Annotated in this window: 105 protein-coding genes and 1 pseudogene (1 of these 106 running past the window's edge); 45 read left to right on the forward strand and 61 right to left on the reverse strand. The window is 71.7% G+C overall.

What is annotated here, in order from left to right; all coding sequences use genetic code 11:
- Positions 1-505: 505 nt before the first annotated feature.
- The 7 genes from A6A25_RS46330 to A6A25_RS16660 all read left to right on the forward strand — a co-directional run bounded on the left by A6A25_RS46330 (position 506) and on the right by A6A25_RS16660 (position 8,303).
- A complete protein-coding gene (locus tag A6A25_RS46330) occupies positions 506-1,576 on the forward strand; it encodes a sensor histidine kinase (RefSeq protein WP_073890948.1) in 1,071 nt (356 codons plus the stop codon).
- Positions 1,569-2,729: a hypothetical protein gene (locus A6A25_RS16635; protein WP_241828755.1), complete on the forward strand. Its 1,161-nt coding sequence runs from the start codon at positions 1,569-1,571 to the stop codon at positions 2,727-2,729. The genes A6A25_RS46330 and A6A25_RS16635 overlap by 8 nt, the downstream gene beginning before the upstream one ends.
- Positions 2,714-3,364 carry a response regulator transcription factor gene (locus tag A6A25_RS16640; RefSeq protein ID WP_073890951.1) on the forward strand — a complete coding sequence of 217 codons (651 nt, stop codon included), beginning with the start codon at positions 2,714-2,716 and terminating at the stop codon, positions 3,362-3,364. The genes A6A25_RS16635 and A6A25_RS16640 overlap by 16 nt, the downstream gene beginning before the upstream one ends.
- Positions 3,365-3,476: 112 nt before the next feature.
- Positions 3,477-4,820, forward strand: a complete 1,344-nt coding sequence (locus A6A25_RS16645) for a glycoside hydrolase family 6 protein (RefSeq protein WP_073890953.1) — start codon at positions 3,477-3,479, stop codon at positions 4,818-4,820.
- 51 nt (positions 4,821-4,871) lie between these two features.
- Positions 4,872-5,360, forward strand: coding sequence for a MarR family winged helix-turn-helix transcriptional regulator (locus A6A25_RS16650; protein WP_073890956.1), 489 nt, complete (start codon positions 4,872-4,874; stop codon positions 5,358-5,360).
- 73 nt (positions 5,361-5,433) lie between these two features.
- A complete protein-coding gene (locus A6A25_RS16655; RefSeq protein ID WP_073890959.1) occupies positions 5,434-6,894 on the forward strand; it encodes an MFS transporter in 1,461 nt (486 codons plus the stop codon).
- 206 nt (positions 6,895-7,100) lie between these two features.
- The gene (locus tag A6A25_RS16660; RefSeq protein WP_073890961.1) at positions 7,101-8,303 is read left to right on the forward strand and encodes an MFS transporter; all 1,203 of its coding nucleotides are present in this window, start codon (positions 7,101-7,103) and stop codon (positions 8,301-8,303) included.
- A 139-nt stretch (positions 8,304-8,442) separates the two neighbouring features.
- On the opposite strand, the gene A6A25_RS16665 is transcribed toward A6A25_RS16660, so the two are convergent.
- Entirely contained in the window at positions 8,443-9,258 is an 816-nt protein-coding gene (locus A6A25_RS16665) for an alpha/beta fold hydrolase (RefSeq protein ID WP_073890964.1), read from the reverse strand.
- A 78-nt stretch (positions 9,259-9,336) separates the two neighbouring features.
- On the opposite strand from A6A25_RS16665, the gene A6A25_RS16670 reads away from it, so the two are divergent.
- Positions 9,337-10,389, forward strand: coding sequence for a sigma-70 family RNA polymerase sigma factor (locus A6A25_RS16670; protein ID WP_073890966.1), 1,053 nt, complete (start codon positions 9,337-9,339; stop codon positions 10,387-10,389).
- Positions 10,390-10,408: 19 nt separating this feature from the next.
- On the opposite strand, the gene A6A25_RS16675 is transcribed toward A6A25_RS16670, so the two are convergent.
- A complete protein-coding gene (locus A6A25_RS16675) occupies positions 10,409-10,933 on the reverse strand; it encodes a hypothetical protein (RefSeq protein WP_073890969.1) in 525 nt (174 codons plus the stop codon).
- 69 nt (positions 10,934-11,002) lie between these two features.
- Between A6A25_RS16675 and A6A25_RS16680 the strand changes: the two genes are divergently transcribed.
- The 3 genes from A6A25_RS16680 to A6A25_RS16690 all read left to right on the forward strand — a co-directional run bounded on the left by A6A25_RS16680 (position 11,003) and on the right by A6A25_RS16690 (position 14,367).
- Entirely contained in the window at positions 11,003-11,446 is a 444-nt protein-coding gene (locus tag A6A25_RS16680) for a helix-turn-helix transcriptional regulator (protein WP_083668406.1), read from the forward strand.
- A gap of 10 nt (positions 11,447-11,456) precedes the next feature.
- The gene (locus A6A25_RS16685; RefSeq protein ID WP_073891267.1) at positions 11,457-11,864 is read left to right on the forward strand and encodes a VOC family protein; all 408 of its coding nucleotides are present in this window, start codon (positions 11,457-11,459) and stop codon (positions 11,862-11,864) included.
- Between the two features lie 112 nt (positions 11,865-11,976).
- Positions 11,977-14,367, forward strand: coding sequence for an ATP-binding cassette domain-containing protein (locus A6A25_RS16690; protein WP_380736054.1), 2,391 nt, complete (start codon positions 11,977-11,979; stop codon positions 14,365-14,367).
- Between the two features lie 595 nt (positions 14,368-14,962).
- Here the strand turns inward: A6A25_RS16690 and A6A25_RS45520 are convergent.
- Positions 14,963-15,238 (reverse strand): ATP-binding protein, encoded by a 276-nt coding sequence (locus tag A6A25_RS45520; RefSeq protein WP_083668422.1) that lies wholly within the window; start codon positions 15,236-15,238, stop codon positions 14,963-14,965.
- On the opposite strand from A6A25_RS45520, the gene A6A25_RS45525 reads away from it, so the two are divergent.
- Positions 15,185-16,363 (forward strand): MMPL family transporter, encoded by a 1,179-nt coding sequence (locus tag A6A25_RS45525; RefSeq protein ID WP_083668407.1) that lies wholly within the window; start codon positions 15,185-15,187, stop codon positions 16,361-16,363. The two genes, A6A25_RS45520 and A6A25_RS45525, sit on opposite strands and share 54 nt — an antisense overlap.
- On the opposite strand, the gene arfA is transcribed toward A6A25_RS45525, so the two are convergent.
- The 4 genes from arfA to A6A25_RS16720 form a co-directional block, all read right to left on the reverse strand.
- Positions 16,347-17,852, reverse strand: a complete 1,506-nt coding sequence (gene arfA, locus A6A25_RS16705; RefSeq protein WP_073890978.1) for an arabinosylfuranosidase ArfA — start codon at positions 17,850-17,852, stop codon at positions 16,347-16,349. The genes A6A25_RS45525 and arfA overlap by 17 nt on opposite strands.
- Positions 17,853-17,859: 7 nt before the next feature.
- Complete coding sequence (locus A6A25_RS16710) at positions 17,860-18,726, reverse strand: carbohydrate ABC transporter permease (protein WP_073890982.1); 867 nt, start codon at positions 18,724-18,726, stop codon at positions 17,860-17,862.
- Entirely contained in the window at positions 18,723-19,688 is a 966-nt protein-coding gene (locus A6A25_RS16715) for a carbohydrate ABC transporter permease (protein WP_241828757.1), read from the reverse strand. Before A6A25_RS16715 ends, A6A25_RS16710 begins: the two co-directional genes overlap by 4 nt.
- A 68-nt stretch (positions 19,689-19,756) precedes the next feature.
- Positions 19,757-21,067 (reverse strand): ABC transporter substrate-binding protein, encoded by a 1,311-nt coding sequence (locus A6A25_RS16720; RefSeq protein WP_073890985.1) that lies wholly within the window; start codon positions 21,065-21,067, stop codon positions 19,757-19,759.
- A gap of 382 nt (positions 21,068-21,449) precedes the next feature.
- On the opposite strand from A6A25_RS16720, the gene A6A25_RS16725 reads away from it, so the two are divergent.
- Positions 21,450-22,478: a LacI family DNA-binding transcriptional regulator gene (locus A6A25_RS16725; protein ID WP_073890988.1), complete on the forward strand. Its 1,029-nt coding sequence runs from the start codon at positions 21,450-21,452 to the stop codon at positions 22,476-22,478.
- 70 nt (positions 22,479-22,548) lie between these two features.
- Here the strand turns inward: A6A25_RS16725 and A6A25_RS16730 are convergent, their stop codons facing one another.
- Both A6A25_RS16730 and A6A25_RS16735 read right to left on the reverse strand, forming a co-directional pair.
- Positions 22,549-23,217, reverse strand: coding sequence for a response regulator (locus A6A25_RS16730; RefSeq protein WP_073890991.1), 669 nt, complete (start codon positions 23,215-23,217; stop codon positions 22,549-22,551).
- Positions 23,214-24,356, reverse strand: coding sequence for a sensor histidine kinase (locus A6A25_RS16735; RefSeq protein WP_198932735.1), 1,143 nt, complete (start codon positions 24,354-24,356; stop codon positions 23,214-23,216). The genes A6A25_RS16730 and A6A25_RS16735 overlap by 4 nt, the downstream gene beginning before the upstream one ends.
- Positions 24,357-24,515: 159 nt before the next feature.
- Between A6A25_RS16735 and A6A25_RS16740 the strand changes: the two genes are divergently transcribed.
- The 3 genes from A6A25_RS16740 to A6A25_RS16750 are packed head-to-tail and all read left to right on the forward strand — an operon-like array spanning position 24,516 to position 27,711.
- A complete protein-coding gene (locus A6A25_RS16740; protein ID WP_073890997.1) occupies positions 24,516-25,439 on the forward strand; it encodes an ABC transporter ATP-binding protein in 924 nt (307 codons plus the stop codon).
- Positions 25,436-26,938 (forward strand): ABC transporter permease subunit, encoded by a 1,503-nt coding sequence (locus A6A25_RS16745; protein ID WP_073891000.1) that lies wholly within the window; start codon positions 25,436-25,438, stop codon positions 26,936-26,938. Before A6A25_RS16740 ends, A6A25_RS16745 begins: the two co-directional genes overlap by 4 nt.
- On the forward strand, positions 26,935-27,711 hold the full coding sequence (locus A6A25_RS16750) for an ABC transporter permease subunit (protein WP_073891003.1): 777 nt from the start codon (positions 26,935-26,937) through the stop codon (positions 27,709-27,711). The genes A6A25_RS16745 and A6A25_RS16750 overlap by 4 nt, the downstream gene beginning before the upstream one ends.
- Here the strand turns inward: A6A25_RS16750 and A6A25_RS16755 are convergent.
- Entirely contained in the window at positions 27,708-28,085 is a 378-nt protein-coding gene (locus tag A6A25_RS16755) for a hypothetical protein (protein WP_073891006.1), read from the reverse strand. The two genes, A6A25_RS16750 and A6A25_RS16755, sit on opposite strands and share 4 nt — an antisense overlap.
- Positions 28,086-28,186: 101 nt before the next feature.
- Between A6A25_RS16755 and A6A25_RS16760 the strand changes: the two genes are divergently transcribed.
- Positions 28,187-29,305 carry a glycosyltransferase gene (locus A6A25_RS16760; RefSeq protein WP_073891009.1) on the forward strand — a complete coding sequence of 373 codons (1,119 nt, stop codon included), beginning with the start codon at positions 28,187-28,189 and terminating at the stop codon, positions 29,303-29,305.
- Here A6A25_RS16760 and A6A25_RS45530 read toward each other — a convergent pair whose 3' ends face one another.
- On the reverse strand, positions 29,306-29,905 hold the full coding sequence (locus A6A25_RS45530) for a LuxR C-terminal-related transcriptional regulator (protein ID WP_241828758.1): 600 nt from the start codon (positions 29,903-29,905) through the stop codon (positions 29,306-29,308).
- Between the two features lie 135 nt (positions 29,906-30,040).
- On the opposite strand from A6A25_RS45530, the gene A6A25_RS16770 reads away from it, so the two are divergent.
- The 3 genes from A6A25_RS16770 to A6A25_RS16780 all read left to right on the forward strand — a co-directional run bounded on the left by A6A25_RS16770 (position 30,041) and on the right by A6A25_RS16780 (position 32,837).
- A complete protein-coding gene (locus A6A25_RS16770; RefSeq protein ID WP_073891012.1) occupies positions 30,041-31,231 on the forward strand; it encodes a serine hydrolase domain-containing protein in 1,191 nt (396 codons plus the stop codon).
- A 112-nt stretch (positions 31,232-31,343) separates the two neighbouring features.
- Positions 31,344-31,715 carry an RNA-binding S4 domain-containing protein gene (locus A6A25_RS16775; protein ID WP_073891015.1) on the forward strand — a complete coding sequence of 124 codons (372 nt, stop codon included), beginning with the start codon at positions 31,344-31,346 and terminating at the stop codon, positions 31,713-31,715.
- Between the two features lie 150 nt (positions 31,716-31,865).
- Positions 31,866-32,837, forward strand: coding sequence for a tetratricopeptide repeat protein (locus tag A6A25_RS16780; protein ID WP_073891018.1), 972 nt, complete (start codon positions 31,866-31,868; stop codon positions 32,835-32,837).
- On the opposite strand, the gene A6A25_RS16785 is transcribed toward A6A25_RS16780, so the two are convergent.
- Positions 32,791-33,768: an EamA family transporter gene (locus A6A25_RS16785; protein WP_073891021.1), complete on the reverse strand. Its 978-nt coding sequence runs from the start codon at positions 33,766-33,768 to the stop codon at positions 32,791-32,793. The two genes, A6A25_RS16780 and A6A25_RS16785, sit on opposite strands and share 47 nt — an antisense overlap.
- A gap of 39 nt (positions 33,769-33,807) precedes the next feature.
- Between A6A25_RS16785 and A6A25_RS16790 the strand changes: the two genes are divergently transcribed.
- The 12 genes from A6A25_RS16790 (at position 33,808) to A6A25_RS16845 (ending at position 46,055) form a co-directional block, all read left to right on the forward strand.
- Positions 33,808-34,338: a CGNR zinc finger domain-containing protein gene (locus tag A6A25_RS16790; protein ID WP_073891024.1), complete on the forward strand. Its 531-nt coding sequence runs from the start codon at positions 33,808-33,810 to the stop codon at positions 34,336-34,338.
- A gap of 142 nt (positions 34,339-34,480) precedes the next feature.
- The gene (locus tag A6A25_RS16795; RefSeq protein WP_073891027.1) at positions 34,481-35,737 is read left to right on the forward strand and encodes an ATP-grasp domain-containing protein; all 1,257 of its coding nucleotides are present in this window, start codon (positions 34,481-34,483) and stop codon (positions 35,735-35,737) included.
- 166 nt (positions 35,738-35,903) lie between these two features.
- A complete protein-coding gene (locus A6A25_RS16800; protein WP_073891030.1) occupies positions 35,904-36,743 on the forward strand; it encodes a Rossmann-like domain-containing protein in 840 nt (279 codons plus the stop codon).
- Positions 36,744-36,763: 20 nt separating this feature from the next.
- A complete protein-coding gene (locus A6A25_RS16805; RefSeq protein WP_073891033.1) occupies positions 36,764-37,813 on the forward strand; it encodes a PLP-dependent cysteine synthase family protein in 1,050 nt (349 codons plus the stop codon).
- Positions 37,810-38,811, forward strand: coding sequence for a dipeptide epimerase (locus A6A25_RS16810; RefSeq protein WP_241828759.1), 1,002 nt, complete (start codon positions 37,810-37,812; stop codon positions 38,809-38,811). The genes A6A25_RS16805 and A6A25_RS16810 overlap by 4 nt, the downstream gene beginning before the upstream one ends.
- Positions 38,808-39,989 carry an MFS transporter gene (locus tag A6A25_RS16815; protein ID WP_073891036.1) on the forward strand — a complete coding sequence of 394 codons (1,182 nt, stop codon included), beginning with the start codon at positions 38,808-38,810 and terminating at the stop codon, positions 39,987-39,989. Before A6A25_RS16810 ends, A6A25_RS16815 begins: the two co-directional genes overlap by 4 nt.
- A complete protein-coding gene (locus tag A6A25_RS16820; RefSeq protein WP_073891039.1) occupies positions 39,986-40,783 on the forward strand; it encodes a class I SAM-dependent methyltransferase in 798 nt (265 codons plus the stop codon). Before A6A25_RS16815 ends, A6A25_RS16820 begins: the two co-directional genes overlap by 4 nt.
- Before the next feature lie 11 nt (positions 40,784-40,794).
- Positions 40,795-42,330, forward strand: coding sequence for an ABC transporter substrate-binding protein (locus A6A25_RS16825; protein ID WP_073891041.1), 1,536 nt, complete (start codon positions 40,795-40,797; stop codon positions 42,328-42,330).
- Positions 42,327-43,271 (forward strand): ABC transporter permease, encoded by a 945-nt coding sequence (locus A6A25_RS16830; protein WP_073891044.1) that lies wholly within the window; start codon positions 42,327-42,329, stop codon positions 43,269-43,271. Before A6A25_RS16825 ends, A6A25_RS16830 begins: the two co-directional genes overlap by 4 nt.
- Complete coding sequence (locus A6A25_RS16835; RefSeq protein WP_241828760.1) at positions 43,268-44,038, forward strand: ABC transporter permease; 771 nt, start codon at positions 43,268-43,270, stop codon at positions 44,036-44,038. Before A6A25_RS16830 ends, A6A25_RS16835 begins: the two co-directional genes overlap by 4 nt.
- Complete coding sequence (locus A6A25_RS16840) at positions 44,035-45,507, forward strand: ABC transporter ATP-binding protein (protein ID WP_073891047.1); 1,473 nt, start codon at positions 44,035-44,037, stop codon at positions 45,505-45,507. The genes A6A25_RS16835 and A6A25_RS16840 overlap by 4 nt, the downstream gene beginning before the upstream one ends.
- The gene (locus tag A6A25_RS16845; RefSeq protein ID WP_073891050.1) at positions 45,504-46,055 is read left to right on the forward strand and encodes a GNAT family N-acetyltransferase; all 552 of its coding nucleotides are present in this window, start codon (positions 45,504-45,506) and stop codon (positions 46,053-46,055) included. The genes A6A25_RS16840 and A6A25_RS16845 overlap by 4 nt, the downstream gene beginning before the upstream one ends.
- A 6-nt stretch (positions 46,056-46,061) precedes the next feature.
- On the opposite strand, the gene A6A25_RS16850 is transcribed toward A6A25_RS16845, so the two are convergent.
- Positions 46,062-46,907: an SDR family oxidoreductase gene (locus A6A25_RS16850; protein WP_073891053.1), complete on the reverse strand. Its 846-nt coding sequence runs from the start codon at positions 46,905-46,907 to the stop codon at positions 46,062-46,064.
- 247 nt (positions 46,908-47,154) lie between these two features.
- Between A6A25_RS16850 and A6A25_RS45535 the strand changes: the two genes are divergently transcribed.
- On the forward strand, positions 47,155-48,372 hold the full coding sequence (locus tag A6A25_RS45535; protein ID WP_083668410.1) for a pectate lyase: 1,218 nt from the start codon (positions 47,155-47,157) through the stop codon (positions 48,370-48,372).
- 49 nt (positions 48,373-48,421) lie between these two features.
- Here A6A25_RS45535 and A6A25_RS16860 read toward each other — a convergent pair whose 3' ends face one another.
- The 9 genes from A6A25_RS16860 to A6A25_RS16900 form a co-directional block, all read right to left on the reverse strand.
- The gene (locus A6A25_RS16860; RefSeq protein ID WP_073891056.1) at positions 48,422-49,663 is read right to left on the reverse strand and encodes a hypothetical protein; all 1,242 of its coding nucleotides are present in this window, start codon (positions 49,661-49,663) and stop codon (positions 48,422-48,424) included.
- Positions 49,660-50,166: a SigE family RNA polymerase sigma factor gene (locus A6A25_RS43070; RefSeq protein ID WP_073891059.1), complete on the reverse strand. Its 507-nt coding sequence runs from the start codon at positions 50,164-50,166 to the stop codon at positions 49,660-49,662. Before A6A25_RS43070 ends, A6A25_RS16860 begins: the two co-directional genes overlap by 4 nt.
- A 128-nt stretch (positions 50,167-50,294) precedes the next feature.
- Positions 50,295-51,362, reverse strand: coding sequence for a CU044_5270 family protein (locus tag A6A25_RS16870; RefSeq protein WP_083668411.1), 1,068 nt, complete (start codon positions 51,360-51,362; stop codon positions 50,295-50,297).
- Entirely contained in the window at positions 51,355-51,945 is a 591-nt protein-coding gene (locus A6A25_RS16875; RefSeq protein WP_143193212.1) for an RNA polymerase sigma factor, read from the reverse strand. The genes A6A25_RS16870 and A6A25_RS16875 overlap by 8 nt, the downstream gene beginning before the upstream one ends.
- 117 nt (positions 51,946-52,062) lie before the next feature.
- Positions 52,063-53,172, reverse strand: coding sequence for an ABC transporter permease (locus A6A25_RS16880; RefSeq protein WP_073891065.1), 1,110 nt, complete (start codon positions 53,170-53,172; stop codon positions 52,063-52,065).
- On the reverse strand, positions 53,172-54,068 hold the full coding sequence (locus A6A25_RS16885; protein WP_073891067.1) for an ABC transporter ATP-binding protein: 897 nt from the start codon (positions 54,066-54,068) through the stop codon (positions 53,172-53,174). Before A6A25_RS16885 ends, A6A25_RS16880 begins: the two co-directional genes overlap by 1 nt.
- A gap of 741 nt (positions 54,069-54,809) precedes the next feature.
- Entirely contained in the window at positions 54,810-55,484 is a 675-nt protein-coding gene (locus A6A25_RS16890; RefSeq protein ID WP_073891070.1) for a response regulator, read from the reverse strand.
- Complete coding sequence (locus A6A25_RS16895) at positions 55,481-56,764, reverse strand: sensor histidine kinase (protein ID WP_073891073.1); 1,284 nt, start codon at positions 56,762-56,764, stop codon at positions 55,481-55,483. The genes A6A25_RS16890 and A6A25_RS16895 overlap by 4 nt, the downstream gene beginning before the upstream one ends.
- Positions 56,765-56,864: 100 nt before the next feature.
- Positions 56,865-57,839, reverse strand: coding sequence for an aldo/keto reductase (locus A6A25_RS16900; protein WP_198932736.1), 975 nt, complete (start codon positions 57,837-57,839; stop codon positions 56,865-56,867).
- A 74-nt stretch (positions 57,840-57,913) separates the two neighbouring features.
- Here A6A25_RS16900 and A6A25_RS16905 point away from each other — a divergent pair, with 74 nt between their 5' ends.
- Positions 57,914-58,726 carry a helix-turn-helix domain-containing protein gene (locus A6A25_RS16905; RefSeq protein WP_073891076.1) on the forward strand — a complete coding sequence of 271 codons (813 nt, stop codon included), beginning with the start codon at positions 57,914-57,916 and terminating at the stop codon, positions 58,724-58,726.
- 28 nt (positions 58,727-58,754) lie between these two features.
- Here A6A25_RS16905 and A6A25_RS16910 read toward each other — a convergent pair whose 3' ends face one another.
- From A6A25_RS16910 to A6A25_RS16920, 3 genes are read right to left on the reverse strand one after another with little or no spacing between them, the layout of a single operon-like run.
- Positions 58,755-59,711, reverse strand: coding sequence for an LLM class flavin-dependent oxidoreductase (locus tag A6A25_RS16910; RefSeq protein ID WP_241828761.1), 957 nt, complete (start codon positions 59,709-59,711; stop codon positions 58,755-58,757).
- A 10-nt stretch (positions 59,712-59,721) separates the two neighbouring features.
- Positions 59,722-60,399 carry an SDR family NAD(P)-dependent oxidoreductase gene (locus tag A6A25_RS16915; RefSeq protein WP_073891081.1) on the reverse strand — a complete coding sequence of 226 codons (678 nt, stop codon included), beginning with the start codon at positions 60,397-60,399 and terminating at the stop codon, positions 59,722-59,724.
- Positions 60,396-60,812, reverse strand: coding sequence for a VOC family protein (locus tag A6A25_RS16920; protein ID WP_073891084.1), 417 nt, complete (start codon positions 60,810-60,812; stop codon positions 60,396-60,398). The genes A6A25_RS16915 and A6A25_RS16920 overlap by 4 nt, the downstream gene beginning before the upstream one ends.
- A gap of 46 nt (positions 60,813-60,858) precedes the next feature.
- On the opposite strand from A6A25_RS16920, the gene A6A25_RS16925 reads away from it, so the two are divergent.
- Positions 60,859-61,536 (forward strand): GntR family transcriptional regulator, encoded by a 678-nt coding sequence (locus A6A25_RS16925; protein WP_198932737.1) that lies wholly within the window; start codon positions 60,859-60,861, stop codon positions 61,534-61,536.
- Here A6A25_RS16925 and A6A25_RS16930 read toward each other — a convergent pair.
- The 7 genes from A6A25_RS16930 to A6A25_RS16960 form a co-directional block, all read right to left on the reverse strand.
- The gene (locus tag A6A25_RS16930; RefSeq protein ID WP_073891088.1) at positions 61,500-62,627 is read right to left on the reverse strand and encodes an alpha/beta hydrolase family protein; all 1,128 of its coding nucleotides are present in this window, start codon (positions 62,625-62,627) and stop codon (positions 61,500-61,502) included. The two genes, A6A25_RS16925 and A6A25_RS16930, sit on opposite strands and share 37 nt — an antisense overlap.
- 22 nt (positions 62,628-62,649) lie before the next feature.
- The gene (locus A6A25_RS16935) at positions 62,650-63,642 is read right to left on the reverse strand and encodes a transporter (RefSeq protein WP_073891091.1); all 993 of its coding nucleotides are present in this window, start codon (positions 63,640-63,642) and stop codon (positions 62,650-62,652) included.
- The gene (locus A6A25_RS16940; RefSeq protein ID WP_073891094.1) at positions 63,639-64,520 is read right to left on the reverse strand and encodes an ABC transporter ATP-binding protein; all 882 of its coding nucleotides are present in this window, start codon (positions 64,518-64,520) and stop codon (positions 63,639-63,641) included. The genes A6A25_RS16935 and A6A25_RS16940 overlap by 4 nt, the downstream gene beginning before the upstream one ends.
- On the reverse strand, positions 64,517-64,909 hold the full coding sequence (locus A6A25_RS16945) for a GntR family transcriptional regulator (protein ID WP_083668427.1): 393 nt from the start codon (positions 64,907-64,909) through the stop codon (positions 64,517-64,519). The genes A6A25_RS16940 and A6A25_RS16945 overlap by 4 nt, the downstream gene beginning before the upstream one ends.
- A gap of 128 nt (positions 64,910-65,037) precedes the next feature.
- On the reverse strand, positions 65,038-66,609 hold the full coding sequence (locus A6A25_RS16950) for a right-handed parallel beta-helix repeat-containing protein (RefSeq protein ID WP_073891100.1): 1,572 nt from the start codon (positions 66,607-66,609) through the stop codon (positions 65,038-65,040).
- A gap of 210 nt (positions 66,610-66,819) precedes the next feature.
- On the reverse strand, positions 66,820-68,268 hold the full coding sequence (locus tag A6A25_RS16955; protein WP_083668412.1) for a DHA2 family efflux MFS transporter permease subunit: 1,449 nt from the start codon (positions 68,266-68,268) through the stop codon (positions 66,820-66,822).
- 339 nt (positions 68,269-68,607) lie between these two features.
- Positions 68,608-68,880: an FBP domain-containing protein gene (locus A6A25_RS16960; protein ID WP_241828762.1), complete on the reverse strand. Its 273-nt coding sequence runs from the start codon at positions 68,878-68,880 to the stop codon at positions 68,608-68,610.
- Between the two features lie 82 nt (positions 68,881-68,962).
- Here A6A25_RS16960 and A6A25_RS16965 point away from each other — a divergent pair, with 82 nt between their 5' ends.
- The 5 genes from A6A25_RS16965 to A6A25_RS46335 all read left to right on the forward strand — a co-directional run bounded on the left by A6A25_RS16965 (position 68,963) and on the right by A6A25_RS46335 (position 74,473).
- Positions 68,963-69,529, forward strand: a complete 567-nt coding sequence (locus A6A25_RS16965; RefSeq protein ID WP_073891103.1) for a TetR/AcrR family transcriptional regulator — start codon at positions 68,963-68,965, stop codon at positions 69,527-69,529.
- A 330-nt stretch (positions 69,530-69,859) separates the two neighbouring features.
- Positions 69,860-70,462 (forward strand): DUF4956 domain-containing protein, encoded by a 603-nt coding sequence (locus A6A25_RS16970; protein WP_073891106.1) that lies wholly within the window; start codon positions 69,860-69,862, stop codon positions 70,460-70,462.
- Positions 70,459-71,295 carry a polyphosphate polymerase domain-containing protein gene (locus tag A6A25_RS16975; protein WP_073891109.1) on the forward strand — a complete coding sequence of 279 codons (837 nt, stop codon included), beginning with the start codon at positions 70,459-70,461 and terminating at the stop codon, positions 71,293-71,295. Before A6A25_RS16970 ends, A6A25_RS16975 begins: the two co-directional genes overlap by 4 nt.
- Positions 71,286-73,373, forward strand: coding sequence for a CotH kinase family protein (locus A6A25_RS16980; RefSeq protein ID WP_073891112.1), 2,088 nt, complete (start codon positions 71,286-71,288; stop codon positions 73,371-73,373). Before A6A25_RS16975 ends, A6A25_RS16980 begins: the two co-directional genes overlap by 10 nt.
- A gap of 182 nt (positions 73,374-73,555) precedes the next feature.
- Complete coding sequence (locus A6A25_RS46335) at positions 73,556-74,473, forward strand: glycoside hydrolase family 11 protein (RefSeq protein WP_274534320.1); 918 nt, start codon at positions 73,556-73,558, stop codon at positions 74,471-74,473.
- 85 nt (positions 74,474-74,558) lie between these two features.
- Here the strand turns inward: A6A25_RS46335 and A6A25_RS16990 are convergent, their stop codons facing one another.
- From A6A25_RS16990 to A6A25_RS17050, 13 genes and pseudogenes are all read right to left on the reverse strand, one after another.
- Positions 74,559-75,032: a YcxB family protein gene (locus tag A6A25_RS16990; RefSeq protein WP_143193213.1), complete on the reverse strand. Its 474-nt coding sequence runs from the start codon at positions 75,030-75,032 to the stop codon at positions 74,559-74,561.
- A 32-nt stretch (positions 75,033-75,064) separates the two neighbouring features.
- Entirely contained in the window at positions 75,065-75,568 is a 504-nt protein-coding gene (locus tag A6A25_RS16995; protein WP_073891120.1) for a methylated-DNA--[protein]-cysteine S-methyltransferase, read from the reverse strand.
- Complete coding sequence (locus A6A25_RS17000) at positions 75,565-76,815, reverse strand: ATP-grasp domain-containing protein (protein ID WP_073891123.1); 1,251 nt, start codon at positions 76,813-76,815, stop codon at positions 75,565-75,567. Before A6A25_RS17000 ends, A6A25_RS16995 begins: the two co-directional genes overlap by 4 nt.
- 26 nt (positions 76,816-76,841) lie before the next feature.
- Entirely contained in the window at positions 76,842-77,414 is a 573-nt protein-coding gene (locus A6A25_RS17005) for an acyl-CoA dehydrogenase family protein (protein WP_073891126.1), read from the reverse strand.
- Between the two features lie 380 nt (positions 77,415-77,794).
- On the reverse strand, positions 77,795-79,033 hold the full coding sequence (locus A6A25_RS17010) for an ATP-binding protein (protein ID WP_073891129.1): 1,239 nt from the start codon (positions 79,031-79,033) through the stop codon (positions 77,795-77,797).
- Positions 79,034-79,450: 417 nt separating this feature from the next.
- Positions 79,451-80,674, reverse strand: a complete 1,224-nt coding sequence (locus A6A25_RS17015) for an MFS transporter (RefSeq protein WP_158073750.1) — start codon at positions 80,672-80,674, stop codon at positions 79,451-79,453.
- Between the two features lie 152 nt (positions 80,675-80,826).
- Entirely contained in the window at positions 80,827-81,654 is an 828-nt protein-coding gene (locus A6A25_RS17020; protein WP_073891134.1) for an isocitrate lyase/PEP mutase family protein, read from the reverse strand.
- A 98-nt stretch (positions 81,655-81,752) separates the two neighbouring features.
- A pseudogene (locus A6A25_RS17025) lies at positions 81,753-82,202 on the reverse strand (phosphate ABC transporter ATP-binding protein); the annotation flags it as partial.
- Positions 82,203-82,499: 297 nt separating this feature from the next.
- Positions 82,500-83,276: a hypothetical protein gene (locus A6A25_RS17030; protein WP_073891137.1), complete on the reverse strand. Its 777-nt coding sequence runs from the start codon at positions 83,274-83,276 to the stop codon at positions 82,500-82,502.
- On the reverse strand, positions 83,273-84,205 hold the full coding sequence (locus tag A6A25_RS17035; protein WP_073891140.1) for an ABC transporter ATP-binding protein: 933 nt from the start codon (positions 84,203-84,205) through the stop codon (positions 83,273-83,275). Before A6A25_RS17035 ends, A6A25_RS17030 begins: the two co-directional genes overlap by 4 nt.
- Positions 84,202-84,462 carry a helix-turn-helix domain-containing protein gene (locus tag A6A25_RS17040; RefSeq protein ID WP_073891143.1) on the reverse strand — a complete coding sequence of 87 codons (261 nt, stop codon included), beginning with the start codon at positions 84,460-84,462 and terminating at the stop codon, positions 84,202-84,204. The genes A6A25_RS17035 and A6A25_RS17040 overlap by 4 nt, the downstream gene beginning before the upstream one ends.
- Positions 84,462-84,941 (reverse strand): DUF2975 domain-containing protein, encoded by a 480-nt coding sequence (locus tag A6A25_RS17045; RefSeq protein ID WP_073891146.1) that lies wholly within the window; start codon positions 84,939-84,941, stop codon positions 84,462-84,464. Before A6A25_RS17045 ends, A6A25_RS17040 begins: the two co-directional genes overlap by 1 nt.
- Before the next feature lie 64 nt (positions 84,942-85,005).
- Positions 85,006-86,244 (reverse strand): cyclase family protein, encoded by a 1,239-nt coding sequence (locus tag A6A25_RS17050; protein ID WP_073891149.1) that lies wholly within the window; start codon positions 86,242-86,244, stop codon positions 85,006-85,008.
- Between the two features lie 126 nt (positions 86,245-86,370).
- Here A6A25_RS17050 and A6A25_RS17055 point away from each other — a divergent pair, with 126 nt between their 5' ends.
- Complete coding sequence (locus A6A25_RS17055; protein WP_143193215.1) at positions 86,371-87,834, forward strand: phosphatase PAP2 family protein; 1,464 nt, start codon at positions 86,371-86,373, stop codon at positions 87,832-87,834.
- On the opposite strand, the gene A6A25_RS17060 is transcribed toward A6A25_RS17055, so the two are convergent.
- From A6A25_RS17060 to A6A25_RS17110, 11 genes are all read right to left on the reverse strand, one after another.
- On the reverse strand, positions 87,765-88,679 hold the full coding sequence (locus tag A6A25_RS17060; RefSeq protein ID WP_143193216.1) for a serine hydrolase: 915 nt from the start codon (positions 88,677-88,679) through the stop codon (positions 87,765-87,767). The two genes, A6A25_RS17055 and A6A25_RS17060, sit on opposite strands and share 70 nt — an antisense overlap.
- 82 nt (positions 88,680-88,761) lie before the next feature.
- Positions 88,762-89,433 (reverse strand): hypothetical protein, encoded by a 672-nt coding sequence (locus A6A25_RS17065; RefSeq protein ID WP_073891157.1) that lies wholly within the window; start codon positions 89,431-89,433, stop codon positions 88,762-88,764.
- The gene (locus A6A25_RS17070) at positions 89,430-89,753 is read right to left on the reverse strand and encodes a hypothetical protein (RefSeq protein ID WP_073891160.1); all 324 of its coding nucleotides are present in this window, start codon (positions 89,751-89,753) and stop codon (positions 89,430-89,432) included. Before A6A25_RS17070 ends, A6A25_RS17065 begins: the two co-directional genes overlap by 4 nt.
- Positions 89,754-89,788: 35 nt before the next feature.
- Positions 89,789-92,086 carry a glycoside hydrolase domain-containing protein gene (locus tag A6A25_RS17075; RefSeq protein ID WP_073891163.1) on the reverse strand — a complete coding sequence of 766 codons (2,298 nt, stop codon included), beginning with the start codon at positions 92,084-92,086 and terminating at the stop codon, positions 89,789-89,791.
- Positions 92,087-92,640: 554 nt separating this feature from the next.
- On the reverse strand, positions 92,641-93,036 hold the full coding sequence (locus tag A6A25_RS17080; protein WP_073891166.1) for a bacteriophage spanin2 family protein: 396 nt from the start codon (positions 93,034-93,036) through the stop codon (positions 92,641-92,643).
- A 195-nt stretch (positions 93,037-93,231) separates the two neighbouring features.
- The gene (locus A6A25_RS17085) at positions 93,232-93,732 is read right to left on the reverse strand and encodes a flavin reductase family protein (protein ID WP_083668413.1); all 501 of its coding nucleotides are present in this window, start codon (positions 93,730-93,732) and stop codon (positions 93,232-93,234) included.
- A 62-nt stretch (positions 93,733-93,794) separates the two neighbouring features.
- Positions 93,795-94,772 carry a carbohydrate kinase family protein gene (locus A6A25_RS17090; protein WP_073891169.1) on the reverse strand — a complete coding sequence of 326 codons (978 nt, stop codon included), beginning with the start codon at positions 94,770-94,772 and terminating at the stop codon, positions 93,795-93,797.
- Positions 94,773-94,895: 123 nt separating this feature from the next.
- Complete coding sequence (metK, locus tag A6A25_RS17095) at positions 94,896-96,077, reverse strand: methionine adenosyltransferase (RefSeq protein WP_073891171.1); 1,182 nt, start codon at positions 96,075-96,077, stop codon at positions 94,896-94,898.
- Between the two features lie 37 nt (positions 96,078-96,114).
- Positions 96,115-96,819: a methyltransferase domain-containing protein gene (locus A6A25_RS17100; protein ID WP_073891174.1), complete on the reverse strand. Its 705-nt coding sequence runs from the start codon at positions 96,817-96,819 to the stop codon at positions 96,115-96,117.
- A 21-nt stretch (positions 96,820-96,840) separates the two neighbouring features.
- On the reverse strand, positions 96,841-100,200 hold the full coding sequence (gene car, locus A6A25_RS17105; protein WP_198932739.1) for a carboxylic acid reductase: 3,360 nt from the start codon (positions 100,198-100,200) through the stop codon (positions 96,841-96,843).
- Positions 100,201-100,484: 284 nt separating this feature from the next.
- Positions 100,485-100,949 carry a MarR family winged helix-turn-helix transcriptional regulator gene (locus tag A6A25_RS17110; RefSeq protein ID WP_073891180.1) on the reverse strand — a complete coding sequence of 155 codons (465 nt, stop codon included), beginning with the start codon at positions 100,947-100,949 and terminating at the stop codon, positions 100,485-100,487.
- An 830-nt stretch (positions 100,950-101,779) separates the two neighbouring features.
- Between A6A25_RS17110 and A6A25_RS17115 the strand changes: the two genes are divergently transcribed.
- A complete protein-coding gene (locus A6A25_RS17115) occupies positions 101,780-103,729 on the forward strand; it encodes a helix-turn-helix domain-containing protein (RefSeq protein WP_143193217.1) in 1,950 nt (649 codons plus the stop codon).
- Between the two features lie 80 nt (positions 103,730-103,809).
- On the opposite strand, the gene A6A25_RS17120 is transcribed toward A6A25_RS17115, so the two are convergent.
- The 3 genes from A6A25_RS17120 to A6A25_RS17130 form a co-directional block, all read right to left on the reverse strand.
- Positions 103,810-106,014, reverse strand: a complete 2,205-nt coding sequence (locus A6A25_RS17120) for an anthranilate synthase family protein (protein WP_073891183.1) — start codon at positions 106,012-106,014, stop codon at positions 103,810-103,812.
- On the reverse strand, positions 106,011-106,670 hold the full coding sequence (locus A6A25_RS17125; protein WP_073891186.1) for an isochorismatase family protein: 660 nt from the start codon (positions 106,668-106,670) through the stop codon (positions 106,011-106,013). The genes A6A25_RS17120 and A6A25_RS17125 overlap by 4 nt, the downstream gene beginning before the upstream one ends.
- A 247-nt stretch (positions 106,671-106,917) precedes the next feature.
- Positions 106,918-108,087: a 3-deoxy-7-phosphoheptulonate synthase gene (locus A6A25_RS17130; RefSeq protein WP_073891189.1), complete on the reverse strand. Its 1,170-nt coding sequence runs from the start codon at positions 108,085-108,087 to the stop codon at positions 106,918-106,920.
- A 629-nt stretch (positions 108,088-108,716) separates the two neighbouring features.
- Between A6A25_RS17130 and A6A25_RS17135 the strand changes: the two genes are divergently transcribed.
- Positions 108,717-109,946: an IS701 family transposase gene (locus A6A25_RS17135; protein WP_073891192.1), complete on the forward strand. Its 1,230-nt coding sequence runs from the start codon at positions 108,717-108,719 to the stop codon at positions 109,944-109,946.
- A gap of 124 nt (positions 109,947-110,070) precedes the next feature.
- Here the strand turns inward: A6A25_RS17135 and A6A25_RS17140 are convergent, their stop codons facing one another.
- Together A6A25_RS17140 and A6A25_RS17145 are read right to left on the reverse strand one after the other, a co-directional pair.
- Complete coding sequence (locus A6A25_RS17140; RefSeq protein WP_073891195.1) at positions 110,071-111,246, reverse strand: acyl-CoA dehydrogenase family protein; 1,176 nt, start codon at positions 111,244-111,246, stop codon at positions 110,071-110,073.
- Between the two features lie 194 nt (positions 111,247-111,440).
- Complete coding sequence (locus A6A25_RS17145) at positions 111,441-111,971, reverse strand: MarR family winged helix-turn-helix transcriptional regulator (RefSeq protein ID WP_073891197.1); 531 nt, start codon at positions 111,969-111,971, stop codon at positions 111,441-111,443.
- Positions 111,972-112,225: 254 nt separating this feature from the next.
- Here A6A25_RS17145 and A6A25_RS17150 point away from each other — a divergent pair, with 254 nt between their 5' ends.
- Both A6A25_RS17150 and A6A25_RS17155 read left to right on the forward strand, forming a co-directional pair.
- The gene (locus A6A25_RS17150; RefSeq protein ID WP_083668416.1) at positions 112,226-113,656 is read left to right on the forward strand and encodes an MFS transporter; all 1,431 of its coding nucleotides are present in this window, start codon (positions 112,226-112,228) and stop codon (positions 113,654-113,656) included.
- 124 nt (positions 113,657-113,780) lie between these two features.
- Positions 113,781-115,343, forward strand: the 5' portion of a protein-coding gene (locus A6A25_RS17155; RefSeq protein ID WP_073891203.1) for a helix-turn-helix domain-containing protein. 402 nt of this gene lie beyond the right edge of the window; only the first 1,563 of its 1,965 coding nucleotides appear in the window; the start codon lies at positions 113,781-113,783; its stop codon lies off the right edge, out of view.

The following is a 115,343-nucleotide window of genomic DNA, read 5'->3' on the forward strand; positions in this document are numbered from 1 at the left end:
GTTAAAGATCAAGGTAAGGGGCCCCATGTCAAATCGAGCCGGACTTGAGACTCGAGCCGGACTTGAGACTCGAGCCGGACTTGAGGCTCAACCACCGAAGGAAGCGGACACCGCCGGCACGTGGTCGACCGGCAGGTCGGTGGTGCCCCACGAAGTATTGGAAGTGGCCGCGACGTCCACCACCAACTCGCCACCCCGGGTGACGAAGTCCTCGCGCGGTAGGTGTTGCCGCCGCCCGCCGAGCCGATGAGCGGGTCGACGTGCCCGACCGGGTCCACGGCCGAGGCGGTGGCCGGCACCGCCAACCCCGCCGCCGGCACCATCGCCAACCCGGCCGTGAACACCCGCGCCGCGTCCCCCATGCCCTCGGGTCTACCCAACCGGGCGTGCGGGCCGGAAGACCTGGGGCGGATTCTGTCCACTGTTGTCATGGGAGCGCTCTCGGCCGTTCGCGGGCACGTCACCCGCCGTCCACCCTGGACCGTGCGGCTATAGGGTTCGCCGCATGCCGGGTCAGGTCGAGACCGAACTCGTGGCCGCCTTCGCGCGGTTCGCCGGGCCGGTCCGCGGTGTCGGGGTGACGCTGATCAGCGCGTTCGGCGTGCTGTCCGTGCCGACCGACGTCCTGCCGCTGGGCCTGGGGCTGTTCGGTCTGGTGCTGATCGGCGCGGTGGCGGACTTCAGGTCGCCGCGGGCCGCGTTCGTGCTGTCGATCGTGCGGGTGGTGGCGCTGTGCGCGGCGCAGGAGCAGTTCGGCGCCACCGGCGCGTGGTCGCTCAACGTGCTCACCACCACCGCGATCACGTTGCAGTGGGAGTGGGGGCCGAAGGTCACCGTGCCGACCACGGCCGCGCTGCTCACCGTCTACCTCACCGCCGTGTGGGGTGACGGGGCGGTGGTGCTGCGGGTGGTGGTGGAGTGCGTGTTGGCGCGGTTGGCGTTGCTGCTGCTGCGCCGGTCGTCACGGCGCGTGGACGAGTTGCGGACGCGGCGCGCGGCGCTGGAGCGCCAGGAGGCGGTGGCGTTGGCGCGGCGCAGGCGTGACCGCGAGTACCTGGCGCTGCTGCACGACACGGCCTCGGCGACGTTCCTGGCGGTGGCGGTGAACGGGCGGGCGTCCGACCCGGCGGAGGTCGCCGGGTACGCGCGCCGCGACCTGGACCTGCTGACCGGCGGGTCGGGTGTGCCGCGGGACAGCGCGGTGGACGTCGGCTCGTCGTTGCGGGCGGTGGTGGAGGGCAGTCCGCTGGAGGTCGACGCGCGGTGGGAGAGCGTGGTGCTGCCGGCTTCGGTGGCGTTGGCGCTGGTGCGGGCGGTGCGGGAGGCGTTGACGAACGTGGAGCGGCACGCCGGGACCGGTGCGGCGCGGCTGCGGGTCCGGGCCACCGGGGGCGGGGGCGGGGTCGAGGTGGAGGTGACCGACGCGGGGCGGGGGTTCGACGTCGGCGCGGTCTCGGACCACCGGCGGGGTCTGCGCGGGTCGGTGGTCGAGCGGATGGCGGCCGTCGGCGGGCGGGCCGAGGTGACGTCCCGGCCCGGTCGGACGACGGTGCGGTTGGAGTGGCCCGGTGATTGATCAAGAGGTCGGGGCGCGGTCGTGGACGGGTCCGTCGCTCTCCTGGGGTCGCAACGAGCGCGATCACGGTGGTGACGACAGCCGTGAGGCCGAGCGGCACGTGTTCGCCGGCGTGCGGCTGATCCTGCTCGGCGTCACCTCCGTGCTGCAGGCGAGCCTCGGCTTCGGCGCCCTGCTCACCTACCCCCACCACCCGGCGGCGCGGGTCGCGTTCGCGGTGCTGGTGTCGGTCACGCTGCTGTGCGCGTTCTGGGTGGTGCGCCGCGAACCCCTGCCGCGGGCGGTGGTCGTGGCTGGTGTGGTGGCGGTGATGGCGGCTTCCGCGGTGGCCACGGCCGTGTTGCCGTCGTACGAGCTGTTCGGGCCGGCGCACTGGTCGTGGGGCCAGATCGGGTGGTCGCTGCTGCTGTTGCTGCTGGACCGTGTCCCCGCGCTGCTCGCCGCGCAGGCGGCGCACATCGTGCTCGGCGTCGGGCAGTGGCTGCTCGCCGGCACGCCGGACCGGGCCGAGATCGGCAACGTCGGCGTGGTCGTGCTCAGCGTGACCAGCCTCCAGCTCGGTGCCCTGGTGATGACCCGGTTCATGCTGCGCAACGCGGCCCAGGCCGTCGAGGTGGCCGCCGAACGGGAGCGCGCGGCGACGCGTGCCGCGTTGGCCGAGCAGTGGGAGCAGGACCTGCGCGCCGGGTTCGCCGGGCAGCTCGGCAGCACGTTGCCGCTGCTCGCGGACCTGGCCGACGGTGTGCTCGACCCCCGGGACGACGACACGCGGCAGCGGTGCGCGCTCGCCGCGACCCAGCTGCGCCGGTTGTTCGTCGAGAACGACGACGTGCCCGACCCGCTGGTGCACGAGGTCACGGCGTGCGTGCACGTCGCCGAGCGGCGCGGGGTGGCGGTGTCGCTCGCGGTCAGCGGGGCGCCCGTGCCGGTGCCGACCGACGTGCGACGGGAGCTGACCGGGCCGCTGGTGGAGGCGTTGGCGGCGGCACGGGAACGGGCGCGGGTGAGCCTGCTGCGCACCGAGGGCGAGGTGCGGGTGGCCGTCGTCTCCGACGCCGAGGTCGAGGTGGGAACCGCGAGGGGTCGGGTCGAGGTCGAAGGCGGCACGTACGGTCGGCACACGCGGATGGAGGCCCGATGGCGGACGAGCTGAGCGCGGTGGTGGTGGACGACCACCCGGCGGTGCGCGCGGGTGTCGCCTACTGGCTGTCCTCCGGCACGCCGCCGATCAGGGTCGTCGCCGGCGGTGACGACGTGCGCTCGGCGTGGCTCGGCGAGGGCGCGAACGCCGACGTGGTGATCCTCGACCTGCACCTGGGCGGGCCGACGCCGGTGCTCGGCGACCTGCGCCGGCTGGTCGAGGCCGGTCGGCGGGTCGTCGTGTACTCGATGCGCGCCGACGACGACATCGCGTTGCAGTGCCTGGAGCTGGGCGCGTTGTGCTACCTGACCAAGGCGGAGGGCGCGGAGCACCTGGTGCAGGCGACCCGGGCGGCGGCGGAGGGCAGGCCGTACACGCCGCCGTCGCTGGCGGGCGCGTTGGCGGGTGACCGGTCCGACCACCGGCCCGCGCTGTCGGCGCGCGAGGTCGAGGTGCTGGTCGAGTGGTTCCAGTCGGAGTCCAAGGACTTCGTGGCGCAGCGGCTGGGCATCTCGCTGAGCACGGTGAACTCGCACCTGGAGCGGATCCGGGTCAAGTACGCGCTGATCGGGCGGGAGGCACCGACGAAGGCCGCGCTGGTGGCGCGGGCCATCCAGGACGGGCTGATCGGCGTGGACGACCTCTGACGACCCCGAAGCCCTCCACCCGCGATCACGGCCGGTAGTCGCCCGGTCGCGGTACGGTGGGTAGCACACCGCCTCCCTCACATCGTTGTGATCAACCGGAGGTATGCAGTCCATGAGGTCTCTCTTACGCGTCGGCCACGTGCTGACGGCGGTCGCGGTCGCCGCGGGGCTCGCGGTCGCCGCCCCGGCCGGTGCGAGCACGGTCCCCCACTGGTCGCCGCGCGTGGACAACCCGTACGTCGGCGCCCGTGCCTACGTCAACCCGGAGTGGTCCGCGCGGGCCGCCGCCGAGCCGGGTGGCGCGGCCGTCGCCCAGCAGCCGACCGGCGTGTGGCTGACCAGCATCGCGTCGGTCCACGGCACGAACGGCAGGATGGGTCTGCGGGCGCACCTGGACGAGGCGCTGCGGCAGCGCGCCACCCTCGTGCAGCTCGTGCTGTGGAACCTGCCGGGCCGCGACTGCGGCTGGCTGGCCAGCAACGGCGAGCTCCTGCCGAGCGGCCTGCCGCGCTACAAGCAGGAGTTCGTCGACCCGATCGCCGCGATCCTGGCGGAGCCCGCGTACGCGCGGCTGCGGGTGGTCGCGGTCGTGGAGCCGAACTCGCTGCCGTTCCTGGTGACGCACACGTATCCGCGCCCGTGGGCCACGCTGGCCTGCGAGACGATGAAGGCCAACGGCGCCTACACCGAGGGCATCGGCTACGCGCTGGCGAAGCTCGGCGCGGTGCGCAACGTCTACAACTACCTCGACATCAGCAATTACGGGAACATCGGCTGGGACGAGGACCGCAAGCCGATGCTGGAGCAGCTGGCGAAGGCGGCCCGCTCGGGCGGCAGCACGATGGCCAGGGTGCACGGCTTGATCTCCAACACCGCCAACTACTCGGCGCTGCGCGAGGAGTTCATCGTCAAGACGGAGATCAACGGGCAGCACATCCGGCAGAGCCGGTGGTTCGACTGGAACCCGTTCATCGACGAGCTGTCCTTCGTGGACGTCTTCCGCGCCGAGGCGGTGGCCGCCGGCTTCGACCCGCGCATCGGCGTGCTGGTCGACACCTCCCGCAACGGGTGGGGCGGACCGAACCGGCCGACGAAGCCAGGCCCGGAGACGACCGTGGACATCTACGTCGACAGCAGCCGGATCGACCGCAGGGCCCGGGTCTACAACTGGTGCAACCAGATGGGCACGGGCCTGGGTGAACGGCCGGTGGCGGCGCCGCGACCGGGCATCGACGCCTACGTGTGGATGAAGCCGCCCGGCGAGTCGGACGGCGTGAGCATCCAGATCCCGAACAGCGAGGAGAACTTCAACCGGGAGTGCGACCCCTTCTACGACAGCAGGCCGACTTCCACCTACGACCCGACCGGTGCGTGGCCGGACGCGCCGCTGGCCGGACGTTGGCACTCGGCGCAGTTCCAGGAACTGCTGCGCAACGCTCACCCACCGGTGGCGTAACTCGATTCGTTGCGGATAATCCGGTGTTGTCCTGGTAGCTAGACTGGGGCCATGTCCGCCATGGCCCCAGCCCGCACCGAGTCCGACCTGTCGTTCCTGCTGGACCACACCGGTCACGTGCTGCGCACCCGGATGGCGGCGGCGCTGGCCGAGATCGGCCTGACCGCGCGCATGCACTGCGTCCTCGTGCACGCCCTGCAGGAGGAGCGCACGCAGATCCAGTTGGCCGAGATCGGCGACATGGACAAGACCACGATGGTGGTCACCGTGGACGCGTTGGAGAAGGCGGGCCTCGCCGAGCGCCGGCCGTCCAGCACCGACCGGCGGGCCCGGATCGTCGCCGTCACCGAGAAGGGCGCCGAGCTGGCCAGGCAGAGCCAGGCGATCGTGGACGGCGTGCACCGGGCCGCCCTCGACTCGCTGCCCGCCAAAGATCGCGAAGCGCTCCTGCACGCGCTGAACCTGCTGGTCACCGGCCACTTGGCCACCCCCATCCCGGCACCGCAGACGGCCCGTCGGGCCCGCGAGAGCACCAGGTAAGCCCGAAAGAGATTGTCTGCAACAAAACTATCCGCTACGGTTTCTCCTGTCACGCCCGGAACAGGAGAGCCTCATGTCGTCCTCGCTCGAAACCCCACTCGCAACCCCACTCGCAACACCGCTCGACGCATCGCCCGACAAGCCCCGTGCGAACCACTGGTCCGCGCTGGTCGTGCTGTCCGCCGCGATGCTGATGACCATCCTCGACGGCAGCATCGTCACGGTGGCCATGCCCGCCATCCAGCGTGACCTCGGCTTCTCCCCCGCCGGGCTGAGCTGGACCGTCAACGCCTACCTGATCGCGTTCGGCGGCCTGTTGCTGCTCGCCGGGCGGCTCGGTGACCTGATCGGCCGCAAGGCGATGTTCCTGGCCGGGAACATCGTGTTCACCGCCGCGTCGCTGCTGGCCGGTGCCGCGACCACGCCCGGTCTGCTGATCGCGGCCCGGTTCCTGCAGGGCGCGGGCAGCGCGATGGCGTCGGCCGTCGTGCTCGGCATCCTGGTCACGCTGTTCACCGACCCCGCCGAACGCGCCAAGGCGATCGGCGTGTTCAGCTTCACCGGCGCGGCGGGCGCGTCCATCGGGCAGGTGCTCGGCGGCGTGCTGACCGACGCGCTGAGCTGGCACTGGATCTTCTTCATCAACCTGCCGATCGGCCTGGCCACCGTGCTGCTGGCGATCCGCGTGCTGCCCGCCGACCGGGGCGCGGGCCTGTCCGCCGGCGCCGACGTGCTCGGCGCGGCGCTGGTCACCAGCGGCCTGATGCTCGGCATCTACACCGTGGTCAAGGTCGAGGAGCACGGGTGGACGGCGGCGCACACGCTCGGGCTGGGCGCGTTGTCGGTGGCGTTGCTGGCCGCGTTCACCGTCCGGCAGGCCCGGGCGCGGACGCCGTTGATGCCGCTGCGGATCCTGCGTTCCCGCAACGTGGTCGGCGCGAACCTGGTGCAGATCCTCACGTTGTCGGCGATGTTCGCGTTCCAGATCATCGTGGCGCTGTTCATGCAGAAGGTGCTGGCCTACAGCGCGCTCGGCACGGGGCTGGCGATGCTGCCGGCGGCGGTCGCGATCGGCGGTGTGTCGCTGTTCGTGTCGGCCCGGTTGAACACGCGGTTCGGTGAACGGGCCGTGCTGCTGGTCGGGCTGGTGCTGCTGGCGGGCGCGATGGTGAAGCTGACCGCGGTCCCGGTGGACGCCGACTACGTCACCGACCTGCTGCCGGTCATGCTGCTGATCGCCGGCGGCGGGCTCGTGCTGCCCGCGCTGGCGTCACTGGGCATGTCCGACGCGAAGCCGGACGACGCGGGCCTGGTGTCCGGCCTGTTCAACACCACGCAGCAGGTCGGCATGGCGGTGGGCGTGGCCGTGCTGTCCACGCTGGCGGCCGCGCGGACCGGGGAGGAACTGGCATCGGGCGTCACCGAGCCGGCCGCCCTGACCGCCGGGTACCACGTGGCGTTCACCGTCGCCGCCTCGCTGCTGGCCGCCGCGTTCGCGGTCGCGCTGATCGTCCTGCGCAAGCGCTCCCACTGACTCCCGGGGAGGACTACGCAACCGCCGACCCCGGCCCTGTCCACCGCGGAGGTGAACAGGGCCGGGCATCACCAACCGCCGTGTGAGCAGCGGCACGGCGGTGGGGTGCGGGGTGGGTCGGCGGTTGTCGGTAAAATCGTTTCAGTAGCTAAGCAACCTTCGTCGCGTGGTCACTGTCGACTCGGGACAGCTGACAGGAGCGACGCATGACGGCGACCGTCGAGTCCACTGTGACCCGTCGTGGCAAGGGCGGCGGGGCGGCGATGGTCGCCCTGGCGCTGGGCGGGTTCGGCATCGGGACGACCGAGTTCGCCACCATGGGCCTGTTGCCGCAGATGGCGGCCACGTTCGACATCTCCATCCCCACCGCGGGCCACGCGATCAGCCTCTACGCGCTCGGCGTGGTGGTCGGCGCGCCGCTCATCGCCGGGCTGGCCGCGAAGCTGCCGCGCAAGGGCCTGCTGATCGGGCTGACCATCGCGCTGGCCGTCGGCAACGGGCTGTCCGCCATCGCGCCGAACACCGGCCTGCTGATGATGGCGCGGTTCGTGGCCGGGTTGCCGCACGGCGCGTTCTTCGGCATCGCGGCCGTCGTGGCGACCACGCTCGTGCCGCCGGAGCGCCGGGGCACGGCGGTCGCGCGGATCATGGTCGGGCTGACCGTGGCCAACCTGGTCGGCGTGCCGGTCGCCACCGCCGCCGGCCAGCAGATCGGGTGGCGGGTGGCCTACCTCGCGGTGGCGGTGATCGAGGTCGCGACGGCGTTGGCGGTGGCCAGGTGGCTGCCGCGCGTCCCGGCGCCGAGGGACGCGAGCGTGGCCGCCGAGCTGAGCGCGTTCCGCCGGCCGCAGGTGTGGTTCGCGCTGCTCACCGGCATGATCGGGTTCGGCGGCATGTTCGCCGTCTACTCCTACATCTCCCCCATCACCACCGAGGTCTCCGCGCTGTCGACGTCCGCCGTGCCGTGGGTGCTGGCGGTGTTCGGGCTCGGCATGACGCTCGGCGCCACGGTCGGCGGCCGGTTCGTGGACCGCTCGGTCATGGGCACGGTGTTCGGCTCGCTGATCGCGGTGACGGTCGTGCTGGTGGCGTTCGCGCTGACCGCGACCTCGCCGGTGATGGCGTTCGGCACGGTGTTCCTGATCGGGCTCGTGTCCCAGGTCCTGGCCTCGGCGTTGCAGGTCCGGCTGATGGACGCCTCCCCCGACGCGCCGTCGCTGGCGTCGTCGTCCAACCACTCCGCGCTGAACATCGCCAACGGCGCGGGCGCGTGGCTGGGCGGCCTGGCGATCGGCGCGGGCTGGGGCTACACCTCGACCGCGTGGGTCGGGGTGGCGTTGAGCCTGGCCGGGCTGGCGGTGGCCGCGCTGTCCGTCATCGTCGACCACCGCCGCCCGGCACGGCGTTAGCCGGCGGGAACGGCGTCCGGGCCACCCAGCCGCCGCCCCCTCGCGCAGCCCGGCCACCACCCTCCCGGGCACGAAGCCGGGCCGGGTCGTGAAGCCGGGCGAGGCGCGAGGCCAGGCCAGGCGCGAGGCTCCGGGTCGTCTACCGCAGCACCTCGCGCAGCCGGGTGGCGAACCGCTCCGGGTCGTCGGCGAAACCGATGTGGCCGCCCGGGAACATCGTCGGCTCGACACCGAGCCCTTCGGCAAGGGCCTTCGACGTGCGCTCGCACAGCTCGCCGCCCGAGTCCTCGCCGATGCCGACCACGATCCGGCTCGACGCGGCGCGCAGCACGTCGAAGTCGGGCACCCACCGGACCGTCGGCCGCAGCATGTGCTCGTACTGGAACCGCTCGTCGGCGAGGTCCTGCGGGTCGCGCTCACCGCCGAACATGTGCTCGACCACCTCGTCCGGCATGTGGATGTTCGCGATCGACAGGAACTGCCGCCAGGCGCCCGAGGAGTCGCCGGACAGGTAGGTGGCGACCATCTCGTCGGTCCGCTTCAGCAGGTCGTCCCGGTCGGGCACGAGCTGGTTGAGAGGCGGCTCGTGCGCGATCACGGTGTGCGCGACCTCCGGGTTCGCCTGCGCGAGCGCCAGCACGCTGACCGCGCCGCCGCTGGAACCGAGCACGGCCGCCGGACCCGCGTCCACGTGCCGGATCAACCGCGCCAGGTCGTCGGCGCGCAGCTCCGGCGTGGCGTCGCGGTCCGGGTCGTCGACCTTGCTGCGGAAGATACCGCGCGGGTCCATGGTGAGCACCGTGTGGTCGGTGGCGAGCAGGTCGGCCAGCGGCTCGAACGACCTGGCGTCCATCGGCGCCGCGACGAGCACGACCAACGGCCCCCGGCCGCGCAGCTCGTAGTGCAGCAGCGCGTCGGGCACCCGCAGGGTCTCGGTGGTGGCGGTCTCGGTCATTCGGGGATCCTCCTCGAAACTGTCCTGAAGTGCTCGTTCGCCGGTAGTGACTCCCCGGGTGAGGCAGAATCGTCGCTCGTGAGCGAAGTTTCTCCGTCGAGTTCGGCGACGGCGGTCGAGGACCCCGACCTGGCACGCGCCCGCGCGGGCGACGGTGCCGCGTTCACCCGCCTGGTCGAGCCGCTGCGCCGGGAACTGCACGCCCACTGCTACCGCATGCTCGGCTCGACCCACGACGCGGACGACGCCCTCCAGGACGCCCTGCTCCGGGCGTGGCGAGGGCTGCACGGCTTCGAAGGGCGCAGCTCGCTGCGGTCCTGGCTGTACACGGTGGCCACCCGCACGTGCCTGGACGCGGTGGCGAGGCGCGGCCGACGGGCCCTGCCGGTGGACCTGGGGCCCGCCGGCGAACGGGCGGTGGTCGACGGCGGGCCCGCGGCGGACGTGGCGTGGCTCGGGCCGTACCCGGACGCGTGGCCGGCCGACGGAGAGCTGGGCGACGGCGGGCCGGCCGGGCGCTACGACCGGCGCGAGGCCGTCGAACTGGCCTTCGTCGCCGCGCTGCAGCACCTGCCCGGCAACCAGCGGGCGGCGCTGCTGCTGTTCGAGGTGCTGGGGTTCTCGGCGGCCGAGATCGCCACCATGATGAACACCTCCACCACCTCGGTGAACTCTGCGCTGGCCCGCGCCCGGCGGGTCGTCGCCGAGAAGGTGCCCGAACGCACGCAGCAGCAGACGTTGCGGCTGATCGACGACGCCCGCCTGCGGCAGGTCGTGGCCGACTACGCCACCGCGTTCGAACGCGGCGACGCCGACGCCCTGGTCGCGCTGCTCACCGAGGACGTGACGTGGTCGATGCCGCCGATGCCGCACTGGTACCGGGGCATCGAGGCGGTCACCGACTTCGCCGTGCGGGTGCCGCTGACGTCCTGCCCGCCGTGGCGGCACCTGCCGACCAGCGCCAACGGCCAGCCCGCCGTCGCCTGCTACCTGTGGGACGAGGACGCGGGCGCGTACCTGGCGTGGTCGATCGACGTGCTGACGTTGCGGGGCGACCGGATCCGCGAGATCACGTCCTTCGTGGACAGCGCGCACTTCCCGGCGTTCGGGCTGCCCGCGTCACTGCCGTGACGTCGTCGCTGTCGTGACGTCACCAGCCGGTGGCACGCACCACCTCGTGCGCGATGTCCTCGACCGACCGGTCGTCCGTCGCGATGCGGACGGTGCCGGGCGGTGCGTCCGCGTCCAGCCGCCGTGCCATCGCCAGGCTGCGCTCGATGTGCGGCAGCAACTGCGAGCCGATCTCACGGCGGGCGAGCCGTGCCCGGGTGGTCGCCTCCGACGCGGTCAGCAGCACGAGCGTCGAGCGGACCTCCCCCGGACCCAGGGCACGCCGGATCATCGGCTCCTCCAGCACGCTCACCGTGTTGGTGTAGACGAGCCGGTGCTGCCCGAGCGCGGCGTAGTTGGCCCAGACCGCGGCCAGGTTGCGCTCGGTGATGCCGGTGCGGTGCGGGTCGTCGGCGGGCGCCGGGTGGATCTGGTCCAGGTAGTCGCCCTCCACCAGGCAGTGCGCCGTCCCCCGGGCCTGGAGCAGGTGCGACACCTCCCAGCCGACGCTCGACTTGCCCACCCCGGCCCCACCGCCGAGCAGCACCAGTTCCCGCGTGATCACGCGCCGAAGCGTGCCAGGTGGTAAGCCGTTCGCCTGCCCCGTTTTCCACCATGTGGCACCATCGGGCACGTGACCAGCAGATCCGCCGAGGCGCACCGCCTGGGCGACCTCGCCCGGCTGCGCCGCGTCCGCGACCGGATCGACCGCGAGTACGCGCAGCCGTTGGACGTCGAGGCGCTCGCGCGCGGCGTCAACATGTCGGCCGGGCACCTCAGCCGACAGTTCCGCCTTGCCTACGGCGAGTCACCGTACTCCTACCTGATGACGCGGCGCATCGAGCGCGCGAAGGCACTGCTGCGCCGGGGCGACCTCAGCGTCACGGAGGTCTGCTTCGAGGTCGGCTGCTCGTCCCTGGGCACGTTCAGCACCCGGTTCACCGAGCTGGTCGGCGTGCCGCCGAGCGAGTACCGGCGCCACGCGACCGGCGAGGCCGAGGGCATGCCCGCGTGCGTGGCCAAGCAGGTCACCAGACCGGTCAGGAATCGAGAAGCGCCCGCTCCGAGCCTCACCTAGCGTGACCGCCATGGACATCACCATTCACTCCAGCTTCCTCCCGCAGGACGACCCGGAGGCCGCGCTCTCCTTCTACCGCGACGCGCTCGGCTTCGAGGTCCGCAACGACGTCGGCTACGAGGGCATGCGCTGGATCACGGTGGGCCCGGTCGGCCAGCCCGACACGTCCATCGTGCTGCACCCGCCGGCCGTCGACCCCGGCATCACCGAGGACGAGCGCCGCACCATCGTCGAGATGATGGCCAAGGGCACCTACGGCGGCGTCAACCTGGCCACCAAGGACCTCGAAGGCGTGTTCGACAAGCTCCAGGCGGCGGGCGCGGAGGTCGTCCAGGAACCGACCGACCAGCCTTACGGCGTGAGGGACTGCGCGTTCCGCGACCCCGCCGGCAACCTGGTCCGCATCCAGCAGAGCTGACCGCACCGTGCCGTCACCCCACGCCCGTCCCCGGGCGGGGTGACGGCACCCGACGCACACCCCGCGCCGGGGAAGTCCACGCGCCCGACAGACCGAGATAGATGGAGACAGGATCAGCATGGCCACGAGGAAGACCGCGCCGTCGCCCGAGCCGCACCTCGCCGACAGCCACGACCTCATCCGCGTGCAGGGCGCGCGCGTGAACAACCTCAAGGACGTCAGCGTCGAGATCCCGAAACGCCGCCTCACGGTGTTCACCGGCGTCTCCGGCTCGGGCAAGAGCTCGCTGGTCTTCGGCACGGTCGCGGCCGAGTCCCAGCGGATGATCAACGAGACCTACAGCGCGTTCGTGCAGGGCTTCATGCCGACGCTGGCCCGGCCCGAGGTCGACGTGCTCGAAGGGCTGACCACCGCGATCATCGTGGACCAGGAGCGGCTCGGCGCGAACCCCCGCTCCACGGTCGGCACCGTCACCGACGCCAACGCGATGCTGCGCATCCTGTTCAGCAGGCTCGGCTCGCCGCACATCGGCCCGCCCAACGCGTACTCGTTCAACGTGCCGTCGGTGAAGGCCAGCGGCGCCATCACGGTCGAGCGCGGCGGCAAGACCAAGGCCGAGAAGGCCACGTTCAACCGCCTCGGCGGCATGTGCCCGCGGTGCGAGGGCATGGGCTCGGTCAACGATATCGACTTGGCCGCGCTGTACGACGACAGCAAATCGCTCAACGAGGGCGCGCTGACCATCCCCGGCTACAGCATGGACGGCTGGTACGGCCGCATCTTCCGCGGCTGCGGCTTCTTCGACCCGGACAAGCCGATCCGCAAGTACACCAAGCGCGAACTGCACGACCTGCTCCACAAGGAACCAACCAAGATCAAGATCGAGGGCATCAACCTGACCTACTCGGGACTGATCCCGTCGATCCAGAAGTCCTACCTGTCCAAGGACGTCGACTCGCTGCAGCCGCACATCCGCGCGTTCGTGGAGCGGGCCGTGACGTTCACGACCTGCCCCGACTGCGGCGGCACCCGGCTGGCCAAGGAAGCCCTGTCGTCCAAGATCAAGGGCAAGAACATCGCCGACGCGTGCGCGATGCAGATCAGCGACCTGGCCGACTGGGTGCGCGAACTGGACGAGCCCTCCGTGGCGCCGCTGCTGGCGAACCTGCGGCGGACGCTGGACTCGTTCGTGGACATCGGCCTCGGCTACCTCTCCCTCGACCGTCCCTCCGGGACGCTGTCGGGCGGCGAGGCGCAGCGCACCAAGCTGATCCGACACCTCGGTTCGTCGCTCACCGATGTGACCTATGTCTTCGACGAACCGACCATCGGCCTGCACCCGCACGACATCGAGCGGATGAACGCCCTGCTGCGGCAACTGCGCGACAAGGGCAACACCGTGCTGGTGGTGGAGCACAAGCCCGAGGTGATCGCGATCGCCGACCACGTCGTCGACCTCGGGCCGGGCGCGGGCACCGGCGGTGGCGAGGTGGTGTTCGAGGGCACCGTCGACGGCCTGCGCGCCGCCGACACCCTCACCGGGCGGCACCTGGACTACAAGGCGTCGGTGAAGCCGTCCGTGCGCACGCCGTCCGGGGCGCTGGAGGTGCGCGGCGCCGACACCCACAACCTGCGCGACGTCGACGTCGACATCCCGCTCGGCGTGCTGTGCGTGCTCACCGGTGTCGCCGGGTCCGGCAAGAGCTCGCTGATCCACGGCTCGGTCGCCGGGCGCGACGGCGTGGTCGTCATCGACCAGGGCGCGATCCGCGGTTCCCGGCGCAGCAACCCGGCCACCTACACCGGGCTGCTCGAACCGATCCGCAAGGCGTTCGCCAAGGCCAACGGCGTCAAGCCCGCGCTGTTCAGCTCCAACTCCGAAGGCGCCTGCCCCACGTGCAACGGCGCCGGCGTCATCTACACCGACCTCGGCGTGATGGCGACCGTCGAGACGATGTGCGACGACTGCGAGGGCAAGCGTTTCCAGGCCACGGTGCTGGAGTACACGCTGGGCGGCCGGAACATCGCCGAAGTCCTGGCCATGTCCGCGATCGAGGCCGAGGCCTTCTTCGGCGAGGGCGACGCCCGCACCCCCGCCGCCCACAAGATCCTCGACCGGTTGGTTGACGTCGGTCTGGGCTACCTGACCTTGGGACAGCCACTGACGACCCTGTCCGGCGGCGAGCGGCAGCGGCTCAAGCTGGCGACGCAGATGGCCGAGAAGGGCGACGTCTACATCCTCGACGAGCCGACCACGGGCCTGCACCTGGCCGACGTCGAGAACCTGCTGGGCCTGCTCGACCGGCTGGTCGACTCGGGCAAGTCGGTCATCGTGATCGAACACCACCAGGCCGTGATGGCGCACGCCGACTGGATCATCGACCTCGGTCCCGGTGCCGGTCACGACGGTGGGCGGATCGTGTTCGAGGGGACGCCGGCCGATCTCGTCGCGAAGCGTGCGACCCTGACTGGTGATCACTTGGCGGACTATGTCGGCGCTTGAGGATCAAGAATGAGGAAAAGCTTGAAAAGCGTCCTCGCCGGACGGGCAGATCAGCAGGATGACATCCCCCAGTCCCGTTAGGGGTCTGGTTGCGTCGGGAACTGCTGTTGCGTCGTGGGCCGGGCTCCGTGCCATCCCACCGACCTCCCTCCGGGCTACCACACGCGTCAAGAGGGCCCCGAAGTTGGAGTATCAGGCAACGCTCGCACGAGGCCCCCTTGACACGTGCGGTAGGGCTACGCCAGGTCGGCGGGATGACACGAACCCCTCCCAATGAAAAGCGAGAGCATCCCGGCCGCACACGCCCCGGGCCCGCTCGACCCCGCGCCCGATCGCGACCCCCGGCACGTGCCACTGGCGGCGCTGTTTGCCCTTCCAAAGGTAGGGCTTCGTGTCATCCCGCCGACCTGGCTTTGCCCTACCGCACGTGTCAAGGGCGGCGCGTCCAACTTCGACTGTCACTTCACTGGGACCGCGCGCCGCCCTTGACACGTGTGGTAGCCCGGAGGGAGGTCGGTGGGATGACACGGAGTCCGGGACCACGACCCAACAGGGGGTTCCCGACGCAACCAGACGGAGACGGAACCGGGGGATGTCATCCTGCTGATCTGCCCGTCCGGCGAGGACGCTTTTCATCTTTTGTTTCTTCCAACCCTTGGGGCAGGGTCACGACGAACGTCGCCCCACCACCCGGAGTCGACCCCACCTCAGCCCGTCCCCCATGAGCCGCCGCGACAGCGGCCACGATGGACAAGCCCAAACCAGCCCCACCGTGATCCGCACGGGCCGCAGGAGCCCGGTAGAAGCGCTCGAACACATGGGCCCGCTCCTCATCGCTCAACCCCGGCCCGTCATCGGCCACCTCCACCACCGCGTACCCACCGCGTCGGCGAAACCCGAACGGCCCGAACGGCGGTGGACGGCGTGGGCGCGCGTGGTCGTGCGGCACCGGGTGCCCGCCGCGCTGGTGTCGGCCGGGGTGCTGGTCGGGCTGTCGGTGGTCGCCCTCGGGCTCAACCTGAGCGTGCCGGTGACCGCCGACCTGGCCCGTTCGGGGAGCGGGCACGACGGGTTGGTGGCGCTGCGGGAAGCGGGCGTGCCGTCCGGTGTGCTCACGTCGTTCGACGTGTACGTGCCGCCGGGGCAGGACGTCGGCCAGGTCGCGGCAGACGTCGCCGCGCTGTCGGACGTGCACGCCGTGACGGCACCGGACCACTGGCGTGTGAACGGCTCGGCGCTGGTGACCGTGCTGCCCGTGCCCGAGGGCGGTTCGGACGCGGGCGAGGAGCTGATCCGGCGGGTGCGTGCGGCGGTGCCGGACGGCGTGCTCGTCGGCGGGAACGCCACCCAGCAGCTGGACTACGTCGACGTGACGTACTCGGCGTTCCCGTGGATGCTCGCGCTGCTCGCCGCCGCCACGTTCGTCATGCTGGCCCGCGCGTTCCGCTCACTCCTGCTGCCGCTCAAGGCGATCCTGCTCAACCTGCTGTCGCTGGGCGCCGTGCTCGGGGCGATGGTGGTGGTGTGGCAGTGGGGTTGGGGCACCGAGGCGCTGCTCGGCATCCAGCCCGACGGCGCGATCGGCACGTTCGTCCCGGTGACGGTCTTCGCGTTCCTCTACGGGCTGTCGATGGACTACGAGGTGTTCATCATCGCCCGGATGCGCGAGGAGTACGACCGGACCGGTGACACGCGGGAGGCCGTCGTCCAGGGCATCGGCCGCACCGGCAGGCTCGTCACGTGCGCCGCGTTGATCCTGTTCTTCTCGTTCGCGTCGATGGCCGCCGGCGGCGAGCTGGACGTGGCGATCTTCGCGTCGGGCGTCGCGCTCGGCATCGTGCTGGACGCGACCCTGGTCAGGTCGGTGCTGGTGCCCGCCACCGTCGCCATGATGGGCCGGTGGAACTGGTGGCTGCCCGGCTGGGCGGCACGCGTGCTGCGCGTGCCGCCCTCGCCGTCGCCCCGAACCCCGTCGCCGGTCACGACCGGGACGTGAGCCTCACCGCCGTCCACGACACGGGCGGCAGCTCGGCGTGCAGCTCGCCGTCCGCGAGGGTGACCTCCCGCGGCTTCGGCACGACGCGGTCCGGGTCGGTCTCGGTGTTGGTCGCCGAGCCGTCCGGGTCGTGCACGGTCCACGCCTCGGCCACCTCCACCTCACCGAACGCCGCCAGGCCGACCCGCAGGTCGACCGGCTCCGACCGGTGCCGGTTGACCACGAACACCACCGTGTCGCCGGTCTCCTCGTCGTGCGTGGCGACCGCGTCGACCACCGGCACGTCACCGAACTTCTGCGTGGAGTACGTCGGCGACGACGTCTCCACCCGCAGCACCCGCCCCCGCGCCAACCGGGACGTCAGCGCGAACGGGTGGAAGATCGTCTGCCGCCACGCCGGACCGCCCGGCTCGCTGCGGATCGGCGCGATCACGTTCACCAGCTGCGCCTGGCACGCCACCGCCACCCGATCGCTGTGGCGCAGCAACGAGATCAGCAGGTTGCCCACCACCACCGCGTCGGTGACGTCGTACTGGTCCTCGATGACCCGCGGCGCGACCTCCCACTCGGTGCGCTTCTCGGCGTGGAACCGCTTCATGTACCAGACGTTCCACTCGTCGAACGACAGCGTGATCTTCTTGCTGCTCTTCAGCCGCGCGCCGACCGCGTCCGCGGTGGCCACCACGCTGTCGATGAAGTGGTCCATGTCCACCGCCGAGGCGAGGAAGCTGTCCACGTCGCCGTCGATCACCTCGTAGTAGGCGTGCAGCGAGATGTGGTCCACCTCGTCGTAGGCCAGCTCCAGCACGGTGGACTCCCACTCGCCGAACGTCGGCATGGACGAGCTGGAGCTGCCGCACGCCACCAGTTCCAGGTCCGGCTCGGCCTGCCGCAGCGCGCGGGCCGTCTCGGCGGCCAGCCGGCCGTACTCGTGCGCGGTCTTGTGGCCGAGCTGCCACGGGCCGTCCAGCTCGTTGCCCAGGCACCACAGCTTGACGCCGTGCGGTTCCTTGGAACCGTTGGCGCGGCGCAGATCGGACAGGTGCGTGCCGCCGTCGTGGTTCATGTACTCGTGCACGTCGAGCGCTTCGGCGACACCGCGGGTGCCGAGGTTCACCGCGTACATGATCTCGACGTCGGCCTTGCGCGCCCAGCGGACGAACTCGTCGATGCCGACCTCGTTGGTCTCCAGGCTGTGCCACGCCAGCTCACGGCGCACGGGCCGCTGCGCGACGGGGCCGACGCCGTCCTCCCAGCGGTAGCCGGAGACGAAGTTGCCGCCGGGGTAGCGGACCAGCTCCACCCCCAGTTCACGGGTCAGGTCGAGCACGTCCCCGCGGAACCCGTCCTCGTCGGCGGTCGGGTGGCCGGGCTCGTAGATTCCGGTGTAGACGCAGCGGCCCATGTGCTCGACGAACGACCCGAAGAGCCGGCGTCGCACGGGCGCGATGACGTAGTCGGGGCTGAGGGCAAGGGAGGCGTTGAGCACGGGACTCCTACTTCAGGGCGCCTGCCGCCGCACCGCTGCGCCAGAAGCGCTGCAGCAGGACGAAGGCGACGATGAGCGGGACGATGGCCAGCAGTGAGCCGGTCACCACGAGGTTGAACAGCATGCGGGTGCCTGCCTCCTGCTGCGCGGTGTTGAACCACGTGGTCAGGCCCACGGTGAGGGGGTAGAGGTCGGCGTCGCTGAGCATGACCAGCGGCAGGAAGTAGTTGTTCCAGGTGGCGACCAGGGTGAACAGGAAGACGGTCACGATCGCGGGCCGCATCATCGGCAGCGCGATCTGCCAGAAGATGCGCAGCTCGCCCGCCCGGTCGATGCGGGCGGCGTCGATCAGCTCCACCGGCACGCTCTCCGCCACGTACACGCGCACCAGGTACGCGCCGAACGGGCTCAGCAGCGACGGGAGGATGACCGCCCACATCGTGTCGACGAGTTCCACCTCCGACAGGATCAGGTACGTCGGCAGCACCAGCGCGGTGGCCGGCACCATGATCATGCCCAGCAGCGCCGTCTCGAACAACCGCTTGCCCACGAACTGGAACCGGGCCAGGCCGTAGCCGGCGGCGGCCGCGAGCGCCGTGGCGCCCAACGCGCTCAGCCCCGAGTACAGCGCCGTGTTGACCAGCCACTTGCCGTAGACGCCGTCGTCCTCGCGGAACAGCAGCCCGATGTTCTCGAACAGGTTGAACTCGGCGAACCACAGCGCCGGGCTGTCCAGCAGGTCCGGCTGGCTCTTGGTGGCCGCGACGACCACCCACAGCAGCGGTACCAGGAAGTAGAGGATGCCCACGCCCATCAACAGGTGCGGGAGCCGGGTGTCCACCCTGGTCCCGTTGTTCGCTCGGCCGACGGTCATGCGCGCTTCCCCCGCCTGCGGTTGTTGACGAACATGAACGCGTAGGCCACCACGAACACCAGGAACCCGAGCGCGAAGGACACCGCGGCGGAGTAGTGGAAGTCCGAGTAGGCGAACGCCTGGTTGTAGGCGTAGAGGTTCGGCGTGTACCCGGCCGAGATCTGCGGCGCGAACCTGGCCATGATCTGCGGCTCGGTGAAGAACTGCATGGTGCCGATGACGGTGAAGATCGCGGCCAGCGAGATGGCCTGCTTGATCGCGGGCACCTTGACCCGCAACGCGACCTGCACCGGCGTGGCGCCGTCGATCACCGCGGCCTCGTACATCTCGCGCGGCACGCCCTGCAGCGCCGAGTACAGGATGATCATGTTGTACCCGGTCCACGCCCACGTGACGATGTTGCCCAGCGACACCAGCAACAACGAGGCGCTGAAGAAGTCGATCGGATCGCCGCCCACCAGCGTCGGCAGGTCGGCGAACGGTCCGAACGTGCGGCTGTAGAGGAAGCCCCACATGAGCGCGCCGACCACTGCGGGCACGGCGTAGGGCATGAACGCGATGAGCCGGAACGCGAGGGCGAACTTCGTCGTGACGGCGTCCAGCACCAGCGCGCCGGCCAGCGCGATGCCGAGCATGATCGGGATCTGGACGAGTCCGAAGAGGACGACCCGCAGCAGGCCGTCCAGCAGCACCGGGTCGGTGAACGCGCGCACGTAGTTGTCGAAGCCGCTGAACCGCGTGCCCAGCGCCAGGCTCTTGCTGGAAAGGCTGAGCCAGAACGCGTAACCCAGCGGCACGACCAGGAACGCGACGACGACGAGGAAGAACGGCAGCACGAACAACATCCCGGCCACCGGGTGCGCGGTGACCCGGCGCGACCGCTGCCGCGCGCGTGACTCGACCGGAGCGGCCGGGGGCGGGTCGTCGGCCGCGGGCGCCGTGATCGGCAGTGACCGCGTCACGGTGAACCTCCTGACTTGGCCTCCAGGCCGCCGCGGCGCGGTGTGCGCCGCGGCGGGCCGCCGGAGGGTTACTTGCTGACCTTGAAGCCCTGCTGCTCGGCGTACGCGACCACGTTCTTCTGCGTCTCCTCCAGCACCGTGCTCCACGGCCTGCTGCCCGACATCGCCTCGGCGCTGCGGTCGTTCAGCTCGCCGAAGACGAAGTCCTGGAACGGCGTGTACTGGAACTCGCCCAGCTTGTTCGACACCGGCACGAAGATCTCGTTGACCTTCTGGCCGTTGAAGAACTCGTAGGCCTTGCCGGTGAACGCCGGGTCCGCCGCGACGTCCTTCACCAGCGGGTAGAGGAACGCCTTGTTCAGCCCGATGTCCCAGGCCTCCTTGGACTTGCCGAACAGCTCGCGCGCCACGATCGTCGCGGCCTTCGGGTTCTTCGCCTGCTTGGTCACGGTGAACGTGGAGCCGCCCCAGTCGCCCTGCTCGTCGGCGCCCGCGGTCCACTGCGGCATCGGCGCGACCGCCCACTTGCCCGCCGTGTTCTTCAACGAGCCCGCCACGTAGCCGGGCGTCCAGCCGGCCGCGGCCCAGGTCCAGTACTTGCCCGAGTCCAGCGCGGCGGTGGCGTCGGCGGTGAAGAACGGGTCCTTGGCCATCAGGCCCTTGTCGACCAGGTCACCGTAGAAGTCGAAGACCTTCTTGCACTCCGGCGCGGTCAGGTTGATCTTCACCTGGTCCTTGGCGGTGGCCTGCGAGTAGCCGTACGGGCGGCAGCCCGCCTGCCACATCAGGCCGTTGATCCAGCCGCCGTCGCTGCCGAAGCTCGCGATGTGCGCGTTCGGGTCGGCGGCCTTCATCTTCACGGCCGCCTCGCCGTACTCGGCCCAGGTGGTCGGCACCGCGATGCCGTGCTGGTCGAACAGGTCCTTGCGGTACATCAACGCCATCGGGCCGCCGTCGACCGGGATCGCGTAGACCTTGTCGCCGTCGGTGGCCTGCTTCCACGCCCACTCGGCGTAGAGGTCCTTGTCCTCGTTGGCACCGTGCTCGCCCATGTCCACCAGGGCGTCGAGGATGATGAACGTGGGGATCTGCTGGAACTCCACCATCGCCACGTCCGGCGCGCCCTTGCCCGCGGTGAACGCGGTCTTGAGCTTGGCGTACTGGTCGGGTCCGGTGCCGACGTTGGTCCACTCGACCTTGATGTCCGGGTGGGAGGCGTTGAACGCCTCGACCACGCCCTTGAACTCCGGGTACCAGGCCCAGACGGACACCGTCACGGGTCCGTCGTCGCCGCCCGCCCCGCCGCACGCGGCCACGGCGAGCAGGCCGCAGGCGGCGAGCCCCCCTCGGAGTTTCGCCAACCAGGTGGTGCCGAGCATGAGTGCGCCTTTCCGTCGCGGCATGCGTCCGGGCATGCGCGATCGCGATCACGGTGCGTGAACTAGACGTACAGGGTGTGCGGCGACCCCGCGAGGCGTGAACTGGCGCCTGGGGGTCGGGGTCCGGGTGTCGCACCACGGCCGGCGGGTCCTCGGAGTCCGACCGTGTCTGCCGCCGTGGCACCGGTCTTGCTGCGCTGCAAAGCACTATGGACGGCGTTTTGCCGCGCTGCAAGACCTCATCTGAAGTTAATCCAAACGAGATTTGAGACGGTTGCGACTCGCTCGGCGGTCGGGGCTTGTCGCGGTGGAGGTGGCCGTGCACACTCCTTTGCAGCGCTGCAGCGGTGGGGCCGCCGCGCCGGTCCGACGGAGGAGAACCATGCGCGACGCCACGCTGCGTGACGTAGCAGAGCTCGCGGGCGTGTCCGCGCGGACGGTCTCGAACGTGGTCAACGGCTACGCCAGGGTCACCGAGCGGACCCGCGAGAAGGTGGAGCGGGCGATCGCGGAGCTGGGCTACCGGCCCAACGTGCTGGCCCGCAACCTCGCCAACGGGCGTTCCGGCCAGATCGCGGTGGTCGTGCCCTACCTGGACACGCCGTACTTCGCGGAACTGCTCCAGGCAATCATCCCCAGGGCGCGCGAGCGCGGCTACAACGTGCTGATCGACCAGACCGACGGCGACCCGGCGCACGAGCGGGAGCTGATCCGGCGCGGCGCGCGGGCGCTGCTGTTCGACGGCATGATCTTCAGCCCGCTCGGGCTGGCGCAGGAGGACCTGGACGACGGCGATCCCACGCTGCCGCTGGTCGTGCTCGGCGAGCGGTCGTCCAACGGCACGTTCGACCACGTCGGCATCGACGACGTGGCGGCGTCCCGCGAGGCCACCGCGCACCTGATCGGCCTGGGCAGACGCCGGATCGCGGCCATCGGCGACCAGCCGTACCCGACCGGCGAGGCCGCGCAACTGCGCACGCTCGGCTACCGGCAGGCCCACGCCGAGGCCGGGTTGCCGGTGGACGAGTCGCTGATCATCCCCACGCCGAGGTTCAACCGGGCCGACGGCTCGGGCGCGATGCGGCTGCTGCTCGACCGGCCCGACCCGCCGGACGCCGTGTTCTGCTACAGCGACCTGGTCGCGCTCGGCGCGTTGCACGAGGTGCTGGAACGCGGCCTGCGCGTGCCCGAGGACATCGCCCTCATCGGGTACGACGACATCGAGGACGGCCGCTACTCCAACCCGCCGATCAGCACCATCTCGCCGGACAAGGTGACCATAGCGGCCACGGCGGTGGACCGGCTGCTCGCGCGCATCGGCAGCACCGAGCCGCTCCCCGGCATCGAGGTCCGCGCCGGCCACCGGCTGATCGCCCGCCAGAGCACCCTCGGCCGCACCGCCGCACCCTGACCCGAACGTTCAACTCACCTGTTCCGAACGTAGGACACACGCGTTCCGAACGTAGGACACGCGCGGGGTTCTAGGTTCGGAAGCGGGGGACGACCAGGCCCGATTCGTAGGCGGCGACCACGGCCTGGGTCCGGTCGCGCAGGCCGAGTTTGTTCAGCACCCGGCTCACGTGGGTCTTCACCGTCTCCTCCGTGACCACGAGCCTGGCCGCGATCTCCGGGTTCGACAGGCCCTCGGCGACCAGCCGGAGCACCTGCGTCTCGCGCGGGGTGAGGGTGGCCAGGGCGGCGTTCGCCGGTGCGTCCCGCTCGGGCCGCAGGCGGGTGAACTCGCTGATCAAGCGACGGGTGACGGTCGGTGCCAGCAACGCCTCGCCGGCCGCGACGACCCGCACCGCGTCGAACAGCTGCTCCGCCGTGACGTCCTTGAGCAGGAAGCCGCCCGCACCCGCGCGCAACGCGTCGTAGACGTACTCGTCCAGGTCGAACGTGGTGAGGATCAGGATCCGCGGCCCCTCCGGACCGCTGAGCCGGCGCGTGGCCTCGATGCCGTCCACGCCCGGCATCCGCACGTCCATGAGCACGACGTCGGGTGACAGCTCCCGGCACAGCCGCACCGCCTCGTCGCCGTCGGACGCGGTGCCGACGACGGTGAAGTCCGGCTGCGTGTCGAGCAGCGCGGCGTACCCGGTGCGGATCACCTGGTGGTCGTCGGCGACCACGATCCGGACGCCGCTCACCCGGCCGCCCTCGCCGGGAGGCTGGCCTCGACCACGAACCCGCCCACGGCCGCCGGACCGGTGTGCAACCGACCGCCAACGGCCGCCGCCCGTTCCCGCATACCGGTCAGCCCGTGCCCGCCAACAGGTGCCGCGGCGGGCGGTCCGGGCCCGTTGTCCCTGATGCGCAACCGCAACGCCTCCTCGGTGTAGTGCAGCTCCACGTCGACCGCCGCGCCGGGCGCGTGCCGCCGCGCGTTGGTCAGTGCTTCCTGGACGATCCGGTACGCGGCCAGCTCGACGCCCGGGTCCAGCCCGGCGGGCGCGCCGGAGACGATGAGCCGCGCGCCCGCGCCGGACGTGTCGCGCACGTGGTCGAGCAGTTCGGTCAGCTGCCGCAACCCGGGCTGGGGGTGCCGTTCGGCGACGTCCTGCGGCGCGTCCTCCCGCAGCACGCCCAGCAGCCGCCGCATCTCGGTCAACCCGGCCCGCGCGGTGTCGCCGATCTCCGACAGCCGCCGCGCGCCTTCGGCGGGCAGGCCGGGCGTGGTCAGCCGCGCGGTCTCCGCCTGCACCGCGATCATCGAGATGTGGTGTGCCACGACGTCGTGCAGCTCGCGCGCGATCCGGGCCCGTTCGCCCCGGGCGGTGTGCTCGACCAGGCTCTCGGCCACGGCCTGCCGGGCGGCCCGGTGCACCACCGCCTCGCCGCGCGCCCACCGGGCGATCCCGACCCACGCCGCCGTCAACCCCAGCGACGCCGCCGGCACGGTCATCGCGTCCGCGCCGGGCAGGAGCGCCAGCACGAGGTACGGCACGGCCAGGCAGGTCGCCACGACCTGGCCACCCGCCCGTCCCAGCCGGTACAGCACGAGCAGCTGCGCCACCAGCCCCGCCGCCGTGAGGCCGTGGAACAGCCCGAGCGACAACACCCCCGCCGCCGACACGGCGACCGCCGCCGGCATCGGCCGCAGGAACGCGGGCGGCGCGGTGGTCGCGAGGGCGAGCAGCCCGAGCACGAGGACGAGCTGCGGGTCGGCACCGCCCGCGACGGCACGCCCCACCGACTCGCCCACCGCGGCCACGCCCAGCGACACCACGGCGAGCACCGGCGCGTGCAGCCCGTCGCCCAACCGCCGTGCCCACCCCTCATCGCTCACGCGGACCATTGTCGTCGCCGACGCACGTACGGGCGTCACCGCACGCGGTGAGACCGACATCCCTCGCGCGAGGGACACGTCTCCCCCACGTCAGCGAGCGTGGAGATTGCTCTCCCGCGTGACGACTCCGCCCACCCACGCTCCCTAGCCTTCCCCGGCATGGAAGCAACCATCGAAGTCTCCGGGCTGCGCAAGCGGTACGGGCCGACCGTGGCGCTGGACGGGATGACCTTCACCGTCGCGCCGGGCAAGGTCACCGGGTTCGTCGGCCCGAACGGCGCGGGCAAGTCCACCACGATGCGGGTGATCCTGGGCCTGGACTCGGTCGACGAGGGCCGCGCGCTGGTCGGCGGGCAGCCGTACCGGAGCCTGCGGCACCCCCTGCGGCAGGTCGGGTCGCTGCTGGACGCGTCGGCGTTGCAGCCGAGCCGCACCGGCCGCAACCACCTGCTGTGGCTGGCCCACTCGCAGGGGCTCGGCGCGCGGCGGGTGGACGAGGTCGCCGAACGGGTCGGCCTGACCTCGGCGATCCGGCGCAAGGCGGGCGGCTACTCGTTGGGCATGCGGCAGCGGCTGGGCATCGCGGCGGCGCTGCTCGGCGACCCGCCGGTGCTGGTGCTGGACGAGCCGGTCAACGGCATGGACCCCGAGGGCATCCGGTGGGTGCGCGGCTTCCTGCGGACGCTGGCGGCCGAGGGCCGGGCCGTGCTGGTGTCCAGCCACCTGATGAGCGAGTTGCAGGACACCGCCCACCACGTGGTGGTCGTGGGGCGGGGCAAGGTCATCGCCGACGTCGGCGTGACCGAGCTGATCGAGGCCGCGTCCGGTGCCCGGGTCACGGTGCGCACGAGCGATCGCACCGCGGCGACGACGGTGCTGGCGCGCGCCGGTGCGACGGTCGCGGTCACCGGGGCGGACACGCTCACCGTTTCCGGGCTGTCCGGCGAGCGCGTGGTGGCGTTGCTCGGTGAGGGCTCGGTGCCGTTCTCCGAGGTGTCGGCGCACCGCGCGTCCCTCGAAGAGGCGTACATGGAGCTGACCAGGGACGCGGTCGAGTTCCACGCGGCGGGTGACGCGCGATGAGCGGGCGGGACGGGTTCGGACACGTGCTGCGGGCCGAGTGGACGAAGCTGCGCACCGTGCGCGGCTGGGTGTTCGGCCTGGTCGCGGCGGCTCTGGTGATCGTGCTGATGGGGTTGTTCGCGGCGGCGGCGAGCACCGTCTCGTGCAGCGGCCCGGACGGCAAGCCGTGCGCGGGCAGCACGCCGACGCGGGGACCGGGCGGCGAGCCGGTGGTCGACGCCTTCTCGTTCGCGCACCGGTCGTTCACCGGCGACGGCAGCATCACGGCCAGGGTGACGTCGCTGTCCGCGGTGTCCTCTTCGGACGGTGGGACGCCGGTGGCGGACACGCAGCCGTGGACCAAGGGCGGGGTCATCATCAAGGAGAGCACCACCCCGGGCTCGCCCTACGCCGCGTTGACGCTGACCGGCGGGCACGGCGTGCGGCTGCAGCACAACTTCACCGGCGACATCGCGGGCACGCTGGACGCGCTGCCGAGCTGGCTGCGGCTCACCCGGTCGGGTGACACGATCACCGGCCACGAGTCCGCCGACGGCGGGACCTGGCACCTCGTCGGCACGGTCCGCCTGCCCGGGCTGCCGCAGACCGTGCGCGCCGGTTTGTTCGCCACCTCGCCGCACCACGAGGTGCTCACCGAGTCGTTCGCCAGTACCAGCGGCACCAGCTACCCGACGATGGCGACCGCCGAGTTCGACCGGATCGGGCTCCAGGGCTCGTGGCCGGACCGGACGTGGACCCGCGGCACCGTCGGCGGCCGTGGCGGTGGTGCCGTGGAGGTGACCGCCGACGGCGTGACGGTGCGCGGTGAGGGCGACATCGCGCCGATCGTGGCCGGGCGCGGTGGGCTGGGCAAGACGGTCGAGGGACGGCTGGTGGGCGCGTTCGCCGGGCTGATCGCGGTCATCGTGGTGGCGGCGACGTTCATGACGTCGGAGTACCGGCGCGGCCTGATCCGGACCAGCCTGACCGCGAGCCCGCGGCGTGGCCGGGTGCTGGCGGCGAAGTCCGCGGTGATCGGTGCGGTCACGTTCGTCACCGGGCTGGTCGCCGCTCTGGTCGCGGTGCCGTTGGTGCGGGCGGTGGAGGAGGACAAGGGCTTCTTCCTGTTCCCGGTGCCGACGGCGGTCGAGGTGCGGGTGATCGTCGGCACGGCGGCGCTGCTCTCGGTCGCGGCGGTGCTCAGCCTGGCCGTGGGCACGGTGCTGCGGCGCAGCGCGGGCGCGGTCGCGGTGGTGATCGTGGCGATCGTGCTGCCGTACATCCTGGCGATCGCGTCGGTGCTGCCGACAGGGCCGTCGGACTGGCTGCTGCGGATCACCCCCGCCGCCGCGTTCGCCGTGCAGCAGAGCCTGCCGGAGTACCAGCAGGTCACCGCGAGCTACGCGCCCGCGGACGGCTACTTCCCGTTGAGCCCGTTGGGTGGGTTCGCGGTGTTGTGCGGTTACGCGGCGGTCGCGCTGGGCGTGGCGGTCTTCGTGCTGCGGCGGAGGGACGCGTGAAGGAAGCGCTGCGGGTGGAGTGGACGAAGCTGCGCACCCTGCCGGGCACGGGGTGGCTCCTGGCCGCCGTGGTGCTGCTGACCGTGGCGCTGGGGGTGGTCGCGTCGTCCGCCGTCGCCTGCTCGGGCGTCGGCTGCGGGCAGGACCCGGCGAAGATCAGCCTGACCGGGATCGCGTTCGGCCAGGCCGTGGTCGCGGTGCTGGCCGTGCTGGCGGTCGGCGGCGAGTACGGCACGGGGATGATCCGGGTGACGTTCGCCGCGCTGCCGCGCCGGTCCACCGTGCTGGTCGCGAAGGCCGCCGTGGTCGGCGCGCTGGTGCTGGTGGCGGGCGCGGTGGCGGTGCTGGTGTCGGTGCTGGCGGGGCGGCTCATCCTGCCGGGCAACGGGTTCACCGAGGCGCACGGGCACGCGGTGCTGTCGCTGGCGGACGGGCCGGTGGTGCGGGCGGCCGTCGGTTCGGTGCTGTACCTGGTTCTGGTGGGTCTGTTGAGCGTGGGTGTGGCCACTGTGGTGCGTGACGCGGCGGCGGCCATCGGGGTGGTGCTCGGGCTGCTGTACTTGTTCCCGATCGTGGCGGCGGTGGTGTCCGATCCGGACTGGTTCCGGCGCCTGCAGCGGATCAGCCCGATGACGGCGGGGCTCGCGGTGCAGGCGACCACGGACCTCGCCGCCCTGCCGATCAGCCCGTGGGCGGGACTGGGTGTGCTCGGGCTGTGGGCGGCGGGTGCGCTGCTGGTCGGTGGCCTGGTGCTGCGGCTGCGTGACGCCTAGCGCGCTTTGTCGGGCCGTGGCAGCAGGAGGTGGACGGCGAAGCCAGCCAGGGTCGTCAGGACGACCTGGTAGAGCAGGGAGAGCCGCAGGTCGTTCCCGACGGTGAACACCGCGTCCAGCCCGGTCGTCACCACGCCGGCCAGGGTGAGCAGGCCGGTCACGTGCCAGCCGAAGAACCCGGCCGTCCAGGCGACCAGCGGCCAGCGGTTGCGGTCCGGTCGGCGCAGCACCAGGTAGGCGGAGAACGCGGCGGCGGCGTTGAAGGCCACGCCGACGATCCGCAGTTCGGCCAGTCCGCCGGACAACAGCGTGGCAAGCGTTTGCGCCACCACCAGCGCGATGATCGACCAGCACCCGACCCGAGTTTTGTCCACGGCGCGGATGGTAGTGCCGCGACCAGGTGGACCAGGCCGGCGGCGGCCTGTCGCCGAAAACGTGGTCGGCCGCCGCGGGGGGTGATCGATAGGCTGATCCGATGCGCGTGTTGTTCACCTTCATCGGCGGTGTGGGCCATTTCCACCCTTTGGTGCCGATCGCCTCGGCGGTGGTGGCCGCCGGTCACACCGTCGCGGTCGCGGCCGGGCCGGGACGGCGGGAGGCGATCGAGGCGGCCGGGTTCACCGCGTTGCCGGTGGGCGTGGCCGGCCGACCGGAACCCGCGCGGCTCGGGCCGTTGCTCACGCCGGACCGGGAACAGGACGACGCCGAACTGCGGGACAACTTCGTGCGACGCGGCGCGGCCGAGCGGGTGCCGCTGTACCTGGAGCTGTTCCAGCGGTGGCGGCCGGACGTGGTGGTGTGCGAGGAAGTCGACTTCGGAAGCGTGCTCGCGGCCGAGAAGCTCGGGGTGCCCTACGCGAACGCGCAGGTGATCGCTTCCGGGGCGTTCGTGCGGCCGGCGGTGGTCGGCGAGGCGATCGGCGAGCTGCGGGCCGGCCTCGGCCTGCCACCGGATCCGGACCTGGTCATGCTGCACCGGCGGCTGCTGCTGTCGCCGTTCCCGCCGAGCTTCCGCGATCCGGCGTTCCCGTTGCCGGACACGGCTTTCCCGATCCGGCCGCCGGTCGGGCCGGTCGGTGGGTCCGACCGGACGACCGTGTACTTCACCCTCGGCACGGCCTTCAACACGGAGTCGGGCGACCTGTTCTCGCGCGTGCTCGCCGGGCTGCACGACCTGCCGGTGGACGTGATCGCCACGGTGGGTCGGCACGTCGACCCGGCCGTGCTCGGCCCGCAACGGCCCGGGGTGCGCGTCGAGCGGTACGTGCCGCAGGAGTCCGTGCTGCCCCGGTGTGACCTGGTGATCTCGCACGGCGGTTCGGGCAGCGTCATCGGCGCGTTGGCGCACGGGCTGCCGACGGTGCTGCTGCCGCTGGGCGCCGACCAGCCGCAGAACGCCGAGCAGTGCGCGCGGCTGGGGGTCGGGCGGGACCTGCACCCCGTCACCGCCACCGCGGGGGACGTGCGCGCCGCGGTGGCGGAGGTGCTGGCGGATCCCGGGTACCGGCAGGCGGCGGCACGCGTGCGTGCGGAGATGCTCGAGCTGCCCGAGCCCGCGCGGGCGGTGCCGTTGCTGGAGCGGCTGGCGAAGTGACTACCCGGACCCCGTCGGCACGATGAGGCCGCTCTCGTAGGCGACCACGACGGCCTGCGCGCGGCTGGACAGGCCCAGCTTGCCCATCATCCGCTTGACGTGCGTCTTCACCGTCGCCCGCGCCGCCTCCTGCGCCAGCCGCTCGGCGCGCCGCGCCCACCGCTTCGTGCCCTCGCCCAGCATCCACGCGCCCGACACGACCAGCACCGACTGCGCCACCTCCGACCACGCGACCACACCGGGCAGCCCGAGGAACGCCACGACCACCACGGCCACCGCGGCCAGGAACACGAGCGCCGCCACGAGCCGGGACCGCAGCGTGGCCACGGTGAACATGCCGATCAGCGCGCCGACGCCGCCACTGGGCAGGCCGCCGAACTCCACCACGCCGTAGAGCGCCAACGCGCCCAGCACCACCGCCATCGTGGCCACCGGCGCGAGCTGGCGCAACGCGATCGGCGCGACGGTGAGCGCGCCCACCACGTACGCCGCCCAGCCGGACCCGCCGCCGGTCTGGCTCACCGTGGTCGCCACGGTCAACGACGTCAGCACCACCGCGAGCAGCAGGTCGAGCCGGATCGGCTTGAGTTTGGCCAGCACCAGCCCAAAGTAGTCGCGGACCGGCGCACCCGTCGCCACCCCGTGGGCGGATCCCGGCCTACCCCCACGGTGGTAGCTCAGGATGCCGTCGTGGGGCGACGACGCCGACCCGGCGCGGGCCTACCGTTCGGTGACATGAAACGACTCTGCGCAACAATGATGGTCGCGGTGCTGGGACTCGCCACGGCGGGCACGGCCCACGCCGGGCACCGCACCGACACCACCACCCTCCAGCGGCACGCGGACGCGTTGTTGGACCAGGGCGCACCGGGCGTGCTGGTCGAAGTGGACACACCGCGTGGCGCCGTGCGGGTCCGCAGCGGTTACGGCGACGTGGACCGGCGGACGCCCGTGCCGTGGCGGGTGAAGTTCCGCATCGGCAGCTACACCAAGACGTTCGTCGCGGCCACCGTGCTGCAGCTGGTCGACGAGGGGCGCCTGTCCCTTGAGGACAGCGTCGAGCGCTGGCTGCCGGGTGCCGTGGCGGGCAACGGCAACGACGGCACGCGGATCACCGTGCGACAGCTGTTGCAGCACACCAGTGGCTTGACCGACTACGTGGGCAAGATGCCGGAGCTGTTCCTGGAGGAGGAGTTCGAGAAGAACCGGTTCCGAACCTACCGGCCGGAGCAGCTCGTCGCGCTCGCCCTCCAGTCGCCGCCGGACTTCCCGCCGGGCGAGGGGTGGAACTACTCCAACACCGGCTACGTCCTGGCCGGGATGATCATCGAACGGGTCACCGGCAACACCTGGCAGCACGAGGTGCGCACCCGCATCGTCGAACCGCTCGGCCTGCGCGACACCTCCCTGCCGGGCACGTCACCGTTCCTGCCCCGGCCGCACGCCACCGCGTACGAGCGGTTCCCGGAGAAGGGCCTCGAAGCCGACCCGGAGGACCCGCGGTGGGGCCGGGCGGTCGACGTGACGCGCTACAACCCGTCGTGGGGCGGGGCGGCCGGTGACATGATCAGCACCACCGAGGACGCGAACGAGTTCCTCCAGGCGCTGATCGGCGGCAAGGTGCTGCGGCCGGCGCAGCTCGCCGAGATGACGAAGACGGTGCGCACGCCCGGCCTGGACCCGGCGTGGCCCGGCGCCGAGTACGGGCTGGGGATCATGTGGATCCCGAACTCGTGCGGCGGGCACTGGTCGCACGGCGGCGACATCCCGGGCTTCAAGACCCGCAACGGAGTGACGGCGGACGGCCGGCGCAGCGTGGTCGTGTCGATCAACACCGACTCGATGGTGGCCAAGCCGGGCGCGCCCAAGCCGACCGGCGACGTCACCTCGCCCCTGATCGACCACGCCCTCTGCGACCTGGGGTGAGGGGACGCTGGGGTGGGCGCCCACGTGGTGTCCCACCCCCGACGTCACGTCCGGGCGGCGGGGTGGTGGGGCGGTTGGGCGCGGTAGGTGGTCGGCAGGTCATGATGTAGGGGTGGAGTCCACCCGTGTGGACCGCTGGCTGTGGGCGGTCCGGTTGACCAAGACGCGATCCGATGCGGCGGCGGCGTGTCGGGGTGGGCACGTGCGCGTCAACGACAAGCCGGCCAAGCCTGCCACGTCGGTCACGCCTGGTGACGAAGTGCGGGCACGGGTGGGTGACACGGTCCGGATCGTGGAGGTTGTCCGGGTGATCCAGAAACGCGTTGGCGCCGCCGACGCGGTTGGCTGCTTCATCGACCGGACGCCGCCGCCGCCGAAGCCGACGGAGGCGCCGGCGCCGGTCGCCCGTCGCGAACGCGGCGCGGGCCGCCCCACCAAACGGGAACGGCGGGTGCTGGACAAGTTCCGCAGCGGCGGGTTCTGAGCCCGCCGGGTGGCCGACCCGGGCACGACCGGATGGCCCTCGACCACCCTGGACCGTTCGGGTGAATCAGCCCAAGTCCACCTAACGGGGCATCACGCGGAGACGATCAAGGAGGAGGACGGCGTTCTCGCGTGGCGGCTGGGAGGTGCGGTGACCCGGAAGCGGCGGGAAGAGCGGAACGGGCGGGTCGGGCTGGCGCGCTGGCGGTTGCGCGAAGCCGACTCGGCGGTGATCGCGGACCGGTGGTCGGAAGCCGCCGGCCTGTACACCGTCGCCGCGTACGAGCTGGACGGGCTGGACCCGCGTGACCGCGAAGTCGCCACCCTCCTCGCGCACGCACTGGCCGGCCACGGACGGGCGGACCTGGAACTCGGCAACCCGCACCGCGCGCTGGACACGGTGACGAACGCGCTCCACCTGGTCGAACAAGCCGAGCCGCACAGCGCCCTGCACGCGAAGGTGCTCGCCTGCCGCGCGTGCGCGCTGAGGGACACGGGGGCGCTGGACGACGCGGTCACGGCGTTCACCGACGCGTTGGCCATCCAGCGGACCGTGGACCGGATCGGTGAGACCGTCGTCGGCACGCTCAACGAGCTGTCCCACACGCTCAGGCTGCGCGGTGACGGGTGTGCCGCCGAACGGGCCGCCCGGGACGCCGTCGACCTGGCCGAGCGGGTCGTGCCCGGCGGGCTCGCCGCGGCGGTGAGCCACCACAACCTGCGGCAGGCGTTGGACGACCTCGGCCGGGCGGACGAGGCCGAGGCGCACCTCGTCCGCAGCATCGACCTCCTGCTGCGGCACGCGCCCGCCGCGTCCGTGACGGCCGACGCCGTCGACCGGTGGTGCGAGGTGGTGCTGTCGCGGGACGGTGCGACCGACGCCCTGCCGTGCCTGGACCGGCACCTCGCCCTGATCGAGCGGGAGGTGCCCGGTGCGCCGGTGGTCGGCGTGCTGCGGCTGTGGCGCGGCGTCGGGTTGGCCTCGCTCGGGTCCGAGGAGGCGGAGGCCGAGGCGTTGCGCGAGTTCGAGACGGCCGAACGCGTGCTGGCCGGGCACCCGGCCCAGTCCGCCCGCGTCACCCGGGCAAGGCGCGAGGTGCTTTCCTGGCAACGGGATCCGTGACCCGCGGCTCACCCAGCCGCACGGCCACCACACCACCCAGGATCAACACGCCACCGGCCAGTTGGACCAGGCCCGGCGCCTCGCCGAGCAGCAGCCACGCGAACACGAGCGCCAGCACGACCTCCGTCAGCGCCACGAACGACGCCAGCCGCGAGCCGAGCCGCCGGGTCGCCGCGATACCGGTGACGTACGCGAGGGCGGCCGTCACCACGCCGAGCGCGAGCACCGGCAGCCACCACGCCACGGTGAACCCGTCGAACGCGACCGGCGCGGCCGACACCGCGAACGGGACGATCCCCACCGCGCCCGCCACCACCAGCACGACACCGCCCAGCAGCAACCCGCCCGCGGCCAGCACGGTGCCCGGCAGCCCTTCCGCGTCCCGCGCGTTGAGCACGAAGTACACCGCGGCACCCACCATCGCGGCCAACGCCCACAGCACACCGACCGTACTGGCCCGCGCGCCGGACACGACGTCGAGCACCAGCAGCAGCCCCACCAGGCCCAGCACACCGCCGAGCACGGTCAGCCGGGTGGGGCGCTGGCCGTGCCGCAGCCACAGCCAGCCGACCACGGCCACCGGCGCGGTGTACTCGACCAGCAGCGCGACACCGACCTCCATGTGCGCGACGGCGTTGAAGAACGCCAGCTGGCAACCCGCGACCGCGACCAGCCCGTACGCCGTGATCAGCGGCGCGGTGCGGCGCAGCAGGTGCCACCGGCCGCGCAGCTGCACCACCGCGATCGGCACCAGCACCACGGCGGCCAGCAGCACCCGCACCGCCACCGCTGCGGCCGACGACCAGCCCGCGTCCATCAGACCCCGGGCCAGCGGGCCGGACAGCCCGAACGACGACGCCGACAGCAGCGCGAAGCCCAACCCGGCCCGCAGCCGCCCACCCACCACGGTGTCATGCGTCATCGTCGCCATGACTCATGACGCTATGGACCGCGGCGGTAATCTGTCAACATGCTTTTCACCCATGACACGACGGCGGCGCTGGTCGCCGCGGTCGCCTTGGTGAACTCGGCCGAGGAGCCGGACACGCTGACCGACCCGGCCCAGCTCGACGCGTTCTTCGCCGAGCACGGCTACACCGGCTCGCGCACCCACGACGCGACCGAACTGGAGGCGGTCCGCGCGCTGCGCGCACCGTTGCGCCGCCTGCTGACCAGCGACCGCGACACCGCCGTCGCCCTCGTGAACGACATCCTGGCCGGGCACCACGTCGTGCCGCAGCTGGTGCGGCACGACGGTTTCGACTACCACCTGCACGCCACCGACCCCGGCACGCCGTTGGCCGACCGGATCGCCGTCGAGACGGCCATGGCGATGGTGGACGTGATCCGCGCCGAAGAGCTGAGCAGGCTGTCGGTCTGCGCGGACGACACGTGCGGCGGGCTGGTGCTCGACCTGTCCCGCAACCGCTCCCGCCGCTACTGCAGCACCGCGTGCGGCAACCGGATCGCCGTCGCCGCCTACCGCGCCCGCAAGAACTGACGACCGCTCGCACTGTTCGACCATCGAGGAGCCGCCAGTCGACCCAGTGAGCCACATCACCCGAATGGGGGCCACGCACCCGGACTGATAATGATTACCATTCTCCCAGTCCCGGTCCGGCCACCCTTTCGGAGGAGCACGCGTGGCGCACTTGTTGATGATCGAGAGCTGGGTCGGCGCGATGAGTTCGCTGCTGCCACGGGCGATCCACGAGTCCGGCCACCGGTTCACCTTCCTCACCCGCGACCTCCAGCACTACCTGCGGTCCGCGCCCGCCCACCCGCACCCGTTGCTGGCCGCGGAGAACGTGCTGACCACCGAGACCAACGACGTGCCCGCTCTGCTGTCCTATGTGGAGCGTTTACACGGTGTGCTCGCGTTCGACGGCGTGATCTCCTCCTGCGACTACTACCTGTCCACGGTCGCCGCCGTGGCCGCGCACCTGGGCCTGCCCGGCGCCGACCCGTGGGCCGTCGAACGCGCCTACCGCAAGGACCTCACCCGCACGACCACCTCGGCGGCGGGCGTGCCCGGCCCCCGGTTCGCGCTGACGCAGGACTGGGCCGCGACCGCGAAGGCCGCCGCCGAGCTGGGGTACCCGCTGGTGGTCAAGCCGGTCGACCTGTGCGCGGGGATGCACGTGCGCGAGGTGCGCGACGAGGCCGCGCTCCGCGAGGCGTACCTGGCGCTGGAAGCGTTCCCGGTCAACGCGCGCGGTCAGGAGCGGGTGCCGACCGTGCTGCTGGAGGAGCTGCTCGTCGGCCCCGAGGTGAGCGTGGAGACGGTGACCGCGGCCGGCACGACCTACGTCATCGGGGTGACCGACAAGAGCCTGGCCGGGCGGCCGTGGTTCGTGGAGAGCGGCCACATGTTCCCCGCCGCGCTCGGCGACGCCGACCGGGACGCGGCCGTGGACACCGCCGTGAGCGCGATCGAGGCGTTGGGCCTGGACCACGCGGTGGCGCACACCGAGGTCAAGCTGACCGCCGACGGGCCGCGGCTGATCGAGGTCAACCCGCGCCCGGCGGGCAACCAGATCACCGAGCTGGTCCGCCGGGTCACCGGCGTGAACCTGCCGTCGGTGTTCGCGGAGCTCGCGGTGGGCCGCCAGCCCGACCTGCGGCCCCGGGAGACCGGCGTGCGCAGTGCCGCCATCTCGTTCCTGCTGCCGCCGCGCGCCGGGGTGGTGGCCGGGATCGACGGCGTGGAGGACCTGGCCGCGAACCCGGAGGTGGTCGACTGGGCGGTCAAGCCCGCCGGGCACCGCGCCGGCGAGCCGACCAGCAACAACAGCTACCTCGGGCACGTCATGGTGACCTCGCCCGACACCGACGCCCGCACCAGGGCCGAGCGCGTGGCCGGCGCGCTGGACGTGCGCTACGCGGAGGACGTCGCGTGACCGCGCGGGACGGCGCCACGCGGGCTCGGCGCGCGGGAGGGTGCCGCGTGATCGCGCGAACCGACCGGGTCGGGGCACCGCACGCTCGGCACACGGCAGAACGTCGCGTGACCGCGCGGGCAACCCGGGTCGACGCCTCGCAGGTTCGGCGCACGGGAGGTGCCCGGTGACCGCGCAGGCCGACCGTCGCCCGCTGTCGGGCGTCACGGAACTCGTCGCGCTGGCGCGGGCGGGTGCGATCGGGCCCGACCCGGCCGACTGCCGGGTCAGCGTCGCGTTCACCACCCGCCAGGGCGCGCGGCACGTCTCACGCGGCCAGGCGTACCGCAACACGGTGGTCAGCGTCCGAATCGGTGACGCGGTCGGCTCGTGCGCGGTCGAGCCCGACGGCGCGGACGACGCGGCCGTGACCGAGTGCGTCGGCGAGAGCGCCGCAGACCTGCTCGCCCATCCCGACCCCGCGATCCGCACGGCGGTGCTGGACGCGTACCTGATGCACGCGCACCCGCACCACCTCACCGCCGCACAGCACGTCGTGATCGGCGCGGGCGACTCGCTGACCAAGTCGATGGCCCGCGCGTCGGCCGTGGTCGACCTGCTGGACGCCCTGCCGGGGCAACGGGTGCTGGTCGTCGGCGTGGTGAACTCGCTGCTGCACCACCTGCGCGAACGCGGTCTGCGGTACGTGCCGTGCGACCTCAAGGGCGGGCGCACCGAGTGGGGCGAGCCGATCGTGACCGACGCGCTCGCCGCGGTGGCCGACTGCGACCTGGTGCTGGCCTCCGGCATGACGGTCGGCAACGGCAGCTTCGAACCGCTGCTGCGCACGGCCGTCGCCGCCGACCGGCCGCTGGTGGTGTTCGCCCAGACGGCGAGCGCGATCGTGCCGTGGTTCCTCGGCTCGGGCGTGACGGCGGTGTCGGCCGAGCCGTACCCGTTCTTCTGGCTGCACGGCGGCCCGACCACGCTGCACCACTACCGCGCCACCGCGGGACCGGTCCGGTGACCGTGCTTCCTCGATCGGGCATGCGCAACCCACACCTGTTCGACCTGCTCGGCAACACCCCGGTCGCCCGCGTCGACACGCCGCTGCCCCACCGGCACGGCGGGTTCTGGGCGAAGCTGGAATACCTGGGCGCGGGCGGAATGAAGGCACGTTCGGCGGTCGCGATGCTGGTGGCCGCACGGGAGCGCGGCGAGCTGCGGCCCGGCGCGGTGGTCGTGGAGTCGACCAGCGGCACGCTCGGCCTCGGGTTGGCGTTCGCCGGCCAGGCGTTGGGGCACCCGGTCGTGCTGGTGGTCGACCACGAGCTGGAACCGTCGATGCGCGCGATGCTGCGCGCCCACGGCGCCCGGCTGGAGGTGGTGGACCGGCCGCACCCGACCGGCGGCTGGCAGCAGGCCAGGCTCGACCGGCTCCAGGACGTGCTGCGCGGCCTGCCTGGCGCGTACTGGCCCGACCAGTACAACAACCCCGACAACCCCTCCGGGTACGCGGGGCTGGCCCGTGAGCTCGCGGCCCAGCTCGACCACGCGGACGTGCTGGTGTGCAGCGTGGGCACGGGTGGGCACAGCGCCGGCGTCGTCACGTCGCTGCGCCGGTACTGGCCGGGCGTGCGGCTGATCGGCGTGGACACGGTCGGCTCGACCATCTTCGGGCAGCCCGCCCGGCCGCGGGTCATGCGCGGGCTCGGCAGCAGCATCCACCCGCGCAACGTCGCCTACGAGGAGTTCGACGAGGTGCACTGGCTCGGCCCGGTGGAGGTGGTCGACGCGTGCCGCAGGCTGGCGCGGGACTGCTTCGTCACCGGCGGCTGGAGCACCGGCGCGGTCGCCCTGGTGTCGGCGTGGGTGGCGCGCGTCGAGCCGGGCGCGACCGTGGTGACGATCTTCCCGGACGGGCCGCACCGCTACCTGGGCACCATCTTCGACGACGATTTCTGCCGCTCGCGGGGTTTGCTGGGCAGGCCGGAGGACCGGCCGGTGGAGATCGCCGACACCGCGGAGATCGAGGTCACCAGCTGGGCCCGGTGCCGCACGGTCTACGCGCCCAAGCCGGTCGGGGTGTCCGCGTGAGGCTCGACTGGACTGTGTACGGGCTGGAGCTGCGGACCCCTCTGCGCATCTCGCGGTCGGTGATGGCTCGCCGTGACGCCGTGCGCGTGGTGGTCGAGTGGGACGGGGTCCGCGGTCACGGCGAGGTCGTGACCAGCCAGTACTACGGGCTGGACGTGCCTCGGATCACCGGGTTGCTGCGGGACTTGGCGCCCGTGGTCGGCTCCAGCGACAGCCCCGACGAGCTGCGTGCCGGCCTGCCCGAGCTGCCGCCGGGTGTGCTCGCCGCCGTGGACGCCGCGTTGCACGACCTGGTGGCGTTGTGCGCCGGTGTGCCGGTGCACGCGGCGGTCGGAATTCCACAGTGGATGGATGTACCGACGGCCTGCACGATCGGCATCGGCTCGCCCGCCGAGGCCGCGGCGCAGGCGACCGGGTTGGCCGCGCGCGGGTTCACCGTGCTGAAGGTCAAGGTGGGGTCGGAGGACGACGTGGCCCGGGTCTCGGCGGTCCGGACCGCCGCTCCGGACGCCCGCCTGATCCTCGACCCGAACGGCGGCTGGACCGCCGAGGAGACCGTGCGGGTGGTCGAACGGCTCACCGGTGTCGACGCGGTGGAGCAGCCCCTCGCGCCCGGCCGGTGGGACGACCTGGCGTGGCTGCGCGAACGCTGCCCGGTGCCGTTGATCGCGGACGAGGACGCGGCCACGGTCGCGGACGTGCGGGCGCTGGCGGGCCTGGTCGACGGGGTCAACGTGAAGCTGGCCAAGTGCGGCGGGATCACCGCGGCACTGGAGATCATCGACGTGGCCCGCGAGTGCGGGCTGGACGTGATGCTCGGCTGCCTGGTGGCCAGCTCGCTGGGCATCGCGCCCGCCGTGCACCTGACCGGGCACGCCCGGTGGGTCGACCTGGACGGCCACCTGCTGGTGACCGACGACCCGTGGACCGGCATCGGCGGCGAGAACGGCACGCTGCGGCTGGCCGGTGCACCGGGTCTCGGCGTGGTCGCCCGATGAGGCGCTTCCCGTGGTCCGTGCGCCTGCTGCTGGTCAACCAGTTCGGCGTGAACACCGGCTTCTACCTGCTGATCCCCTACCTGGCCACGCACCTGGGCGAACTGGGCCTGTCGGTGGCGGCCATCGGCACCGTGCTCGGCGTGCGGACGCTGAGCCAGCAGGGCCTGTTCCTGTTCGGCGGCTCGGCGTCGGACCGGCTGGGCCCACGCCGGGTCATCATCGCGGGCTGCGCGGTCCGGGCCGTCGGGTTCGGGCTGTTCGCGGCGGGCGAGTCGGTGGCGGTGCTGCTGGCCGCGTCCGTCCTCAGCGGAGTGGCCGGTGCGCTGTTCAACCCGGCTGTGCGCGCGTACATCGCCGAGGAGTCCGAAGACCGGGCCGGCGCGTTCGCGCTGTTCAACGCCTACGGGCAGGCAGGTGCACTGGTCGGGCCGCTGCTGGGCGGCGTGCTCATGCTGTGGGACTTCCGGGTCGCGGCACTGGTCGCGGCCGGGATCTTCGCCGCGCTCACCGTCGCGCAGGCCGTCGTGCTGCCCGACCGGCCCGCGGCGCCGCACCGGGGCACGGTGCTGGACGACTGGCGCGAGTGCCTGTCCGACCGGCGGTTCCTGGCCTTCACCGCCGCGCTCACCGGCATGTTCGTGCTGCAGAACCAGCTGTACCTGGTGCTGCCGCTGGAAGCGCGGCGGCTGACCGGCTCGTCGTTCGCGGTCGCCGCGCTGTTCGTCGTCACCACGGTGGCCACGCTGCTGTTCCAGGTGCGCATCACCAAGGCGCTGGGCCGGTTCGCGCGCGGCCGGGCCATCGCGCTCGGGCTCGCGGTCATGGGACTGGGGTTCGGCGCCACGGCGGCGGCCCACCTCGGGCCGCTCGGCGGCGTCACGCCCGTGCTGGTCGCCGCGCTGCTGCTGTCGGTCGGCGTGATGATCGCGCACCCGTTCGTCTACGACCTGATCCCCGAGTTCGGCCGCACCGGGTTGGCGGGCACCTACTTCGGCGTGTTCTACCTGGTGTCCGGCCTCGCCGCGGCACTGGGCAACGCGGCGATCGGGTGGGTGTTCGGCCGGTCGGCCCCGGCGGCGTCGCTGCTGTGCGTCGGCATCGGGCTCGGGTGCGCGGCGGCCGTGACCTGGCTGCACCGGCGTGGCGTGCTGACCGTGCGACGAGAGGTGGCGCGATGACGCTGTACGAGAACCCGGCGGGCGAGAACCTGCTGACCGACAACCCGGCGCTGTACGAGCACCAGTTCCCCGACCCCGACCACGTCGCGGCCCGGTTCACGCACGACGTCGTGACGCGGTTCGGCGGCGGGCGGGACCTGCTGGACGTCGGCTGCGGCACGGGCCGCGACGCGGGCCACCTGGCGAGCTTGGGCTACGACGTGGTCGGGCTGGACAGCTCCGCGCGGATGGTCCAGCACGCCCGCGCCCACCACCCGGCGGTCGAGTTCGTGCTCGGCGACATGCGCTCGTTCGCGCTCGGCCGCCGCTTCGACGTGATCACGTGCCTGGACAGCGCGCTGCTGTACTGCCACACGAACGCCGACCTGGAGGAGTTCCTGCGCCGCTGCCGCGAGCACCTCGAACCGGGCGGTCTGCTGGTGGCGGAGATGCGCAACGGCGCGTTCTTCCTCGGCAACACCGAACTCCTCGACGACGTCCGCAGCCGCACGGTCGTGTGGGAAGGCGTGTCCTACACCTCGCACACCCGGCTCTGGATCGACCACGCGGCCCAACTGCTGCGCCGCCGACGCGAGTGGTGGTGGCCCGGGGCACAGCCGCTGGTGCAGCGCTCCGCGTGGCGGCTGCTGTTCCCGCAGGAACTGCGGCACTTCCTCGACCACGCCGGGTTCGACGTGCTCGCCCTGTTCGACTCGCCGGGCCCGCGAACGGACGAGCCGTGGACGGCCGACGCCGACCTCGGCGATGCCCTGTCCGGCGACCGCCTGCACCTCGTCGCGCGCCTGCACCACTGAAAGGAACCACCATGCACTCCCTCAACCGCCGCGGTTTCCTCGGCCTCACCGCCGGGCTCTCGCTCGCCGCCCTCGCCGGGTGCGGCACCGCCGAACCGACCTCCGCCGCGTCCACCCCGCGCGCCGGCGGGCGGCTGCGCGCGGCGTTCGCCGGTGGCGGCGCCAAGGAGGTGCTCGACCCGCACCTGGCGAACCTGTTCGTGGAGGCCGCCCGGTCCAAGGCGCTGTACGACAAGCTCGCCGACCTCGGCCCGGACGTCTCCGCCCAGCCCAGACTGGCCGAGAAGTGGGAGTCCGACGCGAGCCTCACCCGCTGGCGGATCACCCTGCGGCAGGCCGCGTTCCACAACGGGCAGCCGGTGCGCGCGGAGGACGTGCTGGCCAGCTACGCCCGCATCCTCGACCCCGCCCGCGCGTTCCGGGCCAAGTCCAGCCTCGCGCTGATCGACCTGCCGAACAGCCGCGCGGTCGACGAGCGGACGGTGGAGTTCGCGCTGAAGCGGCCGTTCGTGGAGTTCCCCAACGTGCTGGCCGCGTTCGGCGCGTACATCGTGCCCGCCGGCGCCGAGGACTTCACCGCACCGGTCGGCTCGGGACCGTTCAGCTTCGTGTCCTTCGAGCCGGGCAAGTCGGTGCTGCTCAAGCGGTACGACGCGTACTGGGAGGGCGCGCCGCACCTGGACGAGCTGGAGTTCGTGATCGCCAACGAGGAGTCGGCGCGGGCGAACGCCCTGCTCGGCGGTCAGGTCGAGTACGCGCACGACCTCACCCCGACCACCGCGCGCGGTCACGCGGCGGGCGACCGGATGACGATCCACCGCGCGCCCAACAGCGCCGTGCAGGCGTTCGCGATGAAGCTCGACCGGCCGCCGTTCGACAACCGCGACCTGCGCGAGGCGATGTTCCTGCTGGCCGACCGGCCGCAGCTGGTCGAGTCGGTGCTGGCGGGCAGCGGGCAGATCGGCAACGACCTGTTCGGCAAGGGCTACCAGCACTACGCCGACGACATCCCGCAGCGCACCCGTGACCTGGACAAGGCCAAGTTCCTGATCAAGCGCGCCGGTGCCGAGGGCCTGACGGTCAAGCTGGACACCTCCACCGCCGCGGCGGGCATGGTCGAGGCCGCCACGGTGTTCGCCGACCAGGTCAAGGGCTCTGGCCTGACCATCGAGGTGGTCACGGGCAACAAGGACAGCTACTGGGCCGACACGCTCAAGAACGGCTCGATGTCGAGCTTCCGGTCCGGTGCGATGCCGATCGAGACGCACATCGCGCAACGCCTGCTGAGCGGTTCGGGCACCAACGTGACCAAGTGGGCCAGGCCGGAGTTCGACGCGCTGTACGACAAAGCGGTGTCCACTGTGGACGACAAGCAGCGCGGTGAGGTGTACCGGGAGATGCAGCGCTCCCTGCACGCCGAGGGCGGCTACCTGATGTGGGGGTTCGCGGACTGGATCGTCGGCGCGGCTCCGAACGTGGGCGGCATCTCCACCGCGCCCGCGAACACGCTCGATTGGGCGCGGTTCGACAAGGTGTGGTTGGGGTGAGCCTGCGCCGGTACGCGGTGCGGCGGCTGGCCATCGGGCTGGTCCAGGTGCTCGCCGTCGTCACCGTCGTGTTCCTGCTGGTGCAGGCGTTGCCGGGGGACGCGGCGGTGGCGTTGGCGGGCGACAACCCGGACCCGGGGCGGATCGAGCAGATCCGCGTCGCGATGGGGCTCGACCGGCCGCCGCTCGAACGGTTCGGCGAGTGGGTCGGGGGGTTGGCGCGGGGTGACTTCGGGGTGTCGTTGATCTCCGGGCGGCCGGTGGTGGAGTTCCTGCACGACGGGCTGGGTCCGACGCTCGTGCTGGCGGTGCTCGCCCTGGTGCTGCTCATCCCGTTGTCGGTGCTGCTGGGCGTGCTGGCGGCGTTGCGCGAAGGCGGGCCGGTGGACCGGGTGGTCACGACGGTCACCGTGGGTCTGCACTCGATCCCGGAGTTCGCGCTGGCCGTGGTGCTCATCGCGGTGTTCGGGGTGCAGCTGGGGTGGCTGCCGCCCACGGCGGTGGGCGCGGACCTGCTCGCGCAGCCCGCCGTGCTGGTGCTGCCGCTGGTGGTGCTGGTCGCCCGGCCGCTGTGCTCGATCAGCAGGCTGGTGCGCGCCGGGATGATCGACGCGCTGGCGTCCGACCACGTCCGGCACGCGCTCCGGCTGGGCATCGGCGTGACGCGGGTCCGGTTCGCGCACGCGTTGCCGAGCGCGCTCGCACCGGCCGTGCAGCAGGTGGCGCGGACGACCGACTGGTTGCTGGGCGGCGTGATCGTGGTCGAGGCGGTGTTCGTGATCCCCGGCCTGGGCACGATCCTGGTGGACGCGGTCGCGGGCCGTGACCTGCCGGTGGTGCAGGGGCTGGCGGTGGTGTTCGCGGTGACCACGGTGGTGGTGAACCTGGTCGCGGACCTGCTCGTGTTCCGGCTCGCGCCACGATCGGTGGCGATCGCGTGAAGGGCGTCGGCTGGCTGCTGTTGCTGGTGCCGTTGGCGTTGGCGCTGGTGGGGCCGTGGTTCGTGCCGGACGAGCTGACGCGTGGCGCGCCGTTCGTGGCGAACTCGTCGCTGGGCACGGACTTCGTCGGCCGCGACGTGTGGCACCAGGTGCTCGCGGGCGGGCAGACGGTGGTGCTGGTCGCGGTACTGGCCACGGTGTGCTCCTACTTCGTCGGCGTGCCGTGGGGCGTGGTGGCCGCGATGACCCGGCTGCGGATCGTGGACGAGGTGCTGATGCGGCCGCTGGACCTGCTGCTCGCGGTGCCGTCGCTGCTCGTGCTGATCCTGGTGGCCGCCATCGCCGGTCCCGGTCTGCCGGTGCTCGTCGGCGTCGTGGCGCTGGTCAACTTCCCCGACGTGGCGCGGATCTCGCGGGCCGCCGCGCTGGAGGTCGCCGGACGTCCGGCGCTGGAGGCGATGCGGATGCAGGGCGAGACGTGGTGGCGGACCTCCATCGTCTACACGGGACGGTCGATGCTGCGGACCCTGGCGGCGGACGTGGGAGTGCGGCTGACCGGCGCGCTGTACCTGGTGGCGTCGGCGAGCTTCCTGGGCGTCGGGGTGGCGCCGGACGCCGCCGACTGGGCCGTCATGGTCGACCGCAACCGGGTGGGCCTGTTCCTGCAGCCGTGGGCCGTGGTCGTGCCCGCGCTGCTGATCGTGGCGTTGTCGGTGGGGTTGAACCTGGTGTTCGACCGGGCGCTGAAGAAGGAGGCCCGGACGTGACGCCGGTGGTGCACGTGGAAGACCTGCGCGCGGTCGCCGGCTCGCGCACGCTGGTCGACGGTGTCAGCTTCGCGCTGGCCGCCGGGCAGGTGCTGGCCCTGGTCGGCGCGTCCGGCAGCGGCAAGACGACCACCGGGTTGGCGCTGCTCGGCGAGCACGCGCCGGGGGTGGCGGTGAGCGGGCGGGTCACGGTGACCGGGCGGGTCGGGTTCGTGCCGCAGCAACCGTCGGCGGCGCTGAACCCGGTGCGGCGGCTCGGTGGCGTGTTCCGCGAGATCGCCGCTTTGCACCCCGGTGACCGCGACGAGGTGATCGCGACCGCGTTGCGGCGGGCGCGGGTGCCGGCGGAGTTGTTGCGCCGCTACCCGCACGAGCTGTCCGGTGGCCAGCAGCAGCGGGTGGTGCTGGCGCAGGCGCTCATCGGCGACCCGGCGGTGCTGGTCGCGGACGAGCCCACCACCGGGCAGGACCCGATCACCCGGGCCGAAGTGGTGGACGAGCTGTCGTCGGTGGTGGCGCAGGGGGTGGCGTTGGTGCTGCTGACGCACGACCTGGACGTGGTGCGCGCGTTGGCGGACGAGGTGGTGGTGCTGCGGTCGGGACAGGTCGTGGAGGCGGGGCCGACCGCCGACGTGCTCGACCGGCCGCGTTCGGCCTACACCGCCGCGCTGGTGGCGGCACAGCCCCGCGTCACCGTGCCCGAGGAGCGCCCTGCCGTGCCGCCGAGGTTGGAGACGCGGTCACTGACCGCGCGGCACCGCACCACCACCGTGCTGCACGACGTGGACGTGCGGGTGGGCGCGGGCGAGTGCCTGGCGGTCGTAGGTCGCTCCGGCAGCGGCAAGACCACGTTCGCCCGGTGCGTCGCCGGGCTGCACGCCGGGTTCACCGGCGACGTGCTGCTGGACGGTCGTCCGCTGCCCCGCTCGTTGCGCCGCCGTTCCCGCTCGGAGCTGGCCGCGGTGCAGTACGTGTTCCAGGACGCCCGCGCGTCGTTCGACGCCTACCGGACGGTGCTCGACCAGGTCGGCCGGACCGCGGTGCGGCTCGGTGGCGTCGCCGACGCCCGGGAAGCGGCGTTGGCGGAACTGGCGGCCGTGGGGCTGGACGAGGCGACCGTGACGCGGCGCCCGGCCGGGCTGTCCGGCGGCGAACTGCAACGCGCGGCGTTGGCGCGCGCCCTGCTGGCCCGGCCGGACGTGCTGGTGTGCGACGAGATCACGTCCGGTTTGGACACCCTGACCCAGGCGAGCCTGCTCGACCAGCTCGCCGCGCTGACCTGCACCGTCGTGCTGATCAGCCACGACCTGGCCGTCGTCGCACGGCTCGCCGACCGCGTCGCCGTGCTGCACCGCGGGCACGTCGTCGAGCACGGACCGGCGGGCGACGTCCTGGGCTACCCCACCCATCCGGTGACCATCGGCCTGCTGGGCCGCTCAATGGAAGGAACAGAGGAGAGGAAGTCATGACCCTGTACCACCGCGAAGTCGGGCCCTATGAGGTCCGACGCGCGCTCCAGTCCGATTTGGACGGTGCGCGCAGCGTCATGCTGGACACGTTCTACCAGGAGTTCGGCTACGGATACCGGCCGGAGTGGCACGGCGACGTGATCGACCTGGAAGGCGCCTACCAGCGACCCGAGCGGCACGCGTTGTTCGTCGCGGTCAAGGGCGACGAGGTGGTGGCGACCACCGGCGTGCGCGCCACGGCCCCGGCCAGCCCGCCGCACCCCGCCTGGCTGGCCGAGCGCTACCCCGACGGCAGCACGGCGCAGCTGTTCCGCGTGTACGTGCGACCCGACCACCGCCGCGCCGGGCTGGCCAGGGCGTTGGTCGAGGTGGCGACGGAGTTCGTGGCGCGCACGCCCGGCTACGAACGGCTGTACCTGCACACCGACACCCGGATCGCCGGGGCGGAACCGTTCTGGCGGTCGGTGGCGGAGGAGGTGCACGACGCGCGTGACGGCGACCCGATTACCTTCCAGACCGTCCACTTCGAGATCCCGTTGCCGCGCTGAGCACCGCTACCGGCCACGTCGTCGGCGGAGCAGGTCCGCCGACGACGTGGCCGGGTGCCCGGTCAGGGTCGGCACGGCGTCGGTGACCCGGGCGAGTTCACCGTTGGCGATGGCGGTGTAGGTGGAGACCCAGGCGTCGAGCTGCCAGTCCGGCGCGCCGTACGAGGCGCGGGAGCGGTAGGCCTCCTCGACGGTCTCCGGGTGGTAGGTGATCGTCCGGCCGGTGGACTCGGCCAGCACGGCGGCGACCTCGTGGAGGGTCAGCGCCTCCGGCCCGGTGAGCTCGTAGGTGCGGTCGACGTGCGCGGCCGGGTCGGTGAGGACCGCGGTGACCGCGTCGGCGATGTCGTCCTGCGCCACGGCGGCCACCCGACCGTCACCGGCGGGACCGCGCAGCACGCCGTCGTCGCCGACCAGGGCGGGCAGGAAGTCGGCGTAGAGGTTGTCCCGCAGGAACGTGAACTTCAGGCCACCGGCCTCGATGCGCCGTTCGGTGGCCCAGTGGTCGCGGGCGAGCGTGAAAGTGGCGTTGGGGGCGGCGCCGGCGAACGAGAGGTAGACCAGGTGGGCGACCCCGGCGTCCTCCGCGGCGTCGATGAAGGCGCGGTGCTGGTCGACGCGGTCCTCGGACTCCGCGGCCGAGACCATGAGGACCGTGGTGACACCGCCGAGGGCCGCGCGAACGGCGTCGCGGTCGGCGAACTCCGCCTGGGCCACGGTGGTGCCGGGCAGCCGCGGCGCCCGGGACGGGTCGCGGACGAGCAGGACCTGGGCGTGCCCGGCGTCCGCGAGGCGGCGGGCGACCCGTCCACCGACGTGACCGGTGGCGCCCGTGACGGCGATCGGGGACATGCGGCGGATTCCTCTCGACGGTCGCGGTGAATTCGACTCAGTATTCGACTAACTTTCGGACAATGCGGCGAAACTTCTCCATGGTACCCGCACTGAATTCACGTGCATGAACATTCTCCCGATTTCGACCCCTTCGGGTTACCCTTCCTGGGAGCGCTCCCAGAATGTCCGCCGCCGTTGCCCTGTTCACGAATGTGCACCGCCGCTGGGAGTGGTTCGACCGATCCGGCTCGCAAGGAGGCGACGCATGAGTCCGCGCACGGGTACGCGCAAAAGAAAGCTGACCGGTCGGTTCGCGGCGATCACGGCCGCGGCCTCGGTGACGGCGGTGACCGCGGCGATGGTGGTGGCAGGCGGTCAGACCGCGCACGCGGCCGTGGGGTGCCGCGTCGACTACACCGTCGTGAACCAGTGGAACGGCGGGTTCGGCGCGAACGTCACGATCACCAACCTCGGTGACGCGCTGTCGAACTGGACCCTGGAGTGGACGTTCACCGCGGGCCAGCGCGTCGACCAGCTGTGGGGCGGCGAGTTCGGCCAGTCGGGCAGCACCGTGACGGTGCGCAACGCGAGCTGGAACGGCTCGCTGGCCACGGGCGCGAGCACCACGCCCGGCTTCAACGGCACGTGGTCCGGCTCCAACCCCGCGCCGACGTCGTTCAAGCTCAACGGGGTGACGTGCACCGGTTCGCCGACGAGCACGTCCACGTCCACGTCGACTTCAACCTCGACTACGTCGCGCACCACTACGACGACTACGACCACCACGACGTCGAACCCCGGTGGTGGTGATGGCAGTGGTCCGTGGCCGACGGACACGGGCAGTGTGCACCAGACGACGACGCGGAACGTGAGTACGTACTTCAACGGTGGGATGAAGCGGTACTACGGCATCGGTGACGGTGGTCAGGGTGAAGGTCAGGACCCGATGTTCGTGGTGGCCAACGGCGGCACGATCGAGAACGTGATCATCGACGCGCCGGCGGGTGACGGTATCCACTGCGAGGGTTCGTGCACGATCCGCAACGTGTGGTGGAACGACGTGGGCGAGGACGCGGCGACGTTCAAGGCGTCGAGCTCGTCGGCGACGTACCTGGTGGACGGTGGTGGCGCGAAGTCGGCGTCGGACAAGGTGTTCCAGCACAACGGTGCGGGCACGGTGACCATCCGCAACTTCCAGGTCCACAACGCGGGCAAGTTGTACCGGGCTTGTGGCAACTGCTCGACGTCGTACCAGCGGCACGTGGTGATGGACGGTGTGACGGCGCGGTCGACCAAGGTGTTGGCGGGTATCAACACCAACTGGGGTGACACGGCCCGGTTCTCCCGGATCACGGTGTACGGCAGTGCGGTGATCTGCGAGAAGTACCAGGGTGTGCCGAAGGGGTCCGAGCCGAAGAAGATCGGTGAGGGCGCGGACGGCAGGAACTGCTTCTACTCACCGTCCGACATCACCTGGCGGTAGCGAGAGCGGTGGTGCGGGCGCGAGGGAACTCCCCGCGCCCGCACCACGATCACCAGTGCAGGCCCGGCAGTTCCGCGATCCGGATCAGGTCCGCCTCGGACAGGGGCGGGGTCGGCCGGGTCGGGCGGTTGCCCGCGGGGCCGATGTCGGCGACGTTGGAGGTCTCGACGGTCAGCCAACTGCCGTCTGCCGCCCGCCTGTAGAGGCGGCTCGTGATCACACCGTCTTCCTTCGTCGTCGTCTCCACGGATGCCTTCCGGCCGCCGGCCAGCTCGACCAAGCGGCACGTAAGCCGGTCGCGGCAGGTCGGCTCACCGTCACGGGGGACGTCCACCGTCACCACCGTCAAGCCGCGGCCCTGCGCGTCGGCCAGGTTGGCGGCCGCGCGGTAGCCGCCCTGGCGGATGCGGAACCTCAGCACCGCCTCGTCCGACGGGAGGGCCCGTTCGACCGTCAAACCGGGAGGGAGCGCGCTCGCCAGCACCTGGTCGAGCTCGGCGGCACGTCGAGCCGACGGGTCGGCGGGGACCTGACGGCCCACCCACTGCACCTTCAACTGCGGCGCGGTGGCGATGGCGACCAGGCGGTCGTCGTCGAGGACCCGGTTCCGGGAGCCGGTGCCGCCGGTCTCCATGACGCGGACGTACGTGCCGTCGGTGCGCCACACGTCGGCGAAGGCCAGCGTCGCACCCGCGCCCTGTTCCACGGTGATCCGTGCCGTCGACCCGTCCGGCAGCGCCTTGATCGAGCACTGCGACTCCGGGATGAACCGAAGGCACTCGCCGGGCGGCTGGCCGCCCAGCGGCCTGGTGTAGACGATGACCGACCGGTCGCCCGTGAGCCTGAAGTCGCCGCCCCAACTGGCGTCGATGACGCACAACCGCAGCGGTGTGGCCTCGACCCCCGCCGGCAACGGCAGCGCGAACCCGGCGAACGCCTCGGTGAGCCGGGCGGACTCGGCCAGTTCCTCCGGCGTCGCGGAACCACGTGGCTGTTCGGGGTAGCCGCCCACCATCGCAGGCGCCGTGCAGCCCGGTGCCGGCGCCACGGACGACGTCACGCTCGTCGGCGACGTCGACAGCACCGCGGCGGGCGGGCCGGGTGACGGTGCGAACGTCCCGCTCACCGCGACCGCGGCCACCGCGACCACCCCCACCGCCGCGGTGGTCAGCACGCCGAGCCGCCGTGCCCGCCGCTTGCGCCCGTCCTGGACGACCCGCTCGAACTCCAGGCCCGACGCGGGCTCGTCCGCCAGCGCCGACCTGATCATCTCCCGCACCTCGTCACTCACGAGCCCTCCCACAGCACGCTCCGCTTGGCCGCCAGCGCACGCCGCAGGGCGCCGAGCCCCTTGGACACCTGGCTCTTCACCGTTCCCTCGCTACAGCCGAGCGCGGCCGCCGTCTCGGCGACCGGCAGGTCCTCCCAGTACCGCAGCACGACCGCGGCACGCTGCCTGGGCGGCAGCGCGGCCAACGCGCGCCGCACGTCCATGGCCTCCTCGACCCCCGTCGACGCCTCGGCCACCTCCGGCACCGCCTCGACCACCGTCTCCGGCCGCCGTCCCCGCCACCGCGACTCGTCGATGACGGCCCTGACCAGCACCTTGCGCACGTACGCGTCGACCCGCCCGGTCCGGTCCAACCTCCCCCAGTGCACGTAGACCTTGGCCAGCGCCGTCTGCGCCAGGTCCTCGGCCCGGTGCCAGTCACCGCACAACAAGAAGGCGGTCCGCCGCACGACGGCCGCCCGTGCCTCGAAGTAGGCCCGGAACTCGCGGTCCCGATCCTGCACGTGACACCTCCTCCACTCGGTCACCCCCTATACGGCGGCCGACCGCACCCCGTTGCCCGTAACTTTGGGTGATCACGGCGAAGGGCCCGTGCGCTCCCCGGCGCACGGGCCCTCCTCCGCTTCCCCGATCAGCCGGCGGGCTTGGTGCCGATGGTGTCCACGACCCCCGTCGTCACCGAGGTGAACGACACCACGGTGCCGGTGTCGAACTCGCCCAGCCAGTCGGTCACGACCTGGCGCTCGCCGATGAACTGCCCGGTCTCCGGGTCGATGATGATGTCGTGGCGCCGGTCGCCGTCGTCGACGCCGAGGGCGATGCCGACGCGCCCGGCCAGGTTCGCCTGCCGCTCGGTCACCTCCAGGCCGGGCAGCCTGGTCAGCGCCTGGTACAGGGCGGCGCGCAGGTCCTTGCCGATCAGCCCGCTGCGCAGCGCGTCGGCGGCGTAAGTGAGCATCGCGGCGTCACCCCGGTCCGGCGCGTCGGCCCGCAACCGCTCGTAGAGCGCGCCCGGGTCGGTCGGCAGGCTCGCCTGCCACCGCGCGTTCGGCTGCTGCCAGGAGCCGGCGTCCTGGCAGCCGGATTCGCCGAAGAAGTCGCCGCACGGTGCGCGCCACTCGCCCTCCGGCCAGCGGCTGTCGGTGCCCACGCGGGCCGCGTCCGCCTCCTCCGCCGTGCCGACCACCCACTGCACGTTGCCGGTGATGTCCTGGCGCAGCATCCACTCGTCGCGCGGGTCCGCCGGTTCCCACGTCTCCTTCAGGTGCTCGGCGAGCCACGCGAACTCCCGGCCGTCCCTCGACGTCGTCGACCCCATCCACCAGGCGTGCGTGGCGACGTAGCGGTACCGGCCGGGCCCGACGGGCTCGTCCACCGCCCCGATCGCTCGCGCGGCGGCGCTGTCCAGCGCCTGCACGGCCTCGGCGGTCGCCGGCGCGGAACCGCCGAACGACACGGTCTGCGCCAGCAGCGTGCCGGCCACCAGCACGGCCACCGCCGCCGCACCGATCAGCAGGCGCCGGGTGGACCGTCGCGGTCGCTTCCCGCGCGCCGGTCCAGCCTGCTCGATCGTCGCGATCAGGGCCGCCCTGGCCTCGGCGAGCACCGGCGCGTCCGGGCGGACGTCGGCCCGCAGGACGTTCAGCGCGGAGTCCAGCTCGTCGTCGGTCCAGACGCGGCGGACGTAGTGGTCACTCATCACCGCTCCTCAGGTGCTCGGTGTTCGACGCGTGGGCCCGCAGTCGCTGCCGCACGCGGTGCAGCCGGGAGCGGACCGTGCCGACGGGGATGCCGAGCGCCTCGGCGACCTCGTTCGAGTCCAGCCCCGCCCAGCTGGTCAGCAGCAGCACGTCCCGGTCGCCCGGCTCCAGCGCGACCAGCGCACCGGCCAGCAGCCGGGCCCGCGCCGAGGCGTCGACCTGGTCGGCCACCCGGTTGTCGTGGTCCTCGGCACCCGCGGCGGACCCGGCCGCCCGTGCCGCCGCCCGCAGGCCGCGCACCTCCTGCCGCACGTGTCGGCGCAGCAGGTTCGTGGCGATGCCGTAGAGCCAGGACCGCGCCGTGCCGCGGCCGGGGTCGTACCCGGCGCGGGTCTGGAACGCGATCAGGAACGTCTCGCCGACCAGGTCGTCGGCCAGGTCGCCGACCCGGCGCGCCAGGTACCTGTGCAGCGGCCGGGAGTGCCGGTCGAACAGGTGCCCGAAGATCCGCGCCGGGTGCGGTCCTGACAGGTCCGGCCGGTCGGCGTCCGACGCACCACCGCCGTCCGCGTGCTCGGTCATCATCCTCACACCGGGTGTTGCCCGCAGCGCGCCGTCACGTTCACGCCGACCGCGCGACGTCGGGTGCCCCGCTCACGTCCGCGAGCGGGGCACCCCGAGTCTGCCGGACCGGGTGGGTCACCCCTCCCGGGCCCAGGCCTTGGACAGGGCGAGCTTGCCACCGGTGTGCAGCAGCGAGCCCGAGTAGATCCGGCTCGCCAGCAGCACGGTCAGCACCACCGTCCCGGCCAGCAACCCCAGCGCCAGCAACGGCTCCCACACCGCCGCGTCACCGGCGAACAGCCGCACCGGCATCGCGATCGCCGACGAGAACGGCAGGAACGACAGCACGGTGAGCACGGTGGCGTTGTCGGAGAAGAACATCACGCCGAAGTACGGTCCCATCACCAGCATCATCACCAGGCCCATGCTCGAACCCAGGTCCTCCTGCCTGCTGACCAGCGACCCGGCGACCGCCCACATCGAGGCCAGCAGCACGAACCCGAACACCAGGAACGGCACGAACCAGCCCAGCGCGGGCGCGATCAGGGCCAGCAGCTCCTGGTGCCCGCCCAGCCGCAACGCGACCGGCCCGGCCACCGCGATCACCACCACCTGGCCGATCGTCAGCAGGGAGTGCCCCGCGATCTTGCCCGCCAGCAGCGCCCGCACCGGGACCGTCGACACCAGGATCTCCACGATCCGGGTCTGCTTCTCGGTGACCGTGCTCTGCGCGATCGCCGTCCCGCTCATGCCGACGATGAGGAACACCATGGCGAACACCATGATCGCCAGCTGCCGCTGGTCCTGGCCGACCTCGGCCGGGTCGAGCAGGTCGACCGGCGGCGCGGTGCGCAACGCGGCCACCACGCTGTTCGGCGGGTCGTTCAGCGCGAGCACGCGGATGCCCGTGGCGGACTCTCCCGTCGTGTCCGGCACGACCGCCGCCCTCACCTCGTCCGCCCGGATGAGCGCCTCGGCGGCGGCCACGTCGGCGACTTCGCGCACGTCCAGACCGGTGTCCCGCAACGCCTCCGCGGCCTGCGAACCGACCGTGGCGACCTTGGTCTCACCGCCGCCGAACACGGTCGGCAGGATCGAGATCGCGAACAGGCCGACCACGACCACGGCGAGCCCGATCCAGAAGCCCTTGGACCGCAGGAACACCTTGATCTCGCGCTCGGCGACCAACCGGGTGGCCGCGACGAACCCGCGCGACCCGCCGTCCTGCTCCGTCACGCCGGTCATCAGATGACCTCCTTGAAGATCTCGTCGAGCGTCGGGACGACGGGGGTGAAGCTGCGCACGGGCCCGCGGCGCAGGGCCGCCTCCAGGACGACCTGGTCCACGCCCGGGTCGCCGCCCTGGTCACCGTCCGGTTCGAACACCACGCGGGGACCGTCGACGTCGACCACCCGGACACCGGGCACGTCCCGCACCCACCCCGCGTCGGACGCCACGACCAACTCGAACCGCGTGGTGCCGTACCGGGCGCGCAGCTCGTCACGCGCGCCACCGGCCGCGATCCGGCCACCGGAGATGATCACCACGTCGTCGCACAGCCGTTCCACCACCGACAGCTGGTGGCTGGAGAACAGCACGGGCACACCGTTCGCGGCCCGCTCGCGCAGCACACCGAGCACCGTCTCGACCGCGATCGGGTCCAGCCCGGAGAACGGCTCGTCCAGGATCAGCATCACGGGGTCGTGCACCAGCGCGGCGGCGACCTGCGCGCGCTGCTGGTTGCCCAGCGACAGCTCTTCGAGCTTGTCCTTCGCCCGGTGGCCGAGTTCGAGCTGGTCGAGCAGCCGCTCGGTGTTGCGCCGCGCCACGTCCCGGTCGAGGCCGTGCAGCTGGCCGAGCCAGCTGATCTGCTCGGCGACGCCCATCTTCGGGTAGAGGCCGCGCTCCTCGGGCATGTACCCGAACCTCTGCCGCACCGCGCCGGTCACCGGCGAACCCTGCCAGGACACCGCGCCGCCGTGCGCGGCGAGGACGCCGAGGACGATGCGCATGGTGGTGGTCTTACCCGACCCGTTCGCGCCCAGGAACCCGGTCATGCGGCCGGGCCGGACCTCGAACGACACCCCGTCGAGGACCTGGTGGTCGCCGAAACTCCGGCTGACCGACGTCACTGTCAACATGGCGTCAACGCTAGGTCGTGGACGGTTGCGGCACGTCCGGCGCGAGACCGACTGGCCGGGTCCTCCTCACGGAGGACCCCACGTTCCACGCGAAGACCTGAAAACTTCGAAAAGCATGTCCTCGCCGGACGGGCAGATCAGCAGGATGACATCCCCCGGTCCCGTCTCCCTCTTGTCCCGTTGGGAACGCCGGTTGGGTTGGTGGTCCCGGGGTACGTGTCATCCCACCGACCTCCCTCCGGGCTACCACACGCGTCAAGGGGGCCCCGAAGTTGGAGGATCAGGCAACGCTGGCACGAGGCCCCCTTGACCCGTGCGGTAGGGCTACGCCAGGTCGGCGGGATGACACGAACCCCTACCTCTGCAAAGCGGCTGCCCCCCGCCCCGGGCCCGTTCGTCCCCGCGCTCGTCGGCGACACCCGCGCGCTGTGCAACGGGCACGTCCTTCTCCCCAATAGGAGGGCTTCGTGTCATCCCGCCGACCTGGCGCAGCCTTACCGCACGTGTCAAGGGCGGCGCGTCCAGCTTTGCCTCCTACTTCACTTCGGGCTCGCGCCGCCCTTGACACGTGTGGTAACCCGGAGGGAGGTCGGTGGGATGACACGGAGTCCGGGACCACGACCCAACGGGAGTTCCCGACGGGACAAGACGGAGACGGGACCGGGGGATGTCATCCTGCTGATCTGCCCGTCCGGCGAGGACGCTTTCATCTTTTAGCTTTTCAAGCTCCTGCCATCCACCTCAGCCCCGACCCGGCTCCACGATCCCGTGCTCATACGCAAACACCACGGCGTGCGTCCGATCGCGCAGCCCCAGCTTGGCCAGGATGCGCGACACGTGCGTCTTCACCGTCGTCTCGCCCAGGAACAGCGCACCGGCGATCTCCGCGTTGCTCGCGCCACGCGCCAAGTGGACCAGCACCTCGAACTCACGATCGGTCAGCTCCCTCGGTCTCCGACTCGTCATGGCCGGCTGCACGGGCTCGGTGAACCGGGCGATGACCCGGCGGGTGACCTCCGGCGACAGCAGGGCGTCACCCCGCGCGACGATCCGCACCGAGTCGACCAGGTCCTCCGGCGAGGCGTTCTTGAGCAGGAAACCGCTCGCACCGGCCCGCAACGCCTCGAACAGGTAGTCCTCGCGATCGAACGTGGTGAGGATGACGACCTTGATCGGGTTACCCGCGCCCGCCGGGCCGAGGATGCGCCGGGTGGCCTCCAGCCCGTCCACGCCCGGCATCTGCACGTCCATCAGCACGACGTCCGGCCGCAGCCGGCCGACCACCTCCACGGCCTCGACGCCGTCCCGCGCCTCGCCGACGACCTCGATGTCGTCCTCGGTGCCGAGGATCACCCGGAAGCCCGCCCGGACCAGGTCCTGGTCGTCGGCGAGCACCACGCGCAACGGGTCCGTCATGCGGGGAACCTCGCACACACCCGGTACCCTGCGTCACGGCGGGGTCCGGCTTCCAGCTCACCGCCGTGCACCGCGACCCGTTCCCGCATGCCGACCAGCCCGAACCCGGCTCCCGACATCCCGCCGCGCCCCCTGCCGTCGTCGGTGACCTCGACCTCCAGCGACTTCTCCAGGAACCGCACCCGCACGTCGGCCTTGCTCGCGTCCGCGTGCTTCACCACGTTCGTCAACGACTCCTGCACGATCCGGTACACCGACAGGGCGACGCCCTCCGGCACCGGACGCGGCTCCCCGTACACGCCGTGCACCACGTCGAGCCCCGCCGAACGGGCCTGTTCCGCCAAGTCGGCCAGCTGGTCCAAGCCGGGCGACGACGTCTCGCCCGCACCCTCCCGGACCTCTTCCTCGGGGTCGGCGCGCAGCACGCCCAGCAGGCCGCGCAGTTCACCGATGGCCGTGCGCGCGGTGTCCTCGACGGTCCGCAACGCCTCGCGGGCCAGCTCGTGGTCGCGGTCGAGCACCCGGCGTGCCGCGCCCGCCTGCACGCCCATCACCGACACGTGGTGCGCCACGACGTCGTGCAGGTCGCGGGCGATGCGCACGCGTTCGGCGACGATCGCGCCCCGCGTGTTCTGCTCCTGCGACCGGCGCAGCTGCTCGGCCCGGTGCTCCAGCTCGGCCTGCCGGCGGGCGGAGACCCACGCCATGTCGCCGAAGAAGTACGCGGACAGGAAGAACAGCGCGTTGAGCCCGATGCCGTAGAGCACGGTCGCGAGCACCGGGTCGAGCGGCCCGGCCGCGTCCTCGAACGGCGGTGTCGGCGACACCATGAACTCCACCAGCCCGAAGCCGAGCCAGCCGAACATCACCGCCATCACCGCGATCCGCGCCCACCGCGCCCGCGTCCGGTCCGGGCCCCACGCGCCCGCGCCGAAGATGGCCAGGAACAACGCGACGGACGGCACGAGGGTGTCCCCGACCTGCCGCACCTGGACCGCGATGAACACCGCGGCGACCACGAACAGCACGGTCACCGGGAAGCACCGCCGCACCACCAGCGGCAGGGCCAGCGCGAGGCTCCAGGCCAGCTGCTCGGCCAGCGGCGGTCCGCTGTCCCACGGGCTCACACCCATGCTGTTCACCAGCACCGTCATCACCACGGCACCCGCCAGCACCGCGAGCGCCAGCGAGACGTCGCGCCGCCACTGGCCCGTGGCCGGCCCGGGCCGCCGCCACCGCGCCCACTCGGGCTCGCCCTCGTGGGACCGTTCGTCCGTCATGCCGAGAACGTAACCCGGAACGTGACCCGGCCACGTCGGAAGCCGCCGTCGACTGCCCCGACCTTCAACGCGGCTCGGCCCCTCAGCGCGGCTCGGCCCCTCAGCGCGGCTCGACCCTGGTGGCCGTGTCGCCGAACACGAACGGGGACGGCTCGCACTCGGCGATGAAGTCGCCGGGGAAACCGAGCTCGAACGCCACCGCCGCCTCCAGCCGGCGCACGGCGTCGCCGGTCAAGGTCAGGTCCAGCGCTTCCAGGTTCTCGGTGAGCTGCGCGACGCTGCTCACGCCGACCAACGGCAGCACGGCGCGCGACTTGGCGCGCGTCCACGCCACCGCGACCTGCGCGGGCCGTGCGCCCAGCTCGTCCGCCACCTCCCGGACGGCACGGGCCGCCGCGCGTTCCCGTTCGGTGAGCGAAGCCGGGTCCGCGCGCCTGCCCGCCGCCCCGGTCAGCTTGCCCGCCGCCAGCGGTGCCCAGGCGGTCACGCTCAGGCCCAGCGCCTCGGCCATCGGCAGCAGTTCCCGCTCGATATCGCGGTTCAGCAGGTTGTAGGGCACCTGGAGCCCGGCGAACGGTGTCCAGTCACGCCACTGCGCGAGGGTGTTGGCGCGGGCGACGACCCAGGCCGGTGCGTCCGAGATGCCGGTGTAAAGGATCTTGCCCGCGCGCACGGCGTCGTCCAACGCGCGCATGGTCTCCTCGACCGGGGTGTGCCGGTCCCAGATGTGCACCCAGTAGACGTCGACGTAGTCGGTGCGCAGCCGGCGGAGGCTGCGGTCCAGCGACGCGGTCAGGTTCTTGCGGTGGTTGCCGGAGGCATTGGGGTCGGCGGCGTCGCGGGACAGCGTGTACTTCGTGCCGATGACGAACCGGTCGCGCCGCCGGACGATCGAGCCGAGCAGTTCCTCGCCCGCGCCGTAGGCCGACGCGGTGTCGAGCACGTTGCCGCCCGCGTCGGCGTAGGCGTCCACGATGCGGCGCGCCTCGGTGGGGTCGTCGAACGTCATGGTGCCCAGCAGCAGTTCCGACACACGCAAACCGGTCTGGCCGAAGAGCCGGTACTTCATGGTCATGCCCACAGCCTGCGACCGCGGCCCGGCCGGAGGGAGGCCCTCGCAGGGACCCCCTCCGCCTAGACTCGCCAACCATGAACGCGTTGGGCGGGTTCCTGCGGGCACGCCGGGAGGCGATCACCCCGGCCGAGGTGGGTCTCCCGTCCGGTCCGCGCCGCCGCACGCCGGGTCTGCGCCGGGCCGAGTTGGCCGCGCTGGCCGGTGTCAGCGTCGAGTACCTCACCCGGTTGGAACGCGGGCGCGACCGCCACCCGTCCGCACAGGTGATCGGGGCGTTGGCGGACGCGTTGCGGCTGTCGTCGCACGAACGCGTCCACCTGCACCGCCTGGTGAAGGCGGGCGGCGCGGTGTGCTCGGCAGTACTGGAACCACGTCCGGTGCGGCCCACCGTGCTGGCGCTGCTCGACCGGCTGGAGCCGACGCCCGCGTTCGTCGCCGACGCCCAGGGCGACCTGCTCGCGTGGACCGCCGGGTTCCGCCTGCTGGCCGCGCCGTCCGGTCTGCTGGACGTCGAACGCCCCAACTTCGCGCGGTTCGTGTTCGGTGACCCCAGGGCGCGCACGACGTTCCCCGATTGGGATCGCGTGGCCGACGACCGTGCGGCTGCCCTCCGTGCCGCCGCGGACCTCGGTGACGGCTCGGCGGCGGCCCTGGCCGAAGAACTCTCCATCACCGCGGGCACCGACTTCGGCCGTCGCTTCACCGCCGGGTCGGTGCCCGGCGGGACGGGCGTGGAGCGCTGGCAGCACCCCGAGCACGGCGAGCTGCGGCTGGCCTACGAAACCCTGGCCGTGCCCGGCGACGAGGACCACCGCCTCGTCGCCTACCTCCCGGCCGACCCGGCGACGGCACAGGCCCTCGACGCCGCCCACGCCTACGCGTCGTAGTCCTCACAGCACCGCCGCGTCGTAGTCCTCACAGCACCGCGGCGAGCTGTTCCACCGCCTCCAGGGGGTCCGGCCCGACCGGGATCAGCACGGCGCTGTCCACGCCGGCGGCGAACAGTTCGGCCAGGCGGGACTTCGCGTCGGCGGCCGTGCCGGTCACGGCCAGTTGCCGCACCCACTCCTCCGGCAGACGCCGCACGAACTCTTCCCGGCTGTCGCACGACCGGCGCAGGGCGGCGAACTCCGCGGCGAACGGCAGCGGTGCCAGGTGGGGTGCCCAGTCCGGCTCGCCGATCCACTCCAGGCCGGTCCGCACGGCGTCGATCGCCACCGACGCGTCCGGGTGCACGGCGGCCACGTTGTAGCCGACGAGGCGGTGCGGCCGGTCCGCGTCGATGTGCGCCAGCGCCGCCCGCGCGTACTCCGGCGTGGTCGGCTCGGCCAGGATCGTGCCGTCCGCCGCCCGCCCCGACACGGCCAGCGAACGCGGACCGCGCACACCCGCCAGCACGAGCGGCGGGTGGTCGGGCACGGACGAGTCCTCCAGGCGCACGCCGTCCAGCTCGACGTACTCGCCCCGCTCCACCGAGTTCCCGCGCACCAGGGCCGTCACCGCGCCCAGGTACTCCTCCAGCATCGTGAGCGGACTGGCGGGCCACTCCCCCACCGACTTCATCCACCCGGGCATGCCGTGCCCGATGCCGATGTCGATCCGGCCGGGGAACAGCTGGGCCAGCGTCGCCGACTCCATCGCGGCGAACGCGGCGTTGCGCGCGCCGACGGGCAGCAACCCGATGCCGACCCGGATCCGCCCGGTCGCCGCCAGCACCGCCGCGGCCTGGCCGATCCCGCCCCGGAAACCCAGGTCCTCCACCACCCACAGCTCGTCGAACCCCAGCTCGTCGGCACGCCGGGCGAACGGCAGCACCCGCGCGGGCGCCAGGTCGCGGGGCAGCATGACCCCGACCGATCCGGATCTGCTCAAGACGAGGCTCCTAGGTCCGCAGGTACGAGGCGCCGTTGAGGTCGAGCACGGCACCGGACGCCCACTCCGCTTCCGACGATGCCAGGTAGACCACCGCGGCGGCGACCTCCTCCGGCTTCGCCACCCGGCCGAACGGGCTCTGCGCCAGCACCTCGTCGGTCACCATGCCCGCCACCCGGTCGGTGCCGACGAAACCGGGCGCCACCGACGCCACCGCGATGCCGTGCGGCGCCAGCGCGACCGCCAGCGACTGCCCCATCGAGTGCAACGCCGCCTTGCTCGCGCCGTACGCGGGCATGGCGGGCTCACCGCGGAACGCGCCGCGCGAGCCGACGTTGACGATCCGCCCGCGAACACCGCGCGAGATCATGTGCCGGGCCACGCAGTACGACATGTCGGCGGCACCGAACACGTTGACCGCGAACGTGCGCCGCCACAACGCCTGCCACTGCGCGTACGGCAGGTCCACCGAGCCGAGTTCCACCAGACCCGCGTTGTTGACCAGGACGTCGATCCCGCCGAGGGTGTCGGCGGCCGACTCGACCACCCGCTCGATCGCGTCCGGGTCGGCCAAGTCCACGTCCGCTGAGGACAGAGCGACCACCTCGTCGCCCAACTGCCGGAACGCGTCCACGATCGCCGCACCGATACCGCGACTGCCACCGGTGACCACAACACCCCGGCTCACTTGGCGAACACCTGCGACTCGTCGGAGAAAGCCTTGAACTCCAGCGCGTTGCCCGCCGGGTCGCGGAAGAACATCGTCCACTGCTCACCCGGCTCACCCGCGAACCGCAGGTACGGCTCGATCACGAACTCCGTCCCGGCCGCGCGCAGCCGCTCGGCCAGCGCGTGGAACTCTTCGACCGGCAGGAGCAGGCCGAAGTGCGGCACGGGCACGTCGTGGCCGTCGACCGGGTTGCGGCCGGAGTCGCCGCGCGGACCGGGCACGACGTGCGTGACGAACTGGTGGCCGTAGAAGTTCCAGTCCACCCACTTCTCGGCCGAGCGCCCCTCTTCGAGCCCGAGCACACCGCCGTAGAACGCGCGGGCCCTGGTCAGGTCGTCGACGGGGACAGCGAGGTGGAAACCAGGTCTCATGCCTTCACCTTGACCACCGGTCCCGCCAATGTCAACATTCGACATTATGCAGCTGCGCAGGGCCGACCGGCGGGGTCTGGCGGACGAGGCCGCCGACCGAATCCGGGAAGCGATCTTCGCGGGCGTGTTCCCGCCCGGCGCGCCGGTGCGCGAGGTGGAGCTGGCCGAATCGCTGGACGTCAGCCGCGGCTCGGTGCGCGAAGGCCTCGCCGTGCTGGCCCGGGAAGGGCTCGTGCGCAGCGCCTGGCACCGCGGCACCAAGGTCATCGACCTGACCGTCCAGGACGCCGAAGAGGTGTACACGGTCCGGGCCGCCTTGGAAGGCCTCGCCGGGCGCAGCGCGATCGGCCGCGTCGACCTGGCCGCCCTCGACCGGCTCGTGGACGCCATGGCGGCACGGCTGGCCGAGGGCGCGCCGAGCGACCAGCTGCTGGCCCTCGACATGGAGTTCCACGACACGATCTACCGGGCCACCGGCAACCGGCGGCTGCTGGAGGCCTGGCACGCGGTGCGGTCCCAGGTGCACCTGTTCCAGCTCACCCGGATCCGGCTCGGCCACCACGACTACCGCGCCGTGGTCGTGGACGAGCACCGCGAGATCGTGCGGCTGCTCGACGCCGGTGACGCCGCCGAGGTCACCCGCCGCGCCGAGGAGCACGTCCACTCGGCGCTGCGGGTGCTCGTGGGTCAGCTCGACGGCTCGACCACCGAGACCTCCGGGTAGCTCGCCGACGGCCGGTCCAGCAGCGGCTGCGGCACGCCGCGCAGGTGCAGGTCGAAGAACGCCCGCACGTACGTGCGGGTGATCGCCGCGCCGCGCTCACCGGGCACCTCCGCACCCGGTTGGATGCCGAGCTGCGGCACCAGCACCCCGATGTCGGTGAACGACGGGTGCGACATGCCCGCCACCACCAGCCAGCGCTTCCACCCCGTCAGCAACGGCCAGGCGTCCGCCCAGCTCTTGACGCTGGGAGCACCGGGCGCGAAGTTGTCCTGCCGACCCAGGAGCATGACGGGCTGCGACATCCCCTCCGGCGGGACGGGCGTGGAGAGGACGCCGTCCACGTCGATCGCGGCGCGGATGCGGGCGTCGGCCCGCGCGGCGCCGAGGCTGCTCGCCCCGCCGACGGAGTGGCCGCCCATGGCGATCCGCGCGGCGTCGACCAGGTTCGCGCCGCGGTGGTCGCGCAGCGGGCCGGTCAGCTGGTCCAGCACGAACGACACGTCCGCCGCCCGGCCTTCGCCCAGCTTCTGCCAGAACGCCGGATCGTGGACGACCTCGCAGGAGACGCAGGGTGCGAACCGCCCGTCCGGGAACGCGGTGGCGACGTTCTCGTAGGTGTGGCCCACCACCGCGACGACGTAACCGTGGCTCGCCAGGTCCTCCGCCAGCGTGGTGAGCGTGGCGCGGGGCCGTTTGTAGCCCGGTGACAGCACGACCAGCGGCAGGCCGTGCCGCCGACCGACCGGCCGCGCGTCCACGACGGCGTTGGTCCGCACGGTGCTCAACGTGTCGGGCGGCACGGTGGTGATGCCGCCTTCTTCGAGCACCGCGGCCGACTCGGCGGGCGTGAGGTACTGCTTCTTCGGCCCGCGCGCCGACGCCGCCGGGTAGAAGAGCGAGACCATCAGCTCCCGGTTCACCGCGGGCACCCACGGATCCGGCCGGGACGCGTCGACCAGGTGCAGCGACGTGACGCCGACCGGGTGGCGGCCGGTCGGCGCGGGCAGGTACGGCGTCGAGTCGGGCGTGGCCGAGGCGGGTGTCACGGAGAGCAGGAGTGCCGAGGCCATGACGAACGTGATGGCGCGCATGATGATCCCTTTCCGGGTGGTGTCAGGACAGCCGGCGGAGCCGGACGAAGCAGAACCAGGTCACCAGCGCCGACAGGACGCCGAACAACGCCAGTTCCACCCACTGCAACGGCCAGAACCGGCTCGCCGGCTGGTAGGTCAGGTGCTGCCGGTAGCCGTGGTCGGACAACCGCGCGAAGCACGCGCGGATCTGCGCGAGGTCCACGTCGTGGGCGTTCTCCACCGGCGGCGGCAGGCAGCCGCCCACCACGGCGGGCAGTGGGCGGACCACGGCGCCGTTCGCGTCCACGGTCTCGTTGGTCAACACCCACGCGCCCGCCGGTCCGCGCACGGTCAGCGCCTCGGGCACGTCACCACCGCTGCCCTCCTCCGCCTGGATGCCGGCGATGTTCGCCGCGGTGATCGCGACCGTGTCGCCGACCGGCGGCAGGACGTGGGGGCGCACCGCGAGCGGGACCGCGAGCTGCACGGCGACGTACACCACCAGGGTCACGGCCATCGCGGTCACGGTGCGGCGCAACAGGATCGCGACCGCGATCCCCAGGACGAACGCGAACGCGGCGTAGCCGACGGGCGCGATCCCCCGTGCGGCGAACACCACCGGCGTCATGAGCCGCCCGAAGTTGCGCACGCGCTCCGGCACGGGCGAGGTGTCGATGGGGTCGGCCCACCAGGTGACGACCAGGCTCAGCAGTCCCGCCGTGAGCGCGGCGGCGGGCACGCCGATGCCGAGCTTGACCGCGAGCCACCGGGTGCGGGTGACGCTCTGGTTCCACACCAGGTTGTGCGTGCCCGCCTCCAGTTCCCGGGTGATCATCGGCACGCCCCAGAACACGCCGAGGAGCACCGGCAGCCCGTTCACCGCGAACAGGCCGGCGGAGTACCAGAACTCACCGTCGCCGGGGTCACCCCCGCCGACGAGGCGGGTGCCGGCGAGGAGCGCGGTGACCACCGCGAGGGCCGCGTACACCGAGACCAGCGGGAACCGGAGCTGCCGCCACGTCAACCACGTCATCGCACGACCTCCAGCGGCGGGCGGCCGGTGCCGGGGTTGCTCATGTAGGCCAGCAGGAGGTCTTCCAGGTCGACCTCGCCGACGTCCCAGGCGGGGTCGAGGACCGGTGCCTCGGTGCGCACCAGGACGCTGGTCTGGCGGTCGGTGTGGCTCACCGAGACGACGTGCTGGTCCGCGGGCAGGGTGCCGACGTCCCGCCGCGGCCCGGTCAGCCTGCGGTGGGTGGCCAGCAGGTGCTCGACCTCCCCGGTGATCCGGACCCGGGCGTCCACCAGCACGACGAGGTGGTCGCAGACGCGTTCCAGGTCGCCGATCAGGTGCGAGGACATCACCACGCTGAGCCCGTGCTCGGCCACGGACTCCATCAGGTCCCGCAGGAACTCCCGCCGTGCCACCGGGTCGAGCGAGGCGACCGGCTCGTCCAGCAGCAGCAGTTCGGGGCGTTTCGCGATGCCGAGCGTGAGCGCGAGCTGCGCACGCTGGCCGCCGGACAGCTTGCCCGCGGGCAGGGCCGGGTCCAGCCCGATCCGGGCGATCCGGTCGCGGGCCAGGCCGTCGTCCCAGCCTGGGTTGAGGTGGGCGCCCAGGCGCAGGTGCTCGGCGACGGTCAGGTTCGCGTAGACGGGCGTGTGCTGGGCGACGAAGCCGACCTTCGCCAACTGGGCCGGGCCGCTGCCCGGCACGTCGCCGCACACCTCGATCGTGCCGCTGGACGGCTCGACCATGCCCGCCGCGAGGCCGAGCAGCGTGGACTTGCCCGCGCCGTTCGGGCCGACCAGCCCGGTCACGTGCCCGGCCGGGAGGTCGAGGTCGCAGCCGGTCAACGCCCAGCGCCGCCGGTACTTCCGGCCCAGGTCACGGGCGCGCAGCACGGTCACGCTATGTCCTCTCGGGACGCGGAGCGAAACGTGGTGAGGAACAACGCCTCGACGCTCTCCTCGTCCAGCCCGGCGCGGCGGGCCTTGGCCAACCAGCGCCGCAGGTCCTGGCGCAGCGGCGCGAGCGCCGCGAGCGAGGTGCCCGACAGCGTGCCCGTCACGAACGTGCCCACGCCGGGCCGGGCCGCGACCAGGCCGTCGTGCTCGAGTTCGCGGTAGGCCTTGAGCACCGTGTTGGGGTTGATCGCCAGGTCGGCGACCACGTCCTTCACCTTCGGCAGCTGGTCGCCTTCGCGCAGCAGGCCGAGCCGCAGCGCGTGCCGCACCTGCCGGACCAGCTGCTGGTAGGGCGACAGGCCCGACTTGCCGTCCAGGTGGAACTCGATCACGGCTTCCTCCATTTAACTAGCTACCTAGCACTATAGGCACATAGGAGGGAGTCCGTCGAGGTCTTCGGCTGGGCACAAAGCGGCGGGGCCGGGCGATCAGCCCGACCCCGCCGTGGATCCGCAGGTTTCTAGAAACGCGCGCCCACGTCCGCGCCGTTGCTCGGGCGCAGGAAGGTGGAGGACGGGATGGAGCCGTCGGTGTTGCGCGGCCCGGTGATCGTGCTCGGGTTCGTGCTCACGAACGACCACGAGCCGCCGAGGTCCCAGGAGTTGCCGCTGCCGCTGGAGTTCGAGCCGAGCGAGACGTTCGTGCCGTTGCCCGCCGCCAGGTTCTTGGTCAACGTGCTGTCGGAGCGGTCGAACTGGAACCCGGTCTTCGGGTTGTCCCACGCGGTGCTGCGCTCGATCCGGTGTTGGCCGGGGTTGTTGTTGTCCACGAAACCGCCGGCCGCGTTGTCCCACGTCATCGTGTTGCGCACGGTGTGGTTCGCGGCGACGCCGTTGCCGCCGAGCTTGAACCCGTTGCCGTCACCGGTGAAGTCGGGCAGGTTCCAGCGGTTGAAGCCGTTGCCCCAGGCCAGGCTGTTCTCCAGCAGGATCGGCGAGGAGAACATCCAGTAGTCCAGGCCGTCGTCGGAGTTGTGCCACAGCCGCGCGCCGCGCACGACGTTGCCGCTGCCGGAGCCCTCCTTGATGGCCAGGCCGTCGGCGCTCTCGCCGTTCTTGCGCGGGTCGCGGTTGCCGTAGGCGTCCAGGTTGATGATCTGGTTGTTGCTCGACGCGCCTTGCAGGTGCAGGCCGGACTCGTAGTTGTCCCGGGTGACCAGCCGGTCGAACACGGTGTTGTTGACGTCCAGGCCGAACACGCCGTACGGGCCGTGGATGATCTCCAGCCCGATCAGCCGCCAGTGGTCGCCCTCGATGTGCACGGCGCCGCGTTCGGCGCGCGGGATGCTGGAACCGACCGCGCCCGGCGTGTGCGGCATGTTCTCGCCGTCGATCACCACGCGCTCGGTGCCGTGGTTGCGCAGCGTGATCGGCTGGCTCGCGGTGCCGTTCTTGAGCAGCTGGACGTTGGTCGAGGGCGCGTACGTGCCGCCACGCAGGTAGATCGTGTAGCCGGGTTGGGCCAGGTCGACGCCGCGCTGGATCGTGCGCAGCGGCGCGGCCAGGGTGCCGGGGTTGCCGTCGTCGCCGTCGGGCGCCACGTACAGCGCGTCGGCGGGCGGCGGCGTGCCGTCCTGGGTGAAGTCCGGGTAGTCGACGTTCGGCAGGCCCGCCGAGGTGGTGGGGCTGAGCCGGATCGTGCTGGTGCCCGCCGGCACCGTGACGGACAGGCTCTTCGAGGTCCACGTCGACCACGCGCCGGTCGCCTCGAACGAGACCGACTGCGCGGTGGAGCCGTTGAGGACGAGGTTCGCGGGCCGGGCGGACGTGGTGCCGTTGGCGAACCGGACCAGGACCGTGGCTGCGCCCGCGGTCGGCGCGGTGACGGTGAACTGCGCGTGGGCGCCGACGGCGTTGGTGGCGTTGCAGAACCCGGTGCCGGAGTAGCCGGACCAGTTCGACTCGACGGCGCCCTGGCACACCGCGGGTGCGGTTTCCGCTTCGTGGTGCGTGGTCGCGGCGGCGGCCGCGGCTCCCGGCAATCCCAAGGCGACGGCCACCGCGGCGGCGGCGACAAGGGGGGTCAACCTCATTGTTTCTCCCTTTGTGTGACGCGGCGGCGGCCGGAGTTCACGCTTCTGAACTGCGAAAACAGGTTCGGGAGCGATCTCGGGCACGCTAACGCACACCGCCGGGACGAGGCAATGAGCCGAATGCGGATTCACGATTATGAACAAATAGACGGCGGGCGCGGGGACGATTCACCGTCGCTCCCGCGCCCGCCGAACAGGTTGAAGCTCGAGCTAGTGCGGTGACTCCGCCTTGCCCGGCTTGACCATGAACGAACCGGCCACGGCCGCCAGCGACAGGATCGCCGCCAGCAGGATCGCCGCGTGCATGCCGCCCATCTCGGCACCGACGGTCGCCTCACCGGCGCCGGCCAGCTCGGCGGCCCGCGCGCTCATCACGCTGACCAGCAACGCCACGCCCGCCGCGGCGGCGAGCTGCTGGGTCGTGCTGAAGATCGCGCTGCCGTGGGAGTACAGCCGCGCGGGCAGGGCACCCAGGCCCGACGAGAACAGCGGCGTGAACGAGAACGCCAGGCCCAGGCTCAGCACGAGGTGGAACGCCAGCACCAGCACGGCGGGCGTGGTCGCGTCGAACGTCGTGGCGAACCACAGCGAGCCGCTGGTGGCGATGGTGCCGACGATGAGCAGGATGCGCGGTCCCACCCGGTCGTAGAGGCGGCCGACGAACGGCGACAGCAGACCCATCAGCAGGCCACCGGGCAGCAGGAGCAGGCCGGTGGCCAGCGGGTCGAGCGCGAGGACGTTCTGCATGTAGATCGGCAGGATCGTCACCACGCCGAGCAGCAGGCCCATCATCACCATCATCAGGGCGCTGGCCAGGGTGAACGCGCGGAAGGCGAACGTGCGCAGGTCCAGCAGGGCGCGTTCGTGGCGCTGCAGCTGGATCTGCCTCAGCACGAACGCCACGATGCCGACCACACCGACCGCGAGCGACGCCCACAGCGTGGCGGACGACCCGCCGCCGCTGTGCCCGATGCTCGACAGGCCGTAGACCAGGCCACCGAAACCGAACACCGACAGCACCACCGACAGCACGTCGATCGGTGCGCTGCTCGCCTCGCCGATGCGCGTCACCCAGCGCAGGCCGAGCACGAGCGTGGTGAGCGAGATCGGCAGCACGACCCAGAACATCGCGCGCCAGCTGAACAGGTCCAGCAGCACACCCGAGACCGTCGGCCCGATGGCGGGCGCGACGGAGATGACGATGGAGATGTTGCCCATCACCGCGCCGCGGCGGGCCGGCGGCACGAGCGTCATCACGGTCGTCATCAGCAGCGGCAGCATGATCGCCGTGCCGCTGGCCTGCACCACGCGTGCGGCGAGGAGCACCGGGAAGCCCGGTGCCAGCGCGGCGATCAGGGTCCCCGCGCTGAACAGGCCCATCGCCACGCCGTAGAGCACGCGCGTGGACACCCGTTGGATGAGGTAGCCGGTGATCGGGATGACCACCGACATGGTCAGCAGGAAGCCCGCCGTGAGCCACTGACCCACGGCCGCGGTCACGTTGAGCTCCGTCAGCAGCACGGGCAGTGCGACGCCCATGATGGTCTCGTTCAGGATGACCACGAACGTGGCCACGAGCAGCACGCCGATCACGGCGCGGTCGGCGCGGGTGAGCGCGGGCGGCGACGTGACGGCGTCGGACACACCTGCGGAAGTCATGCGTGGATCCCCCAGAGGAAAAGATTGGCGCGCCAAAGAGGCGACAGCGCCCCCAGCCCTTCAACCCTACCTCCGGAGGCGGCGAGGTCACCTCACCTTTTCCTGCGGGCGAACTCTCACCGCGGGCGGGAATATCCACAACGGACGACCGACACACCGACGGTGCCGCAACCACCTCACCCAGCCCCCTCGCCAGCCCATCACCCGACACGCACAACCGCACACCGCCCGGTCCGCCACCACCGCACCCCGCCCTCCTCGCGGGACTGGCCGACCACCACGCCGACCTGTCCCCTGGGCGGGTCGGCGTCATGCGTGCCGTCGTTCGGGTCGTTCTGACTAGCGCTCCAGCACTCGGGCGATGAACGCGCCGAGCTTCGCCGTGGTCCGCTCGGTCTTCTCCTCCAGGGTGAGCGATTCGTGCAGCCGCGAGCCGGGACCGGCGTCCTTCTTGCCGCGCAGGTAGAGCGAGCAGGCCAGGTCGGCGCAGAGGTAGATGCCCACGGAGTTGCCCTGCTGACCGCCGCGTCCCGCCTTGCGCGCGGTCATCAGGGAGATGCCGTCGCCCGGCTGCGTGGTCAGGCAGATCTCGCGCTCGGTTACGGGTTCCACGAAGGCCAAGCTACGTCAGCTAGGCGTGAGCGACAAACTATTAAGTGCTAGCCTAGAGCCTCTAGGTTGGAGGGATGGCGACATGGCACGTGTGGGACTGACCGCCGAACGCCTGGTCCGGGCGGCGGCCGAGTTGGCCGACGAGGTCGGCTTCGACAACGTGACCGTGTCGGCGCTCGCGCGGCGGTTCGGGGTCAAGGACGCGAGCCTGTACTCGCACCTGAGGAACGCCCAGGACTTGCGGGAACGGGTGGCCGTCCTGGCGTTGGCCGAACTCGCGGACCGCGCCGCCTCCGCCTTGGCCGGGCGCGCGGGCAAGGAAGCGCTGGTCGCCTTCGCCAACGCCTACCGCGACTACGCCCGGGAGCACCCCGGCCGGTACGCCGCGCTGCGGGTCGACCTGACGCCGGAGATCGCCGCCGCGAGTCGGGCGGACCGGCACTCGGAGCTCACCAGGGCGATCCTGCGCGGCTACCACCTGTCCGAGCCGGCCGAGACCGACGCCGTGCGCCTGCTGCACAGCACGTTCCACGGCTTCACCACGCTCGAAGCGGCAGGCGGCTTCAGCCACCACCCCCGAGACACCGACGCCTCCTGGACCAAGACCCTGGACGCCCTCCACGTCCTGCTCAGCCACTGGCCGTCGTGACGCCGTAGCTCCACCGAAGAAGATCAATCCGAAACTTTCGGTACGCCGTGACGTGGGTAGATTACGGCCCGTAGGGATGCTACGTCCGGCCAGAAGGCGGCAAAGCATACCGCCGAATGGCTCTTACCAGCGAAGTGTCCACCTTTTGACACGCGCTGGTACACCGCCAGTTCATTGACGCGACACCCGAGTGCCCCCTATCGTTTCGAACCAGTTCCCGAAAGTTTATCCGAATATTCGAAAGTTTCGGCGACCGTCCTGCAGACCCCCGCCAAGAAGCGGGCGGTGCCCAGCCGATCTCGGCCTGCGGCTGTAGGAGGAACGAACGAGATGTCACAACTCGTCCTGTTCGCGATAGACATCTGCGCGGTGGTGCTGCTCGTGTTCGGGCTCTACTTCCCGCGACACCGCCGCCGCGACCTGGTCGTCGCCTACTTGGGGGTCAACGTCGGCGTGCTCGCCGTCGCGAGCGCGTTGAGCACCAGCAACACCGGCGCCGGCATCGGGCTCGGCATGGCGCTGTTCGGCGTGCTGTCGATCATCCGCCTGCGCTCGACGGAACTGGACCAGCACGAGGTCGCGTACTACTTCTCCGCCCTCGCACTGGGCCTGCTCGGCGCGTTGAGCACGTCCTCGCTGTGGCTCAACGGCGGCCTGATGGGGCTCATCGTCGTGGTGATGTTCCTGGGCGACAACAGGAAGCTGTTCCGGCACTACCGGCACCAGGTGCTGGTGCTCGACTCGGCCGTCACCGACCACGTCGCGCTCGTCGCGCACCTGGAACGGCTGCTGAACGCCAGGGTCCACGCGGTCACCGTGCAGCGGCTCGACCTGGTCAACGAGACCACGGTGGTCGACGTGCGGTACGCGTTGACCGAACGCGCCCTGACCGCCGCGCCCACCGCGCCCGCGCACTCGGGGGCGCGCCGATGACCGCGACGACGGTGCAGGTGCCCGCCCTGGCCCGGATGGCACCGGTCGGGCTGGCGGAACTGGTCGACCGGGCCGCGCTGCAGACCAGGGTGGACCGCAAGTACCTGGTACCGGCCGAGGCGCTGCCGCTCCTGCTGGAGCAGCTCGCGCCGCACGCGCGGGTGCTGGACATCGACGGCGAGCGGACGTTCCGCTACGAGTCGGTCTACTTCGACACCCCGCGGCTGGTCAGCTACCACTCCGCGGCCTACCGCAGGCGTCGCCGGTTCAAGGTGCGCACCCGCACCTACGTCGACTCGGGCGAGTGCTGGCTGGAGGTCAAGATCAGCGGCGCTCGGGGCAGCATCACCAAGCACCGGCTGCCGTACCACCCGGGTGACCGCGACACCGTCCGCCCGGGACGCCGGTTCGTCGACGAAGCGCTGGCCCGCGAGTCGATCGCGCCCGACACCGACGGCTCCTTCGACCCCGTCCTGGTCACCGGATACCAGCGGACCACGTTGCTGCTCTCGGAATCCGCGAGCCGGGTCACCATCGACACCGCCCTGTCCTGGCGGCACGACGACGCCACGCTGCGGCTGTCCGGCCTGGCCGTGATCGAGACCAAGACCGCGTCGGCCGCCTCGCCGGTCGACCGCGTGCTGTGGCAACGGGGGGTGCGGCCGGCCCGGATCTCCAAGTACGCCACGGGTTTGGCCGCGCTCCGCCTGGACCTGCCCGACGCACCCTGGCGGCGGACGTTGCGCCGTCACTTCCGCGGCACCACGTCGTCGGTGGGCCCGGTACCGACCACCCCGTCCCACCGACCCGAACAGGAGGCATCGTGCGTTTGACCCTCCGCAGCAACGGCGCCGCGGCAGCAACCCACCGGTCCCAGGTGCTCGCCGTCTCCGCCGTGCTCCTCACCGGACTGCTCATCCCGTTGTCGGCCGGCGCCGAACCCTCCTCGCCCGGCGGAACGCCCACCGGCGGCACGGCCGCGGCCGATGCCATCGCAGCCGCGGCGGCGGCCGAGGACCTGGTCGGCGACATCACGTTCTCCGTGCCCAGCGGCACGTTCCAGGGCCAGGTGTCGGTGTCGCTGAGCACCACGATCGCCGGCGCCCAGATCCGCTACACCACCAACGGGCAGTTGCCCGGCGCGCAATCGACCCTCTACCAGGGCTCACCGGTGCAGCTCACCCGCACCACCCAGCTGCGCGCGCAGGCGTTCGTGGACAACGCCGCCTCCGGTCGTCCCGGCACCGCCATGTACGTGGCGCGCGAGGCGTCGTTGACGGCGCACGACCTGCCGGTGGTGGCGATCGACTCCTACGGCGCGGGCAAGCCGCAGCGGGAGTACTTCGACGGCGCCACCATGATCTTCGAACCGCAGGCGGGCGGCACGACGTCGCTGGCCGCCGCACCCGCGGTCGCCACCCGTGCCGGGTTCAGGCTGCGCGGCCAGTCGTCGGCCTCGTTCGAGAAGACGCCGTACCGCCTGGAGTTCTGGGACAACGCGGGCGACGACGCCGACTACCCGGTGCTCGGCATGCCCGCCGACTCCGACTGGGTGCTGCGCGGCCCGTTCACCGACAAGGCCCTGATCCGCGAGGCGTTCATCTACGACCTCGGCCGGGAGATGGGGCTCAAGGCGCCGCGCTACGAGTTCGTCGAGTTCTACCTCAACACCGACGCGAGCGCGGTCGGCGCGGCCGACTACATGGGCGTCTACATGATGGTCGAGACGATCAAGAACTCGAAGAACCGGCTCGACCTCAAGGGCCTGGACGAGGACGACACGACCCTGCCGACGATCCAGGGCGGGTACATCTTCAAGTTCGAGTGGATGGCCGCCGAGGAGCCGACGCTGCCGTGCACCGGGCCGACGAACACCTGCTGGAACTACCTTGAGGTGGCCGACCCCGACCCGTTGAACACGCAGCAGCGCGACTGGTTGCGCGGTCACGTCCAGCAGTTCCACGACGTGCTGCGCGCACCGGACTTCGCCGACCCGACCACCGGGTACCAGAAGTACATCGACGTGCCGTCGTTCATCGACCACATGATCCTCAACGAGCTGAGCCGCGGCATGGACGCCTACATCCGCAGCGCCCACTTCTACAAGGACCGCGACAGCAAGATCTTCGCGGGACCGCTGTGGGACTTCGACCTCACGTTCGGCGTGGGCGGGTTCTTCCAGAACGACCAGGTCTCCGGCTGGCAGCACCTGCAGACCCGGCAGCCGTTGGCCAACGACTGGTACACCCAGCTGCTGCGCGACCCGGCGTTCGTCAACCAGACCAAGTCGCGCTGGCAGTCGTTGCGGCGCGGGCTGCTCTCCGATTCCGCGCTGGCCGGTCGGATCGACGCGCTGTCCCGGCCGCTGACCAACGGCGCGCAGCGCAACTTCCAGCGCTGGCCGAACCTCAGCTCGGCCACGGTCGGCTTCTTCCGCACCCCGACCGCGCCCACGTGGCAGGGCCAGGTGCAGGCGATGCGGGACTGGATGCAGCGCCGCATCACGTGGCTCGACTCCGCCTCCGGCTGGGGTGGTTCGACCACCCCGACATCCACCTCGACCTCCACCACGACAACGACGACCACAACCACCACTACGACGACGCAACCTGGCGGTGCGCGGTGTTCGGCGACGTACACGGTGGTCAACCAGTGGCAGGGCGGGTTCCAGGGCGAGGTCCGCGTCACCGCCGGCACGTCGGCGATCAGCAACTGGACCGTGTCGTGGACCTACGCCAACGGTGAGACGGTCACCCAGGCGTGGAACGCGACCGTGACCAGCCAGGGCTCCACGGTCACCGCCCGCAACGCCGCGCACAACGGCTCGGTCGGCGCGGGCGCCAGCGCCACGTTCGGGTTCCTCGGAACCGGGTCGCCCGGCACGCCGATGCTCACCTGCTCCGCGAGCTGACCTCCGACGGGTGCGTGAACGGATCATTTCGGGTCAATCCGTTCGGCGTATTCGACCGGAAAGTTTCGCAACCTGTTGACAGGTTCCGACGGTCGACTTGATGCTATTTCCCGTCGATCAGCAACGCTGCTGAAAGGATTTCGCCGATGTCCGGCAAGAGCAGAGCCGGGAGATTGCTCCCGTTGACGGCGATCACTTTCCTGCTCATGGCGATCGTGGCGTCGAACGCGCACGCGGCCGTGACCACCAATCAAGAGGGCACCAACAACGGGTACTTCTACTCGTTCTGGACCGACAGCCAGGGCACCGTCTCCATGGAGCTCGGGTCCGGCGGCAATTACAGCACGTCGTGGCGCAACACCGGCAACTTCGTCGCGGGCAAGGGCTGGGCCACCGGCGGGCGCCGGACGGTGAACTACTCGGGCAGCTTCAACCCGTCCGGCAACGCCTATCTGACCCTTTACGGCTGGACCCGCAACCCGCTGGTCGAGTACTACATCGTCGACAACTGGGGTACTTACCGGCCGACCGGTGAGTACAAGGGCACGGTCACCAGTGACGGCGGCACTTACGACATCTACAAGACCACCCGGCACAATGCGCCGTCCATCGACGGCACGCGGACCTTCGACCAGTACTGGAGCGTCCGGCAGTCGAAGAAGACCGGCGGCAGCATCACGTCCGGCAACCACTTCGACGCGTGGGCCCGCCAGGGAATGAACCTGGGCAGCCACTACTACATGATCATGGCGACCGAGGGCTACCAGAGCAGCGGCAGCTCCAACATCACCGTCGGCGGCACCTCCACGGGCAACCCGCCCAACCCGGGCACCGGCGGCTGCACCGCCACCCTGTCCGCGGGTGACCGGTGGAGCGACCGCTACAACCTCAACGTCTCGGTCAGCGGCTCGTCCAACTGGACCGTGACGATGAACGTCCCGTCGCCCGCGAAGGTGCTGGCCACCTGGAACGTCAGCGCGAGCTACCCGAACGCCCAAACCCTGACCGCACGACCGAACGGCAACGGCAACAACTGGGGCGTGACCATCCAGGCCAGCGGCAACTGGACCTGGCCCTCCGTCTCCTGCGCCGCGGGCTGACCCTCCCGGCGAACCGGCGCGGCGGCACCCTTGCCGCCGCGCCGTCCCGCTGCCCACCCGTAGAGCAGGGCTGAGCCGGTCGGCGTCAGGCGGGTTGGCGCTGGGCGAGGATGGCGGCGAACTGCGACCGCTGCTCCTCGGTCATCAGATCCTTGTAGACGCCGAGGGCCTGAGCCTTGGTGATCATGAGGAACCACGCGTCGGGCTCTTCGTCGACCCGTTGGATCGTCGACCACGCCAACCGCTGCTCGTACACGTCCGCCTTCATCGTGAAGCCGGCCTCGTCCACGGTCAGCAAGTAGTCCTGCCGGGTGGCCGGGTTCAGCCCGCGCATGCTCTGCCACAGCAGGAACGGCTCCATCGCGATGGCGTAGACCAGGCCCAGCACGACCAGGACGACCGTCGTGATCGTGGGTCCGGTCACGAGCATCAGCGCCGCGCCGAGGGCCGCCATGACCAGGCCGAGGACGCGCAACCTCTTGACGTTGCGGCTCAGCACGAACTTCAGCGAGCGACGCAGGCGCTGCTCGTCATGGGGAACCGCGATCGAGATTTCCACGCGCGGATAGTAGTCGGACCGCGGTGGAACGCTCACCAGAGCAGGTCGCCGCGTTCGAAGCCCAGCAGCATCCGCTTGCGCTCGATCCCGCCGCCGTACCCGGTGAGGCTGCCGGTCGAGCCGACGACCCGGTGGCACGGCACGATGATGCTGATCGGGTTCTTCCCGTTGGCCAGCCCGACCGCGCGGGACGCGGTGGGCCGGCCGATCCGGACCGCCAGCTCGCCGTACGACACCGTCTCGCCGTGCGGGATCTCCTTCAGCGCGTCCCACACGGTCCGCTGGAACGGGGTGCCCGCCATCGACAGCGGCAGGTCGAACTCCGTCCGCTTGCCCGCGAAGTACTCCTCCAGCTGGAGGACCACTTCGCCGAACGGCGCCGCGTCGCGCTCGCCGAAGGTCGACAGCGCCGGTCGGTAGCGGTGTTCGGCCATGTACAGGCCCGCGAGCACGCCGTCTCGCGCGACCAGCGTGATCTCACCGATCGGGCTGTCGATCACCGTGTGCACGGCGACTGGGGTTGGCATGCCGCTCATTCTGCCGCGCGCACCTCCACCTTGATCGCGTCGGCCGCCTTCTCCGCGAGCGCCGCCGCCTCGGCCGGGGTGTCCGCCACGACCGTCACCGACCCGGCCCGGTCCCACGAGCTGCGCAGTTCCCGCACCGCCTCGCCGGGTGCCGCCGACACCGACGCGGCGAGCACGCCGGACATGGCCTTGACCTCCTCCAGGCCCTCGACCGCCACGACCTCGCCCGGCTCGGCCCGCAGGAACCGCACGGCCGCCGCGCGTTCGGCCTTGTCGGGCAGCGCGGGCGGCTCCTCGCCGCGCATGATCGTGTAGTAGCGCTCGGCCAGCGGGAACCCGTAGGCCTCGTCGATCAGCCACGTGATGCCGTCACCGGGGAACCGGCCCGCGCACTCGACCAGGTAAGGCGTGCCGTCGGCGAGGATCCACTCGCAGTGCACGATCCCGGTGCCGAAGCCGACCGCCCGCAACACCGCCTCGGTGCGTTCGGCGAGCAACGCGGACGTGTCCTCGGGCAGGTCGGCGGGCACCAGGTGGCCCAGCTCGATGGGGCGCGGACCGGGGAACAGGGTCTTGCCGGTGACGTTGGTGAACAGCGGCACGCCGTCGCGGACCAGCATCTCGACGCTGTACTCCGCGCCGCTGACGAAGGTCTCGACCAGCATCCGCAGCGGGATCTCCCGCTCGGGCACGAGAATGCCCTCGTCCTGACCGGCCAGGCACTCCTGCCACGCCTGGTCGACCTCGGCCACGTCGTGCAGCACCTTCGTGCCCAGCGACGCCTGCCGGTTCGCGGGCTTGAGCACGACCGGACCGGGGTGGGCGGCCATGAACGCGCGCACGTCGTCCGGCGTGTCCACGGCCGTCGACACGGGGTTGTCGATACCCGCGGCCCGGGTGACGCGGCGCAGCAACTCCTTGTCCCGCAACAACTGCGCCGCTCCGCTGGTCGCCCCGGGCAGCCCGTAGCGCTCGGCGAGCCGGGCCGCGAACGGCGTGGCGTACTCGACCAGCGGCACCACGTAGGCCGGGTCGAGGTCGGGGTAGGTGTTGTAGAACTCGTCCGCCGCGCCCACCACCTGGTACTCCCACGGCACGAGTTCGCGCAGCATGGGCGCGCCCGCCATCTTCCCGGCCACGTCCCGGTTGCGGATGACGTCCGGCTCGTCCACGAGCACCATCGAGGCGTCCTCGAACTCGGGGCGGGTGGGCAGCGGCGCCAGGAAGCCGACGATGATCACCGGTCGCGCGGTCATGGTGTCCTCTCCAAGGTTGGTCGTGCTCATCGGGTGATGCCGAGCGCGAGCGGGAAAGCGGGCGCGCCGCCGAGCAGGTACGCACCGGCGGTCTGCAGGATCCGATCCTGGGCGACGACGTGCCGGCACATGGTCGTGGTGTCGCGCAGCCACCGGTCCAGCGGTGACGGCCGGTAGATCGACGCGGTCTGCACCAGGTCGTACAGCCGGGTCACGATGGACCGGGCGGTGCGGAACGCGTGCAGCCGGGACAGCGGCAGCGCGGCCCGCTCGTGCGGCGTGAGGTCCTCCATGGTGCCGCCGGCCGACAGCACGTCCCACTGGCGCCGCGGGCTCATGCCGATCATGGCGCACCACCCGGCGGACGCGTCACCGTGCGCCAGCGCCTCGACCACCCTGGTCTGCTGTTCCGAGGTCATCTCGGGGCCACCCCGATCACGGCCGAAACCCATCCGGAACACACCCGCGTCACGCATCATCGCCACGACGTCCTCAGGCAGGCGACGCAGCCGCTCGATCTCCTCGGACCGCTCGCGCAGCCTCGGTGCCAACTCCTGGGCACGGGCGAGGATCTCCTCCCCCGTCTCGGCCACCGCCATGGTCCTCACTCCTGAACGATCATCCAACGTGATCGGCCCTCCGAGGCCAGCAGGACTTCTCGTGCCGCGCCAGCCCTACCGCGCCACATCGGACCCGCAGCGCACCCACCGAGGCTCGATTTGACATGGGTTCGGGTGCTTTAGGCTGGTCGAAGCCGGCAGGCCTGGCGGAACGCTCTTCCCCGCCGGGCCTGCCGGCTTTGGCCTGCCTGGAGTGCCCGTAAGGGCCCCATGTCAAATCGAGCCGGACCTGACCCAACAGCCGCCCCCCGCGCCCCCGCGCACGCGACCCGGCTTTGACGGCTATTCCCGCGAACTCCCCGGCGAACTCCCGGCGGACTCCCCGGCGAATTACCCGCTGACGCCCGCCACGACCACAGTCAAGCCGACTGGACAGTTGATCGGTAGTGCCGTCCGGCCGTGACAATCAATTCCTGACGGGTGGACCGGCGCACCGCGTGACCGGTCGCACGCAGGTCGAGCACGAACGCACGGGCCAGCGGGTCGAGCCGGTACGCACCAGGCCTGCCCGCACCGCGCAACATCCCCGCGTCCGCCAACTCGTACACCGGTTCGTCGTCGATGAAAGCACCGAGCAGCACCGGCTCGGCCGCCGGCTGGTGCGCCACCTGGTGCAACAGCGCCTTGGCCGCTTCACCGAGGCCCAGGTAGGTGGACTGGTAGGAGTCGCGCACCGACAGGTCGCCGACGCGCAGCCAGTCCAGCAACGCACCTGGCTCGGTCAGCCGCGCGAGCACCAGGCTCACCGGCACGTCCGGCCTGGCCGCGAGCTTGCGCGCGGCGATGTCCAGCGCCAGCGGCAGGTCGCCGCACAACCGGGCGAGCCGGTCGCACACCTCGGGCTCGGCCGCGACCGGGTCCGGCACGCCGCCCGCGAGCATCGCGATCGCTTCTCCCCTCGGCGGCACGGCCAACCGCAACCTGCGCACGCCGCGCAGGCCGAGCAGCGCCGACCGGCCGACGATGATCGTGGTGCTGTGCGGGCTCTCCACCAGCAGCGGGCGGACCTGCCGCTCGTCGCGGACGTTGTCGAGCAGCACGACGAGCCTGCGTTCGGCGATCAGGGATCGGTATAAGCCCGCCTGCTGGTCGACGGTGTCGGGCAGGTTCTCGACGGGCACGCCCAACGCGCGCAGGAACCCCTCCAGCACGGTCCGCGCGCCCCGCTCCCCCGGCTCCAGCGGGCCGAAGTCGATGTAGAGCCCGCCGTCCACCGCGTCGACGGCCAGCCGGTGGGCGTGGTGCAGCGCCAGCTCGGTCTTGCCGACACCCGCCGGTCCGCTGATCACCACGGGGGTGGCCGGGTCGGCGGCGAGCAGGCGCAGTTCGTCGGCCCGGCCGACGAAGCGGCGCGGTCTCATCGGCAGCTGCGCCGGTCGCGGCACGCACGACCACGCGGTCACCGGTTCGGGGCGCACCGACGTGCCTGCGGCTTCGGGGTCCAGCCCGCTGGACACCTCCAGCCACCGACGTCGCCACTGCTCGCGGTCGCCGCCGCACGCGGCCACGAACGCCAGCGTCACCTGCAACGTCGGCATGCGGTGGCCGCTGGCCGCGCTGGACAGCACCGACGAGGAGTACAAGGCCGCCCGACCCATGTCCCGGTACGTGGGGTTGCCCGCCCGAGCGCGCAGCCGTCTCAACTCGCTCGCGAAAGTCGCGACCGCTCCGGACGAGGCGTCGACAGGTTTTTCCGGTCTACCCATCCCCAGCGGATCCCTTTCTCTCCAGGTGGCGCGCCAAGCATGAATAAGGGGCCGACCTCCCGCTACCGCCGATCGGAGGACCATAGAGATTGAATATGACTGCAAAGCGAGGAACCGTAACGTTCGGCGGGCGAGCATTTTGTAACCCAACGTTGCGACGCGTGCGCGGCGAGTTGCAGCCCTATTATCGGTGACCCGGAAAAGCCCGGAAAAAGGCTCCCGAACGACGGACGGCCCGACAGGCGTCGCCTGCCGGGCCGTACTCCCCGATGCGGGTCGGTGCACACCGATTCCATTACACCGTTTCGGTCACACCGAGGTCTTGCCCTCCCTCATGCCCACCAGGGCGAACCAGCCGCCGATCAGCCCGAGCACCCCGCACAGCAGCCACACGCCGTTGCCGAACGCGCCCCAGGCCAGCACGCCGAGCGTGGGACCCAGCGCCGAACCGAGGCCGAACGTGGCCTGGTGCGTGCCGACGTACCGGCCGCGCACCGCGGCGGGGAACCTCGCCGGGTGCGCGAACATCGTCGGCCCGCTGATCATCACGCCGAGCACGAACACCGCCGTGCTGACCACGATCACCACCGCGTGCGAGCCGAGCCCGTACCCGGCCGCGCCCAGGCCCATCACCGCCGTGCCGACCGCGCCCGCCGCCCACGGCACCCAGTTCTTCACGTACGAGGTGATCTTCAGCTCGGACACGACCAGGATGATCGACGCCGTGGTGAGCACGATGCTGTACAGCGCCGCCGGGTGCCCCTCGCTGGTGATCTTCAGCGGCAACGCCACCACGTACTGCACGTAGATGAGCGTGCCGAGCAGCACCGACGCGAGGAACGCCAGGTACCGGCCGTCGCGCAGCATCACCGCGTACGCCGACCGCTTCTGCTCACCCGACTCGGCCTCGTCCTCGTCGTCGCGCGGCGCGGCCGTGGCGGGCAGGGTCAGCCGCGCCACCACCGCGTACGCCAGCGCCGACACGGCGTCGAAGTAGAACAGCAGGTCCCAGTCGAGCAGGATCAGGCCCGCCGCGATGAGCGGCGCGAGGGCGGCGCCGCCGTTGAGCGCGATGCGCATCATGGAGAACGCCATCACCCGGTGCTCGGCCGGCATCAGCTCGCTGAGCAGCACGGCCGCCGCGGGCCGGTAGCACTGGGTGGCCAGGCCCGCCGCGCCGATGGCGACCAGCAGCACGCCGAACAGCCCCGGAGTGCTCAGCACCGGCATGATCGCCAGCACCGCCGCCGACGCCGTCATGGCGCTGACGATCGTGGCGCGCGGCCCGAGCCGGTGGGTCAGCTCGCCGCCGAGCAGCGTGCCGAGCACCGCGCCCGCGCTGTAGCAGGTGAGCGCGATACCGGCCTGCCCGATGGAGAACTGGCGCGCCGTCAGGTACAGCACCAGGAACGTCTGCGCGAACGCGCCGAGCTGGTTGACGAGCACGCCACCGAGCAGGTAGCGGACCGGCCGTGGCGTCGCGCGGACGCTCGCGAGAACGCCGCCCGCCGCACCCGCTTCCTTCGTGGTCACTGCGATTTCCCCGTCCGTCGCCATCCGATTACGTGTCGTCGTCGGCCGGGGCGCCGTCGTGGGCGCCCCGGCCGAGGTCCAGTCCACCGGAGCCGGACGTTGTCCGACAGGGTTGATCTGACCTGGCGATCAATCGGGGCCGGCGCGAACCGCTAGCGGGTGAACACACCGTTGACGGCGCCGAAGTCCAGCGCGCCGTCCAGCTCGGTGTACGTGCCCTTGGTCAGGGCCTCCTCGGCGGCGCGGTGCGCGACCGAGTACGCGGCCTGGGTGACCGCGGTGCCGAGGCTGACCCGCCGGACGCCGACCGCCTCGAACTCGGCCACGGTCGGCGCGCCGGGGCCCGCCATCACGTTGACCGGCAGCGGCGAGGCCGCGACCAGCGCCTTCAGCACGTCGAGGTCGACCAGGCCGGGCACGAACAGCACGTCCGCACCCGCTTCGGCGTAGACCGCGGCACGGGCCAGCACGTCGTCCAGCCGACCCTCGGGCTCGCCGACCTGGAACAGGAACACGTCGGTGCGGATGTTGACCACCAGCTCGGGCAGCCCGGCGCGCTCCGCCGCCTCCCGTGCCGCCCGCAACCGGGCGGCCTGCTCCTCGGCGGTGAACAGCGGCACGCCGAAACCCTTGGAGTCCTCGATGTTCACGCCGACCGCGCCCGCGCCGATCACGGCCTCGACGGTCGCCGCGACGTCCTCGGGCGCGTGGCCGTAGCCGCCCTCGACGTCGGCGGTGACGGGCACGTCCACGGCGGCGGCGATCAGGCGCACCTGCTCGACCATCTCGTCGCGGGACAGGTTCTGCCCGTCGGGGCGGCCCAGCGCCCACGACACACCACCGCTGGTGGTGGCGACCGCCTTCGCTCCGGCGCGCGCGATCAGGGCGGCGCTGCCCGCGTCCCAGGCGTTGGGGAGGACCAGCACCCCGTCCGCGTGGAGGTCGCGCAGTAAGTCCGCCTTGGGCTTGTTGCTGTGCATGCAGATGTCACCTTTCCGATGACCGCGAGTGTCTGGGGCGGCGAATCGTAACAGCGCCGGGTGGCGGCCCGGTGCGGGTCGAGCCGCGCCGGCGGACGTCAGCCGAACCGGCCGTGGACGTAGTCCGACGTGCGGGTGTCCGACGGGGATTCGAAGATCGTCTTGGTGGGTCCGGCCTCCACGATCACGCCCGGCGTGCCCTGTTCGGCCAGGAAGAACGCGCACTGCTGCGACACCCGTGCCGCCTGCTGCACGTTGTGCGTGACGATCACGATCGTCACCTCGTGCGCGAGTTCGGCGATGGTCTGCTCGATCCGCCGGGTCGACGTCGGGTCCAGCGCCGAGCACGGCTCGTCCATCAGCAGCACGTCCGGCCGCACCGCCAACGACCGCGCGATGCACAGCCGCTGCTGCTGGCCGCCGGACAGCGCGCCACCGCGTTGCTTGAGCCGGTCGCGCACCTCCGGCCACAGGCCCGCCTTGGTCAGGCACTCGTCGACCAGCGCGTCCTTCTCCGCCCGCCGGGCTCGCACACCGGTCAGCACCAGCAGGCCGCCCAGGAACAGCGGCAGGCCGGTCGACGCGCCGGTGCTCGCCAGGCCGGTGTTCTTCTTACCGCCCCGACGCCGCTTCGAATGCTTGGTTTCCCAGGTTGACAACAGGTCAAGAACCGGCGGCCAGTGGGTGACCACCATCCTCACGCCGTACGGCCAACGGCCGCCCGGTCACCCGTGGAAATCGACCGGTCACAAATCCATCCCCGAGCCGGTCACGGACAATAATCGGACCAATGCGAAACGACCGGACCCGGTGCCCGCGGTTGTCGCGGGCACCGGGTCGCGCGGTCAGCGGTTGGCGTCGTCGCGGGACAGGCGCAGCCAGCCCAGCAGCAGGGTGGCCGCAGCCCAGCAGAGCATCGTGACCACCGACGATGTCGGCGTCATCCCCGGCACCTCGCCGATCAGCAGGAACGCCGCGCCGGAGCCGGGCAGGCGATCGGCCACCCAGGACAGCCACTCGTGGCCGAAGTTCGGCAGCATCAGCGGCAGGACGAGCATCAGCAGGAACACGGTGACCAACGTGGCCGCGGTGTTGCGCAGCAGGAAGCCAAGGCCGAGCGCGAACGCCGACCCGGCGGCGAAGACGAACGCCACGTCCGGCAGCACGTCCGAACCGCCCGCCATGGTCAGCAGCGGCTGTGCCGTGACGAACGACGCCACCGTGGCGGCCGACGCCAGCAGGACGCCGAGCGCCGTGGCCACGGCCACCACCACGGCCGTCCGGGACAGGAACAGCACACCGCGCCGCGGCGTCCACTGCAGGCTGGGCACGATGCCGCCGGTCGCGTAGTCGGACGTCACGGCGGTGAGCGCGAGCGCCAAGAGCGCGAACTGGCCCGGCAGCCCGGTCACGGCCGCTGCCGCCCAAGCCGACCCACCGCTTGGCGGATCGGGGTCGGCGGCCGCCTCCAAGCCCGCGATGGTCGCGATGCCCACCATCGTCACGGTCGCGGCGGCCAGGAACCACCACGTCGCCTTCACCGTCCACAGCCGCGTCCACTCGGCCGCGCACGCGCGGGCGAACACGCGGGCGACCGGGACGTCCCGGGTCACCGCCGTCATCGCGCCTCCTCCGCCGTGAGCAGGGGCTCGCGGCCCTGGTACTCGACGCTGCCGGTGGTCAGCTCCACGTAGGCGTCCTCCAACGACTGGCGCACCTCGGAAAGGTGGTGCAGCGGCACGTCGAGGGCGTGGGCCAGCCCACCGACCTCCTCGGCCGTGCTCCCCTCGACCCGCAGCTCGTGGTGGTCGACGCGGTCCACCTCGAACCCGCGCTCGCGGAGCCGTTCTCGCAGCACGTCGGGCCGCGGGCTGCGGACGCGCACCTGGACCTGCCCGAGACCGCTCACGATCTGCTCGGTCGTCGCGTCCGCGATCAGCCTGCCGCGGCCGATGACGACGAGCCGGTCCGCGATCTGCTCCATCTCGCCGAGCAGGTGGCTGGAGATCAGCACGGTGCGGCCCTCGTCGGCGAGTTGGCGCAGCAGGCCGCGGATCCACCGGACGCCGTCGAGGTCGAGCCCGTTGATCGGCTCGTCGAACATCAGCACGCCGGGGTCGCCGATCAGCGCCGTCGCGATGCCCAGCCGTTGCCGCATGCCGAGCGAGTAGCCCTTGATCCGCCGACGGGCCGCGCGGCCGAGGCCGACCCGCTCGATCACCTCGTCCACCCGGCGGCGGGGGATGCCGTTGGCCCGGGCGGCGACGCGCAGGTGGGCGCGCCCGGTGCGGCCGGGGTGCGCCGCGCCGGGGTCGAGCAGCGCGCCGACCTCGCGCAGCGGTTCACCGAACGACGCGTACGGCCGCCCGTTGACCAGTGCCGTGCCGGAGGTGGCCCGGTCGAGGCCGAGCACCACCCGCATCGTGGTGGACTTGCCCGCGCCGTTCGGCCCGAGGAACCCGGTGACCTTGCCCGGCTCGACGGTGAAGCTCAGCTCGTCGACCGCCAGGACGTCACCGTACCTCCTGGTCAGCCCGCGCACCTCGATCACAGGTCGACCTCGCCGTCGCCGTTGGACGAGGTGACGACCGTGCCGTCCTGGTCGTCGTCCACCCATTCGAGCAAGTCGCCCGGCTGGCACCCCAGCACCCGGCACATGGCCTCCAGCGTGCTGAACCGCACGGCCTTGGCGCGGCCGTTCTTCAGCACCGCCACGTTCGACGGTGTGAGCCCCACCCGTTCGGCGAACTCGCCGACGCTCATCTTGCGCTTGGCCAGCTCGACGTCGATCCGCACGATGATCGACATCAGATCACCGATTCCATGTCGGAGCGCAGCGTGGTGGCCTGGCGCAGCAACGCGCGCATCACCACCATCAGCAGGCCGACGACGGTGATGCCGATCGCCATCAGGAACATCACCAGTGGCACACCGGGGTCGTCCGCGTTGAAGCCGACGAAGAGGAACACGACCAGGAACACCACCCACCCCGCGCCGATGGCCCACACGATCGCGTCCACCCACCTCAGGGACGCCTCGCTGAAGATGCGGTCCTTCTTGACCAGGGTGAGCAGCTTCCAGATGCAGACGATCACCACCTGCACGCACAGCACCCAGAACACCGTCACGGCGGTCAGCGGCCACCGCAGGTACGCCATGTCCGGCGACTCCTGGGCCATGTGCCGGAACTGCCCCGGCAGCGACATGACCTGGAACAGGACGAGGACGCCGAACATCAGCACGAGGAACACCCGGAGCGCCGCGACCGCTCGATGCGTTGTGACCATGCATCGAGTCTCGCGTGTTACCTATCGAAAGTCAATCGGTAGCTGTCGTTTCGCGACAGTCCTCTCACCGTCGAGGGTGGCCGAGCGCGGCCGGTGGGGTGTTGCCCGCGGTGGCGCCCTCGGCGTACTGCGGGGTCACGATGAACACGAACTCGTGCACGCGGTCGGCGGCGAGCCGGTCGACCACGTAGGACTCGCCGATGCGGATGCCGTGCCGCATCAGCAGTTCCTGGTGCACGGGGAACGCCGTGCCGTCGTCGTTGACCGGGTTGCCCAGCACCTCCAGCGCCCACGTGTCGCTGCCCACGATCGCGGGACGGAACCGCGCCAGCCACCGGGCTTCGCGCAGGTAGATGCCGGGCAGCCCGCGGGCGCCCTCCCAGCGGGCGATGTCGGCCGGGTCGCGGCGGGCCAGCAGCTGGTTCCAGCCGGTGCGGAACAGCACGACGTCACCGGGTTCGATCCGGTCGACGCCGCCGAACGCCATGGCGTCCCGGATGTCCTCGACGGTGATGCGGTAGTTCTCGCGCAGCAACGGCTGTCCGTTGCTCGCGGGCTCGGCCAGGTCCTCGACGCGGTCGCGGGCGAGCTTCACGCCCAGCACGTCCAGCAGCACGCCCCGGGTCACCAGCGGACCCATGTGCTCGGCACCGAGCCGGACGGTGCCGTGGGCGCGGGCGATGTCCGGCCCGCGCAGGCCGTTGTAGAACAGGTCGGCCGCGCCGATGTGGTTGAGGTTGTCCAGCTGGCTGCCGATCTGGTAGGTCGCGGCGAGCGGTTCGGGGTGCCGGGGCGAGACCTCCGCCTCGAACCGCTCCTCGTGCACGCTCACCTGGTTGGCGCCCAGCGGTTCCAGCGCGACCAGGATGCCGCCCTGCTCGGCGAACCCCGGCGGCGGCGGGTAGCCCCAGATGGTGAGCCGCTGCTCGTAGGTGCGGCGCGGGTCGGTGCGGAACGCCGGGAAGCCGTTCCACATCAGCTCGCCCAGGTTGTACGTGGTCACCTCGCGGTGGCGGCGCAGCAGGCCGAGCGCGGCGGCGGTCTTGACCGGCGTCACCTCGTTGAACGCGCCGCGCTGGTCGTCGGGCCCGTACCGGCTGGGCGCCCAGTCGGCCAGGTTCGCCGGGTCGGCGTAGTCGAACGGCGTGTCGTCCAGGCCGCCCTCGGGCTGAGCCGTCGCGGTCGCCGTGCCGGTGCCGGTGCCCACGAGGCCCGCCGCACCGGCCGCACCGGCGAGCTTGAACACGCCACGACGTCCGAGGCGGTGCCGGGTGAGGTAGTTGCGCAGCAGGTCGGGGTGCACGCGGCGGCTCCTTCGGCGCGACAGGACAACCCCCGACGAGTACCGGATCTCCGACACCCGGCGCAATGACGTTCACCCGCGTGCGCAACAGGATTGCCCGATGATCGATATGGGCACACCACGTTGGTGATTACGACACGGGAAGCGCGACCGGCGGTGGTGGTCGAGCGGTTCGCGGTGCGCAGTGCGGTGTCCCTGGTGGCCGCTTGTGCCGCCGGGGTCGCGTTCGCCGTGGTCATGGCGGTGGTCTGGGCGGGGTGGGCGCCGGTGCGCGAGGTCGACCAGGCGATCTCGGACGGGCTGACGCGGTGGGTCGGCGGGTCGGAGGTGCTCGTCGCGGCGTTCGGCGGGATCACGCGGCTCGGTGGCACGACGACGTTGACGGGCGTGACCGCGCTCGCGGTGGCGTGGCTGCTCCTGCGGCGGCGGCCGTGGGTGGCGGCGCACGTGGTCGTCACGGCGCTCGGTGGCGGGTTGCTCGGCGTCGTGGTCAAGGAACTGGTCGGACGACTCCGGCCCCTGGTGGACGTCGAGGTGGCCAGGGCGCCGGGCTGGAGCTTCCCCAGCGGCCACACGCTCGGTGCGACCGTCACGTACGGCGTGCTGTTGTTGGTGTTCGCCTCCGTGCGGCCGGCACGGCGCGCGGTGACCGCGCTGGTGGTCGCGATCGTGCTGGTGGTCGGCTTCACGAGGGTCGCGCTCGGCGTGCACTACGCCACCGACGTCCTCGGCGGTTGGCTGCTCGGCCTGGTGTGGCTGGCGCTGACCACCGAGGTGTTCCGGCGGTGGCGGCGGGACGAGGGCATGCCGGAGGTGCCGCTGTCCCGGGGCTTGGCGCCGGAAGCGGCGGACGACCTGCGACCCGTGTCCGGGCGCCAGGTCGACGTGCCGCCCGACCTCCCGCTCGTGGTGGCCCGGCTGCTCGTGGCCTGGGGCCTGCTGCTGGGCGCGTTGTTCGCGCTGGGCTCGTGGCTCACCGCCGCCGGACCGGACGTGCCACCGGCCTGGGACCGCGCCGTGGTGGAGTGGTTCGCCGAACGCCGCGTCCCCGCCTGGGACGCGGTGATGGACCGGGTCGGCGCGTTCAGCGGGACGGGCCCGGTGATCGGCGCGGCGGTGGTCGTCTGCGTGCTGGCGTTGGCCACGACGCGCTCCTGGCGCCCCGTCCTGCTGGTCGTGCTCGGCCTGCTGGGCGAGGGCACCCTGTTCCTGCTGACCACCGCGATCATCGACCGCGCCCGCCCGGCGGCCAAGCTGCCCAACGACCTGCCGCCCACGTCGAGCTTCCCGTCGGGGCACGTCGCCGCGTCACTGGTCCTCGGCACGGCGGTGGCCCTGCTGGTCTGGCGCGGCACCGTCAGGTGGTGGCGGTGGCCGGTGTTGGCGACCGCCCTGGTGATCCCCGTGGCGGTCGCGGCGCAACGCCTCTACTCCGGCGTCCACTACCCCACCGACCTGGTGGGCAGCCTCCTGCTGGCCCTGCCGTGGATCACCGTCGTGGCCATGACCACGATCAACGCTCACGGCGCGGCGAGCAGCGGGGTGAGGGCGGCGACCAACTCCGTGACCAGCACGGCGGCCCGTGGGTAACCGGTGGCGCGGCCGTGCCCGGTCAGCACGACCACGACGTAACGGCCACCGACCACGCCGGTGGTGTTGAGCACCCGCCGGCCGTCGTAGCAGCACGCCCACCCCTGCTTCACGCCCCACCGGTGCGCGTCCCCCACCGCGTCGGGGATGCCGAAGGTCTGGTCGAAACCGTCCTCACCGGTCGGCGTGGCGGCCTCCAGCGCGGGCACGATCACGTCGGCGTGCGGTGACCGCAGGACGTACTGGTAGACGGCGACGACGTCACGGGCGGTCATCCGGGTGTCGCCCCACTGGTTCGGGTCGGCCGGTGGCCGCAGGCCGGGCAGGCCGATCTCGATCGCCCAGCGGCGCGGGATCGCCGTGCGCCACAAGCGGTTGGCGACGGTGTCGCTGCTGGCGGCGAGCATCCGCGTGATGTCATGGGCACTCGCCGCGCCGCGGTCGAGGGCGTCGAGCGCGATCAGCAGCTTCACCACCGATGCCGTCGGGAACGGCTGGTCGGGCCGTTCGGCGAACAGGTCCCGATCCGAACGCAGGTCGTGCACCACGACCCCGCGGCTCACCGAGGGCGCGACGCCGTCCAGGCTCACGGTGACGGGAGTCGGTATCGGCGTCGGCGTCGGTGTCGGCTCCGGTGTCGGCACGGGCTCCGGGGTGACCACCATGCTGGGCGGCGGCACGGTCGCCGACTTCACCGTCTGGGAGATCGGTGCGGTCGCCGCGGCCGCCACGGACACCATGTCGGCACCACCGAGCGCGGAAGGATCCTCTGCCAACCCGGTGACGACCATCGCCGCCAACGCACCCGCGCACAACGCCATCAGCCCGCTCTGTGCTCTGTCCACACCCCTCTAATGCGCCAACCCCGGCGAGAAGTTGACGCGGAGTCGAGGCAACCTCACACCCCACTCGCGCGTCGTCCGCACCTCAGCCGGTGGCGATCTGGCGTTGCGCCAACCGCTCTGCCGCCTGGCGGCGTCCCGGCGCGAACGGGTCGGCGGGCGCGCCCCGGCCCGGTCCGTCCACCCAGCCGCGGATCTTGTCCGCGACCCTGGCCAGTGTCGGGTCGACCGGCTTCACGTCGATCCGGAAGTGGCCTTCCTTGGGGATCTTGCGGAAGTCGCCGCCCCAGCGGACCACGCCCTCGCACTCGGCGAGGATGTCGCGGACGACCGCCAGCTCGTGCGGGAACAGCCCGCCGGTCGCCCCGGCCGGGTACCGGGTGGGCAGGACGGAGAACGCGGTCCCGGAGCGGTGGTCCGCCGCGAACGGCGTGCCTGCCGGTAATTCGGCGTAGCCGGTGATGTCCTTCGCGCCCAGGGTGGCGACCTCGTAGTGGAAGCGCCGGGCGACGTGCAGCAGCACGACGGCGGACGGGCCGGACAGCAGCGTCACGGACGCGTTGGAGCCCTCGACCGGGTAGGTGGCCAGGGCGTCCGGGCGGGCAGGCGGGTTGTTGAGCGGGTTGGCGGGCAGGTCGGTGGGCGGCGCGGCGGAGGCCGCACGAGGAGCGGACAGGCCGACCGACACGGCGGCGGCGAGACCGCCGGTGATGGCCAGGAACCGGCGACGGCTCACGTCCTCGGTGGGTTCGTTCACGGTTGCTCCTTGCGGGATCGGGGATTGCGGCGGGCGGCGACGGCCAGGCCCGCGAACAGCGCGGTCGCGACGAGCAGCAGGACGACCGCCGGGTTGACGTAGGAGGGCACCATGTCCTGGTAGGCGTTGCACATGCGGGACAGCGGGAAGTAGGTCACCTGCCCGTAGGCCCGGTCCCACCCGCCGTGCTCCAGGACGCACGTCTCCCGGACGTCCGGCGCGTACAGGTGGATCGCACCCCAGGCGTAGACCAGGAACGCCGCCGGCGGTGCGCACAGCGCGGCGACCGCCCACCGCCGGGCCGTTCCCGGGACTCGCACGTCTCTCCTCCTCGCACACCGCGAGGGGCGTGCCGTCAGCCGCGCGACAACCTCTCGATCGTCTCCGCGTAGCCTTGCAGGAACGGTTCCAGCTTGGCCTCGGGCAGCTGGGCGGGCAGCAGGCAGACGCCTCCCGTCCGGCGGATCGCGGCCTCGGTGAGCGCGGAGAGCTGCGCGTCCGCGGCGCTGCCGCCCAGCGCGTTCCAGGCGGCGTCCCGGACGCCCGCCACCGTACCGCCGTACCGGTTGGCGTAGAACTGCCGGAACCTGGTCCGGTGCCCGTCGGTGAGGTGCGCCCGGATCGCGTGGTCGATCCGGGCGCCGTTGCGCACCGCGCTGCCGACCAGGTAGCCGTCGGCGTCCTCCACGAGGTCGTTGAGCGGGAACGACGACAGCACGTTGATCTTGGCCAGCCGGTCGGCGCAGAACGCGTACCCGGAGGCGTACTCCTCGCCGTGCGACCGCCACTCGCCGTAGAACGTGGCCAGGTCGCCCGCCCAGCCGCCGAAGTCGCCGCGCCCGTCGTCGCCACGCAGGTACACGGCGTTGGCGGTGGCGCCGAAGTGGTCGACGTTGACCGTGATGCCGAGCGACAGGTCCACATAGGACTCGACCCGGGCCGGTGCGTGTGCCTGAGCGTGCTCGATCCACGCCTGGTCGACGTTGCCGATCAACGTCTCCCAGCCGGACCAGGTGCCGTTGTACGTCGGGTAGCGCAGGTACTCCAGGACCCGCCGGTTCGCGTCGCCGCCGTAGGCCACCGCGGTCGCGTACAGGCCGTCGACGTACCGGAGGTAGGCGTCCACGGGCGAGTCGGAGCCGCCGACGTTCTCCCGGCCGACGCCGCGGTCGTTGCCCCGGCTGACGTCGCGGTCGAGCGCGAACACGTCACCGCCCGCGTCGAAGTCGAACTCCTTGATCTGGTTGAACGACCAGTTCGCGGGCAGCGGGAAGCCGAGGTTGCCGGAGAAGCCCCACGACATGCCGGACACGAACGAGTACCGCGCGAACGCCTCGTCGCTGACCCGCGCGCACACGTTGCGCGAGCCGTAGACACCGGCCACGTACCGCTTGCCGCGGGTGCCGAGACCGGCCTGGATGCCCTGGAAGTACGGGATGATGGTGCTGGTGATCTGCTCGCCGGTGGCGTCGTAGTCGACCGCGAAGTAGATCACGGTGCCGCGGTTGAAGCCGTAGCCGACGGCCCGGTCGTGTGCGCGCAGGGCGTGGTCGTAGCCGTTGGACCAGGTGAAGTCGTCGACCGTGTCGGCGGCGTACTGCGAGATGGGGAACACCCGCAGCCCACCGGTGAAGATGGCCTCCAGCTCACCGGGCTGGATCTCCTTGTCGAGGGTGCCCCACGGGTCTTCGTCCAGGTAGCGGCCGACCACGTGGTAGCCCGCCGCCTTCAGCGCCTGGGCGCGCGGAACGCTGATGTGGAACCGGGTGTCGCTCGCGCCCGCCGGCCGGTCCGGGTCGCCGGTCGACACCAGCAGCTGCGCCCAGGTGGCGTAGTCACCGATGCCGGTGCGGGTGAGGACGGAGAAGTCCTGGAACGCGCTCACGAAGGCGCCGAGTGCCGCGTCCCAGCTGGAGGTGAACTCGGCGAACAGGCCGCCGACGCCGCCGTTGAACACGCAGGCGGCGCTGAACAACTGCACCCAGGCGGCCGGGGAACCGGGCCGCACGGTGTTGTTGCGCAGGCCGTTCTGGGTGCCCGGCCCGAAGTTGCCGGTGGCCTGGTCGTCCGGGATGCCGATCTGGTACTGGATGGCCCGCATGAGGGCGACCTGCACGTCCCGCGAGTAGTGGCCGTCGCACGGGATGACGAAGAACGTCGACCGGTTGATGTAGGTGGCGTTGAGCCAGCGCTGGATGTCGCGCACCTCTGTCCTGCCGCCGGACAGCAGCACGTAGGCGTCCATGTTGAGGATCGCCTTGAAGATCTTCGGCGGGAGGTAGCCGTCGGAGGCGAACCCGATGTTGCTCTTGATGTCGCGCACCGCGTTGTAGAGGTCGTTGTCGAAGGTGCCGTTCGACGTGTCGCCCGCCGAGTAGCCCTTGCAGAACAGGCCGTACTTCGCGATCCGGACGATGTTCGCGTTGGGGTAGCCGGGGCCGATGGTGCCCCGCTCGGCGAGCCTGCTCAACGTGGTCGGGCCGAAGGTGTCGGACAGGGTCGTGATGCCTAATTCGTGTTGGAGCGCGCGGGTCAGGGAGAACATGACGGCCCAGCCGGTCACGCCGTTCTCCGCGCACCTCTGGTAGCCGGGTACCGAGCCGTAGGTCGCGTTGACCCAACGCTGTGCTTCGAGCACCTTCTGGTCGACCATGGTCCCCCCTGGAACGCGACTTGGGCGCGCGGGATCTCACCGAGTACTACAGGAATCACACCGCCCCCTGGCAGGGAAATGACGCTAACCGAGCCCCGAAATTCGTGTCAACGAGCCGGTGGGGAGGTGGCGGACTCCTTCACGGGAACACCACGGGTTCTTCACAACTGAAAGCTTCGAAAAGCGTCCTCGCCGGACGGGCAGATCAGCAGGATGACATCCCCCGGTTCCGTCTTCGTCTTGTTCCGTTGGGAACTGCTGATCCAGCGTGGTCCCGGGGTGCGTGTCATCCCACCGACCTCCCTCCGGGCTACCACACGCGTCAAGGGGGCAGTTCCAGCCCAACCCGCCGGTCATGCCGGAAGGTGCCCCCTTGACAAGTGCGGTAGGGCAAAGCCAGGTCGGCGGGATGACACGAACCCCTAGCAGTGAAAAGCGAGAGCAAAGCGGCCGCACCGCCCCGGGCCCGTTCGACCCCGCGCTCGTCGGCGACCCCGGAACGTCTGACTTGAGGTCTGTTCCCAACTCCCGAGCGCGGCTCTGCTCGCGCGCGGTCAGGGGGTGCAGGCGGTGGTGAGGGTGGCGACGCGGGTGGCTTTGTCCTCGAGCCAGGCGGCGGGCTGGAGGACGAGGTCGTCCAGGGTTACCGAGCGCAGGGTCGTGGCGAGCGCGGTGATGGCCTCGTTGACGGTGGTGTCGGCGGCGTTCGCGGCGAGTGCGGTGAGGTTGTCGGCGGTGGAGTGGGCCTGTTCGACGGCGAGTTCCGGGCTGTTGGTGTCGAACACCGTGGTGGCCCGGGCCAACGCTTCGGTGCACACCTGCACGGCGGACGCGGTGTCGGCGACGGCGTTGGCGGCGTTGGACGCTTCCTGGAGCGTGCCGCAGGCGGTCAGCGCGGTGACGGCGGTGATCGTGGTGATGGCGGCGGCAAGGCGGGTAGTGGCGCGCATGGCGTGCTCCTCCGGCTCGGATCAGAACCAGAGGTCTCCCCGACCACCGGATGCGGTGGCGCCGTGACCGGGTCGCTGTGGAGCGGCCGTAGTGACGATCACGGGCGAGGTGGGTACTCCCCTCTGCCACCAGGATGCCCGGCGGACGCATGCCGGTCAAAGTGACGCATCTAACCGCACCTCGTGGGCCACCTGTCAGCGTGGTGCGAGTCCGGTCATCCGGCCCTCGGCGAACACCAGTGGGCGGCGGAGGGGGTCGGGGTCGGTGATGTCGAGGACTTCGGCGAGCACGAGGTCGTGGTCGCCTGCCTCGACGGTGGAGTGCTTGCGGCAGTGCAGGGACACGACGGCGTTGTCGATCATCGGTGTGCCCAGTGGCGAAATCGACCACTTCACCTGGTCGAAGCGTTCGTGCAGCGGGCCGCAGAAGGCGCCCGGGGTGATCGTGTCGTCGTCGGCCAGGACGCTGAACGTCCACAGGTCCAGTTCCAGCAGGCGGACCAGGGTTTTCGAGCCGTGGTCGCCCAGGAAGCCGACCAGCAGCGGCGACAGCGACACGCTGGTGAACGAGCCGATGAGCATGCCGATCGGCTGGTCGCCCGCCATGCCCGCGGCGATGACGACGCTGGTCGGCAGGTGCCGCATGGCGGACCTGAAGCGGGTGCGGTGGTTCTCCGGACTCGGCTGCTCGGACACGCGTGCACGTCCTTCCGCTGAGCGGGCGCGGACGCCGGATGGCCGGCGTCCGCGCCGCGTGATCAGATCCGCAGCTTGCTCTCGATCTCGGCGGCGGCCTCACCGCCGTACGCGCGGGCGACGCGGTCGGCCACACCCGCGCGGCTGAGCTTGTACTCCTGCGTGCCGACGCTTTCCAGCGCGGCGGCGGCGATCGTGCAGCCCACCTGGCACGCCCGTTCGAGGCTGAGCCGTGCCCAGGTGGCCCACAGGAAACCGGCGCGGAACGCGTCGCCGACGCCGGTCGGGTCGACCTCCTCCTCGACCGGCACGGCGGCGACCGTCACCGGCGGGTGGCCGCGGCGCTCCACCCGCACGCCCTCCGCGCCGAGCGTGGTGATCCACGCGCCGACCCGGTCGATCACCTCGTCCGCCGACCAGCCCGTCGACTGCCGTAACAACACGTTCTCGTACTCGTTGGTGAACAAGTACTTCGCACCCTCCACAAGCGACCGGACCGACTCGCCGTCCATCCTGGCCAGTTGCTGCGACGGGTCGGCGGCGAACGGCAGGCCCAGCGCGCGGGCCTCGGCGGTATGCCGCACCATCGCCTCCGGGTCGTTCGGCGCGACCACCACCAGGTCGAGCCCGCCCAGGCCGTCCGCGACCGGCGCCAGCTCGATCTCCCGCGCCTCCTGCATCGCGCCCGCGTAGAACGACGCGATCTGGTTGTGGTCCAGGTCGGTGGTGCACAGGAACCGCGAGGTGTGCCTGGTCGGCGAGACCCGCACGAACCTGGTGTCCACCCCGTGCCCGACCAGCCAGGCGCGGTAGTCGTCGAAGTCCTTGCCCACCGCGCCGACCAGGGCGGGCGACACGCCGAGCTGGGCCAGCCCGAACGAGATGTTCGCCGCGACACCGCCGCGGCGCACTTCGAGGTCGTCGACGAGGAACGACAGCGACACGGTGTCGAGGTGGTCCGAGATGAAGTGCTCGGTGAACCTGCCGGGATAGACCATCAGGTGGTCGGTGGCGATGGAGCCGGTCACGGCGATGCGCATGGGGTGGTGCCTCCGGGGCGCTGGGTCGGCGGTCGGTCGGCCTGGTCGGGGTGACCAGGCCGGGGCGACCGGGTCGGCGTGGGCAGAGTCGCAGTCAACCGGTCGGTGGTCAACCGGTCCTGGTCAGCTGGTCGCGGCCTGCTTGAGCGCGTCGGCGCGGTCGGTGCGCTCCCACGGCAGGTCCAGCTCCGGGCGCCCGAAGTGCCCGTACGCCGCGGTCTGCGCGTAGATCGGCCGCAGCAGGTCCAGGTCGCGGATGATGGCCGCCGGGCGCAGGTCGAACACGTCCGCGATGGCCTGCCGGATCCGGGCCGGGTCGACGGTCTCGGTGCCGAACGTCTCCACGAACAACCCGACCGGCGCCGCCCGGCCGATCGCGTACGCCACCTGCACCTCGACCCGGGACGCGAGCCCGGCGGCGACCGCGTTCTTGGCCACCCACCGCATCGCGTACGCGGCCGAGCGGTCCACTTTGGACGGATCCTTGCCGGAGAACGCGCCGCCGCCGTGCCGCGCCATCCCGCCGTAGGTGTCCACGATGATCTTCCGCCCGGTCAGCCCGGCGTCACCCATCGGCCCGCCGATCACGAACCGCCCGGTCGGGTTCACCAGCACGCGCACCCCGGACGTGTCCAGCTCCAGCCCGGCCAGCTCGGGCCCGATCACCTGCTCCCGGACGTCCACGCCCAGCAGCGCCTGCGGGTCGACGCCGTCCGCGTGCTGGCTGGACACCACCACCGTGTCCAGCCGCACCGGCTCGTCGCCCGCGTACTCGATGGTCACCTGGGTCTTGCCGTCCGGCCGCAGGTAGGGCACCGCGCCGCTCTTGCGCACGGCGGTCAGCCGCTTCGACAGCCGGTGCGCCAGCGCGATCGGCAGCGGCATCAGCTCCGGGGTGTCGGTGCAGGCGTAGCCGAACATCAGGCCCTGGTCGCCCGCGCCCTGCCGGTCCAGGTCGTCGAGCGCCTCCTCCAGCCGCGACTCGTAGGCGGTGTCCACGCCCTGCGCGATGTCCGGCGACTGCGACCCGAGGGCCACGTTCACCCCGCACGACCGGCCGTCGAACCCCTTGGCGGACGAGTCGTAGCCGACGTCCAGGACCACCTGCCGCGCGATGCCCGCGATGTCGACGTGGGCGTCCGCCGTGACCTCACCGGCCACGTGCACCTGGCCGGTGGTCACCAGCGTCTCCACCGCCACCCGCGCCCGCGGGTCGGCCCGGAGGTAGGCGTCCAGGACCGCGTCGCTGATCGCGTCGCAGATCTTGTCCGGGTGGCCCTCGGTCACCGACTCGGAACTGAACAAGCGTGTAGTCACGATCTCCTCCGTGGCAACTGCGGGATCAGACGCGGGCGATCTCGAACACGTTGTAGGTGACGTCCTCGCCGGCCAGTCGCCTGGTGGTGCTGTCGAGCCTGGTCAGCGCCGTGCCGGCGGCGGCCGCGAGCTGGTTGATCCGGTCCAGGTCGCCGAGGCTGTTGAACGTGACCAGGGCACGTCCGCCGGGCCGCAGCCACCCGTGCACCTCGGCCAGGTAGCGGCTCAGCGCGGTGTAGCCGCGGTCGAAGATCGCCCACTCGAAGTCCTGGGTGAACTCGAAGTCGCGCGGCGCCTCGATCACGCTGCAGTTCCAGAAGATCGTGTCGAACTTCTCGCCGGGGTCGAGGTCGGCGAACACGTCGCTGCGCAGCACGCGCACCTTCTCCTCGACGCCGTGCCGCTTGACGTTGAGCGCGGTGCTCGCCACGGCGGTCTCGGTGATGTCGGTCGCCGTCACGTGCGCGCAGCCCCGCAGCGCCGCCCACACCGCGGTGACGCCCGCGCCGCAGCCGATCTCCAGGAAGCGCCCGCCGACCGGGTACGGGATGGCGGTGGTGTAGTACTCGGTGCCGGTGCCCGGCGCGGGCGCGTACGCACCGGGCACCAGGTCCCACTCCTTGCCGAGGAGCTCGAACGTGGTGTTGGCCTGGTCGGCCGGGCCGAGCTCGGCCACGAGCTTGCGCCCGATCCGGTAGCGCTCGTCGAACTTCGAAGACTGCTGGCTCATGACTCTCCTCGGGTGCTGGCCCTAGACCGACAACAGGGGCTTGAGGTCGGCGGCGTACTTGCGGATGAAGGACTCGGACAGCTGCGGTATGTCGCCGGTCAGGCCGGAACCGGTGGCACCGGCGGCGCGGATCGCGGCGCGGAACCGCTCGGACGGGATCTCCGAGCCCCGCACGACCGGCTCGGGGTGTTCGAACCGGTGCAGCAGCGGCAGCGCCGAGTACGGCCGCTGCGCCTCGGGCAGCGCGCGCATCGCGGTTTCGAACCGGGCCAGCCAGTCCGCGTAGTCGTCCACCCGCTCGATCCGGTGGCCGGCCGCGCTGAGCCAGTCGACGAACGTGTCCAGCGAGACGCCGTCGTCGTGCGGGTTGACCAGGCTGAACGTGCGGAACCCGGCGGCACGCCCGCCCAGCTCCGCCACGGCGGCAGCGGTGAAGTCGACCGGAAGGCCGTCGTAGTGCGCCGCCGACGCGTCGCCGGTGTAGAACGAGCGCGGCGCGATGCCGGTCGCGATGACGCTGAACAGCAGGCGGGTGAACACGTCCGGGATGTTCAGCTGCCCGCCGTACCGGCTGTGCGCGAGGATCATGTTCGAGCGGAACACGGTGACCGGCAGGCCGCACAGGTCGTGCGCCTCCCGCAGCAGCACCTCGCCCGCCCACTTGCTGGTGGCGTACCCGCCCGCGTAGCCCTCGTGGATCGGCTGCGTGGCGAGCGCTTCACGCACGTCGGAGTCCTCGTCCAGCGCGGGGTGGCGCGAGGTCGAGACGGCGACGCTGGACAGGTAGGTGAACGGCTTGACCCGGCCGGTGAGCCCCAGGCGGATCAGCTCGGCGGTGCCCACCACGTTGGCGTCGAACAGGTGGTTGTACGGCAGCACGTGGTTGACCAGCGCGCCGACGTGCACGATCAGGTCGACCTCTGTGGACAGTCGGTCCCACGTCGGCTCGGCCAGGCCGAGGCTCGGTTCGGCGATGTCGCCCGCCAGCACCTCCAGGCTCCCGGCCAGCTCCGCCACCCTGGCGACCAGGTCCGAGTCACCGCCCGCGAACGCCTCGTCGAGCCGTTTCGCGGCGGCTTCGTCGTCCTTGCCGCGGACCACGCAGATCAGCTTTCCGCCGGAGGGAGCCAGCCGTTCCAGCCACTCCAGGGCCACGAACCGGCCCAGGTAGCCGCTCGCGCCGGTGAGCAGGACGGTCCGCGGCGCACCGGTCGCGCGCGGGAGCGACTTGGCGTCGGCGATGGTGCGCGCGTCGAGGAACTTGTCCAGGGTGAGGTCGGCGGCGCGGACCTCGGTGCGCGCGTCACCGTGCACCGACTCGAACGTCGGCCGGTCCGACCCGGCGGCCCGCTTGCCCTCGATGTAGGCCGCGACCTGCCGCAGGTCGTTCGCCGGGCTGATGAGCACGTCCACCGGCACGCGCACGCCGAAGATGTCGTGCAGCAGGTTCGAGTACGACACCGCGGACAGCGAGTCGCCGCCCAGGTCGCGGAACCGCGCGCCGGGGCTGACATCGGCCATGGAGCCCGCCAGCAGCGCCCGCACGGCCCGCTGCACGGTCTCCAGCACGGGCCGGTCCGCACCCGTGCGACGGACTTCGAGCAGCTCTTCGGACTCCCGCTGCGCGATGTCGGCGTACAGCGCCTCCAACTCGTCGCGGTACCGGGCCAGCAGTTGCGGCCGCAGCAGCTTGCGGTGGTCGGACAGCAGGCCGTTCGCCTGGCTGAACGGCTCGCTCTCGATCAGGAAATCGCGCGGGATCTCGTAGGAGTTCAGGCCTGCTTCGCGGGCGATCTCCTGGAACGACTCGGTCAGCCGCTGCTTGACCTCGCCCGGCCGCCCGGCGAACTTGTCCAGCACGGCGGGCGTGGGCACGACCACGGCCAGCAGGTAGGACCGCTCGCTGTTGCCGTACAGGAAGATCTGCCGCACCAACGGGCTGGTGCCGAACGTGGCCTCCAGGCTCGGCGTGGCCACGAACTCGCCCTGGGACAGCTTCAGCACGCTGTTGCGGCGGTCCAGGATCTCCAGCCGGTCCGGCGCGACCTCGGCGACGATGTCACCGGTCTTGTAGTAGCCGTCCTCGTCGAAGATCGTCGCCGACAGCTCGGGCTGCTTGTAGTAGCCCGGGATCGCGGACTCGGTCTTGAGCAGCAGCTCGCCCCGGGGGTGCGGCACGTCGGTCCGGTAGTAGCCCAGCTCGGGCACGTCCACGATCTTGTAGTCGATCACCGGCGGGCGCAGCATCGAGCCGTCCACCGAGACGCCCGCGACCTCCGTGGTGCCGTACAGGATGTGCAGTTCCAGGTCCAGCAACGACTCCACGAACGCGCGCAGCTCGGCCGACAGCGGCGCGGAACCACAGCTGGCCCAGCCGATGCGGCCACCGAGGACGTTCGCGCGGATGTGCTTCTTGACCTCTTCCTCCAACGCCGCGCGGTCGACGTCGCCGACGGCACGCCGGTCGACCTCGCTGCGGTGGTACTGGAACAACATCTCGCACACCCTGGGCACCAGCGACAGCTCGGTGGGCCGGGCGAGCGCGATGTCCTCGAAGAACGTGGACAGGTCGCTGCTCGCGGTGAAGTAGCTGATCCCACCGCGCGCCAACGTGTTCTTCACCGAGGAGTGCCCGGCCACGTGGCTCATCGGCATGTAGTGGAACGTGATCGCCTGCTGCTCGGAGAACAGGTCCGCCCAGCCACCGCCGCCGAACATCGCGGCCACCAGGCGCTCGGTGTAGATCGCCCCCTTCGGGGTGCCGGTGCTGCCCGACGTGTAGACGAGCATGGTCATCGGGTCGTCGCCGTCCTCGGGCGTGAACAGCGGCGCCTCCGGCAACCGCGTGCCGCGGTCGACGACGTCCGACAAGGACTCGACGGACACACCGCGGTCGGCGAGGCGTGTCCGCACGGCGGCGAACCTCTCCCGCTGGTCGTCCACTTCGGCGTGGTAGTCGAAGACCACCAGGCGGCGGACGGACGGGGTGGCCAGGATCAGCTCGGCCGCGGCGTCCGCCCGTTCGACGGAGGCGGCCACGACGGTCGGCTCGGTCTCCGCCAGGATCTCCTTCAGCTGCGTGATCGGTGCGCTGGTCTGCAGCGGGATGGTGATCGCGCCGAGGCAGATGCACGCCAGGTCGACCGTCGTGTAGTCGCGGCCGGCGAAGCCGAGCAGGGCGACGCGGTCGCCCGGTTCGGTGGCGTGGGCGGTGTTGCGGTGCCACTCGTTCGCCACCGCGCGGACGCGCCGCCACAACTGGTCGAAGGTGGTCGTCTCGTACGACGGCAGCAGCCGAAGCGAGGCGCGGCCGGTGTCGGGGTCCCTGGTGATCTCCTTCGCGCGTTCGCCCAGGGCGGGCCGGTCCGCGTAGCGCCGCATCACTGCTGCCACCGTTTGCGTAAGCCGCATGCTGGTCTCCACATCGCATCACTGGCCGACTGCGAGGCTCGAAAACCGCGGGCCTGGTGCTCATCGGAGCGTTCGTCGGCGGGTCGCGCTGTTCTCCAGTTCGTCACCGACGCTAGCCCTGTGCGGAGTGGACTTCCCACACGCGGCAGGACAATCTGTCATGTCGCGGTGGCGCGAACTTCGTTGTGGCAGCGGGAAGACCGAAGGCGGCACGAAGCCGCCGACACGCGTCGGCGGCTTCGGGAGGACGAACGCTAGCGGGACGCCCCGGCGTAGGGCAGGGCGGCGAGCGCGTCGACCAGCGGCGCCAGCTCGGGCAGCTGCGCCGCTTCCTGCAACGCCTGGGCGAGCGTCTCGTCGTGGGTCGAGCGGGCGCGCTCCAGCGCCGCGCGGCCGGCCTCGGTGACCTCGGTGTAGATGCCGCGGCGGTCGTCCTCGCACAGGGACCGCTGGAGCAAGCCGCGCCGCTCCAGCCGGGTCACCAGTCGGGTGGTCGCCGACTGGCTCAGCACCACGGCCTTGGCCACCTGGTTCATCCGCAGCAACTGGCGCGGTGACGGCTGCCGGGACAGCACGTCCAGCAGGCTGTACTCGCTCACGGACAGGTCATGGCCCTGCTGGAGCGCGCGCTCCAGCACGTCCTCGATGCGGGCGTGCAGCGCGGCCAGGGTCCGCCAGCCCTGCGCCCGGGTCTCGACTGCTTCGTCGGCGTTCGTCACGGTGACATCCCTCCCTGCCGCCCGCTGCTTCCGCACGGCAACCGCGGCACCGCACCCTTTGTACGCCGTGTGCAACTATTGCACGTGCTGGTAGAGTGCTTGTGGCCATAGTAGCGGGAAACGGCGAGCCGTGGCCGGTGCGACGCCCACCCGACGATCGGCCCGCGTGACGCCCGACACCTCACGGGTGTCGTCCCCCGGCGTGCCGCCACTCACCCCTCGTCAATCCGACGGCACAAAACCCGCATTTCCGCCCGCGGGTACGGGCGGCACCGGAAAGCAGGACAATCGATCCCGCCACCCTCCTTCACCGGAGTTGATTCCCGACGGCGTGGAAAACGACTCGGGGTCGCGCTCGGCAAATCTCCCGGCGACAACTCCCGCCCCGCCCATGGCACACGATCGGCGGTTCTGCCGTCGGCCGTCCCCGCGTGCCGGATCGGGGTGACTTCGGTTTCACGCACGGACTCCACCGCCGCCGAGGTGACCGGCGCCTGCGCGGCCCGGATCCGCGACGGCGCTCGGGAACCGGGCCGCCGATTCGTCCGGCCGGGCGGTCCTGACGCTGCTCACGCCCGGCCGCACCCTTCGGGCGCGAGCGGCGACCACCCGATCGGTCTCTTCGACCTCCACACCCCGACATTTAATGGCGAGTAGTCGGAGTTCCCCATTCCCGCACTTCGCCCGCGCCACGTCCGAAGTCCTTCGGCGGTCGATGTCGTTACGCTGAAGAGTGACCGGCTCGACCGTTTACCCAACGTGATTACCCGACGAATGTAGTGGTTCGATCGGGTGACGGCAATGGACTCGAACTTGGGGGTGTCCTGACCGTGGAGACTTTTGTGCCTCCGCAGCTGACCGTCAGCGGCGGCGTGGACGAGTTGCTCGAATTGCTGGCCAGCGGTGCGCCGGCGGACACGTTCGAGGACTTCCTGGACGACGCCCGGAGGTTCGGCGTCACCGGCGTGGGGACCACCGACGTGAAGGCCGCCGTGTGGCGGGCCATGCGCGTGCACACCCAGATCCAAAGGGGCCGCGTCCGGGAAGCGGGGCTCACCGCGCTCATCGACGCCGCACGCGACCTGGCGCTGCCCTACGACTCGGTGGGCGGCCTGCTGCACGCCATCGCCCGGCGCGCGCGGCACCTGCTGAGCATGGACATGGCCTACATCACCATCGCCGACGAGGAGCACGACCACGTCCAGGTGCGTGCGGCGGACGGCCACACGTCCGGGCTGAGCGTCGGCCTGCGGCTGCCCGCCGACGACGGCATCACCACCGCCGGCCCGTTCGCCACGCACGACCTGCCGGGCGACGACCAGGTCGGGCTGCACCCGGCGTTCGAGGAGATGGTCCGGGTCGAGGGCCTGCACGCGATGATCGCGGTGCCGCTGGGCTACGGCGACCACGCCAACGGCCGCGCACCTCGCGGCAGGCTGTACGTCGCGAGCCGCAAGGTGCACCACTTCACCGCCGACGAGCGGTCTCTGGTCGGTTCCCTCGGCATCCTCGCCGCCACCTACCTGGAGACCACCCGCCTCCGCCTCGCCGCCGAGGCACGTGCCGCCGAACTGGAAGCACGCCTGGCCCAGGTGTCCCGGACCGCCGACCGGTTCCGCGAGCAGTGCGACCTGCAGACCTCGCTGGTGGACCTGCTGGTCTCCGACGGCGACCTGCGCACCCTGGCCGACCGCGCGGCGGCGGCATTCGGTGGCCGGGTGAGCGTCTACACCGCCGGCGGCGACGTGCTGGTCACCGCGGGGGACGGGCCGGACGACGGCGACGACACCGCCGCGCTGGCCATCGCCGTGGAGATGCTCACCGCGGACCCCGCGTCGGCGGGAGGTGGGCGGTGGGTGGCGCCGCTGTGCGCCGCGAAGGACTACATCGGCGCGTTCGTCCTGTGCGCGCCGGGCGACCTGTCCGCGAGCGCGCGCAAGCAACTGCGGCTGTACGCGCAGGCGGCCGCGTTGCTCGTGCGCCGGGACAGGCTCACCTCCGGTCACGACGGCGAGGTGCGCGACCGGCTGCTCGACGACGCGCTCAGCGACGAGCGCCGGGTGCCGCGCCTGCTCGCCGAACGCGCCCGCCGGATCGGGCTCGACCTGTCGCGGCCGTACCTGATGGTGGTCGCCCGACCGGAGGGCAGCATCCAGAGCCGGGCCAACGCGTGGGGGTCGGCGTACGCGCGGCGGATGGGCGGGCTGCGCAGTTGCCGCAACGGCCACCTGATCATGCTCCTGCCCGGTGGCGACGCGGGTGCCGTGGCCAGGGACGTGGCCGCCGCCATGGCGTCCGACCTGGGCAAACCGGTTTCGACGGGTGCGGCGGGCCCGTTGACCGGCGCCGAGTCCGTCCAGCTCGGCTACCGCGAGGCGATGCGCTGCCTCGACGCGGTGACGGCGCTCGGCGTGGAGGGCGGCGCGGGGTCCGCGCGGGAACTCGGGTTCGTCGGCGCGCTGGTGGCGGCCGATCACGACGTGGCGGGGTTCATCGAGTCGGCCCTCGGGCCGGTGCTCGGGTACGACCGGGAGCGGTTCACCGACCTGGTGCCCACGCTGCAGGCGTACTTCGACGCGGGCGGCAGCCCCACCTACGCCGCCGAACGGCTGCACGTGCACACCAACACCGTCACCCGCCGACTCGACCGGATCAAGGAACTGCTCGGCCCGGACTGGCAGAAACCCGCGCAAGCCTTGGAGATCCAGCTCGCGCTGCGCCTGCTGCGGGTCCGCGCCGCGCTGAGCACCCGACCGGAGTCGCGTGCCGTCGGCAGCTGACCGCGCCCGGCGCCCGACGCCGCGGTGGAGCGGGTGGCCGGTACCGACCGCCACCCGCCGCACCCGCGGGTCCCCGGCGATCACACCGGCGGCTGCGGCCAACGCCCAAGCCCCTGCCACGGACTTCCGCCGGCACTCGCGGACCACCCCGACCTGCCGCTCGCCCACGGCCCCGCCTCGCGAGCCCCAGCCGCCTGAGCACCGGTCGCGCCGGCCCCGGCCGCCGACGACTCGGCCGCGGGAGTCCCCGCCTGAGCCCTGGGCAGCTGGGCGCCACTCGCCAACGGGCCGGTCGACCGCGGGCCCGTTGACACCGGTCCGGTAGGCCGCGTCCCGGGCCGTGCGCCACCGGCCGTCAACGCCTCCACGCCGACCTCGCCGGCCCACCCTCGTGGCCCCGGCAGCACGCTGGTCAGGCCGGTCAGCAGCGAGCCGAGGATGGCCGGGCCGTCCTGGGTCAGCACCGACTCCGCGTGGAACTGGATGGACGCGAAGTGCGGGCCCCGCAAGGCGTGCACCTGGCCGGTCGCCGGGTCCCGGCTGATCTCCACCGCGCCCGCCCGCGGGTGGTGCAGGACGTCCGACTCGCTGCTCGCCGCGAACGTGTTGTAGAAGCCCACCCGCCGCGGCGTGCCGAACAAGTCGATCCCGAACTGCACACCCTGGTTCGGCACGTCCCGGCGGACCAGCGGCAGCCCGAGCCGCGAGCTGAGCACCTGGTGGCTCAGGCACACCGCCAGGAACGGCACGCGTTCCACCAGCAGCCGGTCCACAGTGGACCGCAAGTGCGCGATCTTCGGGTGACCGCTCTCGCGCGGGTCACCCGGCCCCGGCCCCATCAGCACGAGGTCGGCGTCATGCACGTCGTAGGGCTCGTCGAACCGCCGGATCACCACCTCGAGCCCCAACGACCGCAGCTGGTGCGCCAGCATCGAGGTGAAGGTGTCCTCGGCGTCCACGATCAGCACCCGCAGACCCGCCAACACCGGGTCCGCCGCGCCACGCCGCCCGTTGTCCGACAGCCAGAACGCCGCGATGTCGACGTTGCGCGCACGCAACGCATCCCGGACCTCCGGGTGCTCGGCGAACCCGACCCGCCCGTCCGAGCGCGGGCTCGGGTCCGACCCCAGCGCGGCCAGCAGGCCCGCCGCCTTGGCCCTGGTCTCGGCGACCTCCGCCAGCGGGTCGGAGTGCCGGACCAGCGTCGCGCCCACGTCGACGCGCACCGTGCCGCCACCGTCGATCGCAGCCGTGCGGATCAGGATGGACGAGTCCAGGGAGTGGCTGCCGTCCGGCTCACGGCCGATCAGCGCGACCACACCGCTGTAGTACGCCCGGCCGTCGGGCTCGTGGCGGCTGATCACCTTGCAGGCGCTCTCCAACGGGCTGCCGGTGACCGTCGGCGCGAACATCGTCTCGCGCAGGATGTCGCGCGGGTCCCGGTCGGTGCGGCCCGCGATGAAGTACTCGGTGTGCGCGAGCCTGGCCATCTCCCGCAGGTACGGCCCGTGGACGCGACCACCGTCGGGACAGATGCGGCCCATCATCTTCAGTTCCTCGTCGAGCACCATGTAGAGCTCGTCGGACTCCTTGTTGTCGGCCAGGAAGTCCAGCACGCCCCGCAGCGCCGGCCCGGTCGGCGGGTAGCGGTACGTGCCGCTGATCGGGTTCATCACCGCCGTGCCGCCCGTGACGCTGATGTGCCGTTCCGGGGTCGCGCCGACGAACGTGCGCTCCCCGGTGTGCACCACGAACGTCCAGTAGGCGCCGGTCTCGTCCCGGAGCAGCCTGCGGAACAACGACAGCGCCGAGCGCGGCGAGTAGTCCACGATGTCGGCGACGTACGCGCGGCGGATGACGAAGTTCGCGCCCTCGCCCTCGCCGATCTCGTCGGCCAGCACCCGGCGCACGATCTCGGCGTAGCTGTCGTCGTCGGTGTCGAACCGGCCGCGGGCCAGTTCCAGCGGCACGTCCGGCAGCCGGCGCAGCACGTCGTCCAGTGGCAGCACGGCCTGGTCGGCGACGGTGAGCGCGAGCAGCGGCTCGCCGTCGTCGCGGTGCACGTAGCCGCGCTCGCGGATCTGCCGGAACGGCACCACCGCCAGCACGTCGTGCCTCGCCTCGGCCACCGGCCCGGTCGGCAACGCGATGTCCGCAAGCAGGTCCGGCGTCGTGACGTCGCCGACCAGCACGTCCACCACGGCCTGACCGGACTCGGTCCGGTGCAGCAGGGCGAACGGCCGGTCCGGCGCGGCCAGCACCCGGTCCAGCAGGTCCCCGGTCACAGCGCCACCCGCTGCCGGTCGCCCGCGCCCACTTGGGCCAGAATGGTGTCCGTCGTGGCGACCACGGCGCACCGCTGGGCCGCGTACTCCACGGCCAGCCGGTGGTAGTCCGCGGTGAAGTCGCCGATGGCGTCGGCGACCACGAACGTGCGGATGTCGTTGGTGTAGGCCTCCAACGCCGTCACCAGCACGCCGACGTGCGCGTACACACCGCACACGATCAGCTGGTCGCGGTCGTCGGCCCGCATCCGCGCCAGCAGGTCGGAGCGGAAGAACGCGCTGTAGCGCCACTTGGTGAACACCCAGTCGCCCTCGGCGGGCGCGAGCTCGTCGACCACCTCGCGGTCGCCCGGGTCGACCCGCATCCCCGGGCCCCAGAAGTCGCGCAGCAGCCCGCGGTCCTGCTCGGTCATGCCGCCCGGCTGCGCGGTGTAGGCGATCCGCGCACCCCGTGCCGCGCACGCCTCTCGCAGCGCCGCGATGTTGCCGACGATGCGGTCCCGCAGGGAGTCGGGGAACGGCCGGACGAAGTACCGCTGCATGTCGTGGATCAGCACGACCGCCCGGCGCGGGTCCGCGGTCCACGTCGCGGTGTTCACGGGCAGGTCGTCCGATGTCGGCAGCGGGTAGGGGTCGATCGGGGGGATGCCTGTCATCGTGGTCCTCCGTCGGGAATGGGACGACGAGCGCGGCGGCCCGTGTCGGGTCGTGGACGGCGGGCGTTCTGCGCTCGGTCGGCCGGTCGCAGCCGGTGCGCTGCGCCCGGATCAGCCGATCGCGGCCGGGGTCAGCCGGTCGCGGCTGGAGCGCGGTGCCGGTCGGGCGGCGGCGGTGCGTGTGCGGTGCCGGTCGACCAGCGGCGCATGCGGTGCCGACCGGCCGTGGCGCGTGCGCGGTTCCCGGTCAGCCGGACCAGGCCGCCACGGCGGCGACCGCCTGGTCCGGGTTGAGCCGGGGATCGCAGTAGGTCGTGTACTTGTCGCCGACGCGGGCGGCACCGGACTCGTCGTACGCGCACTCCGTGACGTCGTCCGGGGTGGTCTCCAGGTGCAGCCCGCCCGCGACGCCGCCCTCGGCCCGCAGCACCTGCTGGAAGCGCTCGATCTCGGCGACGACGGTCTCCACGTACCGGGTCTTGAGGCCGTCGGGGGTGCGCACGGTGTTGCCGTGCATCGGGTCGCACAGCCAGATCACCGGGTGCCCGGCCGAGCGCACCGCGGCGACCAGGGCGGGCAGGCGTTCGGCGACGAGGTCCGCCCCCATCCGCGAGATCAGGGTCAGCCTGCCGGGCTCGCGGTGCGGGTCGAGCCGTTCCACCAGCGCCAGCAGCTCGGTCGCGGTCATCGTCGGGCCGACCTTGCACGCGATCGGGTTCGCCACCCCGGCCAGCAGGTCGACGTGCGCGCCGTCCAGCTGGCGGGTGCGGTCGCCGATCCACGGCAGGTGGGTCGAGGACAGGAACATCCGACCGGTGCGGTCGCGGCGCAGCATCGGGATCTCGTAGTCCAGCAGCAGCGCTTCGTGGCTGGTCCACATGGGAGGGTCGATGAGCCGGAAGCCGCCGCCACCCCAGCCGAGCAGCGAGGTGACGGTGCGGGCCGCGTCGTACCCGGCGAGCATCCGGTTCGGGTCGGGCCTGCGGCCCTCCGCGTCGGGTTCGGGGCTGTTCACCATGTGCCCCAGGAACGAGCGCAGCTCCACGTTGCCGAACACCTCGGTGGGGCTGGACCTGGGCTTGGCGAACTGGCCCGCGATCCGGCCGATCCGGACCACCGGCAGGTGGGTGGCCATCTTCATGACCCCCGCCAACAGGTCGAGCAGACCGGCCTTGCGGGCGACGTAACCCGCCTCGCACTCGGCGAAGTCCTCGGCGCAGTCGCCCGCCTGCACGACGTGCGCACCACCCGCGGCCACCATCGCGAGCGTGGTGCGCAGCTGACCGACCTCGTCGGAGGTGACCAGGCCGGGCCGGGAGGTCAAGGTGGCCCGCACCCGGCGCACGAGTTCGTGATCGTCCCAATCCGGTTGCTGCAGCGCGATCCTCGGTGGGCTCTCGCGCACGGCGTTGTCCACTGACACTCCAATCACGAAGGGACCGGGCACGACCGGGAGGGTGTGCGGTGAGCACGGTCGTGCGGCTCAGTTCGCGGATGAACACCACTTCGTCGATACGGCGATCGTGGAGCCGGAGCCGGACAACGGGCAACGATGCGGCAGGCAGTTCGTCAAGTCCCCGGATTCTCCGTCATGTCCGCCACCGCACCGCCCACCCGCCACCGACGATCCGGCGCCGACCCACCACCGGGTGTTCCGACCCGCTGATCCGCCCGACATCGGCTCCCCGGCCCGCTCACCCTCCTCGCACCCGACGAACCCGGCCCGGTCATCCGCCGGGCACCGTCTGCCCGCACCCGATCCCCCACCCGGCATCGGCGGCCCGGGCCCGCTTGCCCGTTCGGGCACCTGACCTGCGGTGTCCGGGTCGGTCGCGGCCACCTGGAGCAACCACCCGGGCCAGACGGTCGTGTGGCCCGAACACCGCCCGATTTCGCCCCGTCCGGCGGGATCGTCGGCTATGCGCGGTCGAGTGGAGTCGGCCCACCCCCGGGCCGCGCAGGACGGTGCTCCCCGGATCTAGGCAGGTCCGCGTCCGGCGAGCACGTTGGGTGAAGCCCTGTCGACCCAACGTGAAGAGAGGCTCCATGCCCGGCGGAAGGAACTCAGCAGCGCGCACCACCCCGGACTTCTCGCGCGATCTGGTCGTCGCCGGACTCGGTTCCGCGCTGTTCGCCTCGTTCGTTCGCGAGGACCAGCGGCGCAAGGGCGTCGAGTACCTGGACGGCCTGCTCCGGGCCGGCGGCCGCAAGTCGATCCGCAACATCGCGCAAGCGGTCGGCGGCCAGGCGACCGAGCAGTACCTGCACCACTTCATCAGCGACTCGACGTGGTGCTGGAGGCCGGTGCGCAGGGCGTTGGCCGAGCACGTCAGCGGTGTCGCCGAGCCGGACGCCTGGGTGGTGCGGCCGATGCTGATCCCCAAGGCGGGCAAGCACTCCGTCGGCGTGGCGCGGCGGTTCTGCCCGGACCTCGGCCAGACGGTCAACGCGCAGCAGGCGATGGGCGTGTGGGCGGCGTCCGACGAGATCACCGTCCCGGTCGACTGGCGCCTGCACCTGTCGCAGGCGTGGGTGCAGGACCCGGGCAGGCGCCGGCGCGCGGCGATCCCGGACTGGGTGCGCGCGGAGACCGAGGTCGAGTGCGCGGTCGAGGCGTTCCTGAACGCGGACGCGCGGCTGGACTTCCCGGACCGGCCGCTGGTCATGGACACGCGCGGGATGGACGTGCACGCCGTCGTCGCGCGATTACACCCCGCAAGCCCGCTCCTGCTGCGGATCAGCGGTACGCAACTGTTCACCGTGCTCGACCCGGCCGCGTCCCGGCGCGGCGCGGACCCGTTGCCCGCGCGCCAGATCATCGGCATGGCGCGGGAGACCCGCAAACCGGTGGCCGGCCGCTGGCCACTGCTGGCGGCCACCGTGCGGGTCGGCGTACCGGGCCAGTCGGGACGTGCGGGAGACCTGGTGCTGCTCGGCGTGGGTTCGGCCGGTCAGTCGTGGCCCGCCGAGCTGTGGCTGTCCAACCAGCCCGACGCCGACACCGCCACCCTGCTGCACACCAGCCGGTTCATCGACCGGGTCGACCACGACTTCGCCAGGTTCGGCGACCGGGTCGGCCTGCGCGACTTCACCGGCCGCTCGTTCGCCGGCTGGCACCGGCACGCCACCCTGGCGTCGGCGGCGCACGCCGTGCTCGCCCTCGCCGAGACCGCGCACCGCGGCGGCTGGACCAACTGGGACGATCTGTCCACTGTGGACGCCGCACGCGACTTCCGCTTCCCCCTCACCGCGGGCGAACTACCGCCCGCCCGATAGCCGGCGACCGCACGGGCCGACGTGACCGCGTCGGCCCGTGCTCCACGCTCACCGACTCCAACCGGCAACGCGCCGGAAACCGGCACCCCACGAGGGGATGCCGGTTCCGTGTTCGCGGTCGCGATCAGATGTAGGGGGTGCCGGGCTCCTTGCCGAGCAGCACCCGGCCCTGCAGCTCCATGTTCGCGTTGAACTGGATCAGCGCGTGCAGGGACAGCGCCTCGATGTCGCGGCGGAAGCGGCCGAGCGGCACGTCGTTGCGGATCACCGAGCCACCACCGGCGCTGAACAGCAGCTCCACCGCCTCCTTGGCCAGCTGCGCGGCGAACATCGTCTGACCGCGCACGATCGCCTTCTCGTCGGTGGTGAGCTCCTCACGGGCGTCGGCGCGGTCCTGGATCACCTTCAGCCAGGCCGCCGAGAACGCCTCCGCCGCGTCGATCTTGTTCTTGGCGATGGCCGCCTGCATCTGGGTCAGCGGGTGCTCGCTCTGGTCCGTCCACGGCGTGTACGTGATGCCGCGACCGGGCACGCGGTTCAGGAACTCCTCGTACGCGCCGCGCGCCATGCCGGTGAAGATGCCGGAGATGATGGCCATCACCAGGCTCATCAGGCCGTAGGCCCGGCCGTCGGAACCGTCGTCGCTGCGGCCCTCGACAGTGCCCGCGAGCACGTCCTCGTACTTGACCACGCGGTGCTCGGGCACGAACACGTTCTCCGCGACGGAGGTCGTGCTGCCGGTCGCCGCCGCACCGGTCACGTCCCAGTCGTCCAGGATGGTCAGCTCGCTGACCGGGATGAGGGTCATCATCGTGCTCTGGGTGCCGTCGGGCTCTTCGAGCAGGGCGTTGACCAGGTTCCAGTCCGCGCCCCGGACACCGGTGTTGAAGTTCCACTTGCCGCTGATCACGTAACCACCGTCGGTCCTGGTGATCGTGCCGGTGGGCGGGATCGTGCCGGACACGCGGACCGAGCCGCCCGCGAAGACGTCCTCCTGAGCCTTGTCCGGGAACAGCCGCACCGTCCACGCGGTGTGCACCCACACCATGGTGACCCAGCCGGTGGCGCCGTCACCCCGACTGATCTCGGAGATGACCTTCACCATGTCGGCCGCGGAGTAGGCCAGACCGCCGAACCGCGCGGGCACGCCCATCCGGAACACGCCCGCCTTGTCCTGCAGGGCGATGTTCTCGTCCGGGAGCCACCGGTTCCGGTCGGCCTCGGCACCGTTCTGGCGGAGTGTGGGGATCATCTCCCGCACGGCTTCCAGCATTGCCTCGGGTGACACGTCGGTCGACATGGCTTTACCTTCCTTCGGGATGGCGTGGACAGCTGCGTGACTCGCCGATGAACGACGCCGGAATCGCGCCCCAATTTCACGGTGTCGGGAATCGACGGCTTTGTGCCGAACCCGGCCGCAGTTCGCCGACCCCCTCGCCGCAACCGACGTTACCCACGGCCGAACGGGGACCCCGAAAGTCGCCCGATGATTTGTCATGTCGCTTCGGGCGGGCGCGGGACTCGCCGACCGGCGGGCTCTGCGGGCTCCGCGGCGCTCGGCAGGACAGGCTTCAGGTCGGGGTGCAGGGCAGCGAGCGCGTCCACCAACGGGGCCAGTTCCGGCAACTCGGCGGCCTCCCGCAGGGCTCGGGCCAACGACTCGTCGTACGTCGAACGGGCGCTTTCGAGGGCCCGCCTGCCCTCCTCGGTGACCGCGGTGTAGATGCCGCGCCGGTCGTCGGCGCTCAGGTGCCTGCGCAGCAGCTTGCGCTGTTCGAGCCGGTTCACCAGCCGGGTGGTCGCCGACCCGCTCAACACGACCGCCTGCGACAGCTCGCTCATCCGAAGCCGCTGACCTGCTGAAATGTCCTGCCTGGCGAGCACTTCGAGCACGCCGTACTCGCTCACCGACAGGTTGTGCCCGCGTTGCAGGGCCCGTTCGAGCACGTCCTCGATGCAGGCGTGCAGCGCGGCCAGGGTGCGCCAACCCCGGGCGCGCGACTCGGCGTCATCACCAGTCCTCACGGCACCGACCCTCCTTGCGGCCGAGTACTTGCATACGCCATCATAAGTCGCGTGCAACAAGCCGCGTGTACGACTATCGCGGACGCTGGTAGTGTGCGTGGGACGAGAGTACGGCACGACGTACGCCCGTGTCCGCCACCGCGCGCCCGGCCGCATTGGTCAACGGATCGTCTCGATCAGTCATATCGGGTCACAATCACGCCGGGACGCGATGTCTGCCGTGTTCCGGCCACTGCGCCGAAGGATGGCAACACATGTCGACCAGTTTGACCCCAAACGAGGAGCAAAGGGGCAACGAGACCGCGCCGGCTCCGGATACCGGGACCGAACGGGTGCGGTGGAACGCGCGACAATGGATTCTGCTGGTCATCTTCAGCGGGGCGATCACGCTCGACGGCCTGGAGAACTCGATGATCGCCGTCGCCATCCCGGAGATCCAGCGCGCGTTCGGGGTGACCGCGGCGACCGCGCAGTGGGTGCCCGGCGCGTACATCCTGGCGTTCGGCGCGTTCCTGCTGCTCGGCGGTCGGTGCGCCGACCTGTTCGGCCGCAGGCGGGTGTTCGTGATCGGCATGGCGGTGTTCGCCGTCGTCTCGATGGTCGGCGCGTTCGCCGACGACCCGCTGCTGATCATCCTGACGCGCTTCGTCAAGGGCGTGGCCGCGGGCTTCACCGCGCCCGCCGCGATGTCGCTGCTGACCACGACGTTCCCCGAAGGCCCGCAGCGCAACAAGGCGTTCGGCATCTTCAACGTGTTCGAGGCGTCCGGCTACTCCTCGGGCCTGTTGATCGGCGGCTTCCTCGCCGCGCTGAACTGGCGGGCCACGTTCGTCCTGCCCGCCGTGGTCGCCCTGCTGCTGATGGTGGGCGCGATGCGCTTCGTGCCGAGGGACCCCGCGCGCAGCGAGAAGCTGCGCCTGGACGTCGGCGGCGCGTTGACGCTGCTGCTGGGCATGTTGCTGCTGGTGTTCACCGTGGTCGAGGCGCCCGAGGTCGGGTGGGTCTCGGCACGCACGATCGGCGGGTTCGTCCTGGCCGCGCTGCTGCTGGCCGCGTTCGTGGTGATCGAGCGCAAGGTGCGCGAGCCGTTGATCCGGCTGGGCATCCTGCGCAACCGCAACCTCGTGCTGGCCAACGTCAGCATGTTCCTGCTCTACGGCGGCGCGCTCGGGTTCCAGTTCGTGCTCGCCCTGTACCTGCAGAACATGAACGGCTGGGAGCCGTGGCAGATGTCGTTCGTGATCCTGCCCGGCACCGCGCTGACCCTGCTCATCGGGCCGAAGCTCGGTTGGCTCATCGACAAGTTCGGGGTGAGCCGGGTCGCGCTCGTCGGCCTGATCTCGTTCATCCCGTGCTACCTGCTGTTCCTGCGCATCGGCCCGGAGCCGGACCTGTGGGGCGTGCTGGTGCCGGTGGCGCTGATCTGGGGCCTCGGCTTCGCACTCGCGCTCGCCTCGCTGATGGTCGCGGGCACCGCGGGCATCCGGGACGAGGACCAGGGCCTGGCGGCGGGCCTGCTCAACAGCTCGCTGCAGATCGGCGGCGCGTTCGGCCTCGCGGTCGTCACCGCGGTGATCGTGCCCGCCACGCAGCTCGGGGAGCTCTACCCGGGCGTGGCGACGATGCTGATCTTCTCGGTGCTGGCGCTGCTCGCCCACGCGATGCGCAAGAAGACGGCGGCCTGATCGGCCGTGCCGGAGCGGCTGTCGGGTGGGCGGAGCGCGCCCTCCGCCCACCCGACGGCTGATCGACCGGAACGGCGTGCGCAAGGTGGTACCCGACTCACGGTCAGATGCGGGCGGTGTCTTGATGACAGGTTTGTTCACGTCCCGGGAAGTGGCTGCCGGAGACCTCGTCACCGAACTCCTGGACATGCTGGCAGGCGGTGCGCCCACGGACGCGTTCGAGGCGTTGCTGGACGACGACGGCAGGCTCGACGCGGCCGCGGGCCTGCTGCCCGACGTGAAGTCCGTGGTGTGGCGCGCCATGCGCGTGCACGCCCACATCCAGCGCGGGCGCAGCCGTGAAGCGGGGCTGTCCGCCCTGGTCGACGCGGCCCGGGAACTGGCGGCGCCGCACGACTCCATGGCCGCGCTGCTGCACGCCATCACCCGGCGGGCACGGCAGCTGCTCCGCGTGGACATGGCCTACATCGCCCTGCTGGACGAGGAGCGGCGCGACAGCCGGGTGCACGCCACCGACGGCCACACGTCCAGCCTGAGCGTCGGCCTGCACCTGCCCGCCGACGGCATCGCCGCCGCGGACCAGGCCAACGGCGCGCCGTTCGCCACCCACAACCTGCTCGCCGACGACCGGGTCACGCTGAGCCCGGCGTTCGAGGAGATGGCCAGGGCCGAAGACCTCCGCGCGATGATCGTGGTGCCGCTGGGCGACAGCTCGCGGCACCACCGCGGCGTGCTCTACGTGGCCAGCCGCAAGGTACGCCACTTCACCGCCGACGAACGGTCCCTGATCAGCTCGCTGGGCATCCTCGCCGGCCTCTACCTGGAGACCACGAGGCAGCGCCTGGCCGCCGAGGCGCGGGCGGCGGAACTCGAAGCGCGCCTGGCCCAGGTCGACGCCACCACCGAGGACCTGCACCGGCACCACGACCTGCAGACCGCGCTGCTGGACCTCCTGTTCGCCGAGGACGACCTGCACGCCGCGACCGCGACCGGCGCGCGGTGGCTGGGCGGGAACATCGCCGTCTACAACGCGGACGGGGAACTGCGCAGCGCCGCCGGTGCACCCGCCGACGTGGACGACACGACCGCGCTCGCCGCCGTACCGGGCCTGAGGACCGCCGAACCGGTCATGGTGGACCGCGGCACGTGGGTCGTCCCCCTGTGCCGAGGGCACGAACACCTGGGCACGCTGGTGCTGCGCGGGCCGGCCGAGCTGACCGACCGGGAACGCGGTCGGCTGCGCCTGCTGGCCCGCGCGGTCGTGCTGATCACGCGGCGGGACGCGCTGGTGGCCGGGTCGGCGGGCGACGCGCGTGACCGGTGGCTCGACGAGGCGCTCGGCGACGAGCGCCGCGCACCGGAGCGGCTCGCCGAGCGCGCGGGCCGCATCGGCTTGAACCTGGCCAAGCCTCACCTGATCGTGGTCGCGAAGCCGAAGGGCGAGCTGCTGTGCCGTGCGAACGCGTGGGCCGGGACGTACGCGCAGCGGGTGGGCGGGTTGCGCGGTTCCCGCGACGGCCACCTGGTCCTGCTGCTCCCCGGCGGTGACGCGACCGCCGCCGCACGTGAAGTGTCGTCGGCGTTGGAGTCCGCGGTGGGCGCGCCCGTGCCGGTCGGCTCCGCCGGGCCGCTCACCGGCGCCGCGTCGGTCCACGACGGTTACCGGGACGCGGTCCGGTGCGTCGAC

Origin of the sequence: Saccharothrix sp. CB00851 (genome assembly GCF_001905065.1) — a bacterium.
GTDB lineage: Bacteria > Actinomycetota > Actinomycetes > Mycobacteriales > Pseudonocardiaceae > Actinosynnema.

Coding starts and splice junctions, on each gene's coding strand:
- A6A25_RS46330 (WP_073890948.1), top strand. CDS start 506: ATGCCGGGTCAGGTCGAGACCGAACTCGTGGCCGCCTTCGCGCGGTTC.
- A6A25_RS16640 (WP_073890951.1), top strand. CDS start 2,714: ATGGCGGACGAGCTGAGCGCGGTGGTGGTGGACGACCACCCGGCGGTG.
- A6A25_RS16645 (WP_073890953.1), top strand. CDS start 3,477: ATGAGGTCTCTCTTACGCGTCGGCCACGTGCTGACGGCGGTCGCGGTC.
- A6A25_RS16650 (WP_073890956.1), top strand. CDS start 4,872: ATGTCCGCCATGGCCCCAGCCCGCACCGAGTCCGACCTGTCGTTCCTG.
- A6A25_RS16655 (WP_073890959.1), top strand. CDS start 5,434: ATGTCGTCCTCGCTCGAAACCCCACTCGCAACCCCACTCGCAACACCG.
- A6A25_RS16660 (WP_073890961.1), top strand. CDS start 7,101: ATGACGGCGACCGTCGAGTCCACTGTGACCCGTCGTGGCAAGGGCGGC.
- A6A25_RS16665 (WP_073890964.1), bottom strand. CDS start 9,258: ATGACCGAGACCGCCACCACCGAGACCCTGCGGGTGCCCGACGCGCTG.
- A6A25_RS16685 (WP_073891267.1), top strand. CDS start 11,457: ATGGACATCACCATTCACTCCAGCTTCCTCCCGCAGGACGACCCGGAG.
- A6A25_RS45525 (WP_083668407.1), top strand. CDS start 15,185: ATGGGCCCGCTCCTCATCGCTCAACCCCGGCCCGTCATCGGCCACCTC.
- A6A25_RS16710 (WP_073890982.1), bottom strand. CDS start 18,726: ATGACCGTCGGCCGAGCGAACAACGGGACCAGGGTGGACACCCGGCTC.
- A6A25_RS16720 (WP_073890985.1), bottom strand. CDS start 21,067: ATGCTCGGCACCACCTGGTTGGCGAAACTCCGAGGGGGGCTCGCCGCC.
- A6A25_RS16725 (WP_073890988.1), top strand. CDS start 21,450: ATGCGCGACGCCACGCTGCGTGACGTAGCAGAGCTCGCGGGCGTGTCC.
- A6A25_RS16740 (WP_073890997.1), top strand. CDS start 24,516: ATGGAAGCAACCATCGAAGTCTCCGGGCTGCGCAAGCGGTACGGGCCG.
- A6A25_RS16745 (WP_073891000.1), top strand. CDS start 25,436: ATGAGCGGGCGGGACGGGTTCGGACACGTGCTGCGGGCCGAGTGGACG.
- A6A25_RS16760 (WP_073891009.1), top strand. CDS start 28,187: ATGCGCGTGTTGTTCACCTTCATCGGCGGTGTGGGCCATTTCCACCCT.
- A6A25_RS16770 (WP_073891012.1), top strand. CDS start 30,041: ATGAAACGACTCTGCGCAACAATGATGGTCGCGGTGCTGGGACTCGCC.
- A6A25_RS16785 (WP_073891021.1), bottom strand. CDS start 33,768: ATGGCGACGATGACGCATGACACCGTGGTGGGTGGGCGGCTGCGGGCC.
- A6A25_RS16790 (WP_073891024.1), top strand. CDS start 33,808: ATGCTTTTCACCCATGACACGACGGCGGCGCTGGTCGCCGCGGTCGCC.
- A6A25_RS16805 (WP_073891033.1), top strand. CDS start 36,764: ATGCGCAACCCACACCTGTTCGACCTGCTCGGCAACACCCCGGTCGCC.
- A6A25_RS16815 (WP_073891036.1), top strand. CDS start 38,808: ATGAGGCGCTTCCCGTGGTCCGTGCGCCTGCTGCTGGTCAACCAGTTC.
- A6A25_RS16820 (WP_073891039.1), top strand. CDS start 39,986: ATGACGCTGTACGAGAACCCGGCGGGCGAGAACCTGCTGACCGACAAC.
- A6A25_RS16825 (WP_073891041.1), top strand. CDS start 40,795: ATGCACTCCCTCAACCGCCGCGGTTTCCTCGGCCTCACCGCCGGGCTC.
- A6A25_RS16845 (WP_073891050.1), top strand. CDS start 45,504: ATGACCCTGTACCACCGCGAAGTCGGGCCCTATGAGGTCCGACGCGCG.
- A6A25_RS16850 (WP_073891053.1), bottom strand. CDS start 46,907: ATGTCCCCGATCGCCGTCACGGGCGCCACCGGTCACGTCGGTGGACGG.
- A6A25_RS45535 (WP_083668410.1), top strand. CDS start 47,155: ATGAGTCCGCGCACGGGTACGCGCAAAAGAAAGCTGACCGGTCGGTTC.
- A6A25_RS16870 (WP_083668411.1), bottom strand. CDS start 51,362: ATGAGTGACCACTACGTCCGCCGCGTCTGGACCGACGACGAGCTGGAC.
- A6A25_RS16875 (WP_143193212.1), bottom strand. CDS start 51,945: ATGACCGAGCACGCGGACGGCGGTGGTGCGTCGGACGCCGACCGGCCG.
- A6A25_RS16880 (WP_073891065.1), bottom strand. CDS start 53,172: ATGACCGGCGTGACGGAGCAGGACGGCGGGTCGCGCGGGTTCGTCGCG.
- A6A25_RS16885 (WP_073891067.1), bottom strand. CDS start 54,068: ATGTTGACAGTGACGTCGGTCAGCCGGAGTTTCGGCGACCACCAGGTC.
- A6A25_RS16890 (WP_073891070.1), bottom strand. CDS start 55,484: ATGACGGACCCGTTGCGCGTGGTGCTCGCCGACGACCAGGACCTGGTC.
- A6A25_RS16895 (WP_073891073.1), bottom strand. CDS start 56,764: ATGACGGACGAACGGTCCCACGAGGGCGAGCCCGAGTGGGCGCGGTGG.
- A6A25_RS16900 (WP_198932736.1), bottom strand. CDS start 57,839: ATGACCATGAAGTACCGGCTCTTCGGCCAGACCGGTTTGCGTGTGTCG.
- A6A25_RS16905 (WP_073891076.1), top strand. CDS start 57,914: ATGAACGCGTTGGGCGGGTTCCTGCGGGCACGCCGGGAGGCGATCACC.
- A6A25_RS16920 (WP_073891084.1), bottom strand. CDS start 60,812: ATGAGACCTGGTTTCCACCTCGCTGTCCCCGTCGACGACCTGACCAGG.
- A6A25_RS16925 (WP_198932737.1), top strand. CDS start 60,859: ATGCAGCTGCGCAGGGCCGACCGGCGGGGTCTGGCGGACGAGGCCGCC.
- A6A25_RS16930 (WP_073891088.1), bottom strand. CDS start 62,627: ATGCGCGCCATCACGTTCGTCATGGCCTCGGCACTCCTGCTCTCCGTG.
- A6A25_RS16935 (WP_073891091.1), bottom strand. CDS start 63,642: ATGACGTGGTTGACGTGGCGGCAGCTCCGGTTCCCGCTGGTCTCGGTG.
- A6A25_RS16950 (WP_073891100.1), bottom strand. CDS start 66,609: ATGAGGTTGACCCCCCTTGTCGCCGCCGCCGCGGTGGCCGTCGCCTTG.
- A6A25_RS16955 (WP_083668412.1), bottom strand. CDS start 68,268: ATGACTTCCGCAGGTGTGTCCGACGCCGTCACGTCGCCGCCCGCGCTC.
- A6A25_RS16965 (WP_073891103.1), top strand. CDS start 68,963: ATGGCACGTGTGGGACTGACCGCCGAACGCCTGGTCCGGGCGGCGGCC.
- A6A25_RS16970 (WP_073891106.1), top strand. CDS start 69,860: ATGTCACAACTCGTCCTGTTCGCGATAGACATCTGCGCGGTGGTGCTG.
- A6A25_RS16975 (WP_073891109.1), top strand. CDS start 70,459: ATGACCGCGACGACGGTGCAGGTGCCCGCCCTGGCCCGGATGGCACCG.
- A6A25_RS16995 (WP_073891120.1), bottom strand. CDS start 75,568: ATGAGCGGCATGCCAACCCCAGTCGCCGTGCACACGGTGATCGACAGC.
- A6A25_RS17000 (WP_073891123.1), bottom strand. CDS start 76,815: ATGACCGCGCGACCGGTGATCATCGTCGGCTTCCTGGCGCCGCTGCCC.
- A6A25_RS17005 (WP_073891126.1), bottom strand. CDS start 77,414: ATGGCGGTGGCCGAGACGGGGGAGGAGATCCTCGCCCGTGCCCAGGAG.
- A6A25_RS17010 (WP_073891129.1), bottom strand. CDS start 79,033: ATGGGTCGGGCGGCCTTGTACTCCTCGTCGGTGCTGTCCAGCGCGGCC.
- A6A25_RS17020 (WP_073891134.1), bottom strand. CDS start 81,654: ATGCACAGCAACAAGCCCAAGGCGGACTTACTGCGCGACCTCCACGCG.
- A6A25_RS17030 (WP_073891137.1), bottom strand. CDS start 83,276: ATGACGGCGGTGACCCGGGACGTCCCGGTCGCCCGCGTGTTCGCCCGC.
- A6A25_RS17040 (WP_073891143.1), bottom strand. CDS start 84,462: ATGTCGATCATCGTGCGGATCGACGTCGAGCTGGCCAAGCGCAAGATG.
- A6A25_RS17045 (WP_073891146.1), bottom strand. CDS start 84,941: ATGGTCACAACGCATCGAGCGGTCGCGGCGCTCCGGGTGTTCCTCGTG.
- A6A25_RS17075 (WP_073891163.1), bottom strand. CDS start 92,086: ATGGTCGACCAGAAGGTGCTCGAAGCACAGCGTTGGGTCAACGCGACC.
- A6A25_RS17080 (WP_073891166.1), bottom strand. CDS start 93,036: ATGCGCGCCACTACCCGCCTTGCCGCCGCCATCACCACGATCACCGCC.
- A6A25_RS17090 (WP_073891169.1), bottom strand. CDS start 94,772: ATGCGCATCGCCGTGACCGGCTCCATCGCCACCGACCACCTGATGGTC.
- A6A25_RS17100 (WP_073891174.1), bottom strand. CDS start 96,819: ATGAGCCAGCAGTCTTCGAAGTTCGACGAGCGCTACCGGATCGGGCGC.
- car (WP_198932739.1), bottom strand. CDS start 100,200: ATGCGGCGCTACGCGGACCGGCCCGCCCTGGGCGAACGCGCGAAGGAG.
- A6A25_RS17125 (WP_073891186.1), bottom strand. CDS start 106,670: ATGACAGGCATCCCCCCGATCGACCCCTACCCGCTGCCGACATCGGAC.
- A6A25_RS17135 (WP_073891192.1), top strand. CDS start 108,717: ATGCCCGGCGGAAGGAACTCAGCAGCGCGCACCACCCCGGACTTCTCG.
- A6A25_RS17140 (WP_073891195.1), bottom strand. CDS start 111,246: ATGTCGACCGACGTGTCACCCGAGGCAATGCTGGAAGCCGTGCGGGAG.
- A6A25_RS17150 (WP_083668416.1), top strand. CDS start 112,226: ATGTCGACCAGTTTGACCCCAAACGAGGAGCAAAGGGGCAACGAGACC.